General features: G+C 31.9%; 102 protein-coding genes and 1 other RNA gene (1 of these 103 running past the window's edge). 47 read left to right on the forward strand and 56 right to left on the reverse strand.

Annotation, left to right across the window (positions count from 1 at the left end; translation table 11 throughout):
* Positions 1 to 281: 281 nt before the first annotated feature.
* From Q4Q35_RS16470 to Q4Q35_RS16505, 8 genes are all read right to left on the reverse strand, one after another.
* Positions 282 to 2744, reverse strand: a complete 2463-nt coding sequence (locus tag Q4Q35_RS16470) for an alpha-L-rhamnosidase-related protein (RefSeq protein ID WP_303279116.1) — start codon at positions 2742 to 2744, stop codon at positions 282 to 284.
* An 834-nt stretch (positions 2745 to 3578) separates the two neighbouring features.
* Positions 3579 to 4169, reverse strand: a complete 591-nt coding sequence (locus Q4Q35_RS16475) for a DUF6515 family protein (protein ID WP_303279117.1) — start codon at positions 4167 to 4169, stop codon at positions 3579 to 3581.
* A 144-nt stretch (positions 4170 to 4313) separates the two neighbouring features.
* Positions 4314 to 5048, reverse strand: coding sequence for a LytR/AlgR family response regulator transcription factor (locus Q4Q35_RS16480; RefSeq protein ID WP_303279118.1), 735 nt, complete (start codon positions 5046 to 5048; stop codon positions 4314 to 4316).
* Positions 5049 to 5052: 4 nt separating this feature from the next.
* Positions 5053 to 6024 carry a sensor histidine kinase gene (locus Q4Q35_RS16485; RefSeq protein ID WP_303279119.1) on the reverse strand — a complete coding sequence of 324 codons (972 nt, stop codon included), beginning with the start codon at positions 6022 to 6024 and terminating at the stop codon, positions 5053 to 5055.
* Positions 6025 to 6093: 69 nt separating this feature from the next.
* A complete protein-coding gene (locus Q4Q35_RS16490; RefSeq protein WP_303279120.1) occupies positions 6094 to 7314 on the reverse strand; it encodes an ABC transporter permease in 1221 nt (406 codons plus the stop codon).
* A gap of 2 nt (positions 7315 to 7316) precedes the next feature.
* The gene (locus tag Q4Q35_RS16495; protein WP_303279121.1) at positions 7317 to 8060 is read right to left on the reverse strand and encodes an ABC transporter ATP-binding protein; all 744 of its coding nucleotides are present in this window, start codon (positions 8058 to 8060) and stop codon (positions 7317 to 7319) included.
* Positions 8061 to 8066: 6 nt separating this feature from the next.
* Complete coding sequence (locus Q4Q35_RS16500; RefSeq protein WP_303279122.1) at positions 8067 to 9272, reverse strand: efflux RND transporter periplasmic adaptor subunit; 1206 nt, start codon at positions 9270 to 9272, stop codon at positions 8067 to 8069.
* 11 nt (positions 9273 to 9283) lie between these two features.
* The gene (locus tag Q4Q35_RS16505; protein WP_303279123.1) at positions 9284 to 10615 is read right to left on the reverse strand and encodes a TolC family protein; all 1332 of its coding nucleotides are present in this window, start codon (positions 10613 to 10615) and stop codon (positions 9284 to 9286) included.
* A gap of 278 nt (positions 10616 to 10893) precedes the next feature.
* On the opposite strand from Q4Q35_RS16505, the gene Q4Q35_RS16510 reads away from it, so the two are divergent.
* The 3 genes from Q4Q35_RS16510 to Q4Q35_RS16520 all read left to right on the forward strand — a co-directional run bounded on the left by Q4Q35_RS16510 (position 10894) and on the right by Q4Q35_RS16520 (position 13565).
* On the forward strand, positions 10894 to 11457 hold the full coding sequence (locus tag Q4Q35_RS16510) for a TetR/AcrR family transcriptional regulator (RefSeq protein ID WP_303279124.1): 564 nt from the start codon (positions 10894 to 10896) through the stop codon (positions 11455 to 11457).
* A 78-nt stretch (positions 11458 to 11535) separates the two neighbouring features.
* Positions 11536 to 12510: an alpha/beta fold hydrolase gene (locus Q4Q35_RS16515; protein WP_303279125.1), complete on the forward strand. Its 975-nt coding sequence runs from the start codon at positions 11536 to 11538 to the stop codon at positions 12508 to 12510.
* A 92-nt stretch (positions 12511 to 12602) separates the two neighbouring features.
* Complete coding sequence (locus Q4Q35_RS16520) at positions 12603 to 13565, forward strand: alpha/beta fold hydrolase (protein WP_303279126.1); 963 nt, start codon at positions 12603 to 12605, stop codon at positions 13563 to 13565.
* Positions 13566 to 13621: 56 nt separating this feature from the next.
* On the opposite strand, the gene Q4Q35_RS16525 is transcribed toward Q4Q35_RS16520, so the two are convergent.
* From Q4Q35_RS16525 to Q4Q35_RS16595, 15 genes are all read right to left on the reverse strand, one after another.
* Positions 13622 to 14230: a methyltransferase domain-containing protein gene (locus tag Q4Q35_RS16525; RefSeq protein WP_303279127.1), complete on the reverse strand. Its 609-nt coding sequence runs from the start codon at positions 14228 to 14230 to the stop codon at positions 13622 to 13624.
* 56 nt (positions 14231 to 14286) lie between these two features.
* The gene (locus Q4Q35_RS16530) at positions 14287 to 15165 is read right to left on the reverse strand and encodes a helix-turn-helix domain-containing protein (protein ID WP_303279128.1); all 879 of its coding nucleotides are present in this window, start codon (positions 15163 to 15165) and stop codon (positions 14287 to 14289) included.
* Positions 15166 to 15412: 247 nt separating this feature from the next.
* Positions 15413 to 15718 (reverse strand): carboxymuconolactone decarboxylase family protein, encoded by a 306-nt coding sequence (locus Q4Q35_RS16535; RefSeq protein ID WP_303279129.1) that lies wholly within the window; start codon positions 15716 to 15718, stop codon positions 15413 to 15415.
* A 19-nt stretch (positions 15719 to 15737) separates the two neighbouring features.
* On the reverse strand, positions 15738 to 16487 hold the full coding sequence (locus Q4Q35_RS16540; protein ID WP_303279130.1) for an SDR family NAD(P)-dependent oxidoreductase: 750 nt from the start codon (positions 16485 to 16487) through the stop codon (positions 15738 to 15740).
* A 235-nt stretch (positions 16488 to 16722) separates the two neighbouring features.
* The gene (locus tag Q4Q35_RS16545; protein WP_303279131.1) at positions 16723 to 17595 is read right to left on the reverse strand and encodes an RNA polymerase sigma factor; all 873 of its coding nucleotides are present in this window, start codon (positions 17593 to 17595) and stop codon (positions 16723 to 16725) included.
* 68 nt (positions 17596 to 17663) lie between these two features.
* Complete coding sequence (locus tag Q4Q35_RS16550) at positions 17664 to 18461, reverse strand: SDR family oxidoreductase (RefSeq protein WP_303279132.1); 798 nt, start codon at positions 18459 to 18461, stop codon at positions 17664 to 17666.
* A 163-nt stretch (positions 18462 to 18624) separates the two neighbouring features.
* Positions 18625 to 19263, reverse strand: a complete 639-nt coding sequence (locus Q4Q35_RS16555; protein ID WP_303279133.1) for a hypothetical protein — start codon at positions 19261 to 19263, stop codon at positions 18625 to 18627.
* A gap of 28 nt (positions 19264 to 19291) precedes the next feature.
* Entirely contained in the window at positions 19292 to 19885 is a 594-nt protein-coding gene (locus tag Q4Q35_RS16560) for a papain-like cysteine protease family protein (RefSeq protein ID WP_303279134.1), read from the reverse strand.
* Between the two features lie 32 nt (positions 19886 to 19917).
* On the reverse strand, positions 19918 to 20166 hold the full coding sequence (locus tag Q4Q35_RS16565; protein WP_303279135.1) for a hypothetical protein: 249 nt from the start codon (positions 20164 to 20166) through the stop codon (positions 19918 to 19920).
* Positions 20167 to 20177: 11 nt separating this feature from the next.
* A complete protein-coding gene (locus Q4Q35_RS16570) occupies positions 20178 to 20486 on the reverse strand; it encodes a hypothetical protein (protein WP_303279136.1) in 309 nt (102 codons plus the stop codon).
* Between the two features lie 856 nt (positions 20487 to 21342).
* Positions 21343 to 21780, reverse strand: a complete 438-nt coding sequence (locus Q4Q35_RS16575; protein ID WP_303279137.1) for a hypothetical protein — start codon at positions 21778 to 21780, stop codon at positions 21343 to 21345.
* A gap of 298 nt (positions 21781 to 22078) precedes the next feature.
* Positions 22079 to 22633 carry a DUF4251 domain-containing protein gene (locus Q4Q35_RS16580; RefSeq protein ID WP_303279138.1) on the reverse strand — a complete coding sequence of 185 codons (555 nt, stop codon included), beginning with the start codon at positions 22631 to 22633 and terminating at the stop codon, positions 22079 to 22081.
* 133 nt (positions 22634 to 22766) lie between these two features.
* A complete protein-coding gene (locus tag Q4Q35_RS16585) occupies positions 22767 to 26333 on the reverse strand; it encodes an alkaline phosphatase family protein (protein WP_303279139.1) in 3567 nt (1188 codons plus the stop codon).
* A 10-nt stretch (positions 26334 to 26343) separates the two neighbouring features.
* Positions 26344 to 27528, reverse strand: a complete 1185-nt coding sequence (locus tag Q4Q35_RS16590) for a hypothetical protein (RefSeq protein WP_303279140.1) — start codon at positions 27526 to 27528, stop codon at positions 26344 to 26346.
* A 238-nt stretch (positions 27529 to 27766) separates the two neighbouring features.
* Positions 27767 to 28726: a hypothetical protein gene (locus Q4Q35_RS16595; RefSeq protein ID WP_303279141.1), complete on the reverse strand. Its 960-nt coding sequence runs from the start codon at positions 28724 to 28726 to the stop codon at positions 27767 to 27769.
* A gap of 290 nt (positions 28727 to 29016) precedes the next feature.
* Here Q4Q35_RS16595 and Q4Q35_RS16600 point away from each other — a divergent pair, with 290 nt between their 5' ends.
* The 3 genes from Q4Q35_RS16600 to Q4Q35_RS16610 are packed head-to-tail and all read left to right on the forward strand — an operon-like array spanning position 29017 to position 34275.
* Entirely contained in the window at positions 29017 to 30945 is a 1929-nt protein-coding gene (locus Q4Q35_RS16600) for an amidohydrolase family protein (RefSeq protein ID WP_303279142.1), read from the forward strand.
* An 11-nt stretch (positions 30946 to 30956) separates the two neighbouring features.
* Positions 30957 to 33200 (forward strand): AAA family ATPase, encoded by a 2244-nt coding sequence (locus Q4Q35_RS16605; protein ID WP_303279143.1) that lies wholly within the window; start codon positions 30957 to 30959, stop codon positions 33198 to 33200.
* A 13-nt stretch (positions 33201 to 33213) separates the two neighbouring features.
* Positions 33214 to 34275 (forward strand): HNH endonuclease family protein, encoded by a 1062-nt coding sequence (locus Q4Q35_RS16610; protein WP_303279144.1) that lies wholly within the window; start codon positions 33214 to 33216, stop codon positions 34273 to 34275.
* Positions 34276 to 34421: 146 nt separating this feature from the next.
* Here Q4Q35_RS16610 and Q4Q35_RS16615 read toward each other — a convergent pair whose 3' ends face one another.
* Positions 34422 to 35051, reverse strand: a complete 630-nt coding sequence (locus Q4Q35_RS16615) for a peptidase associated/transthyretin-like domain-containing protein (protein WP_303279145.1) — start codon at positions 35049 to 35051, stop codon at positions 34422 to 34424.
* Positions 35052 to 35396: 345 nt separating this feature from the next.
* Here Q4Q35_RS16615 and Q4Q35_RS16620 point away from each other — a divergent pair, with 345 nt between their 5' ends.
* Positions 35397 to 36320: a M23 family metallopeptidase gene (locus Q4Q35_RS16620; RefSeq protein WP_303279146.1), complete on the forward strand. Its 924-nt coding sequence runs from the start codon at positions 35397 to 35399 to the stop codon at positions 36318 to 36320.
* 50 nt (positions 36321 to 36370) lie between these two features.
* Here the strand turns inward: Q4Q35_RS16620 and Q4Q35_RS16625 are convergent, their stop codons facing one another.
* The 4 genes from Q4Q35_RS16625 to Q4Q35_RS16640 all read right to left on the reverse strand — a co-directional run bounded on the left by Q4Q35_RS16625 (position 36371) and on the right by Q4Q35_RS16640 (position 39782).
* Positions 36371 to 37426: a glycosyltransferase family 9 protein gene (locus tag Q4Q35_RS16625; RefSeq protein ID WP_303279147.1), complete on the reverse strand. Its 1056-nt coding sequence runs from the start codon at positions 37424 to 37426 to the stop codon at positions 36371 to 36373.
* A gap of 180 nt (positions 37427 to 37606) precedes the next feature.
* Positions 37607 to 38671, reverse strand: a complete 1065-nt coding sequence (locus Q4Q35_RS16630; RefSeq protein ID WP_303279148.1) for an alkene reductase — start codon at positions 38669 to 38671, stop codon at positions 37607 to 37609.
* 10 nt (positions 38672 to 38681) lie between these two features.
* Positions 38682 to 39140, reverse strand: a complete 459-nt coding sequence (locus Q4Q35_RS16635) for a RidA family protein (RefSeq protein ID WP_303279149.1) — start codon at positions 39138 to 39140, stop codon at positions 38682 to 38684.
* Between the two features lie 66 nt (positions 39141 to 39206).
* A complete protein-coding gene (locus tag Q4Q35_RS16640) occupies positions 39207 to 39782 on the reverse strand; it encodes a TetR/AcrR family transcriptional regulator (protein WP_303279150.1) in 576 nt (191 codons plus the stop codon).
* 168 nt (positions 39783 to 39950) lie between these two features.
* On the opposite strand from Q4Q35_RS16640, the gene Q4Q35_RS16645 reads away from it, so the two are divergent.
* The 6 genes from Q4Q35_RS16645 to Q4Q35_RS16670 all read left to right on the forward strand — a co-directional run bounded on the left by Q4Q35_RS16645 (position 39951) and on the right by Q4Q35_RS16670 (position 43782).
* Positions 39951 to 40490, forward strand: a complete 540-nt coding sequence (locus tag Q4Q35_RS16645; protein ID WP_303279151.1) for an RNA polymerase sigma factor — start codon at positions 39951 to 39953, stop codon at positions 40488 to 40490.
* The gene (locus Q4Q35_RS16650; RefSeq protein WP_303279152.1) at positions 40490 to 41041 is read left to right on the forward strand and encodes a hypothetical protein; all 552 of its coding nucleotides are present in this window, start codon (positions 40490 to 40492) and stop codon (positions 41039 to 41041) included. The genes Q4Q35_RS16645 and Q4Q35_RS16650 overlap by 1 nt, the downstream gene beginning before the upstream one ends.
* Positions 41019 to 42107, forward strand: coding sequence for a hypothetical protein (locus Q4Q35_RS16655; RefSeq protein ID WP_303279153.1), 1089 nt, complete (start codon positions 41019 to 41021; stop codon positions 42105 to 42107). The genes Q4Q35_RS16650 and Q4Q35_RS16655 overlap by 23 nt, the downstream gene beginning before the upstream one ends.
* Before the next feature lie 95 nt (positions 42108 to 42202).
* Positions 42203 to 42877: a hypothetical protein gene (locus Q4Q35_RS16660; protein WP_303279154.1), complete on the forward strand. Its 675-nt coding sequence runs from the start codon at positions 42203 to 42205 to the stop codon at positions 42875 to 42877.
* Positions 42867 to 43025 carry a hypothetical protein gene (locus Q4Q35_RS16665; protein WP_303279155.1) on the forward strand — a complete coding sequence of 53 codons (159 nt, stop codon included), beginning with the start codon at positions 42867 to 42869 and terminating at the stop codon, positions 43023 to 43025. The genes Q4Q35_RS16660 and Q4Q35_RS16665 overlap by 11 nt, the downstream gene beginning before the upstream one ends.
* Before the next feature lie 31 nt (positions 43026 to 43056).
* Positions 43057 to 43782 (forward strand): GIN domain-containing protein, encoded by a 726-nt coding sequence (locus Q4Q35_RS16670; protein ID WP_303279156.1) that lies wholly within the window; start codon positions 43057 to 43059, stop codon positions 43780 to 43782.
* A gap of 41 nt (positions 43783 to 43823) precedes the next feature.
* Here Q4Q35_RS16670 and Q4Q35_RS16675 read toward each other — a convergent pair whose 3' ends face one another.
* From Q4Q35_RS16675 to Q4Q35_RS16690, 4 genes are all read right to left on the reverse strand, one after another.
* Positions 43824 to 44639: a DMT family transporter gene (locus Q4Q35_RS16675; protein WP_303279157.1), complete on the reverse strand. Its 816-nt coding sequence runs from the start codon at positions 44637 to 44639 to the stop codon at positions 43824 to 43826.
* Positions 44640 to 44655: 16 nt separating this feature from the next.
* The gene (locus tag Q4Q35_RS16680) at positions 44656 to 45570 is read right to left on the reverse strand and encodes an EamA family transporter (RefSeq protein WP_303279158.1); all 915 of its coding nucleotides are present in this window, start codon (positions 45568 to 45570) and stop codon (positions 44656 to 44658) included.
* A gap of 56 nt (positions 45571 to 45626) precedes the next feature.
* Complete coding sequence (locus Q4Q35_RS16685; RefSeq protein ID WP_303279159.1) at positions 45627 to 46079, reverse strand: cold-shock protein; 453 nt, start codon at positions 46077 to 46079, stop codon at positions 45627 to 45629.
* A gap of 101 nt (positions 46080 to 46180) precedes the next feature.
* Positions 46181 to 47734, reverse strand: a complete 1554-nt coding sequence (locus Q4Q35_RS16690; RefSeq protein WP_303279160.1) for a DEAD/DEAH box helicase — start codon at positions 47732 to 47734, stop codon at positions 46181 to 46183.
* Between the two features lie 192 nt (positions 47735 to 47926).
* Between Q4Q35_RS16690 and Q4Q35_RS16695 the strand changes: the two genes are divergently transcribed.
* The 3 genes from Q4Q35_RS16695 (at position 47927) to mgrA (ending at position 52923) form a co-directional block, all read left to right on the forward strand.
* A complete protein-coding gene (locus Q4Q35_RS16695; RefSeq protein WP_303279161.1) occupies positions 47927 to 49246 on the forward strand; it encodes a sulfatase-like hydrolase/transferase in 1320 nt (439 codons plus the stop codon).
* A gap of 135 nt (positions 49247 to 49381) precedes the next feature.
* Positions 49382 to 51688 (forward strand): S9 family peptidase, encoded by a 2307-nt coding sequence (locus tag Q4Q35_RS16700; protein ID WP_303279162.1) that lies wholly within the window; start codon positions 49382 to 49384, stop codon positions 51686 to 51688.
* Between the two features lie 221 nt (positions 51689 to 51909).
* On the forward strand, positions 51910 to 52923 hold the full coding sequence (gene mgrA / locus Q4Q35_RS16705) for an L-glyceraldehyde 3-phosphate reductase (protein ID WP_303279163.1): 1014 nt from the start codon (positions 51910 to 51912) through the stop codon (positions 52921 to 52923).
* 7 nt (positions 52924 to 52930) lie between these two features.
* Here the strand turns inward: mgrA and Q4Q35_RS16710 are convergent, their stop codons facing one another.
* On the reverse strand, positions 52931 to 53611 hold the full coding sequence (locus tag Q4Q35_RS16710) for a hypothetical protein (RefSeq protein WP_303279164.1): 681 nt from the start codon (positions 53609 to 53611) through the stop codon (positions 52931 to 52933).
* A gap of 574 nt (positions 53612 to 54185) precedes the next feature.
* Here Q4Q35_RS16710 and Q4Q35_RS16715 point away from each other — a divergent pair.
* The gene (locus tag Q4Q35_RS16715; protein ID WP_303279165.1) at positions 54186 to 54320 is read left to right on the forward strand and encodes a hypothetical protein; all 135 of its coding nucleotides are present in this window, start codon (positions 54186 to 54188) and stop codon (positions 54318 to 54320) included.
* A gap of 24 nt (positions 54321 to 54344) precedes the next feature.
* Here the strand turns inward: Q4Q35_RS16715 and Q4Q35_RS16720 are convergent, their stop codons facing one another.
* Entirely contained in the window at positions 54345 to 55688 is a 1344-nt protein-coding gene (locus Q4Q35_RS16720; protein ID WP_303279166.1) for a fibronectin type III domain-containing protein, read from the reverse strand.
* Between the two features lie 238 nt (positions 55689 to 55926).
* Between Q4Q35_RS16720 and Q4Q35_RS16725 the strand changes: the two genes are divergently transcribed.
* Complete coding sequence (locus tag Q4Q35_RS16725) at positions 55927 to 56484, forward strand: ExbD/TolR family protein (protein ID WP_303279167.1); 558 nt, start codon at positions 55927 to 55929, stop codon at positions 56482 to 56484.
* 131 nt (positions 56485 to 56615) lie between these two features.
* Here Q4Q35_RS16725 and Q4Q35_RS16730 read toward each other — a convergent pair whose 3' ends face one another.
* The 3 genes from Q4Q35_RS16730 to Q4Q35_RS16740 are packed head-to-tail and all read right to left on the reverse strand — an operon-like array spanning position 56616 to position 59873.
* On the reverse strand, positions 56616 to 57026 hold the full coding sequence (locus tag Q4Q35_RS16730; RefSeq protein WP_303279168.1) for a 3D domain-containing protein: 411 nt from the start codon (positions 57024 to 57026) through the stop codon (positions 56616 to 56618).
* A gap of 37 nt (positions 57027 to 57063) precedes the next feature.
* Entirely contained in the window at positions 57064 to 57939 is an 876-nt protein-coding gene (locus Q4Q35_RS16735; RefSeq protein ID WP_303279169.1) for a sterol desaturase family protein, read from the reverse strand.
* A 14-nt stretch (positions 57940 to 57953) separates the two neighbouring features.
* Positions 57954 to 59873, reverse strand: coding sequence for an alpha-ketoacid dehydrogenase subunit alpha/beta (locus Q4Q35_RS16740; protein ID WP_437439757.1), 1920 nt, complete (start codon positions 59871 to 59873; stop codon positions 57954 to 57956).
* A gap of 216 nt (positions 59874 to 60089) precedes the next feature.
* On the opposite strand from Q4Q35_RS16740, the gene Q4Q35_RS16745 reads away from it, so the two are divergent.
* The 6 genes from Q4Q35_RS16745 to Q4Q35_RS16770 all read left to right on the forward strand — a co-directional run bounded on the left by Q4Q35_RS16745 (position 60090) and on the right by Q4Q35_RS16770 (position 65265).
* Entirely contained in the window at positions 60090 to 61040 is a 951-nt protein-coding gene (locus Q4Q35_RS16745; RefSeq protein ID WP_303279171.1) for an isopenicillin N synthase family dioxygenase, read from the forward strand.
* A 100-nt stretch (positions 61041 to 61140) separates the two neighbouring features.
* Complete coding sequence (locus tag Q4Q35_RS16750; RefSeq protein WP_303279172.1) at positions 61141 to 61470, forward strand: translation initiation factor; 330 nt, start codon at positions 61141 to 61143, stop codon at positions 61468 to 61470.
* A gap of 2 nt (positions 61471 to 61472) precedes the next feature.
* Complete coding sequence (locus tag Q4Q35_RS16755) at positions 61473 to 62414, forward strand: DUF1835 domain-containing protein (protein ID WP_303279173.1); 942 nt, start codon at positions 61473 to 61475, stop codon at positions 62412 to 62414.
* Positions 62404 to 63273, forward strand: coding sequence for a nucleoside phosphorylase (locus tag Q4Q35_RS16760; protein WP_303279174.1), 870 nt, complete (start codon positions 62404 to 62406; stop codon positions 63271 to 63273). The genes Q4Q35_RS16755 and Q4Q35_RS16760 overlap by 11 nt, the downstream gene beginning before the upstream one ends.
* A gap of 12 nt (positions 63274 to 63285) precedes the next feature.
* Positions 63286 to 64140 (forward strand): substrate-binding domain-containing protein, encoded by an 855-nt coding sequence (locus tag Q4Q35_RS16765; protein WP_303279175.1) that lies wholly within the window; start codon positions 63286 to 63288, stop codon positions 64138 to 64140.
* A 114-nt stretch (positions 64141 to 64254) separates the two neighbouring features.
* Positions 64255 to 65265, forward strand: coding sequence for a TlpA family protein disulfide reductase (locus Q4Q35_RS16770; RefSeq protein WP_303279176.1), 1011 nt, complete (start codon positions 64255 to 64257; stop codon positions 65263 to 65265).
* A gap of 114 nt (positions 65266 to 65379) precedes the next feature.
* Here the strand turns inward: Q4Q35_RS16770 and Q4Q35_RS16775 are convergent, their stop codons facing one another.
* From Q4Q35_RS16775 to Q4Q35_RS16800, 6 genes are all read right to left on the reverse strand, one after another.
* Complete coding sequence (locus Q4Q35_RS16775; protein WP_303279177.1) at positions 65380 to 66375, reverse strand: hypothetical protein; 996 nt, start codon at positions 66373 to 66375, stop codon at positions 65380 to 65382.
* A gap of 84 nt (positions 66376 to 66459) precedes the next feature.
* A complete protein-coding gene (locus Q4Q35_RS16780; protein ID WP_303279178.1) occupies positions 66460 to 68976 on the reverse strand; it encodes a TonB-dependent receptor in 2517 nt (838 codons plus the stop codon).
* Entirely contained in the window at positions 68977 to 69906 is a 930-nt protein-coding gene (locus Q4Q35_RS16785) for a FecR family protein (protein WP_303279179.1), read from the reverse strand. It abuts the gene before it with no gap.
* 47 nt (positions 69907 to 69953) lie between these two features.
* A complete protein-coding gene (locus Q4Q35_RS16790) occupies positions 69954 to 70490 on the reverse strand; it encodes an RNA polymerase sigma factor (protein WP_303279180.1) in 537 nt (178 codons plus the stop codon).
* Between the two features lie 153 nt (positions 70491 to 70643).
* The gene (locus Q4Q35_RS16795) at positions 70644 to 72197 is read right to left on the reverse strand and encodes an NAD(P)H-hydrate dehydratase (RefSeq protein ID WP_303279181.1); all 1554 of its coding nucleotides are present in this window, start codon (positions 72195 to 72197) and stop codon (positions 70644 to 70646) included.
* A gap of 155 nt (positions 72198 to 72352) precedes the next feature.
* Positions 72353 to 72733, reverse strand: a complete 381-nt coding sequence (locus Q4Q35_RS16800) for a T9SS type A sorting domain-containing protein (protein WP_303279182.1) — start codon at positions 72731 to 72733, stop codon at positions 72353 to 72355.
* Positions 72734 to 73149: 416 nt separating this feature from the next.
* Between Q4Q35_RS16800 and thrA the strand changes: the two genes are divergently transcribed.
* From thrA to Q4Q35_RS16840, 8 genes are all read left to right on the forward strand, one after another.
* Positions 73150 to 75594, forward strand: coding sequence for a bifunctional aspartate kinase/homoserine dehydrogenase I (gene thrA / locus Q4Q35_RS16805; protein WP_303279183.1), 2445 nt, complete (start codon positions 73150 to 73152; stop codon positions 75592 to 75594).
* Between the two features lie 81 nt (positions 75595 to 75675).
* Positions 75676 to 76599: a homoserine kinase gene (locus Q4Q35_RS16810; protein ID WP_303279184.1), complete on the forward strand. Its 924-nt coding sequence runs from the start codon at positions 75676 to 75678 to the stop codon at positions 76597 to 76599.
* Between the two features lie 164 nt (positions 76600 to 76763).
* Positions 76764 to 78056: a threonine synthase gene (gene thrC, locus Q4Q35_RS16815; RefSeq protein WP_303279185.1), complete on the forward strand. Its 1293-nt coding sequence runs from the start codon at positions 76764 to 76766 to the stop codon at positions 78054 to 78056.
* A 171-nt stretch (positions 78057 to 78227) separates the two neighbouring features.
* The gene (gene gcvT / locus Q4Q35_RS16820; protein ID WP_303279186.1) at positions 78228 to 79310 is read left to right on the forward strand and encodes a glycine cleavage system aminomethyltransferase GcvT; all 1083 of its coding nucleotides are present in this window, start codon (positions 78228 to 78230) and stop codon (positions 79308 to 79310) included.
* A gap of 2 nt (positions 79311 to 79312) precedes the next feature.
* On the forward strand, positions 79313 to 80227 hold the full coding sequence (locus Q4Q35_RS16825; protein WP_303279187.1) for a glutaminase: 915 nt from the start codon (positions 79313 to 79315) through the stop codon (positions 80225 to 80227).
* Positions 80228 to 80254: 27 nt separating this feature from the next.
* Positions 80255 to 81088: a sugar nucleotide-binding protein gene (locus Q4Q35_RS16830; protein WP_303279188.1), complete on the forward strand. Its 834-nt coding sequence runs from the start codon at positions 80255 to 80257 to the stop codon at positions 81086 to 81088.
* 61 nt (positions 81089 to 81149) lie between these two features.
* Entirely contained in the window at positions 81150 to 81440 is a 291-nt protein-coding gene (locus tag Q4Q35_RS16835) for a 4a-hydroxytetrahydrobiopterin dehydratase (RefSeq protein WP_303279189.1), read from the forward strand.
* A gap of 220 nt (positions 81441 to 81660) precedes the next feature.
* Positions 81661 to 82380: a YebC/PmpR family DNA-binding transcriptional regulator gene (locus Q4Q35_RS16840; RefSeq protein ID WP_303279190.1), complete on the forward strand. Its 720-nt coding sequence runs from the start codon at positions 81661 to 81663 to the stop codon at positions 82378 to 82380.
* A gap of 717 nt (positions 82381 to 83097) precedes the next feature.
* Here Q4Q35_RS16840 and Q4Q35_RS16845 read toward each other — a convergent pair.
* Positions 83098 to 83622, reverse strand: coding sequence for a hypothetical protein (locus Q4Q35_RS16845; RefSeq protein WP_303279191.1), 525 nt, complete (start codon positions 83620 to 83622; stop codon positions 83098 to 83100).
* Positions 83623 to 83973: 351 nt separating this feature from the next.
* Between Q4Q35_RS16845 and Q4Q35_RS16850 the strand changes: the two genes are divergently transcribed.
* A complete protein-coding gene (locus Q4Q35_RS16850) occupies positions 83974 to 84984 on the forward strand; it encodes a Gfo/Idh/MocA family protein (RefSeq protein ID WP_303279192.1) in 1011 nt (336 codons plus the stop codon).
* 56 nt (positions 84985 to 85040) lie between these two features.
* On the opposite strand, the gene Q4Q35_RS16855 is transcribed toward Q4Q35_RS16850, so the two are convergent.
* The gene (locus Q4Q35_RS16855) at positions 85041 to 85769 is read right to left on the reverse strand and encodes an NYN domain-containing protein (RefSeq protein WP_303279193.1); all 729 of its coding nucleotides are present in this window, start codon (positions 85767 to 85769) and stop codon (positions 85041 to 85043) included.
* Between the two features lie 162 nt (positions 85770 to 85931).
* Between Q4Q35_RS16855 and Q4Q35_RS16860 the strand changes: the two genes are divergently transcribed.
* On the forward strand, positions 85932 to 88538 hold the full coding sequence (locus Q4Q35_RS16860) for a zinc-dependent metalloprotease (protein ID WP_303279194.1): 2607 nt from the start codon (positions 85932 to 85934) through the stop codon (positions 88536 to 88538).
* 177 nt (positions 88539 to 88715) lie between these two features.
* On the opposite strand, the gene Q4Q35_RS16865 is transcribed toward Q4Q35_RS16860, so the two are convergent.
* From Q4Q35_RS16865 to Q4Q35_RS16890, 6 genes are all read right to left on the reverse strand, one after another.
* Positions 88716 to 89264 (reverse strand): 1-acyl-sn-glycerol-3-phosphate acyltransferase, encoded by a 549-nt coding sequence (locus Q4Q35_RS16865; RefSeq protein WP_303279195.1) that lies wholly within the window; start codon positions 89262 to 89264, stop codon positions 88716 to 88718.
* Between the two features lies 1 nt (position 89265).
* The gene (locus tag Q4Q35_RS16870) at positions 89266 to 90348 is read right to left on the reverse strand and encodes an iron-containing alcohol dehydrogenase family protein (RefSeq protein WP_303279196.1); all 1083 of its coding nucleotides are present in this window, start codon (positions 90346 to 90348) and stop codon (positions 89266 to 89268) included.
* Positions 90349 to 90398: 50 nt separating this feature from the next.
* A complete protein-coding gene (locus Q4Q35_RS16875; RefSeq protein WP_303279197.1) occupies positions 90399 to 91016 on the reverse strand; it encodes a CatA-like O-acetyltransferase in 618 nt (205 codons plus the stop codon).
* On the reverse strand, positions 91017 to 91721 hold the full coding sequence (locus Q4Q35_RS16880; protein ID WP_303279198.1) for an HAD family hydrolase: 705 nt from the start codon (positions 91719 to 91721) through the stop codon (positions 91017 to 91019).
* Between the two features lie 41 nt (positions 91722 to 91762).
* Complete coding sequence (gene kdsB, locus Q4Q35_RS16885) at positions 91763 to 92491, reverse strand: 3-deoxy-manno-octulosonate cytidylyltransferase (protein ID WP_303279199.1); 729 nt, start codon at positions 92489 to 92491, stop codon at positions 91763 to 91765.
* Positions 92492 to 92719: 228 nt separating this feature from the next.
* Positions 92720 to 94147 carry an ATP-dependent DNA helicase gene (locus Q4Q35_RS16890; RefSeq protein ID WP_303279200.1) on the reverse strand — a complete coding sequence of 476 codons (1428 nt, stop codon included), beginning with the start codon at positions 94145 to 94147 and terminating at the stop codon, positions 92720 to 92722.
* A gap of 114 nt (positions 94148 to 94261) precedes the next feature.
* Here Q4Q35_RS16890 and Q4Q35_RS16895 point away from each other — a divergent pair, with 114 nt between their 5' ends.
* From Q4Q35_RS16895 to Q4Q35_RS16915, 5 genes are all read left to right on the forward strand, one after another.
* On the forward strand, positions 94262 to 94999 hold the full coding sequence (locus Q4Q35_RS16895) for a hypothetical protein (RefSeq protein WP_303279201.1): 738 nt from the start codon (positions 94262 to 94264) through the stop codon (positions 94997 to 94999).
* Entirely contained in the window at positions 94983 to 95801 is an 819-nt protein-coding gene (locus Q4Q35_RS16900; RefSeq protein ID WP_303279202.1) for a DUF3822 family protein, read from the forward strand. Before Q4Q35_RS16895 ends, Q4Q35_RS16900 begins: the two co-directional genes overlap by 17 nt.
* A complete protein-coding gene (locus tag Q4Q35_RS16905; RefSeq protein WP_303279203.1) occupies positions 95801 to 96340 on the forward strand; it encodes an RsmD family RNA methyltransferase in 540 nt (179 codons plus the stop codon). Before Q4Q35_RS16900 ends, Q4Q35_RS16905 begins: the two co-directional genes overlap by 1 nt.
* A gap of 164 nt (positions 96341 to 96504) precedes the next feature.
* A complete protein-coding gene (locus Q4Q35_RS16910; protein WP_303279204.1) occupies positions 96505 to 97029 on the forward strand; it encodes a nuclear transport factor 2 family protein in 525 nt (174 codons plus the stop codon).
* 28 nt (positions 97030 to 97057) lie between these two features.
* On the forward strand, positions 97058 to 97807 hold the full coding sequence (locus Q4Q35_RS16915; RefSeq protein ID WP_303279205.1) for a hypothetical protein: 750 nt from the start codon (positions 97058 to 97060) through the stop codon (positions 97805 to 97807).
* Between the two features lie 63 nt (positions 97808 to 97870).
* Here Q4Q35_RS16915 and rnpB read toward each other — a convergent pair.
* Positions 97871 to 98278: RNase P RNA component class A (rnpB, locus tag Q4Q35_RS16920), an RNA gene on the reverse strand.
* Between the two features lie 263 nt (positions 98279 to 98541).
* Between rnpB and dnaX the strand changes: the two genes are divergently transcribed.
* The 3 genes from dnaX to Q4Q35_RS16935 are packed head-to-tail and all read left to right on the forward strand — an operon-like array spanning position 98542 to position 101446.
* Complete coding sequence (gene dnaX / locus Q4Q35_RS16925; protein WP_303279206.1) at positions 98542 to 100278, forward strand: DNA polymerase III subunit gamma/tau; 1737 nt, start codon at positions 98542 to 98544, stop codon at positions 100276 to 100278.
* A 9-nt stretch (positions 100279 to 100287) separates the two neighbouring features.
* A complete protein-coding gene (locus Q4Q35_RS16930) occupies positions 100288 to 100857 on the forward strand; it encodes a hypothetical protein (RefSeq protein ID WP_303279207.1) in 570 nt (189 codons plus the stop codon).
* A gap of 7 nt (positions 100858 to 100864) precedes the next feature.
* Entirely contained in the window at positions 100865 to 101446 is a 582-nt protein-coding gene (locus Q4Q35_RS16935; RefSeq protein WP_303279208.1) for a MiaE family protein, read from the forward strand.
* Here the strand turns inward: Q4Q35_RS16935 and Q4Q35_RS16940 are convergent.
* From Q4Q35_RS16940 to Q4Q35_RS16955, 4 genes are all read right to left on the reverse strand, one after another.
* On the reverse strand, positions 101443 to 101973 hold the full coding sequence (locus tag Q4Q35_RS16940) for a porin family protein (protein ID WP_303279209.1): 531 nt from the start codon (positions 101971 to 101973) through the stop codon (positions 101443 to 101445). The two genes, Q4Q35_RS16935 and Q4Q35_RS16940, sit on opposite strands and share 4 nt — an antisense overlap.
* 100 nt (positions 101974 to 102073) lie before the next feature.
* On the reverse strand, positions 102074 to 102979 hold the full coding sequence (locus Q4Q35_RS16945; protein ID WP_303279210.1) for a Ppx/GppA phosphatase family protein: 906 nt from the start codon (positions 102977 to 102979) through the stop codon (positions 102074 to 102076).
* A 1-nt stretch (position 102980) separates the two neighbouring features.
* A complete protein-coding gene (gene ppk1, locus Q4Q35_RS16950) occupies positions 102981 to 105056 on the reverse strand; it encodes a polyphosphate kinase 1 (protein WP_303279211.1) in 2076 nt (691 codons plus the stop codon).
* A 188-nt stretch (positions 105057 to 105244) separates the two neighbouring features.
* A complete protein-coding gene (locus tag Q4Q35_RS16955) occupies positions 105245 to 105730 on the reverse strand; it encodes a SixA phosphatase family protein (RefSeq protein WP_303279212.1) in 486 nt (161 codons plus the stop codon).
* A gap of 466 nt (positions 105731 to 106196) precedes the next feature.
* Here Q4Q35_RS16955 and Q4Q35_RS16960 point away from each other — a divergent pair, with 466 nt between their 5' ends.
* From Q4Q35_RS16960 to Q4Q35_RS16980, 5 genes are all read left to right on the forward strand, one after another.
* Complete coding sequence (locus Q4Q35_RS16960) at positions 106197 to 106712, forward strand: hypothetical protein (RefSeq protein ID WP_303279213.1); 516 nt, start codon at positions 106197 to 106199, stop codon at positions 106710 to 106712.
* A 32-nt stretch (positions 106713 to 106744) separates the two neighbouring features.
* On the forward strand, positions 106745 to 112150 hold the full coding sequence (locus tag Q4Q35_RS16965) for an HYR-like domain-containing protein (protein WP_303279214.1): 5406 nt from the start codon (positions 106745 to 106747) through the stop codon (positions 112148 to 112150).
* A 12-nt stretch (positions 112151 to 112162) separates the two neighbouring features.
* Entirely contained in the window at positions 112163 to 113089 is a 927-nt protein-coding gene (locus tag Q4Q35_RS16970; RefSeq protein WP_303279215.1) for a PorP/SprF family type IX secretion system membrane protein, read from the forward strand.
* 13 nt (positions 113090 to 113102) lie between these two features.
* The gene (locus Q4Q35_RS16975; protein ID WP_303279216.1) at positions 113103 to 115022 is read left to right on the forward strand and encodes an OmpA family protein; all 1920 of its coding nucleotides are present in this window, start codon (positions 113103 to 113105) and stop codon (positions 115020 to 115022) included.
* Between the two features lie 88 nt (positions 115023 to 115110).
* Positions 115111 to 115343: the 5' end (the start) of an OmpA family protein gene (locus Q4Q35_RS16980; RefSeq protein ID WP_303279217.1), read on the forward strand. The gene runs 1687 nt beyond the window's last position; only the first 233 of its 1920 coding nucleotides appear in the window; it begins with the start codon at positions 115111 to 115113; the stop codon falls past the right edge of the window.

Raw genomic sequence — 115343 nt, forward strand, 5'->3', positions numbered from 1 at the left:
GAAGTCCATAGGTTCGTTTTGGCAGACTGAAAGTCTGCTTCGTGAAATATGGTAAAACTGAATTCGTGTCAAAAGTTTTTAGAAGCTGAAAGCGACATGCACTAAAGTACATAGTTTTAACTCCATTTGAGACCAATAAAAGATATTAAACCTAGACCCCGCTAAATACTAAAACAAGTTCAGTACAGGAAGCGGGGTTAGTTCAACTTACAATTTTGTAATGTGTATTTAATCTTTTTTACTAATTTAGAACAAAGGATAAAATTTAAACAGTTTCTTAATTATTGTAAGATTATTTTTTTCGAATATGTTTTTCCTTCAGCAACAATTTTAACAATGTACATTCCTGAACTTAAACCGTTTAAAGACAAAGAACCTCTTCCTTTATTAATGTCTCCTGTACGCAGAACTTGCCCCGTTAAGTTAATAACAGATGCTTTTGCCAATGTTAAATCTGGAATTTGGATATTAAGTATCTCCGAATTAAGTAATGGATTAGGATATATACTCAGGTTAATATCTTTTAACTTTTCAGTACCCAATGATTTCCCAACTATTTCAATGGTATGAACTCCACTTTCTAAAATTAATAAATCGACATCATTTTTTGAGACACTATTATGTATCAGATTAAGTTGTGTATTTGGTATTGAAAACTCACCTTCGACTCCTGCTGGAAGCGTTATCGTGTAGAAATCATTTCCTTCAGTGGTTATCTCAAAAACACCTTCTATTCCTCCATTGGGAGTTGGCACCTTGATTGAAGTATTTTTAAGAGTTGATAGTTGTGGTTGAATCGAAGCTTTTGTAAAACCTGGTGTAATAGGTTTTATACCCCACATATAGTTCGGAATTAAGTTTGCAGGAGCAGCTCCCCATGCATGATTCCAATCTAAATTACTTTTATAAGATTCATCCCAAGCTTCAAGGGTAATCGTACTTCCTACTCTAATCATATTATACCAACTTCGGGTGTCTTGAGAGGTCATTAACTCTAATGCATAATCTGCTTCACCTGCATTATATAATGCCTCAAAAAGATACTGTGCACCATATACGCTACAACCCATTCCTTTAGATTTTATAAATGTAGCAACAGTAGCTATATTTTCATCAGGCACAAGCCCCATAGCTAGAGCCATCATGTTAGTATGTAAAGAAGAATGTGAAGTTCCTTCTCCATCTACATATAATCCAGTAGCTGTATCAAAAAAGACTGCATTATATGCTGTTTTTACTTTGATTGCTTCAGCTGTAAAAAGATTTAAATTCGAAGTATCTCCAATAGCTTGAGCCATTTCGGCTAATTGCAGAAGGCTTTTATAATAAAAAGCATTTACTACTGCATTATAAGATTGAAACACGAAACCATCTCTTTCTGTTGTTGGCCAATCAACAATAGGTGTGAACTTAGATGTAGCCCACTGGTTATAAGTAAATCCGAGTTCATTATTAATAAAAGATGCAGTTGCATTTTCATGACTAATCAATCCATCACCACGCCTTAATTCGTATAAACTTTTATCAATTATACGGTCGTAATATTCTGAAATCAATTCCGTATTGCCAGTATAAATATAATCAGCGTAAAACATTAAAACCATATGTTGTTGCCATTCTACAGGCCAGGTAGAGTGATCCATTAAGTATTCAATAGTATTTCTTGCTATTTTATAAGATGCATCAGTTCCATAATGCGATAGTTGATTAAGATACGCATCTGCTTCATATGGGATTCTTTCTCTATCTCCATCTATATAATAACCCATAAAAGAAGTAGCTTTCATCGAATATTTACATAAATCCCATACTTGATTTAAGATAGCATCATCACTACTAAAAGAACTTGCATTCTCATCCCAGGGTCCAAAATATGCTAATTGTACAAAGTCTTCTTTTAAAAGAGTGCCTTCATGATTTTCAATTTCTACATATCGGTATGGCATCAATACAGGAGCATAACTTGGAATTTGTATGGCTCCTTGAGCGGTATTTCTAACGTCCTCAGCTAAAGAAACTTCATAAGTATTTGTACCAGCTACAACAGGAATGTCTACTTTTTGATAGCGAATAGTCGCACCAGGGTTTCTGTCTACACTAGTACCTGACAATTTCTCTCCTAAATGTATAGAAACTGTATGAGCAGTTGTTGCTGTATACGTAAATTCCATACTGGCAAAAGCAGCTTTTCCAAAGTCTAAAACTACATTTGAACCAACGTTAGAAATCGTGGAAGGTGTTATGCGTTCTAAAATATAGCTATAATCATTTGGTATTTCAGGCTCTATATCTGGAACTAAATCTGGATTAAAATCTACCTCTGTAAATTGCATCCTATATTGGTTATTATCCAATGGATTTATCCTAAGCGAAGTTCCTGTTATTTTTACATACTGTACCAATTCTTCTGGAAATGAAAAAGTATTTTTAGAATCTGTTACCGTATAATTTGTTTCATTAGTTACTGTTTTCCATGTATTTGCATCTTGAGACACTTCAATAATGAAGTCTACTGGAAAACCTTGACCACCATCTCTTGAATATAAATGGATGCCATAAATAGAGACTAACTCGCTAAACTTAAGTTGTACCCATTCTTCGTGGTTAGTTGTAGTGCTATTATTACTTGTCCAGCCTTTAGCATCTGTTACTTCTGAATTTTCACCATCTATTAAATTATCAATACTCCATCCAGATTGCTCATAGCTACTTGAAGCTGTAACTTGAATAGATTGGGAAAACATTTTTGAATAAAAAAAAAGTAAAAAAAAGGTTAAAAAAAGAGTTGGTTTAAAAATCATAGTAGTTTAGTTTTGTTTAAATAGTTTAAAAAAAACTGTAAAATCTAAAGCAATTTTCAAGATGTATTTCCTATACTTTAGAGTAAAGTATCTTAGTGCAAATTAACTAAAATGATAAAGCAAACAGGGGTGAATTATCATCCAAAAAGTATACAATAATACAATTCACAGTATTTCAATGATACAAAAAAAAACTTTTTGAATCTTTTAAACTTCTCAATTATGGTGTCTATTTGTTGCTAAAATAAGATTGTACTGTATTTTTATGATGCAATTTTCTGTCATTTAGGACTTAAGTTGCTAATAATAAACACATAAACTTGAGAAATGATAAAAAAAGAATTACTTGTAACCCCATTTTAATCAAACAAAATACGAGAAAAAGAATTTCTTGAAACCAATTATCTCATCCTTTGCTAACAGGACTCAAGACGACAAAATAAACTAAAGGATAAAATTTAAACAGTTTCTTAAAATATAGAAAGTGGATTATTTGAAAATAAATGGAAGGATATAACGATGTACCTGCTTACCAAGCCAAAGACATGGCAGTTTTTAAACGTTTATGGGTATTAACTAGACTTAAAGTCTGATTCTTGTTCATGTTAAGCATAGATAGAGATACCAACCACATTGAAATTCTATTCGTGTAAATTTGTGTAATTCGTGTCTTAATTTTCATTTGATGCTTAGGGTTAAAAAATAAAAAGAGGATAACCATAAAGCCATCCCCTTTTCTCACTACGAATCAGTCAACTAAAAAAATATTATTGCTAATTAATCTATTTCTATAATACCAACGACTTCATAAGCTCTAGTGCCATCTACTTGCACTTTTTCATAAAGAATATTAGCATATTCGTAATAGTTTAGACCGTCTATAGTTACTTTTTCGTAATCTTCTGGTAGTTCGTAAACAACAGTACCAATTTCTGGCTCTACAACTTCGTATTCGTTATTACTTTGAACATAAAATATACCCTGTACATTAAAATAATCACGGTTGTTATAGCGTACACGTTTGGATTTAGGTGGTAATGTTTTAATTCTAAATCCTATTTTAGGAGCAATTACAATGTAGCGTCCTCTTGAATAGGTATAGTATTTATTATTTGCATAGTAATAATTTTGATTTCTATACTTAATAACCGTCCTGTTAGGCACAGTTCTTACAGAAGTCACCTTTCGCTTAGGAGTTTTGTAAGTTACTTTTGTGCTAGATACTCTTCTATTAACTTTACTTTTTTTAGTTGTAGTTGTTGCTACCGTTTTTGTTTTTTGATTACGTTTTGTTTGCGCTGAAACTTGTGTTGTAAAAGCCATCAATAATAATGATGACATCGCGTATACTTTAATAAATGTTTTCATAATTTATAAAATTTAGGGATTACTTTATTTGTATTAATAGTATAAAGGTATTTGTATAGGGTGTACTAAAAAAAGCAAATAGACAAATGCTTATATTGTGTCTATGAATAGAATGATTTTATAGAAGTCTTTTAAATGGGAACTTTACAAGTTTAAAGAATTGTTATTTACAAACGCTAAAAATGCTGGTTTGTATTGTTCTGAAACTGTAATACGTTGGTTATTGATAATAATTTGACTACGTTCTATAACTTCAATACTTTTTAAAGAGACTATAAAAGACCTGTGAACGCGTAAAAATTGGGTTTCTGGAAGTTCTTCTTGTAACGATTTTAAACTCATCAAAGTTAAAATAGGTTTTGGGTTATCTTTTAGCCATATTTTAATGTAATCTTTAAGGCCTTCAAAATACAATACATCAGCCAGTTTAATACGCAATTGTTTGTATTCCGATTTCACAAAAAGAAATTCTTTTTCTTCAGAGATTATGGATGTTTGTTTCTCTTTAATCAATGAAAACCAATTATAAGCTTTATTGGAAGCTGCTAAAAATTCCGCATAATCAAAAGGTTTTAACAAGTAATCTAAAGCTTCTACTTTAAAACCTTCTAATGCATATTGATCGAATGCAGTGGTGAAAATAACACGTGAGTCTTTGGGCAACATTTTTGAAAACTCAAGACCCGTTAAATCTGGCATTTGTATGTCTAAAAACAGCAAATCTACAGGATCTGTTTTTACATATTCCATAGCTTCCATAGCGCTACTGCACTTTTTTTTAAGTACTAAAAAGGGTGTTTTTTCCACATAGCTTTCCACTAAATTAAGTGCCATAGGCTCGTCATCTACAATAACACAAGTAATTTTAAGGTGGCTCATAATTTTATGTTTCAATTTCTAAAGTCACTAAGAAGCGTTCGTCCTTTACTATCGTTTTAAAGCTATGTTTATTTGGGTATAGTAATTGCAGACGCTTTTCTAGATTTTTAAGCCCAATTCCAGAACCGCTTTTATCGTCTGTCTTTTTTGGGAAATTATCATTTTCAATAATAAACAATACACTTTCTTCCTCACAAGTCATAGCAATATTGATTAGGCTTTCTTTACTTGCCGAGACACCATGTTTAAAAGCATTTTCAATTAATGAAATAAATAATAAAGGTGCTATTTTAATACCTGTATCTTCTGAAGGAAAACTATAAGTTACCTCGGTTTTATCTGATACACGCAGTTTCATTAAATCGATATATTTTTTCATAAAATCGATTTCTTTAGACAGTGGCACCAATTCCATATTAGTTTCATAAAGCATGTAACGCATAAGCTTACTCAAACTATGAATAGAAGTTTTTGCCTGTTCTGGCGAACTATCCACCAATGCATAGATGTTGTTTAACGAGTTAAAAAAGAAATGCGGTTGCAATTGGTAATGTAAATGTTGTAACTCAGACTGAAGCTTATAATTAGCAGCTTCTTTACGTTCGGCTTCTGTTTTTACCCATCGTTTTGTGGTTTTTATTGCAATTGAAAAAAGCAAAGGCGCCATATACGAAAGCGTTTGTATATAAATAAGTATCTTTAAAGGTGGCCCTACTTTTTCAGAATTTTTAGATGATTTTCTAGCGAGCTCTTGAAAAAAGATGTCTTCTATTTGCTCTTTTAATAGTAAGAAAAAAGCAATAAGAACACCATTTATTATAATAAATTGCCAGGTTTTTTTTATGAACAAAAACCGATCTATTATTATAAAATAATTAATATAAAATATTCCAGCATAAAACACTAATGGAATCCAAAAATGAGCAATCACTCTATTAAGATCTTGTTCTTGTCCGTATGACAATATATAAGGCATACTAAATAAGACAAGCCAAACAAGCAGATGTGAAAAGACAGTTATTTTTTTATTTTTATGCATCATTAATTATTCGTAGCGCAAAGCGGTTATTGGGTCTAAAGCCGATGCTTTTCTAGCTGGATACCATCCAAAAAAGATGCCTGTTACAGCACAAACAGCAAACGATATTATAATAGAATACAAGGCTACACTTGTAGGCCAATTTAAGAATTTTTCAATAAAAACAGTCGACCCTAGCCCTAATATTACACCTAAAATTCCACCCGTAATACTTATTAATATAGCCTCAATTAAAAACTGCATTAAAATATCGGCTCCCTTACCTCCTACTGCCATACGCAAGCCTATTTCTTTAGTTCGCTCTTTTACAGAAACATACATAATATTCATGATACCAATACCACCAATTAATAATGAAATACTGGCAACCGCTACCAAAAGAATTGTCAGCATTTCGCTGGTAGAACTAAATGTTGAAATGAGTTCTTCCATGGAACGTACATGAAAATCATCATCTTCAGCATCAGCTAATTTATGTTGCGTACGTAGAATTTCGGTAATTTCTAGTACAGCATTTGGTGCATCCTCTTCACTTATAGCAGATGCCATAACTTCATTTAAATGATCAATCGCTAAAATACGCTTTTGTACTGTGGTATAAGGTGCAACTACCACATCATCTTGATCTTGACCAAAGGTATTTTCGCCTTTTTCTTCTAACACGCCAATCACTTTAAACGGAATATTATTAAAGCGAATCATTTTACCAACAGGTGCTTCCCCATCTGGAAACACATTATCGACAACAGTTTGACCTATTAAAGCTACTTTAGCGGCAGATTGTACTTCGGCATTTGTAAACATACTTCCGCTTTGTAAATCGACTACTTTAATATTTAAATAGTCTGGATTGACACCAAAAATTGTAGAAGGCCAGTTGTTAGACCCGTTAATAACTTGTCCGCTACCATTCACTATTGGTGAAATGTAACTTGTTAATGTTGTTTGTGCTTTTATAGCCTCATAATCTTTAAACGTTAGCGTTTCCATCTCACTAGCATTACGACGAACACCTCCACGTACATCTGCTCCAGGTTTAACTGTTATCATATTAGAACCCATATTAGAAATGGTAGCTCGAATACTTTCTTTAGAGCCTTCACCTATTGCTAGCATAGCAATTACTGAAGCGACACCTATAATAATTCCTAACATGGTAAGCAATGTTCTCATTTTATTAAGAACGATAGCCTTAAAAGCGATTTTAAATAAATTTAATAGTCTCATAATCAATGGTCTTCTTTAGGTAATTTAGCTAATTGTTCTGCAGCAGATTGTATGTTATAGTTATTGTAATCCTGCATAATATGTCCATCTTTTAATACAATGGTTCTATTGCTAAATGTTGCAATATCTGGTTCGTGTGTAACGAAGGTTATGGTAATGCCTTGCTTATTTAGTTCTTGAAACAACGACATAATTTCGTAAGATGTTCGTGTATCTAAGTTTCCTGTGGCTTCATCGGCAAGTATCATAACAGGATTGTTAACCAATGACCTTGCTATAGCTACACGTTGTTGTTGTCCACCTGAAAGCTGCGAAGGTGTATGATTCATTCTGTCGCCCAACCCAACCATCTTAAGGGCTTTAATGGCACGTTCTCTTCTTTCTATAGTAGAAACTTTACTATTGTATAAAAGTGGTAATTCTACATTTTCAATAGCAGATGTTCTAGGCAATAAATTATAGGATTGAAAAATAAATCCGATCTTTTCGTTTCTAATCGTTGCTAATTCATTTCTACTAAGCCCTTTTACTTTTACACCATCAATTTCATAAGTTCCTGATGTTGGTTGATCTAAACATCCTAAGATATTTAACAAGGTACTTTTACCAGATCCACTAGACCCCATAATGGTTACAAATTCACCTTCTTTTATGTCAAACGAAATACTTCTTAAGGCATGAACTGTTTCACTCCCCATAGTAAACTCACGTTTTAAGTCTTCTATTTTAATAATTTCTTTACGCATCACTGTTTACTTTTTTTTGTTTGCCCCTGGTCGTTGCGGCATAAAAGGACTCTCATTTGTGCCTCCTGTATTGGTTTCAGATTTACTAACACCCTTTAAGCTATAAACCAATTTTTCTCCTTCATTAAGCCCACTCATTATTTGTACATTTACACCATCGCTAGCTCCTAGCGTAACTGTTTTTGGGATAATAGCTCCATTGTTTCCTAGTACCCAAAGTGTTGATTGGTCTTTACTAATTTGGCTCGTATTTTCTGATAGTTCATGCTGCAAATTATAGGTTGATAGTGTTTCTTCTTCAGGTTTAAAATTGATAGCTTTTGCTTCTGCTGTTAATACATCATTCAATTCTAAAGTGTAAATAGAAATGGTTGCTGTTAACCCTGGTTTTAATTTCAAATTGGAGTTATCTGCCTTAATAACAACAGTATACGTTACTACATTTGAAGTGACAGTTGGATCTAATCTTACTTGAGTAACGATACCATTAAAAGTTTCGCCTATATAAGCATCTACAGTAAACTCAACACGTTGTCCTTCTTTTACTTGTCCTATATCTGCTTCATCTACATCTGCTTCAACTTGCATTTCTTTTAAATCTTGAGCAATTGTAAATAAAGTTGGTGTACTTAAACTTGCAGCGACAGTTTGCCCTTCATCTATATCTCTTGACAATACTACACCGTTTATAGGCGAATAAATATTAGCATAACCTAAATTAGTTCTAGCTTGTTGTAAGTCTGAATAACGTTGTGTTACTGTTCCTTTTGCTATTTGATAATTGTAAGTAGCATCATCGAAATCTGATTTACTAATAACTTGATTATCGTACAAGGTTTTTTGTCTTTCGTAAATCGTTTGTGTGTAGTTTCTTTGATTTACAGCATTATCGTAAGCTGCTTGTGCTTGTATTTTAGACGCGTTAAGATTAGTTTTATCTAATTCTGCAATAAGTTGACCTTCTTTAACAACACTATTATAATCTACATATATTTTTTCTACGACACCAGATACTTGTGTACCAACTTCAACTTGTGTAATGGGTTCTATGGTTCCTGTAGCTGTCACCATTGTAGTCACATTTGCTTTTTTAGCAGATACTGTTTTTGCTTCAATAATAACAGCATCGATACCTTTTAGAAAAGAGTAACCTACAATTGCAAGTATTACAAATACAATGCTACTTATGATGATATTTTTTTTAGTTTTCATATTAATTTTGATTAAAGTTTTATATCGTTTCCTTGATAAAATTGTAATAATTGATGGTATAAAATGTTTAAGTATTTAGCCTGTAAATAATTTTGTTGTGCGTTCGTATATGTGTTTTGGCTAATCACCAAATCGGTAGTACTTAAACTTCCTAATTCATATTTCTTTTGTGCTAATTGATAGGATTGTTGTGCGGCTTCTTTTGAAGCTTCTGCAGCAATAACTTGTTCTTGGGCCGACAATGCGTTTTGATATGCGGTTTCTACTTTTTTATAGACCTCTTTTTCTGTGTTTTGTTTTTGTATTTGGGCTTTCTCAATATTAATAGTAGCAGTTTTTACTGCTGCTTTGGTTTGATTTCTGTTAAAAATTGGAATGCTTAAGGATAAACCTATTCTCTGATTGAAATTAACATCAAACTGATCTGAAAACGTATTGTTATCAATACTTGTATAACCAGAACCTAAGCCTCCTGTTAAAGTTAAAGCTGGTAAAAAACCACCTTTAGCAATGTCTAATTCTTTCTCGTTTGCAGAAATATTTAAAATACTCGATTGAATCTCTGGTAAAGAGCTTAAGGCTTTGTTATAAATATCCATTCTATTCAGTTCTAAGTTTATTACATCCATGTTTTCATCAATGGTTTCAATTTCTAAATCTTCCATTGGTGATAATTCTAATAATTGTTTTAATTCAATTATATATTGTTGATAATCATTTTTGGCAGCAATGACATTGTATTTATTAGTTGCTGCTTGACTTTGTGCCTCGGTATAATCGCTTAAAGCAATGGTTTCGGCTTCTAAACGAGCTTTAGCTCTTAACACTTCCTTTTCTGAAGCAATTAAATTACTTTCGGCAATAACAATACTTTCTTTACTGTATAAGGTTTGTAAATAAGTTTCTAAAAGATTTAGAACTATATTGTTTTTTTCTACTTCTTCTTGAAATATACTTTGCTTTAATAGTAACCTATTTTGCTTAATCTGATTGTTAATTTGATTCCCTTGAAACAAGGTTACAGAAGTATTAAGACCAATATTTGTACTGTGAATTTGATCCGTTACATAATCGCTAGTAATAGGATCAATCGTGTTTCCGTTAGAAAAATTTTGTGAAGCGCTACCATACAAATTAGGTAACCTAGACGATTTGGCCTTGCTATAATCTACTTCTGCTATACTTTTATTTAAAGCAGCATCTTTAACCGTAATATTATTTTCTAGAGCGTACTCAATACAATCTTCTAAAGACCATACTTTAGGCGACTTGTTTGTTAAAGCATCTTGTGCAAAGGAGAATTGCACAAATATAAAGCTTGCAATGATTAGATATAGTTTCATTTTTTTTGAGCGTTTTAAATTATTACTTCAAAGGTGAAACTATATACTAGCTTAATAAAAAGGAATAGACGTTTGAGGCAATTAACTATACAAATACTATTAATGTATCGATGAGAATATTTAAATATGAACCATAATAATTTACAGCTTGTATATAAAACATTACACTTCCCTCCTACGTCGTCTCATAAAAAGTTGAATTATACTTATTAGCAATTTTATGTTTTTCTTATTAATTCAATTACCGAATGATCGTTCGGTAATTGAATTATTGCATCATGAGACCACAAAAAGTACAAGATGAAGAGATTATTACAAGCTTAGTCAAATCTTTTCGTTCTCATGGTTATGAAGGATCTAGTCTTGCTGAATTAGCAAAAAGTACTGGATTAAAAAAGGCAAGTCTTTATCACAGGTTCCCTAAAGGAAAACATGAAATGGCAGTTGCTGTACTTGATTATATAGAAGAATGGGTTGATGAGCATATTTTAAAATTGTTAATGGATGATGCCAAGCCGCCCGTAGATAGATTAATTAAAGTTTTAGACGAAATTAGAATTTCGTACGACAAAGGAAATGAAACTTGTATTTTTAGAGCATTGTCTTTAGGACAAAGTTTATCCTTGTTTGATGCACAAATTAAAAAAGGGATGAACACATGGATTATAGCTTTTAAAACCTTGGGGCTTTCATTTGGTTTTGATGAAGATGAAGCTCAAAAAAAGGCTATGAATACCTTGATTAAAATTCAAGGAAGCCTTATTGTTACAAAGGGCCTGGATGACTTAAAAGTATTTGAAAACACATTAAATGATATTAAATCTGATTATCTTAAAACATAAAAAAATTTACAATATTTATTTACCGAATGGTCGGTAATAAACTTTTATAAACACTCAAATTAATTTAAATATAAAACAATGAAAAATTTATTAATAGTACTAATAACAATGACTTTTTTAAGCTCATGTGGAGAAAAAAATAAGCAAAAAAATATTGTTATTCCAAATCAAACAAAACAACAAACAACAAATACTATTAGCTATAAAACTATTGATATTAACGGAATTAATGTAGCTTATAGAGAAGCTGGGGATCCTAAAAATAAAACGATTGTATTATTACACGGTTTTCCGTCTTCTTCTCATCAATATAGAAAAGTTTTAAATCAATTATCAGACGAATACCATTTAATTGCTCCTGATTATCCTGGTTTTGGCAATAGTGATTTTCCTAGTTCTGAAACATATAAATATACTTTTGATAATCTGGCTTTAACAATTGATGCCTTTTTAGAGAAAAAAGAAATACAATCATATGCCTTGATGATTCAAGATTATGGAGCTCCTATTGGCTTTCGAATTGCAACAAAACATCCTGAAAGAGTTACAGCTATTATAAACCAAAATGGTAATGCTTATGAAGAAGGTTTAGGTGATGCTTGGGCTGGTGTTAGAGAACTTTGGAAAGATAGAAATAAGAAAACAGAGGATGCTTTATTACCAGTTTTTTCTTTAGAAGGATTAAAATGGCAATACACACATGGGGTTAGAAATGAAGAAAATATAAATCCAGACACGTGGCACTTAGATTATTTGAGATTATCAAGACCTAATGCGCATATAGTTAACTTAGATTTATTTTATGATTATCAAAATAACATAAAACTATATCCTAAATGGCAAAAATATTTAAGAGATAACCAACCTCCATTATTAATTGTTTGGGGTAAAAATGATGCTTTTTTTCCTGAAAGTGGTGCAGAAGCTTTTAAAAAAGATGTTAAAAAAATCGATTATAATATTTATAATACGGGACACTTTGCTTTGGAAGAGGATGGCAATGATATTATTCAAAAAATAAGATTATTTATGAATAAAAATAATAATATTTAGTGTATCAATTATTTTTTAAATATGTGTTTCTCTTCTTTGTTTGCAGCTAAAAATTAAAAAGAACCACATATTTATCTTAATAAATAAAAATAATGAAGAAATTATTAATAATTACACAGGTATTATTAGTTATAGTTGGATGTAACAATGATATAAGCAATAAGGAGTATTTTTTACCTCCTCCAACAACTTACAACTATAAGGAAATTAACGGAGTTAAATTATTTTATAGAGAAGCAGGCGATTTAAATAAGCCTACAATTGTATTATTGCATGGTTATCCATCTTCATCACATAGTTACAGAAACTTAATCCCGATGTTGGCTAATAATTACCATATAATTGCACCAGACAATTTAGGTTCTGGCTATAGCGATCATCCAAATCCTGATACTACAAAATATACTTTTGATTTGTTAGCAGCATACACTGAAGACTTATTAGAAACTCTTAATATAGATGATTATATTATGTATATACAAGATTTTGGTGCGCCTGTAGGTTACCGAATGATGATGAAAAACCCTAAAAGAATAAAAGCTTTAATTGTACAAAATGCAAATGCTTATTTAGATGGTTTGACTCCTAAACGACAAGAGTTTTTCAAAAATGCACAACAAGATACATCACAAAAAGAACTTGATTTTTTGTATTCTATTACAAGTAAAGACGTTATTATTAATAAGCAGTATTTATTTGATATTGCTCCTGAAAATTATAAAATTCAAAGCCCAGATGCATGGACACACGATCTAAGCTTTTTAGAATCTGAATCTGATAGAAATATTCAAGTACAATTGTTTCAAGATTATTATACCAATTTACTTTCTTATCCTACTTGGCAAAAAATGTTAAAAGAAACACAACCAAAAACGTTAATTGTTTGGGGTGCAAAAGATTTAAAATTTAATGCTAATGGAGCCAAGGCTTATTTAAGAGATTTACCAAATGCTGAATTACATTTACTTGATGCTGGTCATTTTGCTGCCGAAGAAAAAACTAGAGAAGTTGCAGAGCTTATTTTAAAATTTCTTGAAAAGAATAAAATCAAATAAGACATTGGTAATCTTAAAATCTAGCATAAAAAAAGCTGAATTCTTTGGGTTTTAACCTAGAATTCAGCATTGCTTAGTATTCCAAACAATTCATTACCTGCTCTATCTGGAATAGAATTATATGCTTTCTCAAAAAATATAGTCTTAAAATACGAACTAAAAATCTCTAAATATAATGCTTTCGTTCCTCCAAAAGGGCGTTTTTCCATATCTCCAGTTAAAGGTATATCAAACCATAAACCAACCAATTTACCTTTTGGTTTTAGTAAAGACTTTATTTTGCTTGCATAACTAATTCTATTTTCTCTAGTGGGTGGAAATGAACAGAAAAAAGTTTGTTCTAATACAAGATCGTATTGCCCTTCATGCTCAAAAAAATCTTGGTGCAATATGTTTTCTTTTGGAAAATCAGGATATTTTTTTTGAAAATTCTCTAATGGAATTAGAGAAATATCCATGATAAATATATTTTTAAAACCTTGTTCGTACAAATAAGCAGCTTCATAAGCATTACCGGCTCCAGGTATTAAAATGGCACTGTTTTTATTGGTAAGCTGATCTATGTATTCTTTTAAGGGTGTGGAAGGATAACCTATATCCCACCCTGTACTCTCTTCTTTATAACGGTTTGACCAATAGCCTTGTGCTTCTTTATTTTTTATCATCGGCTTATTTTTATAATACGGTCTGAGTTAATAATTTATAGCATTAAAATTAAAAACTACAATTCTACATTTGTTCTATAACTACTAGGAGAAACGCCTAAATGCCTTTTAAAATATTTTACAAAATATGAGGCATCATCAAAGCCTACTCGATAGGCAATTTCACTTATTTGTAAACTCGTGAATTTTAGCAAACGCTGAGTTTCAAGAATAATACGTTCTGAAATGATTTCAGAAGCTGGTTTACCTACAATTTCTTTTGTTATGTTGGTTAATGTTTTAGATGATATATTAAGAATAGCTGCATAATTACTCACGGTTAAATTTTTGACATAATTTTCATCCACAAGTTCTTTATATTTCGCAAAAAGCAGCTCATGATGGTTATTAAATTTAATACGCTTTTTATCTCCTTGATGCATGCGCTCTAAAATAATTAAAAACGATTTTAGAGAAAAACGAATAATATCTTCGTAACCAAACAGCTGTTTACGTTCCATTTCATTTTCCATTAATTTTATGTAAGATGATGCTATTTCTATTGTTTCTTGTTCAATCACATGGCAAGGGCTTTCAAGTGAACTAAAGATGTTATATTTTAAAAACATATCCACATCATTGTGCATAAAAAAGCTTTCATTAAAATGAATTAGCCACCCTTCAACATCAAGGTTATTATCAAAAGCATGTATACTGCCTTTAGAAATAAAAAAAATATTGTTTTTCTTTATATCATAAGTTTTAAAGTCTACAATATGCTTGCCTCCTTCATTAAAAAACCAAATGATTTGATAATAACTATGTGAATGAGCTTTGGCAGCTTTTTCTCCACTTTTTTTTCTATATGAATTTAAATTATAAATTTGAAATTGAAGCTTTTCAGGATATGCTTTGTGCAAATGGTATTGCTCTATTTTCGAATTATTTTTATCCATTTATATGCTTCTAGTATGTAACACAAGATAAGTCTTATTTTATAAATAATATGACATTTTATTAATGGGTTTAGCTCTATTTATCTCCTAAATCTATAGCATTTTTAGTAAGCATGCAACCGTTATGCGACGCCTAATCATTAAAAAAAGTCTCACCCTGATTATCTATAAGATAAGCAGAAGTGAGACCAAAGCATGTTGAGAGACTAGCAACAACTATAATATTGTTATTGGTTTTCTTTTTTCATTATTTTTCCATTAAATGGCTTCCGTGTACTACAGCTGCTCCAGCACGTAAAGCTGCTGCTACAAAAGTCGTTTCAGCTAATTCTTCTTGTGTTGCACCTACTTTTACTGCTTGTTCTTTGTGTATTTCTAAACAATAAGGACATTGTGTAGTAAGCGCTACAGCAACTGCAATTAATTCTTTATATTTTTTTGGGATAACTCCATTTTCTAATGCAACTAGGTCTAATGCTTGAAACGCTTTCATTGCTTTTTCTGCGTTTTTTCCTAGGGTACCTAATTTCTTTAGGTTATTCATGTCGTACATAGTTCTTCTTTTTAATGAATTAATTTCTACCAGACATAACTCCCCCATCAGTATCCCAAATGGCACCTGTTACCCATGCCGCTTGATCTGATAATAAATAAGAAATAGTATTAGCTACATCTTGAGCTTTACCATTACGACCTATTGGATGAAAAGCATGAAAATTTTGTAATCCATCATGTGCTTCTTGTTTACCACCAAAAACGCTTTCATAAACAGGAGTTTCAACTACTGCTGGAGATACTGCATTGACACGTATTTTATGATCGGCAAGTTCCATTGCCAAATGTTGTGTTAATGAATGTAACCCTGCTTTTTGCATAGAATATGCACTTGAAGGTGTTGCTTTTACAGCTTGTTTTGCCCACATAGAGCCTACATTTACAATAGCACCACCATTTGTAGTAACCATTTTCTTTGCAGCAGCTTGTGTAATAAAAAAGAAACCTCTGTTTAAATCTTGATAAGAATCATAATCTGTAGTCGTATGATCTAAAAATGGTTTAGGCCCAAAAATACCAGAAGCATTTACTAAATAATCTAAATTGTCTAAACTTTCAATTTTTGCATTTAAAGCATCAACTTGTTTTGTATCTGTAATATCTACTTGATGTGTGTATAGATTTCCTGAAGCTTCATTTTTAAATGCATCTAATTTTGCATTGTTAGTTCCTACAATATGTACTTCACAACCTTGTTTAAGTAATGTTTCAGCTGTAGCTTTTCCAATTCCACTACTTCCTCCTATAATTAATGCTCTTTTACTCATAATCTATTTTTTATTAAATGATTTTTTAAAAATTATATTACAAATGTATTGGTAGCTATTATCATTAAATAGTAGAAAAAAGAAAATGAGTGGTATTTTAGAGAAATTAAATGTTCCTTTTCATCAATGGCTTATAGTAAAAATCAGCTCTTTAATTAATATCGATTCTATTAAATAAAACTTTTGCTAAGTATATTGTTTTGTGAGATATAAAACCTATTTCAATTTAATTATTTTATAATTCTAAAATTGATTTTATTAAATCATTATTTAATATGTCGTTAATAATTTTTGATGACTGTAAAGGGGTTTGCGCAGGATGACTTTGAAATATTTTTTTATTTAGTTCATCCACTGTATTAGAGAATGTAACCGCTTTACTTTTTGATAACGCTTTAATTTTAGACTTATACCTTGTATTAAATTTTAAATTATCTGGGTCTACCTTTCCCTCGTTAATATAGCCTCTTGTTTTTTTTGAACACCTACAGGGATTGTTAACATTAACCAACCCACATTTATTATTCATCCAATTATACAACTCTTTACGGGCTCTCATTAATTTTATTCTAAAATTACCTGGTGTAATTCCTAAAATTTCTCCTCCAAGATTATGCTCCATTTCAAACATTTCGCCTAAAATATAAATCATTCGTTGTTCTTTTGATAAACAAAGTAACATACCCGTAGTACAATTAATTCTAATCTCTTCTATAGTATCTTTAAGTTCTTTTTCTTCTTGTTCGTTTAAATTAGAACTAGGCACACTATCAATAGAATTAAAATAGTTTTCAAAACTAACAAACCTTAATTTAGAACTCTGCTTTTTACTATTTATAAAGTGATTAACCGTAATTCTATATAACCATGTTGTAAATTTACTTTCCCCTTTAAATTTAGACAATGCTGTAATTACTTTAATAAAAGCCTCTTGTGTTAAATCTTCGGCATCTTGTATGTTACCCACCATTTTAAGGGCCAAATTATACACAAAAAGTTGATGACGTACAATAAGCACTTGCAAAGCTTTTTTGTCTCCTTTAACTGATAATTGAACCAATTTAATGTCTTCAAAATCTGTGTAATTATTCGGAAAAAGATTGTTCATTGTAATTGTAATTTTAAAAGTCTCACTTTAATTATATTAAAAATGAGACTTTTAATATAAGTAAATATTTATATAGCGTTAATACCGCCGTGTACAGGGATTTCTTCACCAATAATATATGAAGATTCATCGGAAGCTAAAAACGATACAGCTTTTGCTACCTCTTCTGGATTTCCAAAACGTTTTAATGCTGTTTGTGCTGTAATTGCTTCTGCTGCTCCAGAAAGCACATCATCTGGCAAACCTATTTTACCCCAAAATGGTGTTCCAATTGGTCCAGGGCTTACTGCATTTACACGTATTCCTTGCTCTGCTAATTCTGCCGATGCAACACGTACTAATGATCTTAAAGCTGCTTTACTTGCACTTAATAAACTACTTCCTGCAAATCCTATTTCGTTTAACCAAGATGTTGTGATGATTACAGATGCCTTCGGATTTAAGTTTTTAATACTTTTTTGTAATGTAAAGTATGATCCTTTAAAGTTAACATCCATCATGTCATCAAAAAACGCTTCATCTGTATCTGCTACAGGAGCTAATTTTCCCTTCCCTACATTAATGAATAAAGTATCAATACCACCAAATTTAGACTTAGTTTCAGAAAATAAATTATCTAAATCAGCTTGACTTGTAATATCTCCTCTTACTCCATAGCTATTAGAACCTAATTGTTTTACAGCTGCATCTAAAGCTTCTTGTCCTCTTCCAAAAAGAACAACTTTAGCACCATTATTAATAAATTCTTGAGCTGTTGCTAAACCAATACCACTGGTACCACCTGTAATAACTGCTATTTTTCCTTCTAATTTTCCCATTGCTTTTTCTTTTTTAAATAAATTAAACATAAAAGTTATTGTTTTCATTATTACTTTGGACAGTAAAAAAACAATGGTGTTACAAAACTATTTTAAATTAATTTAAAATTTAAGACGCATTTAAGACATAAATTACATAAACACTTAGGCTTATAAATGAAGAAAGGACCGATAAACGATCCTTTAAAATGATTAATTTATCAATCAATTATTAGTTCAACAATTTACCTTCTTTAAGTTGAGAACCATATTTAGCCTTAAAGGTATTAGCATCACTCTTTAACAATTGTAATAGTGTCGCATCTTCAATAGGTTCTCTTAAATTTCCGCCTTTGTAAGAGGTATAATTTTTACCATCAATATGATATAATATTGTATTTAAATTAGGTACATATATAATTTTTAGACCTTTAAAATCACCTTCTTTAATGCTTCCTGGTAATCGATTCAACTCATCATGGTATTGACGGTTAATCAACTCTGTTATCTTATAAACACCTTGCTTAGCGTTAGATACACTAAAAGTTGTAACGACTGAGCTCCCAGTAACTAACGGGATTATTTTTTTCGCCTCAGTCTCAAGCATATGCGCCATAGGTTGTTGATTGTAATTTAAAAGATTATCAAAATTTATTTCATAATAACTTATTGGAGAAGCGTGGCGTGAATTTTTTATGTCGTCCGCCTTTATACCAAAATTAAACTGATCTCCTGTTTCGGTTAATACTTTAACCAAATCTGCTTTAGCTTTTCTTGTTACCTCTTGTATCCCCTCCATTTGTTCTTGAGCATGTATGGCGATTGTCATTACAATAGCACATAAACTTATGTATATTTTTAAACTTTTCATGATGTGTTGATTTATTAAATTTAAACAATTATTTTTTACTGGTTTTATACCATGTTTTCCAATGTGTACTTGAGCCTGTAGGATCCACATATTCATCATAGGTTATTAAGCGTTCAGATCCATTACATGGAGACCATGGATCATTTAACACAATATAATCTGTACCACCTACACTAACATATCCCTTAACAGCTACAACATGACCTACAACTCCTGATGTACCGTATGCATAACCTAATACATCTTTTGAGCAATAAATACTTTTTCTTAATTGACTTAAAGATAATCCAACGTCGGATGTTGAAAAGTTAACACCAGCGTAATCTAGTTCCAACCAACCAGGCGTGTTACAATCGTTTGTTTTTGGGCAGCTTACACCTGCATTTTGAAAATCACAACAGTTTGTTTTTCCAAATCGGTGATTCGCTAAATCGCATTGCGTTACATATTGCCCTTCGTTTTGTGCAATCATTTGTGTAACAGCAGCCCAACACCAATTGTTCGTTTCTTGTGGTCTTAATGTATTGTTTACACTTCCTATTGTAGTACTTGGTGTGCAACAGCTTTGAATTATAATAGCTAAAAAAGCTGATTTAATAAATAATTTAAAATTAGTTTTCATGATTATTGTTATTTGATTAAGATATTTAGTGGCTATTTGCTTTGTTTTTTAATTAATACATCTCCTTTTCTTTCTCTTTTTAGTACAAAATCATCACATAGTTTACTAAATTGATCTCTATCAATTTTTTGACTAAATGGGTGATTTTCCATCGTTATTTTTGTGAGTTCTGGCGAAGCAATAAAATGGGCCCTTATTTTTCCGCTTTTTTGAATCACCGAATCCTTTATACTCCCTTTTTCAGTGGCATATATTGTTAAAATGTTTGTTCCTGTTTTCATGTGAATTGTTTTTAATTATCAATAAAACTTACACCAACTCCATAATATAAAACTGGATTTGATCCTGTATTTCGTACTCTAAAGTGCATAACCAAACCATCTTCTGAAACACGAGAGCGTACATTCTCTACAGAGAGTTCTGATGGTAATAAACCGTAGTAGTGTGGAAGAAACACCCATGGATGAGCCGTAACATTTACCTGTACATTTACTAGGTTAATTCGTCTGTAATCAGAATGTGTAAGCCACCAATCGTGTACACCTCCTACTGCTAAACCACTTCCTGAATAATCAAATTTGTGAAATTCTACATTAGCCATAATCTATAATTTAGTATTATTATGAAAACAAAATTCTAATGTTTTACCAGAACTTCCAAGGGCCTATTGCATGTTTTTAACCTGTGTTTTTCCTATATAATTTATAGGGTTTTTCCTATAATAATTATGTTTTTTACCTGAAAAAAAATGAAATTCCTATTTAAGAAAAGCATCTTAAGTCTTATAACTTCAAAAATTGTATTAGAGAATAATGGATAAGAAAAAGCGTTACTAAATTAGTTCACTAAAGGTTTAACCTTATTTTGAACAATTAGTTTGAAGTGTGTGAATATATGATTACAGAATATTTTAATATTCATTCTACAATCTGGTTATTATATGAAAAAGTTACTTTATATCGGCATATCGCCCAAGAACAAAAAAGTTGATATAATTATTATCAGAATCTTTAATATTTAGGTTAAGTGGAAGACTGGTTTCTGAAACTATCCAGCTCCCAAATCTATTGGCACTCCCCGTAATATCATCATTTTTGTCAATGAATGAAATGTAAGCTATAGCTCCATCAACAGTTAAAATGGGTTTGATGGTTTTATAAAAGGTTTTAAAAGTACTTTTTCTTGTGCCTCATAATATAGCTTGATCAATTTATCATATTTTTTAAATTCTTCTGTATTATTTTCTGCTTCAGCTTTAGTCCGATTTTTAAACAAATCAACAGGTCGCTCCAATGTCGCTAATATTTCAGCAATATTTTGCGCATTATCTATTCATATTATTAAGAATACCAGAGAATATACTCTGTTTCTTCTCACTATTTTCTTCACTTACTCCAATGTATTTATAATATGTTCTATTCTCTTGTTATATAAGAAGAATTCCTTTTTGTTAAATTTTACGCTAAAAACGATATGTGTTCAACAATCGTTTGAATTAAAGCAATAGCTTCTTCAGTACTTTGAGCTGTAGCCGCATTCACAAGAGAATCTACCATAGTTTGCCATCCAAGTCCAGCTGTAAAGATTGGTATTATTTGTAGAAATTTTGGACGACTTGCATCAAATGTTTGTCGATATACCGACGGAAAAATTATTGTGGCGATGATGATTCCAAAAATAATATAATAATAATTGCTGTACACGTCTCCTAAATTATTAATAGTACCATGTTCCTTATAAAAGGAGAAAAATGGTTGAATTAATACTCCAAAAAACAAAGCCAACCATTGTGAAAAGGCTCTGGGCGGACTATTGGGAGCATCACCATCAACATTGGCATTTCTAAATTCATTTTGGGGCTTTTTAAAAAGTGTAAAATAAGATTGTAAAGACATAATATTTAGTTTTAGTTTTTTAATTTACAGTAAAGTCTTTTATTAAAAACATTTAGCACATACGTTTAATTAAAGCCTCTTAACTTGATTCAAAATTGCTTCTTTTTTAAAAACCATCCCATCCCCATTTCTGGGTATTTTACAAAATTGAATAAAAATGTGGTGTAGGAAGTAAGACTTTTAGAGCAGCTAAATATACATAAAAAACAATAAGAAATAAATTACATTTTATGTAAGATATTAAAACACATGTATAATGTGTTTTTATATTCTGTTTCATTTAGAAAAAACGTTGTTATTATTTAGATTCATCCTCAACGACGGGCTCTAAACTACCTGAATAGCTAATCGGAAATCGAAAATTTCCGTTTAATGACATATTTACGTTTAAATTTGGATATACCTTAATAAGCGCCTGAAAGTTTTCTGAATTACTTTTGGCTTTAAATGAGATCGTATAACTATTATCTTTATTTTGAATTGTGTTATAATCTTCTAAAACGCCACTAAATTGTATGGCTCCATCTCCTCCATTATAAGCAACCTGCATTTGTCTTTCTCCAAAATAAGGCAAATAAGACGAAATGCTATCGCCAGATATGGTCAAGAAATTAGTATTGCCTATTAAAGAAATGGCACTTGCATTACTGCCAGGTTGCATTAATCCTGAATTATACACTTGTTGTAATGCATTAGTTACTTGTGGATAAGCCCATATTGATTCAATACGAAACATTTGTTTTTTTATGGTAGTATTTAAAAAATTAATTTCTGCCTGAGTAGCAGCAGGTTTTGATGACTTACAAGAGAAAGTCATGATAAAAACACCAATAAAAAAATAAGTAAACCGCATTAAACAGATAATTAAACAATTACTAAGTTACAAAATTCTTAGTCAATACTAAAGAAGAATTAACAACGCTGAAGTTCCTATAGAGACTTTTAACATTCAATGTCCTGCTTCAACACCAAATGGAACTATGCCATTAGTTACGTGGGATTTCGTTATAAATATATTTCAATACTTCGGTTAGATTCCAGTTGCGCATATATTGGGAATTAGGCGATTCTCTTTTCCAGGCAGCTTTTGCTTTTTGGAAACCATTTTTTATAAAAGATTCGTCTACCACTTCTCCAGGGATATTAATAAACATAGGGATGAAAGATTCAGATTTTGTTGCGCCACCATGCCAACCGTTGTACTCGTCTCCTTTATTCACTGTTAAATACCCCATGGCACCATCAGTAAGAACAACTATATCGCCTGATCTCCCGTTGCTTCTGGTGTCATTCATTTCTTTTATTCTTTCTTTAAAGTCTGGCCACTTATTACTTAACCCACTAGCTTGTAAAAATTCATCAATGCTTCCTAGTACTAGTTGATCATTGGCCAAACTAGCGGATTTTACCCATCTGTATTGTGACCTTAATCGGCCTTCTTCATCCCCTCTATTGGTCGCTTTAATAAATATAGCTGGGACTTTTCCAAATGCACCTCCATCGATTCTGTTTATAACAGGGTTATTTTTAGGAACTAATTTATTGTTTTTGAACGTTATGCCATTTTCTCCAGTTGAAGCGGCATACAGAATCTTGGCAGCCTCTTTTATTAATTGATTATCAATAACTTTTTTACGGGATCTAATATATAAATGCGCCATGCCGCCGTTTGGTGAATAGGTTATTTTATTTGTTCTTGCAAATCGATAGAGATCATAAACGCTTATTGGTCCATTAGGAGTTGTAGATCCATTAGATTCACTTAACCTGATCCAATTGCCAGCGTTGGTTTTAACTTCTATACCTGTTAATTGAATAATTGGTTGTTTTCTGTCTTCTTCGATTAATTCAAGTATATCAGTAAAGCTTTTAACTGATACAAAAGATTTAGAACTACCCCCCATATTCGTAACTGTTTTTTCTATACGAACTTGCCTGCCTGCAAATGAGCCGTTAAATATTGGTGCTTTATATAGTTTTTCCTCAATGACTTCGAAGATATCATTAGAAAATATATTGAAAATGTTTTGGCTATCATTTTGATAGGCATGGAGCCCATGATCTGCCACCAACACAAACAATGTACCATATAAAAGACCTTTTAATGATAGATCCTGTACATTTTTATGCAAATAGTAGTCCGTAACTTGTAATGCATGGTCTTCGATGGCCAATAAAGGGCTATCAACCTCTGGAGTTTGGGGGCCAAGCCGATAAGTGACATTATTAATGTCTTTGTGATTATAAGGGGGATTAAATCCTGCAGGCCTTTTATCTCCTAAATAATGACCAACATTATCGGGTCCGGGAAAATACATGGCTGCAATATCTATTGGGTTTTTAGAATTGACTTGCATTCTTGACGAAACATTATGATTAAAAGTACGATAGGTCTCAAAATCCAACCTGTCTGCTGCTACAGGGTTATGATGTATCAGGTGATGGGCACTTTTAACAGCATATTTGTCTAAAGCCTTTATTTCCTGCCATACCGATTTTGGATAACGAATGGATGTTACTTCTACCGAATTGTTTGTGTACTTTGCATACCATGGAAATAAAGAATAGCCTCTTAATTTATTTCTAATACGCAAATTAATGGGATAGTCTTGTACTAATTTATCGAATAAACTTTCTGAGTTTCTATGTGCCTTGTTATTGAAACCAATACATACAGCATTGGCATTAATTGTTAACATTGCTTTTCGTACAGAGTTAAACCCTAAGTAAGAATTTCCATTTATACCGTGCCGACCCGGTGGTTGACCACTGTATATCCCTGTCCAATTGCACCAGGTTACGGTAGGAATCGCTGACAGGACTTTTTCCTTGATGCCTCCATCGTTTTCATCTGTTTGAAAAGCAACGGAAAACCCTTTTGATCTCCTATCGTTTACCACTACATTAGCACTTTTATATGCAAATCCATCAACACCTACAATAACCGTTTTTAAATTACCAATCTTGAACGGACCAAGTTTTCGTTTAGCTCGCCATTTTGTTTTTTTATCGCGTAATTGAAATTCAACATAGCATGTACGCCCTAGTAATGGTGATAAATAAGGAATATGTATTTTAAGCGCATATCCTATTAATTTTTGATTAGCACCATAAAGGTTCTGGTTTATGGTAATATTGTTAAAACCCAGATCTTTATTATTTTCATCAATAACACGAAAAGTCGCATTTGGAACTAATTCATATTTTTCTAATAGCTCTTCATCGAAAATATGATGAGAATAGGTTAATCCAAGAACATAGGTATAAACGTTGGCAGGACTATGTGCCGTATAGTTCCAAGATAGGTCTTTTTTTGCTGTATCATGATTGACTTCTATATTGTTATTGGTTACCAGTACATCAACTAAATTATCAGCTCCACTTAACGATTCCGGAATATTGGCTAATCCAACTAAGGGTGTAGATAGCCTGAAATTGTTAGGCCTATTTTCATCACTATCAGGAACCATTTCTAATTCAGATCCATTATATGTGATTGTTTGGCCAGCAACATTATCACCTGAGATTGTTTGAATATAATCTGGTTTTGTAAGTCTAACTTGAATTGGATTGAAAAAGCCTACGTTATCAGCATTTTCAATACTAAAACTTTTAAAATTGTATGAATCTGCCATTTCAGTTATACTGTCTGTAGTAACGGTATTAGCTTCAATAATAACAGACGCTGTACTCTTATTACCAAGCACATTGGTACAAACCAAATTCAGATTAGTTTGATTCCCAATAAGAGGAATGTTAATATTACTTACAGAGGTATTGAGTTTATGAGCATAGGGTTTCCACTTTGTCCTTTCTCCTTCCGTTCTACTAAAATTTACTTCTCTGGAAATAAGGTAATCCTCTTTAGAAGGATCAATATATTCAACCAAAATCTTATCAATATCTGCCAATCCGTTTACAATATTTGCCAAGGCGTCCTCAATTTCTGCTTCTAGCGAAATAGATGCTATGTTGTTTGATACATTGACCTGAACGGAATTTGGGTCGATAATAATATCTGGAAATGGATTGGAAAAACTTGTCGAAACATCTGCCAACTTATCAAATTGGTCATAAATACGTATGGTCGGCCTCGGAATTAATTCATAATTATGTGTAATATCCTCTTCTTTTCTTGTTAGGGACTCTAAATCGAATTGTGGAACAATATTCTGTAAAGTAGAATTTCCCGTCGGATTAAAAATACCGCTAAAAATTATCGCGTTGTCTTCTTTTGTATATAATTCTAAAATTCTTGGATCTCTAGGGTTTTCTGCATTACGCACATCAGGGACTTTATCTATTGATGGATACACATAACTTAATTCAAAACTTCCATCTTGCTCTACAGTTCCTTTGTACGTAATCTTTTGTTTAATCAATCGCAATTGCATTTGATTGGCACGAATCAGAATTGCAACATCAATAGAATCTGATGTTGTAGAAACTTCAGTATTTACCATTTTCCATGAAGCAGCATAATCCATTTGGGCTTCCCCATTATAACTGGACAAAATAATTACCAAAATGAATAATATTCTTATAAATAGCATAGTTTTTAATTTAATATTCTTCACCTAATGGTCTATCTATAATTGGTCTATCATCATCATCTCCATTTTCATTGTCATTTTCACCCATGTCTTCATTTTCTTCTTCATTGGTGTTATCCTCTTCATCCCAATCTAATTCATCGTTATTTTCTTCTTCTCCTGTTTCAGTATCATTTTCTTGTCCTTCGGTAGTATTGTCTCCATCTGTTGGATCTATAAATACAGAGTCTTCATCATCTTCTAGTGCCGTATCTGTAATTAATCCGGCCTCCCGTCCGTTTTCTACAGTTTGCCCAGTACCATCGGTACCATGTGTATCATTTAGCATATTTTCCAGACCACCTTCAGACCATGTCCCATCGTCTAGGGCAAAAAGGTTGTCAAAATTAAATAACAAGAGAATGACAGCCGTAGCCTTGAAAAATTTAAAGTCTAATAATTTTGAAGTGTATATATAAGCTACTATGCTAAGCACTAACAGTATATAAAATATCCTATTTCCTGAAATAAGAAGCAAAGCACATGCTATTAGTATCCCTAAGAAAATAAAGAACCACTCTTTAAAACTTTTATTTGCAAATAAGTTTTTTCCAGCACTTCTAATAACAATTCGAAACGCTAACATTAAAATACCTAGTAAGACAAAGATTTCCAGCGTACTATTGGGCAGACCATTTATTTTTGGCAAGGCATAAAGTATAATTAGATAGACTGATGCCCCCAAAAGAACCAATTCCATCTGGCTTTTATTATAAGACGAAAAACCGTCTTGCCAAAACTTAAGATACCTGTTTCCGGCTTTGTAAATTTTAACCGGCCCATACCGTCTTAGCATTTCGATTATTGAAATGATTATAAAGATAATTATTCCCCAAACAAGCTTTGGAGTAATAATATCATAGTCGATCAAGTGTCCTTTATAATCTTCGATATAGTTGTAGTTATATACCTTTGGTTGATACGAATTATCTTTTTGCCGCTTTAATTGTACCAAGCATTCGTCCAGATACTTAAAATGCTGCCTATTTTTAATTAAGAAAAAAGATTGGTATTCATGAACGCATTCGGTACCTCTTAATCCATTCCAACCCCCACTTTTACGATGCACATAGTACAACTGCAATGATGCGATAAAAGAACCGAATATAAAAATATACAACAAGCTCCTACCCCATCTTTTTATTGTTAACTGCATCGATCTGTTCCTTCTAAGCCAACCAACAATACCACCTATAATTATCCATACCCAAAGACCGTTAAATGGCCTTAGGAACGGATTATAGTACAATGTCTTAAATTCCCATTTGCTTAATATCCATATTATTAAAAAGGCCAAAATGTTGAAAGTCAGCCCTAAAAGAAAATAGTAAATAACGTTCTTGATAATTGAACGTAACGCGGGTTTGTTGTAAATAAATTCCATTTTTCTAGAGTTATTGATTAAACTTCTCGACAGGTTCGCTAAGTATAAAAATGCTTTTAATTGTTTGATCGTTTTTTAGTCTCACCTGATGTATACCAGGTTTAGAAATTTGCTTTATCAAATCTTGATTTGGCAGTAATTTCAATACTTCATCTCCAATTATTACAGTAGCATTGCTTCCAGTTCTCTTATTTTTAATAGGAATAGAATCTCCGCTGTTAATTCTTATAATATGTGGATTTAATTGGTCATTGGAAATCACAATTTGGGAATCGTATACAGCATTAGAATTCGTATAGACTGTTAAAACTATAACAGATATACAAAGAACTCCTGTAAAGCGTAACAGTCCTTTTTTAAAGAATTTTAAATTGGTTATCGTTACATCGAAATTTTGAACTAATTTACCCAAAGGGTAGCCATACGCTACATGTCCAATGTATGCCGCCACTAGCGATAACGGCTTAGAAGTTAGCCCAAATAATGCTCCAAATGGAGACACAACAAAAATAGTTTCTAACAACAAAGCATAGGCTATTGCCCACCAAAAGCTTCTTCCTCTCATAAATAGGGCATACATAATTCCGAAAGTGATACCATTTGAAAAATGGTAAATCCAGCCAATTGTGTCTGTATATGCATTGCCAATAGTTGCATCTGTTAACCAAACACCATACATATTTATAGGAGCAAATATGCGGCTCCCCATAAGCATAAATGGAACACGAATTAAATCGTAGCCAAAGGTTCCTATAAGTCCTCCTATGGCGCCTACTAAAATAAGTTTGAATACCTCTTTACTCTTAAAATATGAAAATAAAAGGACACCTAGCAACAGTATAATTGAGGGAATAAATAACAAATAAACAGAATGGTACATTTGAGAATAACCAAAAGATTTAAGTAAAAGAATTCCACCAGAAGGAAGACAAAAAAAGAATACTACTAGTTTAAAAATCAGACTTTTCATTAGGAATGGTATCTGTTAATACCATAGCAATGAAGTTAAAAAGATAAATTGAGGTAAGTAATTTATATTTCCCCTAAGATATGAAAAAATTAAAATTAAGCAAAAAAATTGAAGAGTACGTCTTTCTATATCTATATGATTTACAGACTTTTGGTTATCAAATAAAAGATTGTATATTTATATTCAATAATTCTTCCCTATAATTTTTTCGATTGATTTAATCAATTGTTTACTAGTTGTTAGCTATTTAAAGTATTAGCAATTAAAGTAATTTAGAAACAGATTATATTATGTCTAAAAAAATTATAAATGCCCATACACATGTTTTTACCAGCCAATTTGTACCGCCTTTTCTTGCAAAAACCATTGTACCATGGCCATTGTATTTTCTAATACACACGCAATGGATTGTTGGACTAGCCAAACGTTATTATCGTTATAAACACGGATTAAAATTCCCCAATAAAAGTACTACTGATAAAGGCTGGGATGCGCTTTATAAAAGACGCCGTAAAAAGCGTACACATACTCGTTTATATTACAATATTAAAAGCAGAGTCTATTTATATATACCATATAGGCTTATTATATTCTGGCTATCTCTTGTTGCGACCATATATGCCGTGGAATGGTTAGCTGGGATAATAGGTTTGAATCCAGATACATCTAAAATCATTAAAGATGTAAAAGATGAATTGGCAAAATACCATCTGTATTTCGAACTAAACGAATGGATAAAGCTCCTTTGGGTTACTACGGTTGTTATTTTTATTAACTGGAGCCGTAGGGCTATTTGGTTTGTAATAAAAAGCCTCTTCCCTTTTTTTAATAAAATAGCAAGCTCAAAAGGAATGGAACTTTTGGAGCGCTATTTACTTATGGGCCGCTTTGCTTTATACGGATCTCAAAAAGATGTCGCACAACGCGCATTACATCAACTCCCTCCAGGATCGGAAATGATTATTCTTCCTATGGATATGGAATATATGGGTGCTGGCAAAACAAAGCTAAGACGGGATTTACTTAAAAGTAAAGATGAAAAATTAAAAGATGGCTGGGATCATTCTGATTTTGGGGACACCTATAAGTATCAAATGAGGGAACTGTGGGAATTTGTTAAAACAAGAAGAGAATCAGGCTCTGCAGAACAATATCATCCTTTCTTGTTTGTAGACCCAAGACGTGTAGAAAAAGAAGGAACTGCTTTTTTCGATTACGAACTGGTTAATAACAGAATGAAACTTAAACCTTGCTTCGTAAAAACCTATATAGAAGAACGCGAATTTAGCGGATTTAAAATATATCCTGCTCTGGGTTATTATGTATTTGATGAGCACTTATTGCCTATTTGGAGATATGCATCAGAAAATAACATTCCAATAATGACACATTGCGTTATTGGTGTCATTTATTATCGCGGCCGAAAACAAAAATCATGGAATTATCATCCGGTTTTCAAACAACACTATAGAGATAAAAGAAGTCATCTTGCAGAACCTATGTTACTTCCTCAAACAAAAAACGTGGACATGCAATTCAATTTCACCCATCCAATGAATTATTTGTGTGTATATGAAGAAGGTTTGTTAAAAGAAGTCCTTAAAGGTGCTAAAAAAGATGCAACAAGGGAGCTTTTTGGATATAAAGATGATGCTACCCCTCTAGCCTACAATCTAAATAATTTAAAAATTTGTTTAGCACATTATGGTGGTGAAGAAGCATGGACCAAGTTCTTAGAATCCGATCGTGATGTTTACAGTCGTAGTATTATAAAAAAACCAGATGAAGGCATTATATTTATGAAAAATAGTGAAGGTAAGTTTTCTGAAAGCAAGATTAATAGCCTATGGCATGACACCGATTGGTACGCAATTATTACAAGTATGCTTATGCAATATGAAAACATGTATGCAGATTTAAGCTATATTATTAGTAAACCATCTATTTATCCGCTTCTTAATCTTACCCTACAAAAAGGCAAAGATTATGAAGAACAATATAAAAACTATGAAGCTGAACCTTCACCTAACAAAAAAGCATCCCATTTAAAAGGAAGAAACAGGTTGCGTAGTCATATCCTTTACGGCACAGATTTTTATGTAGTACGCAATCATAATTCTGACAAAGATCTGTTTGTAGAAACAAAAGCAGCCATAAGTGAAGAAAGTTTTGATCTTATAGCCAGAGAAAACACATTTAATTATTTATCGCGTAATTAAAACCCAAAACTATGATTTATGTAAATCGTACCCAGATTGAAAAGCCAGCAATTTTTGAATCAACAAAAATGGTTGAAGAATTTGAAAAGATGAAACGTTTTCATTTAGAAGAAGACTATGGTAGTAAATTTAAACGTTATCGGTTTTCGTCTATTCTAACAAACTCAAAAATTAAAGAAGCTGTGAAACATTTATTTAATGGAAAATGTGCTTACTGCGAAAGTTCTATAGGAGCTAATGATTTTGGTGATATCGATTTATTTCGACCTAAATCGGGTGCGATGAATACCGATGGATCATTTGATCCCGATCACTATTGGTGGCTGGCTTACGAATGGAATAACCTGTATCTGTCTTGTCAAGTTTGCAATCAGCGCTATAAACGTAATAACTTTCCGGTTAAAGGGCTACGAGCAGCTATTATGGGAGACCTTTCTGTTGAAGACCCCCTATTACTTGACCCATGCCAATATGAAGATTTTATAGAACAGCATATAGGTTACGAAAAAGAACGCGCTATTCCATTAACAGAAAGAGGAAATAGCACCATAAAAATATTGGGATTAAATAGAGAAGAGTTACTTATTGCTAGGAAAAAAGAGTTGAGGGCTCTAGATGCTGCCATAAAAACTGGTCCCTTTTATCAAGCCTCGCAGGACAAAAAGAGTACAGGTTATGATATGAAACGTATAGACCGTCTTATAAGTCCAGACAGTCCATTTTTAGCATGTAAATGGGCTAATTATTGGGTTCCACTTACAGAAGCAAAAAAAGGGTATTTGCCAGACTATTTACCTTTTTATGAAAAAAAACGCGTATTTAAGTCTAAAAAAAGGACAACAACTCAGGCTCAAATAACTTCTGTAAAAGAACCTGCTAGAAAAGCATACTCGCTTGATAAGATGAACGAAGGTGCTAAGAATGAGTATTTTGGACAAAGTAGATGGATAACTAAAGTAAAAATCAAGAACTTTAAAATTATTGAAGATTTAGAACTCGAATTCTCAAGTACCGATACTACTAATAAAATTAAAGATTTTAAAGAACCCTGGATGGCACTTTTGGGAGAGAATGGCACAGGAAAAAGTACCGTACTACAAGCTATCGCTTTAACTTTAGCTGGAGAAGAACGACTTAATCGACTCAATTTAAATGCTTCAAAATTTGTAAACAGAAATACAAATGAAGACAGTGGTTGGGTTAAAGTTTATTTAAACGATCGTAAAACACCAATTACACTAAACATCTCTAAATCTTCTAATAGTTTTAGTATAACCCCCAAAGCACCACAACTTATAGTGAGATCATACGGATCAACAAGGCTTTTTTCGAAAGACCCTGATAATTTACACGAAAAAGACTTTCTGTTTATTGAAAATTTATTCGACCCACTCGTTTTATTACTCAATGGTAACAAATGGCTAATAGAAAAAATAAACGACGAAAAGTTATTTCCAGAAATTGCTAAAAGTCTTAGCGACTTATTGTCTTTAAACGAAGATCAATATTTTTACCCAGATAAGGACGAGAAAGGTAATCCCATCGTTTGTTTGCAATTATACCCTAACAAAAAGGGGATTCCATTAGATGATTTAAGTGCAGGATACAAGGCTATATTAGCTTTAGGCTTAGATATTATGATGGGCTTTGGTCAAATTTGGCCGTCAATTTTCAATGCTCAAGGCATCGTCTTGGTAGATGAAATAGGAGTTCATTTACATCCGCGTTGGAAGATGCGTATAATAAATGCATTACGAAAAACATTTCCTGGAATAAATTTCATTATTGCTACGCATGAGCCTCTTTGTCTTCGAGGCTTAGAAGAAGGCGAAGTTATCCTAATGAATTTAGATGAAAGCAAAAATATTGAAATCATAACCGACTTACCATCTCCAAAACGCATGCGTGTGGGACAATTATTAACTTCGGTATTTGGGCTTTACACAACTATGGATCCTGAGTTAGAAAAACTCTATAGTGAGTTTTATCATTTACAAGGACTTAGAAAAATGACTATAGATGAAAATGACCGATTTGAAGAGCTAAAAGACATCTTAAAAGATGATATAAAAGAAGACCCTGTAACAGGAGAACAAAGATTAGAAGCTATGCTGGGAGAAGATATGAGGGAAATGCTTGGTTTTGAAATTATAGAACAAAAAATTGCCGATTACAAAACAGGTAAATCACGACCAAATCTAAAAGACTTGAAAAAAGAAACTTTAGACGAAGTAAAAAAACTATGGGAAAGCTAATAATAAAGAAAAGATGATAAAAATAGAGCGTCCAGAGCAACCAGATATCCCTATTTACACTACTAAAAATAGTACACTCGATAGAAATGCCGCAAAAGACACCGCATTACGCGACAAATTAAAGCTTTTAATAGACGGAGCACTACCCCATTTTGAAAATATTTTCGATCGATTATCTACCAATGGTAAATTCTCGAAAGCTGAGACTGAAACCTTAAAGGCTATCGCCTTTTTTGCTGATGAGGCTAACTTTAATAATGACAAAAAGTTAACAACCGAGAAAAATTTAAAGTTTGGCGTTTATAAAGATGATGCATTAAAAAAGAAGTTAAAAGCAGTTTTTAATAACAAATGTGCATATTGTGAAAGTGATTTTACTCATGTAACACCTCCAGATATTGAGCATTTTAGGCCAAAAGCAGCTATAAACCCATTCACAAATCAAAAAGATGAAACACTAATATATCCAGGGTATTATTGGCTTGGAGCCGATTGGGATAACTTACTTTGGTCCTGCCCATTATGTAACAGAAAGACCAAACAAGAAATCCCTGATGCGGTAGAGCCTGTTCCTGTGGGTAAAAAAAACCGTTTTCCTGTTAACAATGGAAATCGAATTCGGCACCACCACCAGATTGTTAATGATGAGGAATCCCACAGACTTTTAATAGATCCATGCAAAGAAGATCCATCCGAACATTTAGAGTTTCAAACCGATGGATTAGTAATGGCTAAATTAGATGACCAAGGTAACCCAAGTCCTATGGGGCAAGCCTCCATACCTGCTTATGCTTTAAACAGAGCTGATTTAAAGCACTGGCGAGAAGAAGAAATTATTACTTTAGAAGGGCTTCTATTGGGTATAATGTCATCTATTGAACTATTTATAAATGCAGCCGATCCAGACAAAAAAGAAGCTTATAAACAGCGTTTTCTGAAAATAAAAAAAGTTATAAAACACAAACTTTCACCCGAAGCTCAATATTTAGCTCAAAAAAAAGTGGTAGTCGATGCTTTTTTCGAACAAGAAGGTTTGGAGGCAATAGGTTTAACGAAAGAGGGGTTGTTAAATTGAAAAATATCTTCTCGAATTTTTTAAGGCTGCATTGCAATCTATAGGCAAAAAAAAACATTTATTAATGATTTAATATTAATCATTAATAAATGTGATTTAAAAACCAGCTTGGGTTTTAGAAAAAAACCAAACTTAAAACAAATTATTTAGTAAGATTCTACCTCTTTACCTAATATAATATCTCTTTTAGCAACAAATAGACCTTCTTTTTTATCTAGTTTAAGAATTCTATCACCAACGTCTTCTCGTTTTACTTTAGAACGTTTATTGCTTAATAAAGGATCGTCATCAAAAAGGAATGTTTCAATTTTATACTCAGGTTTTCCAGGCTCTTTAATAATTGGAAGTATCTGCTTAAGTTCATTTCCATATATGTATTTACCAGGAACAAAAGTGTAAAATGTATAATGTCCGTCAGCATCAGTTTTTACCCAACCTCTGTGATGTACATAACGTTTTTTGTTATATTTTTTTAATTCAAAATTCCCATCCTCATCTGCTTGGTGTATAAAGAGAAGTACATTTTTTGCAGGTGTTACACCATCGCTTTCATAAATAGTGCCTTCAATTTTTAATTTATTACGCTTAGATACAAAGTCTGGTATCGTATCTGTATTATTTAGTTGTTTTTCCGAATAGTCATAAATAGGACTACGTTTTTTATAATCTTCCGGTTTTTCTTGTAAATTATCTGCACTCGCCGATTCTTGTGCAATAATCGTATGGCATGAACAAATAAGACATGCTAAACAAAATATGTTTATTAGATTTTTCATAGGACTAAGGCTTAAAATTTATATAAAATTAAGCCATTATTTCTATAATAAACTAAAAACTACGTGAACTCTTAAATTACACGATGAAATGATTTTGTTTGCAAAATTCATCGATAAAATAACCAAATCTTTACAAATTATTATTATTAATCTGTAGTCCAATGATTACAAAATAAAATGAAAATTGAGATAGTAATTATTAATATAAAACATATTAAATCTACTTTTTTAACTATGAATTAACAAAAAAATCTAACAATATATTAACATATTTTCGAGTGATTTTTATCTAATTTCGCTCATTAAATAAACACCTTTATTCTGTTCGTGTTTTCGAGTTTTTATATGAAATTTCTAATCTTTTTCTCTTTTTTAATACTAACTATCTTTAGCTACGGACAAGAAACCCCTACTACAATTCAATTAACAGATTTTTCAGAGTTTCCTTTTATTAAAAAAGATATAAAAATTGAGAACTCAAAAAATGATACCTATTTAAATAATCGTATTTCAGATATAAGAAAAACGCACTGGGACACTACAGTTTACAACCCATATAAAAATGTAAAAATTGATTTTCCTGTAAAAATTGAGTTTGAGGATACGACCTATACCCCTCCTATTAATTTTAAAAAAGTGGTGACTTCTCGTTACGGATGGCGAAGAGGAAGAGCGCATAGAGGTATTGATATCGATCTAGTTACTGGTGATAGTGTGGTATCGATGTTTGATGGTGTTGTACGTTTAGCTAGTTATACCAGAGGACATGGAAAAACAGTTATAGTAAGGCATTATAATGGTCTAGAAACGGTTTATGCTCATTTATCTAAATATTCGGTAAAGGCTAACGATACGATACAGAAAGGCCAACTTCTTGGTTCTGGTGGAGCTACGGGTAACGCCAGAGGTAGCCATCTACATTTGTGTGTTAATTATAAAGGAATTTCAATAAACCCGGAGTACTTATTTAACTTTGGTAAAGAGAATACTATTCGGTCTAAAAAAATATGGGTTACAGAAAATTGGGTAAAACCCGGACTTCATAGCTCTAAAAGACAAACCAAATTAAAGATTTTACATACTAAAGAAGAAGCAATTGCCAGTTTAAAAAAACGCAAAGTTGTTTATATTGTAAAAAGTGGTGATACACTCTCTCGTATTGCGTCTAAAAATAATATATCAATGTCTACTATTTGCAAAACAAACCGCATAAGAAAGACTTCCACTTTACGCATAGGGCAAAGATTGGTTCTTGAGTATACGTTTTAAAAACTAAACTTTTTTATTAATCTTTCTTGAATTGATAGATATTAATCGATTCAACCATTTACTTTAAGAATTCTATCTATCTCTTTAAGCCAATCTTCCATTATTGTTGCATTTGTATTTAAAGCAACACTTCCATTGCCATAAGGCTCATATATTTTTTGATTTGTTACAGAAAAGAACCCAACTGTGGGGGTTAAAGAGGCACTTGCTAAATGCATAACACCATTGTCGGCCGCAATAAATATGGTTGTATTTCTAATAATAGCACCCATTTCGCGAATGTCCTTGCTATAAAAGTTTGGTGACTTAAATGCTATTTTCGAAATATTTTCAATAGGAAGCATCTCTATAATATTATAATGCGGGTATTCCTTCACTAAACGTTCGTATAACGTTTTCCACCAATCTTCACAATAACACTTAGCTCCTGTTGCATTAGTATAAATACAAATTGTTTTTCTATCATTTTTGGTAATACCATCCAATATCTTTTTTCCGTTTGCTATTTCGGCATCACTCAACTTTATATCTAAAACAGGTAATTCATTATTATTTTTAGGAAACCCTAATTTTTCTAAAAAACACCTTAAGTTGTAAATTGGATATTTAGATATATGCTCATAATCTTTATAAGTCGCTTTAATCTCCTCATCAATATCACCAAAAACTTTGTATGGAGCTTTAGTGAATTGAGTTGATAATCTGCCCGAAGATGAATTTTTATCGCCATTAATAACTAAATCATAGCGCTTCTTTCTCAATTTTAACCAGCACCATCCATAATTTAATAAATGGTTAAAAGGTTTTTTGGGCAATTGAATAATCTTATCTATATGTTTATAATTTTCAAAAACAGGATGAGCAACACCTCCTCTAACAAACAAATCAATTTTACAATCTGGAAAAGTATTAATAACCTCTTGTATTAAGGGAGTGGATAGTAATTGATTTCCTAATCTGTGGTTGGGTCTGGAAATAAGTACTTTTTTAATTTCAATTTTGCTATTTGGATCAATTTTAGGATTAGAATAAGAACTTCCTACATTTTTAGTGAGCCCCTTCATTATACGCCTTCTAAGCTCATTTACCTTATTAGGTACCTTCATTAATTTAATTAATTATGGTTAGTTTAAAGCGCAAAATACAAATAAGGTTATAGCTAGCCAAATTCATATTAATTTGAGCACACTACATAAAAATTCCTAACCACTACATGTATAAAAGGGCTTACAAACAATAAGTTTGCAAGCCCTTTTATACTCGTTTTATTTTAAATTAAAAGCTTATTAATAAGTCGTATAACCTTCTGCCTCTGCCGAATAAAACAAATCCATATTAGGAGTTACTAAATCTTCATTTAGCTTAATTTGCTCAACAAAATTTGGGTTAGAAATATAAGGTCTGCCAACATAAACTAAATCGTAACCTCTATTTATAACAGCTTCTGCCTTATTCGAATTATTTACATCTCCTCCTGTTATCACAGAACCATTAAATGTTTCTTTAATTATTTTTAAAATATTCGCCATTAAATCTGCATCAAATGCTGGTCCTTGATCTACAATATGCATATAAGACAGCTTTAATTTTGAAAGTGTTTTAGTTATATAAGTAAACATATGTTTTACTTCGTCGTGATGTGCTTCCATATCGTTAAATGCTCCATAAGGAGACAAACGAATACCAACTTTGTCTGAACCAATTTTTTCAACAACTTTCTTTACCGTTTCTAATACAAACCTACTTCTATTCTCAAAATCTCCTCCATAATTATCTGTTCTTTTGTTGGACTTTGGGTTTAAAAATTGGTTTGGCAAATAACCATTTGCAGCATGAATTTCTACACCATCTACACCAGCTTCATTTACTAACCTATATGCTGCATTAGCATACTCGCTTTTAGCAATTTCTATATCTTTAAGCGTCATTTCCTTTGGGATATCGTGAGCAATCATACCGGTATCTGAAAAGATTTCTCCAGCAGCCTGAACAGCAGACGGGCCTACGGTAAAGGCACCTTGAGGTAAATTAGCGCTTCCCGAAATACGTCCACAATGCATCAATTGAACAAATATTTTTCCATCTACTTCGTGTACAGCGTCTGCTATTTTTTTCCAACCAGCTATCTGTTCATCATTAAATGCCCCTGGTATTCTGGGATAGCCTAAACCATTTGGAGATGGCGATGTGCCTTCTGTAATTATTAACCCCGCTCCGGCTCTTTGCTTGTAATATTCTGCCATAAGCTCGTTTGGGATATTATTAATAGCTCTACAACGGGTCATTGGAGCCATAACAACTCTATTTTTAAGAGTCATTTTTCCTAATTGATAAGATTCAAATACATCCATGTTATTAAATTTATTTATTAATAGTGAATGTGCAGGTTAAGCCTACACTTAAGTTACTGTAAAGTTTATCTACACCAAATATGGCTCTGGAATGTGTTCCCTTATCGCCTAATAGGTCTAGAAATAAATCTGAAGCACCATTAACCACTTCTGGAGCCTCATTCCAATCGGCATAAGATTGATAATACGCATCTAAATGATTCAAGCCTACTATATTCTCTAATCCCACTTTTTCATTTATTTGGGCTATAACATTGAGGGCACACATTTGCATGCCTTTATAGCCATCTTCTGTGGTTAACTCTGCTCCCAACCTTCCTTTATAATGCAATGCACCGTTTATAATTGGAAACTGAATTGCGACATACACAATACTGCCTCTTATATTTACCGATACATAGGAACCTCCCGGGGTTGATACACTTGGAAGTTCAAGGTTTAATGCATTTAATTTTTCTTTAATATTCATTTTTTACGTTGTTTTCCATGTTTTGATAATTAATAATTGACCAGTCGACTATTAATACTTAAAAAATTATAAAATAATTTCGTTCAGAAACTCTATATAAACATCAATAGGTTTACTAGACTTAGATGATTTCATTCTTAGTACGGCACCTTCCCATCCAGATATTACAAAACTTGCCAGACTTTCAGGACTTTTATCCTTTTTAATTACACCACTCTCCTGCCCTTCTGCTATACATATTTCAAAACTCTTATCCCAAAGCTCCCATCCTAAACCGATACCATTTCTCAGTTTTTCTGATTGATCAGATAATTCCAAACTACAATTAGCCAATAAGCAGCCTTCTTTAAATTCTTTTTTACCAAAATAGGCTCGCATATTTTTAAAAAAAGTAAGAATCCGTTCTTTATGGTTTAGATCGGAATTCTTTAAATAGCTATCCAAATTATTAGAAGAGTTTTTAGAATAATAATCAATTAATTGCAATCCAAAATCTTCCTTACTTTTAAAATAGTAATAAAAAGATCCCTTAGGAATATCAGCAGCATCTAAAACTTCTTGAATACCAACATTATTGTATCCTTTCTTTAATACAAGCTCTGCTCCTCTGGCTAAAATATTATTTACAGTATCTTTTTTCATTAATAATAGACCAGTCGTCTATAAAAGTACATCTTTTTTTGAAATAGCAATTTTTTTTAACATAATTTTTTTTTATACCTAAATGCAACCTTTAATATATTTTGTTGTCTATAATAGTAGCTTAAAAAATAAAACTATTTTTAGAGCAAATTAGAGCTAGCAAAATAATTGGAAACCAACATTTTATATACTCATAAATCACTTGTTGAAAAAAGCAAGTTAGGAGATAGAAATTCGCAATATAAATTGTATGAGTTATATGTTGATGCTATGTATAATGTAAGTATGCGCATGATGCATATAAAAGAAGATGCAGAAGATGTTGTACAAGATAGTTTTATTGAAGCTTTTAATAATTTATCCTCTTTTAGATATGAAAGTACTTTTGGTTCTTGGTTAAAACGCATCGTAATTAATAAAAGTATTAATCAATTAAAAAAGAAAAAAATACCGGTGGTGCCTATAGAAAACCAAATGTATCATATAAAAGAAGATACAGAAACAATGCCTCTGGAAACCGATATAAAAATAATAATAAAAGGAATTGACCTGTTACCGTCTGGTTACCGGCAAATTATAAACTTATATTTAGTAGAAGGGTATGATCATGTAGAGATTTCAGAGATATTAGGAATATCTGCTTCTACTTCTAAATCACAATATCACAGAGCAAAGAAAAAATTAATTGAAATTGTAAAGACTTTATAATGGATGATTTTCAAAAATATATAAAAGAAAACAAAGCACTTTTTGATGTTCACAAAGCAGACAAAAGTAAACTTTGGGCAAATATTGAAGCTGGATTAAATCCACAGGAATCTAAAACAAAAACTATTAAATTATGGAGCAATCCAATATTTAAAGTTGCTGCTACTATAGTTATAGCTTTAGGTGTATTTTCATTAATCAATATTATAATAGTTGGTGGAGTTAAGCAAAACAGCCAAAACAATCTGGCATTACAAGAACTAAATGATATTAATTCTCATTACAAAGGTTTGGTTGCTTATCATGTAAAGCTCGTAAATAAAAATTCTCAATTATCATCTCAAGAAAAAAAAGAGTTTTTATCCTTTATGGATGAATTAGACCTTGAATATGAATTACTAAAAGTAGAACTACAAAAAAATTTAGATAGCGAACGGATTTTAGAAGCTATTGTAATTAATTATAAAAAGAGAATTGAATTAATAGAAAATTTATTAAGTCATATTAATAACTCTAAAAAAATGGATAATGATGATATGTATACTTTATAAAAAAATAACTCCAATTGCTATATTGTTATTAAGCTTTTCATTGTATTCACAAGAAGTTTTAACAAAAACTATTAATGAGGTATACAGCATGACCAATGCTGGAGAACTGCATTTAGATAATAGATACGGTAACATAACTATTAATGGTTGGGAGAAAAACAATATCGCTATAAAAATAGATATAAAGGTAACCAATAAGAAAAAAGAAAATGCAAAAGCTCTTTTTGATCGTATAGTTCCAAATATTAAAACGGTAAATGATTTTGTAAGTATTACTTCAGAAATTTCGGAAAAAAATACCAGCCTTATATCCAAATATTTTAATAAAGTAAACCCTTTTGAATTTGATAAAAGTAATGTTGAAATAAATTATACCATTTATTTACCAGTTAACGCTGAAGCAGATATTACAAATAAGTTTGGTGATGTTATTATAGATAATTGGACAGGAAGACTAAAAACTAATATAGAACATGGCGATTTATGGATTAACAGTGTTATTACTAATGCCAGAATAAATATGAAGTTTGGTAAACTGAGAAGCACATCTATCGTTTATGGAACCATAAATTTAAAAAACGGTCATATAGATATTAAATCCTCTAAAAACCTATTGTTAAAAACCAGTGGAACGAGAATTGAAATTGGTCAAGTAAGAGATTTAGAAATTATTTCAAGTAAAGACGAAATAACAATTGAAAAAGCTGAAAAAATTCGAGGTGAATTAAATTTTTCTAATGCTCAAATAGAAGAAGTTGAAGAAAAAATTAACCTGGATATGAAAGTTGCAGAACTGCGCGTTTTTAAAATAAATCAACCAGATGCTTACGTTTCCATCAATCAAGAATCATCAGATATTAGCATATATATTACGGACTTATCTTTTAAGTTCAATGCCATATTGGAACAAGGTCTATTAAGACTCCCCAAAACCTTCTATAATATTGAAAATAATATGATTGATAAGGGAGAAAGAATTAGAGAGATTCATGCCGACTACGGAAAAAAGACTTCTGGTATATTCTCATTCGTCGGAAAAAAAGGGGTCATCGTTTTAAAAGAATAAACGCCTTAGCCTAAAAAAATAAAAAAAATCATTTTAGATGCAACCTATTGCAAAATGTTATGTCTATTAATTATACAAACACAAATATAACAACCATGAAACACCCTCACAGCTTACTTCTATTACTATTATTTTGTTTTCTAAATAGCTTAAATGCTCAAGAATCTGAAGATTATATTGAATTTAACGATCGTAAAAACACAGTACATGGTGTGTATTTAGGCTTAGGCCTTAATTTTGGTTTCATTGATAAAGCAGAAACGTTTTCGTCAAGTTTTAAAGTTGCTTATGTAGCAAATCAGCAATTCGAAATAGGGTTTATAGCCGTTGGATTATACTCAGATTTAAACAGGTCTGGCCTAGATAACATCGAAAAAGATTTAGGAGGTGTTTACGGCGGTTTGCATTTAGAACCTATATTATTTAGCAAATCTAAAATTAATCTTTCGTTTCCTTTACTTATTGGAGGTGGTACTGTAGTATTATTTGATGATGATTGGGATGATGACGATTGGGATAATAATGAATGGAATGATGATGATTGGGAACCTGTTTTCGTTGTAGAACCCGGTGTTAATATACTGTATAATATAAATAGATACATACAGTTAGAAGCTGGTATAAAATACAGGTTTTCCAGTAAATTAGACTTTAATCCAGAATATGATTTAAATAGGATAAATGGTATCTCTGGAGGTATCGGACTTAAAGTAGGTGTATTTAATATGGGTAGAAATCGTTATAAAAAAAATATAAAAGATGGCATTTAATAAAAAACCAAATCACATGAATTCACAATATGTACATTCCAAAAACAATAAGGTATACCTTAAAGTAGATAACGAATCTGATGAATGGTATCCTATAAATTTTCAGTGGATTTCAATTGTAGAACTTAACAAAAATATGAATCAATAGTTTTAATTAAAAATCAATCAATCACAATAAAATGAACAGATTATATGTAGTATTAGTATTTATAGGCCTCTTAGGCTTATCATCATGTAGTATAGATACCATACGAGTAGATGGCGATGATATTGTAACTTCCAGAGATGTAGATATTACCAATTATTCATCAATAAAAATAGCTAACGGATTTACCGCATATATAACATTTTCTAATACAGAAGAATCCATTAAAGTAGAAGCTAACGAAAATTTACATGATTATATAATAGCCACCAAAAATAATAATGAATTGATTATTCGTTTTAAAAAGAATCTTATAATTAAAGGAAAAGAAACGTTAGATGTCTATATTACTACCAAGTCTATTAATAACTTTACTGTAACTGCCGATTCTCAAATCTATTTAGAAAGCACTTTAGTTGAAGATAACGTGAAAATAAAAATAACTGCAGATAGTTTTTTCTCAGGAGACCTAGATATAGACTATTTAGATCTTGAAGCTACAGCTGATGCTAGTGCAGATTTATTTGGTAATGTAAATATTCTTAATGCAAATCTTTCTGCAGATGCCAAACTTTCGAGTTATGATTTACAGGTTAATGATTTAAAAATGAAAATGGTTGCCGATTGTAATGCTAATATAACCGTAAATAATACTATAGATATAGAAGCTATTGCAGATTGTACGCTACGTTACAAAGGCGATGCGACTATTATTTATGAAAACGTAAAAGCAGACTCTAGGGTTATTAAAGTCGATTAAAGAATAATATATAACGGTTTTTAAAAACCTCATTTGATATGTCACTTGTTTTTTGCTTTGTACAATATATTTAAAACCAATCCCCCTATAATTAGTGCGATACCTAACAGACTCCAAAATGTATAAACTTCGCTAAAAATGAATATCCCAAACAAAACGGTGTAAATCACTTCCAAATATTTGAGTGGAGCCACCTGGTTTGTAGTAGCTTCTTGAAAAGCTTTCGTCATATATAACTGTCCAAAATATCCAAAAACGCCTAATCCTAATAACATCGCCCATTCTATACCCACAGGTGTTATCCAATTATTTATAGATAACACCCCGCCTATTATAGTTGAGATTACCATAAAATAATTAACAACCACGACTGGGTGATCACTTTTACCTATTTTACTAATTGTTATATAAACCAATCCGCTAAAAATAGCAGAAAGAAAAGCTAATAAGAGTCCATAAACATTTAGTTCTGTATCAAAACCTTTTAAAACCAAAACACCCAAAAAAGCCATTGCAAAGAATAGCCATTGCCATCTTTTTATAGTCTCACGTAATAAAAATACAGCAAAAATTGCTGCAAAAATAGGTGCCATGTATCGTAATGAAACCGCTGTACCTATAGGTAAATATTTGGTGGACATAAAGAAGAAGGTCATAGAAGTAACACCAACTATACTTCTAATAACCAGTAGTTTTTTCTTATTTCCTAAAATAGGAATGTTATTTTTTAGTAGAAAAGTAAACGTAAAAGCTAAAGTACTTATCGATCTAAAAAAAACAATTTGGTACGCATTAATATGCAATAAGTGCTTAACTATAGCATTCATACAAGCAAATGCTAATGTACTAATAAGCATAAATTTTATAGCATTTTTAACTTCCAATAGTTCTGGTTTTTATTCGTTTGCGTGAAGTAATAAAGAAAACACCAGTTAAAAGAATGCTAGCAGCTACGATGGTTTGAGTTGTAATAGTTTCATCTAGAACATACCAACCTAGTATTATTGCTACTATAGGGTTAACATAAGCAGATGTAGAAGCTTTCTCTGTAGAAACCACTTTGAGTAAATAATTAAATGCAGTAAAAGCTATAACACTTCCAAATACAATTAAAAGAATTAGAGACCATTGTACTTTAGAACTCCACATTATAGGTGCTACCCAACTTTCACCTAAGGATAAACTTATTATTATTAAAAACACGCCTGCTATAATCATTTGATAAGCAGTAGTAACAAAATAATTTGGTGGTAAATCTGCTTTAGCAACAAAAACACTGGCATAACTCCAACTTAAAACACAAGTAAGAATCATGGACATGCCTAATAAACTTTCTTCATTAGTAATGAGTTGTTTTTGACTTACTAAAAGGTACATACCAACAATGCCTAATGCAACTCCTATTAAAGATTTAGTTTGCATTTTTTTACCATCTATAAGACGCATCAATAATAATACAAAAAGTGGCTGGGTAGAGGCTTCAAGTGCAGCAAGTCCACTATCTATATACTTTAAAGACCAAATAAAAACACCATTGCCATATACTAAAAAAAGAAAGCCTGTAATGGTACAATTAATAAATTGCTTTTTGCTAATAGATAGTCTAAGTTTCATGAACTTAGCTATTAAAAATATGAGTAATCCTGCAAAAGTAAAACGGATGGCAGCTACAAAAAACGGAGGTAATTCTGTTACGGCTATTTTATTAAGTAGATAAGTAGACCCCCAAATAATATAAACAGCAAAAAACGCTAAAATTATAAGAATCGTTTTTCGCGATACGCTCATTTATAATTAAAAATAATTAGATAACAGAAATACCATTTAGAAAAGTTATAAAGACACTAAATCTTTTTCACCCGAACAGCATTCATTCCTTTTTGACCGCGTTCTAACTCGTAAGTAACTTTATCATTTTCTTCAATAGGTTCTAATACCCCACTAACATGTACAAAGTATTTTTCCTGATTTACGCTGTCTATTATAAAACCAAAACCTTTAGAATGATCAAAGAATGACACTTTTCCTTCTTTGTTTGCTGGTTCTTCTTCTTCCCTATCTTCTTTCTTAGGAATTCCTAATTCAATAGTTTCGGCTTCAATTTTTTCGCGTAATGCTGGATCTGGTGGTGTATCAGTTAAATTTCCATTAAAGTCTACATACGCAAATTGAATACCCTGTGGGTTTTCTTTTGCTTCAGCTCTACGAGCTTCTTTTCTTTTTTGCTTTTCTTCTCTTTTCTTTAAGCGTTTTTTTTCTTTTTCTATTTTGTTAAAAGTTACTTGAGATTTTGCCATAGTTTATAATACAGTGCTTTTATTGTGAATAATTAAGCACAAAGATACGCCTTATTTTAAGGAAGTTGTAATAATTTTGGAAGTAAAACAATATAAATACTCTAATCTTCTGGCGGATAGCCATGAATAGACTCAAAAACTTCATCGAAATTTGAGCGTAAATAGGAGTTTAATTTTTTTCTATAATCGCCTTTTAACCATTCCACAAAATTGTAAGTACTTTTACTTATGCACTTTGTATATCGCTGTATTCTAAAATCAATATCATCACCTAACATTTTTGCTAAAGCCAAAGCATCGTAAACATCCTCGCTATTTTCAATACAAATTTTTGCATGCTGTTCTATAGAACGCTCTAAAACAACCTTTGAAGATTCACCTCCCCTAATAGACTCAACATAAGTTCTTTGCACATCAAAATAAACATCTTTAGACTTAGCAAATTCTTCTCGCAATTCGTCCGGCATTTCATACCTAAAATTGCTTTCTAGTTCTTCATCACTTAAAATAGCATCTAAGTAGTAATTCGGTGATTTAAATATACGTTGCCAGTCCAAACTATCTCCCCAAGGTCCAAATCGATGAAAATTATTCCCCAAGTCAATAACACTAAATGTTTTCTTATCTTTTAAAATACGAGATCCACGACCTATCATTTGATAATAAAGTGTTAATGATTTAGTGGCTCTATTTAAAATAATACTTTCTACTGTTGGTTCATCAAACCCTGTAGTTAATATACTTACAGATGTTAAAATGGCATCTGGAGTCTTATTAAACCATTTTAAAATAAGTGCTCGTTCTTTTTTGCTATTGGTATTATCTAAATGCGCTATGGGGTACCCTGCTCTTCTAAACGTATCGTAAACATGCAATGACGTATTAATTCCATTATTAAAAATCAATGTTTTTTTACCTTTAGAACGCTCTTCATAAGCCTGTAATAACTTACTAAGCATATCATTATCTGTATATAAATCTTCAGATGATTTTACAGTATAATCGCCATTGGCTCCAACCACTAACGACGTTAGTCCAACATTATAAGAAAACATTTCAGCACGTGCTAAAAATCCATTTTCTATTAGTGATTCAATACTTTCTCCAACAATTAATTCATCATAATTGTCGGTCATTGGTAATTCAATACTAGAACTTAAAGGTGTTGCAGTAACCCCTAAAATAAACGATTGACTGAAAAACTTAAAAAGTTTTGTAAAGGAATTATAATGAGCTTCATCAATAATTACCAAACCAATATCAGAGATGTCTAACTTGTCATCTTGCAATCGGTTATTTAAAGTTTCCACCATAGCAACAAAACAACTATAATCTGCTTGATCGCTTAAATCGGCTTTACTATCCACGATCTTATTGGTTACACCAAATTCTGTAAGTACATGTGAAGTCTGCTTACATAATTCAATACGGTGTGTCATCACCAACACCTTTTTTTTATGATTTTTAAGGTATTGTCTAACTATTTCAGAAAATATGACTGTTTTACCACCCCCAGTTGGAAGTTGATACAATAAATGGTAGTCATGAGGTGACTCATCAAAACTTTTAAAAATCTTATCAATAGCACCTTTTTGATAGCTATATAAATCTTTACCTGTTTTTCTTTCTTCTAATTCTGTTACTGAAATGGACATTCCTATAATTTTGTGACGTGCAAAAATAACACCTTTGTTCAGTATATCATAAATGTTTAATGTGAAAATTATAAATGTTTATTTTTTTTATTGAAAATGAATATGTTAAACATTGATTAAACTTATTTATTTATTTTTAGTCTTACTTGAAAATAAATAGCATTTTTGCTTCAAAATTAAACGTTAAAACCTATGACTCGCTATATATTTGTTAGCCTTCTAACACTATTATTTTATTCTTGCAGTAACTCAACAGAAACAACAGATGATACCGATACCGGTATAGATAATGACCAAAGTACAACCCCCAATATTTTATTAGTTATTGCAGACGATATGGGCTTAGATGCCACCCCTGGTTATAATATAGGAAGTATTAAACCTCAAATGTCCAATCTTCAAAACCTGATGGATAGCGGGATACGTTTTAATAATTTGTGGTCTAACCCTACCTGTACACCAACACGCGCCGGGATACTAACTGGTAAATATGGGTACCGCACTGGTATTACCAAAGTTGATGACCCATTACCTACTTCTGAAACCTCAATACAAAAATATTTAGATTTAAATACGAATTCTGCTTATAGTCATGCAGTCATTGGGAAATGGCATCTATCGAATAATGCCAACCACCCTAATAACATGGGAGTTGATTATTATGCTGGAACCTTAGGAGGTGGAGTACCCTCTTATACAAATTGGAGTTTAAATATAAATGGTACTACAACAACTTCAACAGAATACATTACCACAAAACTAACAGATTTAGCTATAGACTGGGTGGACAGTCAAACAAAACCATGGTTTTTATGGCTAGCTTATAATGCACCACATACGCCTTTTCACTTACCTCCTAATGATTTGCATTCGCAAGGAGCATTACCATCAGATCAAACTAGTATCGATGCAAACCCGCTCCCCTATTACATGGCTGCTATTGAAGCTTTAGATACTGAAATGGGACGATTAATAAATTCTATGTCGCAAGAAGAAAAAGATAATACAATTATCATTTTTATTGGGGATAATGGCACCCCAAACCAAGTAGTACAAGAATATGCTTCTATGCGTGCTAAAGGATCGGTATATCAAGGTGGTGTAAATGTACCAATGATTATTTCGGGTAAAGGTGTTACTCGAATTAATACTACCGAAGATGCTTTAATAAATACAACCGATTTGTTCGCTACTGTAGCGAACATAGCAGGAATTGATATTACTGAAATTAACGATAGTAAAAGCTTTAAAGCATTACTATCCGATTCGGGTACAACGTCAAGAGATTATACATATACTGAAATTGGAAAAACAAGCGGAAGTGACTATACTATTAGAAATAATACTCATAAGTATATTAGTTTTTATGATGGTTCTGAAGCTTTTTACGATTTAAGTGATAATCCGTTAGAATCTCCCAATTTATTAAATACAAACCAATTGCCACTTAGTGCTTCAAATAGTACTATAAAAGATGAATTAACTACAAAATTATCTGAGATTAGGAATTGATTTTTTGTTGTGTAATATTTTTAATACATTACTGTAACAAAATACGCCTTTTTTCTTCTAACAGAAGAAACATGGTCTTATAATGCGGCATAATCGTATTAAAAATAATATCTAACTCAAATATCAATCATTAAAATGAAAACTAATTTTGCAAAACTAAGTGGGACACTATTTCTATTTTTATGTCTCAGTTATCAAGTAAAAGCCCAAGACCTAACTGGTTCTTGGCAAGGAAAATTATCGGTACAAGGAACTGAAATGCCTTTAATTTTCGATATTAAAAACGAAGGCACTGGTTATAGTTCAACCATGGGCAGTCCTTCGCAAGGTGCTACCAGTATCCCAATGGATGAAACGCTTTTCGTTAACGATACGGTTACTATTAAACTTAATAAGGCAGGAATTAAATTTATTGCTGCGTTAAAAGAAAACACACTTACAGGAACATTTTATCAAGGTGGTAAGGAGTTTCCCCTATCCTTAACAAAAACAGAAAAAACACTTCCTGGAAATACTGCATTACCAACATCTGATGCAGATTTAGAAAAACTAGCTAATTGGAATCCTACTAATTACAAGTATTCTGTTGAAGATTACTTTGCAAGACCCAAAGCAAGAACATTTAGATTCTCTCCAAATGGCACATACTTATCATACAGAGAAAAAGACGACAACACAAAAAACCATGTGTATGTTAAAAACCTGGAAACCGAAGAAGTTATAAGAGTTATAGAAGAAAAAGAAGAGCTAATTCGTGGCTATGGATGGGCAAACGACAGTAGGTTATTTTATGTGATGGATAAAGGAGGTAATGAAGATTATCATTTGTTTGCTGTAAATATTGATGGTACAGATCAAAAAGAACTAACACCTTTTGAAGGCGTTAAAGTAAACATCTTACAAAGCCTTAAAGAGGATAAAGATCATATGATTATCTCGATGAATAAAAATAATCCTCAGATTTTCGAACCTTATAAGATAAATATTGTAACCGGAGATTTAGAACAATTATATAAAAATGAGGATGTTGCCAACCCAATAAATAGCTATGTTTTCGATAAAGATGGCAAATTAAGAGGGTTTGCTAAACTTCGAGATGGCGTAAACATCGATTTATACTATACCCTAGATGGGGAAAACTACGAGTTAAAAAAGCAACTCAGCTGGAAAGATAATTTTAATATTTCGTCATTTAATTATGCATCAGAGAATCCTCATGAAGCTTATGTAACATCGAATTTAGAAAGCGATAAAACACAAATACTTTTATATGATTTAAAAGAGGACAAGCTTATAAAAAAGCTTTTTTCTAATGAAAGCTATGATGCTTCTGGTTTAAGATTATCAAGACACAGAGGGTATGAGTTAGATTATTTTTCTTATCAAGGAGAAAAAAGAGTAATTGTCCCTGTTAGCGACTATTATAAAAAACTACATCATAAAATTACAGCTAAGTTTTCAGGCTATAACTATTCTATTGCAGATATAACTGATGATGAAAGTAAATATCTAATCTTTCTTCAAAGCGATAAATTATATGGAACTTACTATGCATACGATGCTAAAAAAGATACGTTCAAATTACTATATAACTTAATGCCTAATCTTATTGAAAAAGATATGGCTGAAATGCGTCCTATTACTTTTAAAAGTAGAGATGGCATCACCATTCACGGTTACATTACTTTACCTAAAGAGGCTCTTGAAGGTAAAAAAGTGCCGGTAATTGTTAATCCACATGGTGGACCTCAAGGCATTAGAGATTCATGGGGCTTTAATCCCGAAGCACAGCTTTTTGCTAGTCGTGGTTATGCCACTTTACAAGTAAATTTTAGAATTTCAGGAGGCTATGGTCGGGAATTCTTAGAATCCGGTTTTAAACAAATTGGTAGAAAAGCGATGGACGATGTTGAAGACGGACTTCAATATGTAGCAGAACAAGGATGGGTAGACAAAGACAATACTGCTATTTATGGTGGTAGCCATGGTGGATATGCTGTATTACGTGGGTTAACTAAAACTCCGGATTTATATGCTTGTGGTGTTGATTATGTTGGGGTTTCAAATTTATTTACTTTTATGAAAACCATCCCTCCTTACTGGAAACCTTATTTAAAGATTATTAAAGAAATATGGTACGATGAAGATATTCCTGAAGAAAAAGCTATTATGGAAGAAGTATCTCCAGTATACCATATAGATAAAATTAAGAAACCTCTTTTTGTAGTTCAAGGAGCTAACGACCCAAGAGTTAATATAGATGAATCCGATCAAATTGTAAGTGCCCTGCGCGCTAGAGGCTTTGATGTACCTTATATGGTTAAATATGATGAAGGTCACGGATTTGGTAAAGAAGAAAATAGTATTGCGCTTTACAAATCTATGATGGGCTTTTATGCCAAACACTTAAAAAAAGATCTCGAACAACCTTTGAAAGATTAAACACCTGATTTAAAAAGGAGGCTATAAAGCTAAAATTGTACGTCATTACGAGGAGTCCCGATTCCGATAATCATCGGAACCGGGGCGACGTGGTAATCTTTTAACAGATTGTCGCGGCTTTTGCAAAGCCTCACAATGAACGCTTATAATCTTTATAGCCTCTTTTTATTTGCATAAATCTAAAACAAATTTATACATTTACAATTCATAAAAATTAAACAATGCACATTAACGATAAATCAGGAACCAAAGCATATCAAGCATCCGACCAACGATATAACATCATGAAATATAATAGATCTGGAAAGAGTGGCGTTCTTTTACCTGCAATTTCGTTAGGGTTATGGCACAATTTCGGATTTATTGACAACATCCAAAATGCTAGAAATATATTAAGATGTGCTTTCGATTTAGGGATTACTCATTTTGATTTGGCTAATAATTATGGACCTCCATACGGTTCTGCCGAAGAAAATTTCGGAACCATTTTAAAAACTGATTTTAAAGCTTACAGAGATGAGTTGTTTATAGCGTCTAAGGCTGGATATGATATGTGGCCCGGACCCTATGGGAATTTAGGCTCAAGAAAGTATTTAATCTCGAGTTTAGATCAAAGTTTAATGCGCATGGGGTTAGATTATGTGGATATTTTTTATCATCACAGACCAGACCCAGATACTCCCCTAGAAGAAACTATGGGGGCTTTAGCTGATATTGTACGACAGGGAAAAGCTCTCTACGTTGGTATTTCTAATTACAAACCAAAAGAGACTCAAGAAGCTGCCGAGATTTTAAAAAGATTAAATGTGCCATTCATCTTGCACCAAGCACGTTATTCTATGTTTGAACGTTGGGTTGAAGATGGCCTTTTAAATACTTTAGAACAAAATGGTGTAGGTTGTATTGCTTTTTCTCCATTGGCACAAGGCATGCTTACCGATAAATACTTAAAAGGCATTCCAAAAGATTCCAGAGCAGCAAAAGATTTAACGTATTTAAATACAGAAACTGTTAACAGTAATATTGAAAAAATACAGCGATTAAATACGATAGCTCAAGAACGTGGACAAAAATTGTCACAAATGGCTATTGCATGGATTTTAAGACAACCTCAAGTCGCTTCGGTACTTATTGGTGCTAGTTCTCCCGATCAGCTAAAAGAAAATTTGAAAGCTTTAGATAATTTGAAGTTTGATGAGGGTGAGCTAAAGTTAATTGACGGGATCGTTTCTTAATCAAATATCATTCTTTAACAATAATAATAGTCGCCTTTACTCCTTTAGCTAGGTTCCAGCGGTTAGCAGATACTAAATTACCTAAATCGTCTACAACTCGAAATTCTGCCGTATTTGGTCCAGACTCTCCCTGATTTAAAGCTAAAAAATCTATCTTATTAAAACCTTTTTGTAAATCGAGTTTAAACCCTTTAAAACCACTTGTTAAAAATACTCTGGCATGAATAACATCATCATTTACTAAAACCTGTATAACATCACCGTCAACATAACCATGATCCCGGTATACAACATTTACAAACTTTGCCTTACTTTTAAAATCACCAAAGTACTGATCTGTGCTACTACCATTTTTCATTTCCAACTCTTCTTCACTTAACTTTAAGTGATCTAAACTTTTGTTGATTCTATCCACATAAAGTTCTCCAGGGTTACCAAATTCTTCACTTGGAAACATCGAAAACTCTTTTTTCGGCATATTAAGATTTGTAGACACACGAGGCGTGTTTACACTGTTGATATTTGTGTTACTATTCGTTGATTTTGAGGGCAGTAATAAATTGGTATCCAATGAATCCTTTTTACTTTTCACTGCGGGAATAGCAATAGATTTTGTTTTCGTATCAATCTGAGCATAAGCCGATAACGAAAACAATAAGCTTACAAAAAATGAAAAATAAAGTCTCACTTATTTTTTATTATTTTATCGAATTAATGAGTATAATATACTTCAAAGATATTTTTTATCTTAAAATATATCTACAATTATTGAATATTTTGTATTCATTTAACACAAAAATCATTCCTAAAGTATTTAAAGAGTCTAAAAAATCAGTTATTACTTACCGTAATCCAGTTAAAATAGTTAAAATATGTTAATTTACTACTTTGTTATGCATAGTACTGTAACATTTTATGATTCTGCTCGTCTATCTAGTATAAATCAACTTGTGCTGAACTTATTTCAGCATTAAAAAACAACAATTATGAGAACATTAAACAGTAATCAAATAAGTGGAACATTAACAGGTACTAAAAGCAACCAATGGAATAATAAAAGACGTTACAGATAAGTCATTTTAATATTACAAAAGCATCAATCAATCAATCAATCAAAATTAAAAAGAAATCATGAGAACATTAAACAGCAATCAATTAAGTACAACTTTACGTCATACAAAAAGTTACAATTGGAACAGCAAAAGACGTTACAGATAAGTAACGTCTTTTAAAACAAGTTTATCAATCAAATAATCAAAAAAATGAAATCAACTACCGTAATATCTAGACACTTAAATAGTATCACTCAAGAAAATTTATTTTCCAATAGAATCATATCTAGCTTTAAGAATTCGCATGATGATGATTGGAAGCGGTTAAAGCGTTATGTTTATTAATCTATTTTTCAAGCATCTAAGATATTATTTTTTAGATTCGATTAATTTTCCAACCAACAATTTTAGTTCTTCAATTTCTTTTTCTTGTTTTTGAATTTCTTTTTGTTGTTGTATTGTATAAAGCGTTAGTTCTTCAATCTTTTGCAGCAATTTAGAATCCATTTCTCCTAAGAAGACGCCTTTTTCTTCTACTTCCTTTGCACTTGGAATATCTTTTAAATGTCCTTTTTCTTTTATATGGTTTTCTACTTCTTCTAAAGAGGGTAGTTTGTAATCTTTCTCGAAAACAAAATCACTCCAATTATCCAAATTTACACGTACTTCTTTGGTGTGAATGCTACCATTAACAGCCAGTTTTTCATCTGGCGTTGAAGTTCCTATACCTACATTACCTGCATTATAATATACATTCTGGTTGTTTAAAGTCCAATTTCCAGAACCACCTCCTGAAGAAGTATTTGTTGCAATATTTAACGTGTTACTATCAACACTTTCATTATTGGCAGCATCCAGAGCAGTTACTTTAAAGTCATAAGAGGTTGAAGCAGTAAGACCTGTTACTTGATAGGTTAACACATTGCCTAACGTAGTTTCTAATATGCCATCTTTATAAACCCTATAGCCTGTTACCGCTACATTATCTGTCGATGCTGTCCAGTTTAGATCGACAGTTGTATCGGTTTGCGTCTGACTGGATAATGTAGGTGCTGTTGGTTCTTGAGCATCACTATAACTTACAAATAGTTCTGGTACAGAACTAAGAACACCTGCATCATAAGAATCTGCCCTTCTAGTTCCAGCAACGTAGGATATAATAATGTTAATTGCATTACTGCTAGAATATCCGGGTCTATCTACAATTTCCTGTATCACAGAAGATATATCAGAAGTTTTCTGAGCATTACCTCTTTCTCCTATTGTATTCCAATCAGGTGGTGACCATTGCTCATAAACTGTAGTTTTTGTCCTAGCCGAGATATCTCCACTATTAGATGTCCAAATTAAAGGGTTATCTACAGCTTCAGCATAAATGTTTAGTGTTGATATCCCAGTATTCACTTCATCGGCTGTAAATTGAATATAAGCACTATTGATAGTTACTCCACTTGGTATATTCAAGTTTTCAAAATGTAGTCCTACTTCCATATTGAGCTCAAAGTCTAAATCGCCCCCATCAATCCAAACAAAATTATCTGTCCATCGTTCCTCAGAATCTCCAAAACTCGATGCTATTTTTGAAGATACTGTAGTTTGTGCCAATGATTTTGTGCTACTTATAATAAGAATCAGTAATAATAATTTTGTTATTAACCTTATATTTAATACTGTTTCTTTTAAAGTTAGCCTATTACCAAATATGGGGTTCAAGTATATTAACTTTATAATATCCTTTGACGCTATGGTTGTCACCATAATATTTATCTAATTAAAAATTTATCTAAAATTAGATAAGATTTCAAAAAAACGAATAAGGAACTTCCTTTACATATATAAGGCTAACCCTTGATATTTATTCATTAATGCTTCCCTAGTGCTTGCTATACTATATTTTTTACGGTACTGTTTTTGTTACTTCCTCATCATATTAACATTTAAATCTATAATTATGAGACATTCAAAACTAATGCCTGAGGTAAATGCAGGTTCTATGGCAGACATTGCATTTTTATTACTCATCTTTTTTCTTGTTACAGCTACAATATCTTCAGATGAAGGTATAAACAGATCACTTCCTGAAGAATGCCCTCCTGGAATGGATTGTACAAACACTATTCATGAACGTAACATACTTCGCATTCTAATAAACAATAATGATGAGATCATGATAAAAGATAACATTATTACTATTGATGAATTAAAAGAAATAGCTAAAAACTTTTTAGACAATAATGGAGATGGTACTTGTAGTTATTGTAGCGGAACAAAAAGCACGAATGCATCAGATAACCCCAAAAAGGCCGTTATATCTTTGCAAAACGATAGACAGACCTCTTACAAACAATTTATTACTGTACAAGATGAACTCTCAAAAGCATATTATGAGTTAAGGAATACCTACAGTCTAAATGTACTTAAAAAGCCTTCAGATAAACTATCAAAACAGGAATTAAAACAGGTCAAAGATGCCTATCCTTTTATACTTTCGGAAGCAGAAACTAAATAAAAATTAAGACACGAATTACACTAATTTACACGAATCTGTTGTCTTAATAATTATATGTTTTTTCACTAACATATAATACAGATTAATTAGTGAAAATTCGTGCAATTCGTGTCTTCTTTTAAGTATATAATTTATTCTCCCTTTAAAACACCATAAGAAATAACCACCTCTCTTCTACCCCAATCTCTTGCCGCTTTTACATCTGTTCCCATATAAATATCTATGTGCTTTTCCCAACGCGCATTCATTTTATCTTTAACCAAATAAATACTGTCAAAACCTTCTATCTTAACAGGAGTATTATGCTTTAACCCCATTTTAAGCAAATCTCTGGATACGGCAATACATGTCATTCCAGGTTTTAAACTGTCTCCAAAAGCAGTAATACTTGGATTCGAATTGGTTTGATATGCTAATGAATTATAAGCCGATGCAGTAACATCTATGGTTTTCCATTCATAAATAACTTCGTCATTTTCTTTTTCTTTACAATTAAAAAAGACTAAAATGGTAATTATTGCGATATATAAGTTTTTAATCATAGGAAGAAAAGATAAAAATTATTATCGAAACGCTTAACTAATCGTTTCTCCTAAACCCATAAAGCAACTGGATAAAGAAGTTTTTAGGCATTTTTGTATCATCAGAATATCCTAAAGTTAATTCTCCACTGGTTTCTGGAATATAATTCGTTTTAAAAATATAATCCCAAAGGCTTAAACTAATTCCGAAGTTAACACCATAACGACGTTCTTCAGGTAATGTATACGCATGATGATATAAATGCATAACAGGGTTGTTAAAAATATATTTTAATGGTCCGTAAGTAAACTTGACATTCGCATGGTTTAAATGCCCAATGGCAATAGCCATAAAATGCACAATGAAGGCTTGTTGCGGTTCAAAACCACCAAGTAGCATAACAGCAAATATCTTAAGAGGTTTATAGAAAACATTTTCCATCCAATGGTACCGCAAATGGGCTGCAAACCCCATTTCTTTTACCGAATGGTGTACTTTATGAAAACGCCACAAAACATTAAACCTATGTAACAATACATGCGTAAACCATTGCACAAAATCTAACACCAAAAAAAACACTAAAAGTTGCCCCCAAACCGGCAGTATTTTTAAATCTAACAAGGCAACAGATTGCATGGTAATTCCAATACTCGAAAAAAACTGTTCCAGAACGGCATAAACACCACTTATAATAATCGAAAAAACGAAAAAATTGAAGAACATATAAATAGCATCTATCCAAAAGCCTTTCCGAAAAATAGCCTGTTCCTTTCGCCAAGGAAATACTATTTCTAAAAGCCAAACAACAATAGATATAAAAACTAAACCCCAGAAATAATTAGTATACCAAGGCACATTAAAAAATATCGATTTAACAGTCCAATCTACAGTTCCAGAAAATGCATTTACAAACGTTTCTAAAAGATTTTCCATTTGTTACTATTATTCTAATACTCCAAAAGACTTTTCAATGCGGGTTCAAACTTATTTTTAGAAAGATATTGCGTTTCTAATTGACTTACAAACGGTATAGGTGTTTCCATACTGGCAACACGTTTTACTGGAGCATCAAGAAATTCGAAACAATGTTCCATAATAAGCGCGGAAATATCACTGGCAATACCGCCAAACAAAGAGTCCTCATGCAAAACAATAGCCTTCCCAGTTTTTTTAACCGATTTATATATCGTTTCCGTATCTAAAGGCTGGAGAGTCCGTAAATCAATTAAATCTGCTGAAATTTCAGGATTATTTTCCAAAGTTTCTAAAGCCCAATGAACAGCAGCGCCATAACTAATAATAGTAACATCGTGACCTTCTTTTATCAAAGAGGCTTTCCCAAAAGGTAAAGTATAGTAATCTGCTGGAACTTCCTGACGAATGCTTCTATATAAGCCCTTATGCTCAAAAAATAAAACCGGATTAGGATCATTAATTGCTGTAGCTAACAAACCTTTGGCATCATAAGGGAACGCAGGGTAAACGACTTTTAAACCTGGTGTTTTTGTAAACCAAGCTTCATTTGTTTGCGAATGAAAAGGACCTGCTGCCACACCACCACCACAAGGCATTCTAATGACAACATCTGCTTGTTGTCCCCACCTGTAATGCGATTTAGCCAAATAATTAACCACCGGATTAAACCCCGATGTTACAAAATCTGCAAACTGCATTTCAACAATACTTTTAATACCGGCTATAGATAATCCCATAGCGGTTTCTACAATGGCAGATTCGCAAATGGGTGTATTACGCACACGGGCTTTCCCAAATTGCTCGATAAATCCCGCAGTTATTTTAAACGCACCTCCGTATTCAGCAATATCCTGACCCATGATTACCAAATCATCATGCCGTTCCATACTTTGCTTTAAACTATCTGAAATTGCATCAATAAAACGAATTTCTTTTGTGTTTTTTATTTCTTTAAACTCCTTATAATCAAATTCATGGTAAACATCATCTAATTCGATTATTTCACTTGAAATTATAGCTTCTTCCGCAAAAGCGATATCTAGATTTTTATTGATTTCTTCAATAATTTTGGCTTTAATAGAAGTACTTTCCGATTTACTTAAAAAGTCATTCTCTTTTAGGAATGTTTCAAAATTTAGAACCGGGTCTTTTATAGCCCAATCATCCATGAGTTCTTTCGGAACATATTTTACACCACTGGCTTCTTCATGACCACGCATTCTAAATGTTTTAAACTCTAGTAAAACTGGTCTTGGGTTCTCTCTTATACTCTGTGCTAGTGCATTAACTTTTGTATAAACTTCAACAATATTATTTCCATCTATAATATGCGATTCCATACCATATCCCAAACCTCTATCTGCTATATTAGCACAATTGTATTGCTCTTTTGTTGGTGTCGACAGTCCATATCCATTGTTTTCAACACAAAATAAAACCGGTAACTGCCATACGGAAGCTACATTTAATGCCTCATGAAAATCGCCTTCACTAGTCCCTCCTTCTCCTGTAAAAACTGCCGTAACCTCATTTTTGTTTTTTAACTTCGACGCCAAAGCAATACCATCTGCAACACCTAATTGTGGCCCCAAATGAGAAATCATACCAACTATTTTATACTCCTGAGTTCCAAAATGGAAAGATCGATCTCTTCCTTTTGTAAAACCTGAGGCTTTGCCTTGCCACTGGCCAAACAATCTATGTAACGGAATATTACGAGAGGTAAACACACCTAAATTTCTATGCATTGGTAAGATATACTCTTCTTTATTTAATGCCATGGTAACACCAACAGCGATGGCTTCTTGCCCAATACCGGAAAACCATTTACTTATTTTACCTTGTCTCAGTAAAATGAGCATCTTTTCCTCTATTAACCTAGGTTTTAACATGCCTTTATACAACTGTATTAACACATCTTTGTCCAGGTTTTCAATATGATATTCTATAGCAATTGATGTAAGTTCTTTAGTCATAAAATGAATATATTATCTCATCAAATATACCATAAAAAGGTAAAAATAATATAATAATTGTATAAAATACAGTACCCTAAACTTTGCAATGTTTTTGTACATTTGTAGAACATCCATGTTAAATATTAACTCATGACTAGTATACCGAGTGTAGATTTAAGTGATTTTATTTCAGACAATCCTACAAAAAAGCAAAAATTTGTTGATGCCATTGGAAAAGCCTACGAAGAAATTGGATTCGTTGCTTTAAAAGGTCATTTTTTAGATGACACATTGGTTAATAACTTATATAATGAAGTTAAGAATTTTTTTAGCTTACCAACCGAAACAAAACAACACTATGAAATTCCGGGAATAGGCGGACAACGAGGTTATGTATCTTTCGGTAAAGAAAGTGCTAAAGGCAAAAAAGAAGGTGACTTAAAAGAGTTTTGGCATTTTGGACAATATGTTGAAGACAACCCTAAGCTAGAAGCAGAATACCCAAAAAACGTTATAGTTTCTGAACTTCCAGAATTTAACACCATAGGCAAAGAGACATATAAAATGCTTGAAAAAACAGCTAAGTATGTATTACGTGCCTTGTCATTACATTTAGGACTAGAAGAGACTTATTTTGATGCATTTATTCATAATGGAAATTCTATTTTAAGACCCATTCATTACCCACCCATTACAGAAGAACCTAAAGAAGCGGTTCGAGCTGCTGCGCACGGCGATATTAACCTAATAACGTTATTAATGGGAGCCCAAGGTCGGGGTTTACAAGTACAAAACCATAAAGGCGAATGGATTGATGCCATAGCACAACCCGATGAGCTTATGATTAATGTAGGCGATATGCTCTCAAGACACACCAATAACAAGCTGAAATCTACAATACATCGTGTAATAAACCCTCCAAAAGAACTTTGGGGAACATCACGATACTCTATTCCATTTTTTATGCACCCCATAAGTGACATGAAATTAGATGTATTAGAAAATTGTATTGACGAGAATAACCCTAAATCATTTGAAGATATAACCGCTGGTGAATTTTTAAATGAACGATTATTAGAATTAGGGCTTATTAAAAAATAATATCCGGTAAGTAATGTTCTGTGCTAAATAAACAGCTTCTTACTCGACTGTTTTTGTAACTGAACACAGTACACCGCTTACTGAACACTGAATACTAAAAATGGATATACAAGACCAATTAAAAAATCTGTTTCCAGATCATGTTCCTACAGAGTCTGAAGAAAACCATAGTGAAGCTTCTAAAATATGGATGCAAGATGCCCCCATTATTTGCAAATATGAAAAACGCAAAGGCAAACCAATTACCATATTAGAAGGCTATACTGGTGCTAATGAAGACTTTAAAGCTTTAGCTAAAGACATTAAAACAACACTAAGTGTTGGGGGGAGTTTTAAAAACGATAAAATTATTATACAAGGTGATTATCGTGATAAAATAATGAAAATGCTTCAAGATAAAGGGTTTAATGTAAAACGTGTTGGAGGGTAATTATGGACAAACAACCACTTAATATTACAAATGGCGATGTATTAACAAACTACCTAAATGAATTAGACATCGTTGGCGAAAAACTTACTTGGCAGGAAATGCTTTGTGAAGGCCCTACTATTATAGAGATAAATTCTGAAAAATTTTTAGATATCAGAAAATCATTTTTTAGTGAGTTTTATGATATTGAGTTGGATACAGACAAAATTAAATTTGAATTAAACAAACTAGATGCTTACAAAGAATACTCAGAAATTATTCTCTGGTTTGAATATGATTTGTTTTGCCATATCAATATGATTGCTGTTATTAATCTTATTCTGCAAAAGAAAATTAATCTTCCTATTTCTCTTGTTTGTAGCGGTAGAATTGAAGGCACTAAAACGTTGAAAGGTTTACCAGAACTTAATTCAGAACAATTAATAGATCACTATAAAAAAAGAGTGACATTAAATTCTCAAGATTTAGATTTAGCTAAAACCATCTGGGGTATTTATTGCGGTAAAGACCATAACTTATTAAAACCTTACATAATAACAGTATCATCATTCAAATACTTAAGCAATTGTTTAAAAGCACACTTAGAGCGTTTTCCAAATTCGACTTATGGCTTAAATGTTTTAGAAAAGAACATTCTTGAAATCGTTAAAAATAACACTATAAAATCTAAGCATCATTTATTAGGCTACACCCTTAACTACCAAGGGTATTATGGTTTTGGGGATTTACAAATTTCCAGAATTATAGAAAAACTCAGTGTGTTTTTTACAAAAGAAGAACACCTTTTAACACTAAACAGAAAAGGACATGAAGCCTTGTTAGGCCAACACAACTTCGCCGTCGAAATTGATAACAATATGATTTATGGAGGTCTCAAAAAATTCGATTATCACTTTAACAAGAAGCAGAATAAACTCGTAAAAACTGTATTAAATGCCTATTAAGGATTCTGAGTTAATATTAAATCCAGATGGTAGTGTTTATCATTTAAATTTAAAATCTGAAAATGTTTCAAATACCATTATTTTCGTTGGTGATCAAGATCGCGTTGAAAAAGTAACAAAGCATTTTGAAAGTATTGAATTTTCAATCCAAAAACGCGAGTTTAAGACACAAACTGGACATTATAAAGGTAAACGTATCACAGTCATTTCTACTGGAATTGGCCCAGATAATATAGATATTGTTTTAAACGAATTAGATGCTCTTTTTAATATTGATTTAACTACCAAAACTCCAAAGCAGCTAATTACAAGTCTTAATATCATTAGAGTAGGTACCTCCGGTTCTTTACAAAAAGACATTCCTATAGATTCATTTCTTTTAAGTTCTTTTGGTTTGGATCTTAATGGTATGCTCCACGCCTACCAAATAAACACAATTAACAATCCAGATATAGAAGACGCTTTTATAAAGCAAACTAATTGGAGTGAAAATAAAGCAAAACCCATTGTTATAAAAAATAGCGATTTACTTGAAAAACAATTTGAGAGTGATAAAACTCACAAAGGATTAACAGCTACTGCAGGTGGTTTTTATGGTCCCCAAGGGCGTATTTTACGATTACCAATTCAAGATTCCAACTTAAATAATAAAATGGACGATTTTAATTTTAAGGGAATACGTATAACAAACTTAGAGATGGAAACATCTGCCATATATGGCTTAGCAAAACTTATGGGGCATCATGCCATATCACTAAATGCCATTATAGCTAACAGGGCTTCAGGAACTTTTAGCAAAAACCCTACAGAAGTTATTGAAAATCTTATAAAATACACACTCGATAAAATTGCAAATTAATAGATTGGTTTAATGAAGAAAGTAAATATTGGTGGTGTACCAGAGCATTTTAATTTAGCTTGGTATCTAACACTAAAAAATGGCGATTATAAAAAAGAAGGCATCAATTTACGTTGGCATGATTATGCTGGAGGTACTGGAGCTATGTGCAAAGCCCTCAGAAACAAAGAGATTGATATAGCAGTTATACTCACAGAAGGCATTATAAAAGATATTATAAATGGTAATCCAAGCAAAATTGTACAAACCTTTGTACAAACACCTTTAATTTGGGGGATTCATGTTGCTCATAATTCATCTTATAAAACCATTGAAGACTTAAAAGGAACTAAAGCTGCCATAAGTAGGTATGGCTCCGGATCGCATTTAATGGCTTACATCAATGCTGAAAACAATACATGGGATTTAAAAAAAGATCTTGATTTTGAAATCATAAAAAATTTAAATGGTGCGGTAGACGGATTAACTACTGGTAAAGCTGATTATTTTTTATGGGAAAAGTTTACAACCAAACCTTTGGTAGATGATGGTACATTTAGACGAATAGGTAATTGCCCTTCTCCATGGCCTTGTTTTGTAATTGCCGTACGAGAAGATTTTATTGAATCTAGTAAAGCAGATTTAGAAACGATCCTGAAAATTATTAATAATACAACCTCCAAATTTAAAGAGATTCCTAGTATAGACAAAACAATTGCAAACCGCTATGAGCAAAAACTAGAAGATGTGCAAGAATGGTTAAGTATTACTGAGTGGTCTCAAAATTTAATTGACAAGCAAACCATTATGAATGTACAAAAACAATTGCATGCTTTGAATATTATACCAGAGATGGCTGATTACAAACAATTAACTCATAAATTATAGATCTTCGAGTAATGTATTATTTTAAATAGCTCAAATCAAATGCCTAACAAAATGTTAATAATTAAAAAAAAACTTCATAATAGTTTATTTTTGATTTAACAATAAACTGAAAACATGAAAAAAATACTCTTTTTAGCACTTACAATTGCATTTATTGCTTGTGAGAGCACTCCTAAAGACTATGTAACATTATCTGGAAAAATAACAGATAAAAACAGTGATTCTTTAGTAGTTAGAACACGAACATACTCAAAAACCATCAAAGTTAATCAGGATGGTACTTTTAACGACACTTTAAAAGTAGTGTCTGGCGTTCATAACCTTTTTGATGGAAAAGAATCTACCAATATGTTTCTTCAAAATGGCTTTGATATCAATGTAACCATAGACACAAAACAGTTTGACGAAAGTGTTACATACACAGGAACTGGTGCTGAAACAAGTAATTATCTGGCAAAAAAAATGTTGCTACAGGAAAAAGTTTTTACACCAAATTTGATTGATTTAGAAGAAGAGGCTTTTAAAGCTAAAGTAGAAGACATTAAAAATAAGCTAACTGAATTTGTTGAAAATAATAAAAATATTGACTCTACTATTTATGCCAATGAAAAGATTGGTTTAGAAAAAATGAGCGAAAATCTTTTAAAATCTTATAAGCAACAAAAACAAATAGCTTTACAAATGGCTAATTTTGTGGGCAAACCGTCACCAGAATTTGTTAATTATGAAAACCATAAAGGAGGTACCACGTCGCTAACAGATTTAAAAGGAAAATATGTTTATATAGATGTATGGGCTACTTGGTGTGGCCCTTGCAAAGCTGAGATTCCTTCACTTAAAAAAATTGAGAAACAATACCACGGAAAAAATATCGAATTTGTTAGTATCTCGATAGATAACGAAGGGCAACATGATGCTTGGAGAAAAATGGTTACAGATAAAGAATTAGGAGGTATTCAATTACTTGCCGATAAAAATTGGCAGTCAGATTTTGTAACAGGTTATGGTATTAGAGGTATTCCTCGTTTTATACTTATAGACCCAGCTGGTAATGTTGTTAACGCAGATGCACCACGACCTTCTAGTCCAAAGTTAATCGAACTGTTTACATCTTTAGAGATTTAATATTTAAAATATAATATAAAGTGTAAAAAGCCTAAGAAACAAATTTCTTAGGCTTTTTTAGTAAAGTAGATTTAACAATAAGTATATTATTTGTATTAATCTATAGTCTAAATACTACCATTCATCTATGCAATAATCAGCAGAGTTAGTCAAAACATTTTCAAGTTCTTCATTAGATTCTACTAGAATAGTATCATTGTTCAATGTCACTAAAGTTATAGGGTAGTCAATAGTTATATTTACATCTGTAAAATTCTGCTGAAATAAATCTGCATCACTAGTTACAGTTACAGGTATAATGTCGTCTGTTTGAAGATCAATTTTATTTATTACAAAAGGATATTTAAAGTTTATACAATCATTATAATCTCTATCTAAGATGCAATCTTCAAAATAATTCATTATTTGAGTTTTACCTAATGCTAAAGAACTAGTTCCTCCTGGCGATGTAAACGTCACATAGCCAGACCTAAGATCATCAAGAACATACACCGTATCATTAATGTCATTATACAATGATAGAGCATCCTCCACAGCCTCAACACCTTCATCTATCTCTAAAGTGAATAAAGTAGCGTTATTTGCTAATTCATCTATATAATAATGCACAGTTCCTGAACAATTAAAATTAACATCAGATACTTTTACTGGTTCGGTCTCAGGGAATGTTTTTGTATCTCCTTCAAAACTACAGTCTTCAAAATATGCAATAATATCATTTTTGTTAAAATATACTTCACCAAAAAAAACGGAAGGAGTTATATATAATATAGAAAAGTCATCTTTAGTAAACCATATGTCAGTATAAAGATAAGCTTGTTCTAGAGCGGCCGACATTAATTCATCGTTCCATGATGATGCTTCTATATAAATGCCTCCATAATAATCTCCTTGGCTATTTAAGAAGCCTCCACTAACATCCACCTCACAATCAAAATTAATGAGATTATAATCATTTTTTGTCTCTGCTGTTACATATATTATATCTAACAAGCTCGATGAAATCTTTTCATTTGATATTGTTTCTGTTATAGTTTCGTCGGACGTGCAAGATTGAAAAGTTCCAAAAAGCAACGTTGTAATAAATAATGTTTTAAAAAAATGTTTCATGTTATTGTATTATTGGGTTTAATTACTAAGGAAACGATTGTAAAGTATAAAACCCACTCTGTTTCTTGAAAAATATTTACTGTATTAAAAATCAATATTTAACGACACATTTGGAGTAAATTCCAATCCATATCTATCTAAAATTTCTATATCTTCTTTGTCTTCAGTTAAAGTATAATAACGATTAAGAATATTCTTCCTATTCCCTATATTAATTAGACCTAAGGTTAGTTTGTAGTCTATCTTTTTTGAGATATCAAAATTATAACTCACAGAAGTATCAAATTTTAAATAATCCGCTAAGCGTTCCCTGTTAGGTTCATTATAATTAATCCTATTAAACGCACCAATTATAATTGGTGATTCTTTATTTATTGAAGTATAAGGTTTTCCAGAATTATATTCCATTCCCAAAGAAAAGTTTAATAATTTATGCTTGATATTTAATCCAGAAATAAAACTATGTCTCATATCGTTGTTGTTATAAAAGCGAGACGTATTAAGATTTTTGTCTTTAAACTTGTATTTGTTTATACTATAATTATAGCTTAACCAGGCATTTAAATGACGATTTTTATAATTATAATGTAACGTATACCCCTTTATAACGTATGATCCAAAAAGATTCTCAAACTGGTTAAGGTTTTGAAACCCCTGATTATTGGTTGTAATGCCTTTTACTGTTTTGGCATATATACTTGTGCTAAACATATGTCTTCCCTTTTTATAACCCAAATCCAATTCTAACTGCCTGCTTATTTGTAGAGGAGCGATAGAGTTGTTAGCAAGAAACCAGCGTCGTTTTTCAATACCCAGAAAATTGTTTTCCAAATTAACAGCCTGTGAAATATTTTGTGTTTTTCTTTCTCCCCTAAGTTGAATATCTATTTCTGGTATCGGGCTATAGGTTATATAAAATCGAGGTTCTGGCTGAAATGATTTTAAAAGCTCATAATAAACGTTTCTTAGGTTTAGCCCTATTTTTATTTTATTTTTATAGTAATTAAGTGTTCCAAATACTCCATAAATGTTACTTTGCTGCTTTAAATAACTTTGAAAAAATTGGTTGAAATTATTAATATCATTTATTACAGTTAAATGTTCGTGAGATATTCCTGTTGTATACGTAATCCCTGTTGTATTAACTCTAGAAGCATATTTTAAAGTAGTTTCATAGTTTCTAACATTATTACTTTGGGTACTTGAAATATCTCTAGATAATAAAAAATTCCCACCACCTAACCTGTAATTCGAATAATTAATAATAGCTTCCATTTGAGATTTATTAGAAAAAGTATGCATCCAATTAAACCCCAAAGCAGCATTCTCTTGGGTTAACTTACTTTCTTTACTATTAAGTGAATTCGTTTCTATATACGACAAATTGTTTGCTAAGAATAACACGTTTAGCCCAATCTTATCAGATTCATTAATTTTTAGCCTATACTGCAGTTGCGAATCATGAAAATCAAATGTGTTTTCAGCTTCAATGGCATTTTCATTTAATGAATTAAAGGTCATAATATTAGAAGATTGGAAAGCCTTTTTAGCATAATTTAGATATGTTGGTGAATCCCAAACATCTGTCAACGATTTCCTTGTTGAAAGCAATAATTCTGATTTCTTGTTTATTGGAATTTTAACATAACCATCTGCACTTAAAAAATTAACACCTATACCTCCTTTTATTTTTTTTGATAGCGCCTTGTCGTGTTCTAAACTAATAACACTACTTGTACTATTTCCATACTCTGCAGGTGTGGCATTATCATACAAGGTAACTGTAGAAATCAAGTTTTCATTAAATGCAGAAATCAATCCGAAAAAATGGCTGTTTTGGTAAATCTTTATATCATTCCATATAAACAAATTTTGGTCTTGTGTGCTTCCTTTAATAATTAAATCGGACACAGATTCGCTGTTACTGGTAACCTGTGGTAAATTTTCTAAATTTTTAATAACATCGTGAGAGGTTAACCCAGCTAAAGCCCCTACTTCTTTAGTTTTAATAAAAAAAGTGCCATCTTTTTTCTTATAAGTTCCTGTTGAAAAAAAAGGGTAGACAAACAGTACTTCTAAGTCTTGAATTTCTTTATCTAAGTATATACTAGTCGTATTTAATTTACTAATATCTATATACTGTTTACCATAACTAAGATGAGATACCAAAATAGCTCTTGGTATCTCATCTTCAAAAAACACATTTCCTTTTTCATTAGTAACCCAAGTTTTCTGATTACTTAAATCTGTTATTAGTAAATGCTCTAAAGGCTTGTTGTCTTTACTGTCATAAAAATACAGCATATCCATTTTTAGAGGTTTCACTACTATTTTAGTAGAAGTCACAAATGAGAAAGAAAGCGGAAACTCCCTTTCCAAATACTCTAAATGTGATTTTAATGATACGTTTTCATTATAAAAACAATCTTCACAAAATTTATTTTTGATTAATGAAGATTCATAATTAAAAGAAACATTAAAGAAGGTTTCAATTTTTTTTAAATGTGTTTCGAATAAAACACGTCTTTGTTGAGGGAAGCAGCATGTTGGAAAAAACAAAAATACGATCAATACATTCGCTGCACGTTTTTTTATTATCATCTACTTTTTATTCAAATAAATATTTTTTCCCTTTTTGACATACGCTAGGCCTAGCGATTCACAAAAAACATTTAAAACCATTTCCTCTGTATCATCGTAATGATAGCTTCCAGTATATTTTAGGTCTTTATTTAAATTATTGTTCTTAATAAACACTACATCATATTGAAGACTGATATCGGCAAGTACTTGATCTATTGGTGTATTTTCAAAAACCGACATATTTTCAACCCAATAAGGTTTTATAGTAATACCTTTTCCTTTTAATATGCTTTTTTTTAATGTTTTAGAGTTAAAAAAATCATTGGCTTTTAAAATAGTTCCTTTACCATTATATAATACAGACACTCTTCCTTCGTAACAATGTACTTCAAAAAAATCATGACGTTGTTTTACATTAAATTTAGTTCCTAAAACCGTTACGGTTCCTTGTGATGTTTTAACTTTAAATGTTTTCCCTTTTGCTACTTCAAAATATCCTTCTCCTTTTAGGTCTATTTCTCTTGATGTTTCCCAATCTTTATTATATGCTACTTCAGACTTTGCATTTAACCAAACTTTAGAAGCATCTGGAAGTAAGATTTCTACAGATTCTCCAGCAAGGGTATAATGCTCCAAATTATTATCGATATTAAATAAATACACAGAAACAAATAATAATAAAGAAGCTGCTACAGACAGAGGTAACCGTTTTTTATACAATGGAATGACTTTCTTTTCATTCTCTATAGGCTTTGTTAAACGGGCCGTATCCAGCTTTTGTAAAACTTCACTCTCGTTATAGTGTACAGCTTTAACATTATCAAATAATTCTATAATTTCTTTATATTCAGCATAGGTATCAGAAGTCTTGAAAGTTTCTTTTTCTTCCTCCGAAGAAAATTCAAAATTCATAAACTTCTTTATATTATTAACTTTATTGTCTTCCATAACTATGGTAATTAAATATTTAACGTTCTAAACTCGAAAAACCCGTCTTAAAATCGTTTTTTATTAATTTGTAATTCTTTTTGTAGAAATTCTAGGGCATTAAAAATTCTTTTTTCTACCGATTTTACAGTAACTCCCATTATTTCTGCAATTTCTTTATATTTCTTTTTATCTATTCTATTAAGTAAAAAAGGAACTCTATAGTTTTCTGGCATTTTATCGAGAACCTGATTTAGTTTTTGATGAAATTCCTTTTCTTCAAAAATGTATTCAGGCGTTTGCATCTCTACAATTTTAGTGGTGTTTTTTTTATAGTTTTGGGCATGCTTATTACTTCTAAAAGTATCAATTATTTTATTTTTAGAAATCGTATATAAATAGGCTCTTACATTCTTTAAAGGTACTTTTTTGCAGTTATTCCATAATGTTAAAAAGGCTTCTTGTATAATATCTTCCGCTAATTGTTTGTCTCCATAATTGTACACTAAAAAGTTAAAAACCTCTTTAGAATGCTTCTTAAAAGCGATGTTATAATTACGTTCTTCACAAATAGAATCTTTAGATGAGTAATCATCACAATTCATTAATTTTAATATTTTTTGGGGTTCAAATTAATAGTATCAAATAGCAAACGTTTCAAACTTAAAAAACCCTCTAATTGATACTATTTTTTATTTGTAAAGTGCGTATAAAAAATTTTAGACGCTCCCAGGATTGGAGCGCCAAGCTATTTCAAACTATGCTTGTTCTTGTTTTTCTTCTTGTTCTATAGGTTGTTCTGGCTGCTTAAATAAATCAATAAAGGCTTCTCCTAAATAATCTATAACATGACTGGCTATTAAACTTTGATAACCATAACCTTCAACAGCAATATCTGCCGACCTACCATGTAAATACACTCCAAATACAGTCGCTTCTAAAGGGTTATAACCTTGTGAAATCAATCCGGTAATAATACCGGTTAACACATCACCACTTCCGGCAGTGGATAAACCGGGGTTTCCAGTAGTATTCACATAAAGCTTACCTCCAAGTACTGTAATAGTATTAGCGCCTTTTATAACAATGATACAATGGTGTTTTTTCGAAAATGCCTTTGCTTTTTTCAATTTATCAAAATCATCTTCCCATGCACCAATTAAACGTTCCAGTTCTTTAGGATGTGGTGTTAAAATAGTTTGTGCAGGTAGTAGTTTTAATAATGCTTTCTTTTTTGATAGCATATTAATACCATCGGCATCAACAACTAAAGCTGTTTTATTTTTCTTTAAAAAAGCTTCAAAAGCACTTATTGTTTTAGTGTTAACCCCTGCTCCTATTCCTAAACCAATAACAGTAGGTGTTATATCATACTTTATATCTGTGATTAGTTCCTCATCGGCATCTGTTATAACCATTGCTTCTGGAAAAGAAGCTTGTAAAGGTATATAGCCACATTTAGGAACGTATGCAGTAATTAAACCAGATCCGGCAGATAAAGCTGCCCTACTTGCTAGTGTTACCGCGCCAATTTTGCCATAACTTCCACCTATTATCAGACTATGACCAAATTGTCCTTTATGCGAGAACTTTTCTCGTGGTTTATATATTGGTAGTACCTCATGCTTTCCTATTAATTCTACTTCTGTATTAGTTGTGAATAAAAATTCCTGATCTAGACCAATATCCAATACTTCCCACTGTATAGTATGCTTTGCTGTATCTGGTAAAAAGAAAACTAACTTAGGAGAAGCAAAACTTAATGTATAACCAGCCCAAACAACGCTATCTTCATCTTCCGGAACTTTATCTGTACTTAATCCCGAAGGAATATCAATAGATAAGGTAAAGGCTTTTGTATTTCTAAAATGCATGAATAGCGACTTTACCCAATCATCTACAGGCCTATTTAATCCAATACCAAAAACAGCATCAACAATAATATCATCTTGATGTATTTCAGGGAAATCTTCAGTACAACTTAATAATGTTGGCCAATCTTTAGTCACATTTTTAATGCGATCATAATTAATTAAAAAATCTTTCGACCGTTTATCGCTGCAATTAATAACATACGTTTTAACATTATAACCATCTAAAATTAAATGTCTGGCAAGTACTAATCCATCTCCACCATTATTACCTATACCACAAAATATATGAATAGGAACCTGAGCGCCCTGCATACGCATATGCATCCAATTAAATATTTGCATACCGGCACGCTCCATTAAATCTGTTGAGGATATTTTTTGACGTTCTGCGGTTAGTTTATCACCTTCATAAATCTGTTCTTTGGAAAATAGTTTCATAAATATTATAGGGTACTTATGTTCAATGTAAATTATACGATATTAATAATAAAACCACAATTTAGGCAATTAAAAAATCCTTAACTAAGTTTTAGCTAAGGATTTTGCATCTTCAATATTTAAATTACTGAAAATAAACGGTATATCAATGATTACTATTTTTTAATGAATTTAACCATTTCAAGGTTTTCTGCTTTTATAAAATACCATCCTTTATTTAAAAAATTGATATCTATTTTATCATGATTTGTTACGTTTCCTTGCGATACTTCTTTTCCCAGTACGTTATAAATTTTATAATTTTTAGTTTCGGTTAAACCGGAAATACTAATATAATGAGTTGATGGACTTGGGTATACTTTAATTTTAGCTTTTAGACCTATATTAATATCAGACAAAGTACTTGTATCTATTGTACTTACATTCCCATAAGATATTCCACTAGAGTTTATAGCATAAGATCTTACATAATAAATGGTATTACTTGATAGACTTCCTAATGCATCACTAAATACACCTTCACCGCTTCCTAACACAATTTTAGTATCTAGAAGTAGTAGGTGGATTTACAGAAGTACTGTAAACAAAGAGTATCACCTTTAAAGGTTAATTTTAATATTATCATTTTTTTAATTCACAATCAAATAAGTTGATTTTATTAAATGAAATTAACTTCTATATAAGAATACTGCAAAAAAAAAATATAAGTTTTTTTATTAGGTTAAAAGTGATACTTTTGAATAGTATTATATAAATATAATGAGTCATATAAACCAAAATATAACAGTACGCTTTACTTCTTTAACAGAAGGAACTACTTCTATTTTTGGTACAACTACAATTATTACAACCCTTTGGGGTTGCTAATTATATATTCCTCAGGCTATCTTTGTAATTTTTATAATTACAAAACATCAAAAATATTTTTTTCAATTATCAATTCATCAAAAAAATGAAAGTTTTAAAATTTGGTGGAACTTCGGTTGGTTCTGCAAAAAACATAAATAATGTCATAGATATATTAACTGGATATTCTCAAAAAGATTCCATTATATCTGTTGTATCTGCTGTTGGCGGTATTACAGATAAACTACTTTTAGCTGGTAAACAAGCTCAAAATAAAGATACGCGTTTTAAAGAAACGTTTAATATCATTACAGATATTCATATAAATATAATAAATGAATTAAATCCAAATGGAGCCAATCCTATTATAACATATACCGAAGCTAAGCTAGGTGAGTTAAAAAGTTTACTGGATGGTATTTATTTAATAAACGAATTGTCACCAAAGACATCAGATAAATTAGTCAGTTTTGGTGAGTTATTATCATCATACATTATTTCAGAAACTATGAAAAATCGTAGTTTATCTGTAGATCGTAAAAACTCTCAGGAGCTAATTATTACAAATGCTAATTTCACTAAAGCAGAAGTTAATTATAACTTAACGAATAAAAATATAGTCGATTATTTTAAGAAAGCATCCCAGAAAATCACGATTCTCCCAGGCTTTGTTTCAAAATCCTTAGCTGGAGAACAAACAACATTGGGTCGCGGTGGTTCCGATTTTACTGCAGCCATCGTTGCTGCTGCTTTAAAAGTGGAACAGTTGGAGATTTGGACCGATGTAAGCGGTATGTATACTACCAACCCGAAATTGGTAAAACAAGCCTACCCTATCGAAAAAATTTCATATCAGGAGGCTATGGAATTATCACACTTTGGTGCTAAAGTTTTATACCCGCCGACAGTGCAACCGGTTTTAGATTTAGAAATCCCCATTCACATAAAAAACACATTAGAGCCCGACGCTATAGGCACTATAATCTCTAATGATGAAACTAATGCTACATCTCCAGTAAAAGGAATTAGTAACATAGGCAATATTGCCTTACTTACACTGGAAGGCAGTGGCATGGTGGGTATCCCCGGGTTCTCTAAACGCTTATTCGAAACCTTATCTCAGGAAAAAATAAATATTATTCTAATTACCCAAGCATCATCAGAGCATTCTATTTGTTTAGGTATTGAAGAAAAAGATGCTAATGACGCTAAACAAGCCATCGATACTGTTTTTGAAAATGAAATTGCTTTAAATAAAATAGATCCAATAATTGTTGAAACAAATCTTTCAATTATTGCTTTAGTTGGCGATAACATGAAAAACCATCAAGGAATTAGCGGTAAAATGTTTAGTGCTTTAGGGAAAAACAATATTAACATCCGTGCTATTGCACAAGGGGCTTCAGAGAAGAATATATCTGCTGTCATATCAGAAAACGATGTAAAAAAAGCTTTAAATACTTTGCATGAACAATTTTTTGAAACTAAAACAAAACAACTCAATGTATTTATTACTGGAGTTGGAAATGTAGGAGAAAAACTGGTTGAGCAAATAAAGCAGCAGAATAACTATTTAAAAGAAAATTTAAAAATCAATTTACGCGTTACAGGATTGTCAAATTCTAGAATGATGATTTTTAATGAAGATGGTATTGATTTAAAAAACTGGAAAGATCAACTGGCATCTGGCGACAAAGCAACATTAGAAGGCTTTTTCGAAAAAACCAAATCACTTAATTTACGCAATAGTATTTTTGTTGATGTTACAGCAAACAAAGATGTTGCTAATTTATATGCCAATTATTTGCGTCAAAGTATAGGCGTAGTTGCATGTAATAAAATAGCATGTTCCAGTGACTATGAAAACTACAGTTTATTAAAACGTTTGTCGCTTAAATACAATGCACCTTATTTATTCGAAACTAATGTTGGTGCTGGTTTACCGATTATTGATACCCTCAATAATTTAATTGCTTCGGGTGATAAAATCACATCTATTCAAGCTGTATTATCTGGAAGTTTAAATTTTGTATTTAATAATTTTAACGATACGACTAAATTCTACGATGTAGTTAAACAAGCCGCAGCAGAAGGTTATACAGAACCAGATCCAAGAATAGATTTAAGTGGTGTAGACGTAGCTAGAAAAATATTGATTTTGGCACGCGAAAGCAATATGGAAATGAATTTGGAAGACATCTCAAACTCACCTTTTTTATCAGAATCAGGATTAAAAAGTGACACAGTCGATGATTTTTATCAAACACTAATAGCAGATGAAAGCCACTACCAAAGTCTATACGCTTCGGCAAAAGCTAAAAACTGCCAATTAAAATATGTGGCACAATTAAACAATGGCAAAGCAAACGTTGGTTTACAGGAAATACCAGAAGGGCATCCATTTTATAACCTAGAAGGTAGTGACAATATAGTTATGTTCTACACAGAACGCTACCCAAAACAACCTATGATTATTAAAGGTGCCGGTGCCGGTGCCGAAGTAACAGCTTCAGGGTTGTTTGCAGACATTATTAGAATAGGTAATGATTGATTTAAGGAACAGTATTCAGTAATCAAGATTAGTCATTTCGAACGCATGTGAGAAATCGCATATTTAAGAGTTTAATTTAAAATGAAAAACGAAATAAAAATATTTTCACCCGCAACTGTGGCTAATGTAGCCTGTGGATTCGATGTTTTAGGATTCTGCTTAGACAGTATTGGTGATGAAATGGTTATTAGAAAAACCGATAAAAAGGGGATTCATATTACCAAAATAGAAGGCTTCGATTTACCATTTGAAGCATCATTAAATGTAGCAGGTGTTTCTGCCTTAGCTATGTATGAGGCAGCTAATCCAGATTGTGGCTTCGAAATTGAAATTTACAAAAACATAAAACCAGGTAGTGGTATTGGTAGCAGTGCTGCAAGTGCTGTTGGGAGCGTTTTTGGAATGAATGAGCTATTGGGCAAACCTTATAATAAAACCGAATTAACACAATTTGCTATTAAGGGAGAAGCCTTAGCCAGTAAATGTGAACATGCCGATAACCTTGCTCCTGCTATTTTTGGAGGCTTTACATTAGTTAAAAGCGTTTCGCCTTTAGAGGTTTTAGAAATTCCTGTTCCGGAAAATTTGTATGCGACGATTATTCATCCGCAAATAGAAATAAAAACATCCGAATCCAGAGCGATTCTTCCTAAAGAAGTCCCATTGCAAGATGCTATAACGCAATGGTCTAATTTTGGAAGTCTAATTCATAGCTTACATACAAGTGATTATGATTTAATCCAAAAATCGTTACACGATGTTATTGTAGAACCATATAGAAGTAAACTAATCCCCCATTATAGAGAAGTCAAAGAATCGGCATTACAAAATGGCGCTTTAGGCGCAGGGATATCAGGATCAGGACCTTCTATTTTCACATTGAGTAAAGGCTTAGAAAATGCTAAAAATGTTAAAGAAGCTATGGAAAAAGTATATTCTAAAACCGGAATTACATTCGAAATGTACCTAACAAAAATTAATACAGAAGGAATAAAAATATTGTAAATTGATTGTCATTGCAAATCACTCTTTTTTAAGTGATGGAGGTAATCTCTTTATTTAAAAATTAAATTACGAATTACTAATAAACAGATTCCTGCCGTAGTTTACCTTGAGCCTTTCGATTTCGCTCAAGACAAGCTGCGACGAAAGGCAGGAATAATAGAAAAATGAAATACTACAGTTTAAACAAACAAGCACCAAATACATCTTTTAAAGATGCCGTTATAAAAGGATTAGCACCAGATAAAGGATTGTATTTTCCAGAAAGCATTACGCCTCTAAGTGATGATTTCTTTAAAAACATAGACCAATTATCACATACAGAAATTGCATTTCAGGCTATTAAACAATTCGTATCTCCTGAGATTCCAGAAGACACTTTAAAAACAATAGTTGAAGAAACACTGTCTTTTGATTTTCCTGTCGTTCAATTAAATGAAAACATATCTACTTTAGAGTTATTTCACGGGCCAACCATGGCATTTAAAGATGTTGGCGCACGTTTTATGGCACGTTGTTTAGGCTATTTTAATAAAGATAACACGAATGAAGTTACTGTTTTAGTAGCAACCTCAGGAGATACAGGTGGTGCTGTAGCTAATGGGTTTCTGGGTGTTAAAGGCGTAAACGTAGTGATTCTTTACCCTAGCGGAAAAGTGAGCGATATTCAGGAAAAACAGCTAACAACACTAGGACAAAACATTACTGCTTTAGAAGTTAATGGTACATTCGACGATTGCCAAGCCATGGTAAAAACGGCTTTTTTAGACGAGACGTTAACAAACAAGATGCAGTTAACCTCTGCCAACTCTATAAATGTAGCACGTTGGTTACCACAATTATTCTACTTTATGTTTGCATACAAACAATTACATAATAAGTATGATGATATTGTATTTTCTGTACCTAGCGGAAATTTCGGGAATGTTTGTGCAGGTATGATGGCACAGCAATTAGGTTTACCAATTAATCACTTTGTTGCTTCAAACAACGAAAATAATGTAGTAACAGAATATTTAAAAACACAGTTATATACACCAAAACCATCAGTGCAAACCATAAGCAATGCTATGGATGTTGGAGATCCGAGTAACTTTATCCGTATTCAGGAAATTTATAAAAACAAATTTGAAACATTAAAGGATAATGTATCTTCTTATAGCTTCTCAGACGATGCCACTAAAGAAGCCATGAAAGAAATCTATACCAAGTATAATTATATAGCCGACCCCCATGGAGCTGTTGGTTACTTAGGCTCTAAAGCCTATCTAAAAGAAAATCCTAAAGCACACTGTGTCTTTTTAGAAACAGCACACCCAACCAAGTTTTTAGATGTAGTTGAAGATGTTATTAAAGAAAAACAACCACTTCCTGCACAAATAGAAGCTGTTATGGATAAAGAAAAAGTGTCTGTTGTAATTTCTACTTATGACGATTTGAAACACTATCTATTAAAATAAACTTTACTTATTGTTAAATTTTCTTTCTGTAATACCTTGCTTTAAAATTCATTTTTTTATTTAATACGAGCTTCTATTTAAAAGTTCTATTATTTAACACAACTTTTTTGATTAGAATATTATGAATTTGTGTAGTTTTACGCGACAAAATTTTATTATTAATAATCAAATATGAAAAACACTGCATTAACAACAACACACCAAGCACTTGGAGCTAAAATAGTACCTTTTGCTGGCTATAATATGCCTGTACAATACGAAGGCGTAAATATAGAACACGAAACCGTTAGACAAGCCGTTGGTGTATTTGATGTATCACATATGGGAGAGTTTTTAATTGAAGGAGAACATGCGTTAGATTTAATACAAAAAGTATCCAGTAACGATGCCTCTAAATTAACAATCGGTAAAGCACAATACAGCTGTTTACCAAATGATGATGGGGGTATTGTAGACGATTTAATAATTTATAAAATAAAAGAAGAAACCTATTTACTCGTAGTAAATGCTAGTAATATTGAAAAAGATTGGAACTGGATTCAGTCTAAAAATGATGTTGGTGCTACCATGCGCGATTTAAGTGAAGATTATTCTTTGCTCGCCATTCAAGGACCAAAAGCAATAGAAGCCATGCAATCACTTACCAGTCAGGATTTATCCGCTATAAAATTCTACAATTTTGTAGTAGGCGATTTTGCAGGTATAGAACATATCATCATATCTGCTACAGGATATACAGGAAGCGGTGGTTTTGAAATTTACTGCAAAAATGACGAAGTAAAACAAATTTGGGATAACGTATTAGAAGCAGGTGCCAATTATGGCATTAAACCGATTGGACTAGCCGCTCGTGATACTTTACGTTTAGAAATGGGATATTGCCTTTACGGAAATGATATTGACGATACCACCTCTCCTATTGAAGCTGGTTTGGGTTGGATAACTAAATTCACCAAAGAATTCACAAACTCTAAAGCCCTAGAAGCCGAAAAACAACGAGGCTCGGAACGTAAATTAATTGCCTTTCAACTTGACGAACGCGGTATTCCAAGACATGGCTATGATATTGTTGACAATAACGGAAACAAAATAGGCGTTGTTACATCTGGTACCATGTCGCCATCATTAAACAAAGGTATAGGACTAGGCTATGTACCAACTATTTTTGCAGCTATTGACAGTAAAATTAATATACAAATACGAAAAAATGCTGTTCCTGCAACTGTAGTAAAACTACCTTTTTATAAACATTAACGATGTTAGATTTTCAGATTATTTTAGAAGCTATTTATAAAGATGTTATAAAATCTAAGAACAAAGGCACAGTAGCTTCATATATACCTGAATTAGCTTGTGTAGATAAAAATAATTTTGGAGTTCATTTAAGAACTTTAGATGGGAAAGATTACGGTGTTGGAAATTTTAACGAGCCTTTTTCAATTCAAAGTATTTCAAAAGTGTTAGCCCTTTCAAAAGCTATTGCATTAAACGAAAATAATGTTTGGAAACGTCTAGGTGTTGAGCCTTCAGGAAATCCTTTTAATCGTTTATCCCTATTAGAAATTGAAAATGGCATACCTCGAAATCCATTAAATAACGATGGTGCCATTGTTATTGCCGATATTTTAATCTCTCATTTAAAAAACCCGAAAGAAGATTTTTTAAATTTTGTAAGAACACTAACTAACGATTATTCCATTAACTACAATACGAAAGTAGCCCAATCAGAAAAAAATACAGGCTTTAATAACTATGCCACAACAAACCTTTTAAAATCTTTTAAAAATCTTGAAAATAGTGTTGATGAAGTGCTAGATTTTTATTTTCATCAATGCTCTATCGAAATGAGCTGTAGCCAATTATCTAAAGCATTTTATGTATTTGCCAATAAAGGAACCTGTATGTTAAACAAACTACGTCTTACAGAAAGTCAAACCAAACGTATAAATGCTATCATGCTTACCTGTGGGTTTTATGACGAAGCCGGAGAATTTGCTTTTAAAGTGGGACTACCTGGTAAAAGTGGCGTTGGTGGTGGTATAGCTGCTTTTTTACCAGACAATTTTGTTATTACAACATGGTCTCCCGGTTTAAATAAAAAAGGAAATTCTAAATTAGGAATGCTTGCCTTAGAACAGTTTACAACTAAAACAAAACAATCTATTTTCTAAAATGTCTTCTATATTGGAGTAAAGTTTATGGTAAATAAAGAAGATAAGCATAAAATTTTAATTTTAGGAGCTAGTGGTTTTTTAGGAGGTGCTATTTACAAAGAGCTCTGCTCCTACTTTAAAACCTTTGGAACATATAACACCCCCAATAAACAACATGAAAAAAACAATCATTTTTTTCAATATAATATAGAGGAAGATGATGTTTATGAAATATTAGAAATAGTAAAACCCACCATCGTTATTTCTGCACTTCGTGGTGATTTTTCAGCGCAATGGATAGCACATCAACACCTTGCAGAATACGTGTTTGCAAACAAAATAAAACTTATTTTTCTATCCTCTGCCAATGTTTTTGATGCTTATAGTAAATACCCAAGCTACGAAACCGATAAAACCTTAAGCCATAGTATTTATGGGCATTTCAAAATTAAAATTGAAAATATGCTATTGCGCATGCCTAAAAAGCAAATAGCTGTTTTAAGGCTACCTATGGTTTTTGGAGCACAATCTCCCAGAATAATAGAAATGTGTGAAAAAATCAAAGAAAAAGAGCCCATAGAAGTGTTTCCTAACTTGATTATGAATGTGACTAACGATATAAAAGTAACTCAACAAATCCACTATATCATCAACAGAAACAAATCAGGAGTATATCATTTAGGAAGTAGTGATCTGGTTCACCATGACGACTTTATTAAAGAAATTGTTAATTCTTTCGAGCATCGCAATAAAGTGATTTATAAAAATGTTTATACAACTAATGACGATCGGTATTTAGCAGTGTTACCAAAATATAACATGTTGCCAAAGCACTTACAACTAGTAAGTGAGCAAATACTATCAGAATTAAAAGTATAATTGATTATAATCTTTGAAATCGCTAAATTAGTAGAGTAAGACTTAATATAAATATATAATTATGAGTAAACTTTCAGAACAAGATATAGAAAAACGATTATTGCACTTTCCAGATTGGGATTATTATGACAATGCCATTCACGCCGAATTTGAATTCGAAAATTTTAAAGACTGCTTTGGTGCCATGAGTCGAATCGCTTTCGAGTGTGAAGCCTTAAATCATCACCCAAATTGGTCTAACGTATATAATGTTCTTACCATTTCACTATCCACACATGATGCCAATGGAGTAACCTCTAAAGACTTTAAATTGGCAGAAGCTATTGAAACAATAGTAGAACCGGATGAGTAGTCGTATATGGTGTTAAGTAGGCTGTGATCAGTATACAGACAGTATGCAGTAAACAGTACTTAATATTTGGAATTTGGAGCTTAAGTTTTAGATTTCAATGGGCATTAAAAAATTAAAACAAGCAAGTATTATTTTGGTTAGCAGATTTTTTTAAATTTGTTGGAATAAATAAAAACAAGTTCCTGCACTTATAAGGAACAGTAAATAAAAGTACATAATTATGGGAAGAGCTTTTGAGTTTAGAAAAGCAAGAAAAATGAAACGTTGGTCTGCTATGAGCAAAGCCTTTACGCGCATTGGTAAAGATATTGTTATGGCAGTAAAAGAAGGAGGCCCAGACCCAGCCAGTAATTCCCGTTTAAGAGCCGTAATACAAAATGCCAAGGCAGTAAACATGCCTAAAGACAATATAGAACGTGCCATAAAAAAAGCAAGTGATAAAAGCCAAGGCGATTATAAAGAAGTTGTTTTTGAAGGCTATGCACCTCATGGAATTGCTGTTTTAGTAGAAACTGCAACCGATAATAACACACGTACCGTAGCCAATGTAAGAAGTTATTTTAATAAATGTGATGGCAGTTTAGGTACATCAGGGTCTGTAGTTTTTATGTTTGACCATACTTGTAATTTTAGAATCAACGCAGAAGGTTTAGACCCGGAAGAAATAGAACTGGAATTTATAGATTTTGGTGCAGAAGAAGTCTTTGCAGATGATGATGGCATCTTAATATATGCGCCTTTTGAAAGCTTTGGAGCCATTCAAGCTGAATTAGAAACTCGGGAAATTGAAATTTTATCTTCTGGTTTTGAACGTATTCCACAAGTAACAAAACCACTAAGCGAAGAACAAACAGCTGATGTTGAAAAACTTTTAGAAAAGCTTGAAGAAGATGATGATGTGCAGAATGTCTATCACACCATGAAAGAAACTAGTGAATGATTTGGGGCTCTTAAAAATGTAAAACTTATATTTTATAAAAAGAGTTTTTCGTTAACAAACTCAATACTTTCTTGTAATTCAAACGATAACTATTCTCCTCAAACAAACCTCAGACTAGTTTTAAAACTTGTGAAAATTAGTTTTTCATGTTAATTTCTTTTGAAAGCCTTTTAGCAACTTAACGTTTTCTTATGAAACAAATATAGTTTTACTTACCAGTATGTATTTCTGCCTAATCAACTTCTCTTTTATATTCATTCTTTCAAATATTAAGTTATTTCATTTGAGAAACTCACTAAACTTTCCGTAAGAATAAATATTATATATCTTTGATGAGTTTATTTATTTTTAAGGGGCTTCTAACTAACTTTTCTACATAAAAAAACTGTATGCAAAGACAACATACAGTTTTTATAATTGCACTAATTACCTAAAAAACGTAATTAATGATTCTTTTAAATTAGCGATTATCCGCCCATAGTATCATTATATTCGGTTAATCTTTTCGAAATTTTAAGGCTACAAATTTTCATAGTTTTCATTTTATTGTTCATATTCATTACTAAATATAGTAATTTTTTTATAATTATTATTATTTTAACGATATAATATATGTTTTAAGGATATATCAAATAAAACATTATTAATTTAAAACATTCTCAACATATAAAAAATTATATTACGATTTTATCATTTTATTTATTTTTTACAATCTATTTAATTAATATCAAAATTCTTGCCAAACCCATAATGACCGTTTTTTATACAGCTTACAGTATTGAATTCTTTCCTAAATATCTTGGTTAATCCACTAAATCCATTCCTAGCTATCAACGTAAACCTTAATTTTGTATCACTTGCTCCCAATATACCACTTAAATCTTCAGTGGTTCTAAACAAAAATGCACTTTTACCTGTATTTTTAAATAGATGCTTTCCAGCCAAATAATTAGTACTTCTATCTACTATTTTTAAATCTACGGATCTATTATTACTACCATTTTCAACATGGTATATTGTTAAGCTTTCTAAATTAGCATTCAGATCGTATGAAACAAAGAAAGATTTGTTGATTACTTTTATTAAGTATGATCCCTTTAAATCATCACCATATTGGTCTGTATCCAAATATGCTATTTTCTTAGCAATTTTAAATTTAGGCTTTTGAAACAAAAAAAGTGACAATACCAATACAAATGAACCTATAAAACTAGCTAGTACGCCTATCCAAAATGAATCCATAAATGAATTTTATTTAATATGTTTTTTAGTTCTAAGGATTCTCAAATATATGAAAATTATTACAAACACTTAATATTCAAAAATATACTAAAATTACGACAGATATTATTTAACTAACCCTAGAACTTATTGACAAAACTGAAAGCATATATTGATTAGTTTTTTGTATTTTTATAAATTAAATAGGTCTTTTTAATCTAAATGTAAGTGATTGAAAGACCTCTAATGAATCAATCAAATCTGTACTTTTAAAAAACACCATAAACAAAAGGATATGACTAACGAACGACGACATCCAAAATGTATACTATGTAAAAAAGAACTAAATACAAAAGTATAAAAACAGTCATTTTGAGCACAGTTGAAAAATCACATTCCCTTAAACTCAATAAAATAATTAAATGGGGTATTATAGGCTGCGGAAATGTCACAGAAGTTAAAAGTGGCCCTCCTTATAAAACAACAACAGGTTTTGAGTTATCTGCTGTTATGAGACGAGACCTTGATAAAGCAAAAGACTATGCCCAAAGGCATAATATAAGTAAAGTCTATAATAATGCCGATGAATTAATTAACGATGGTGAAATCGATGCTGTATACATAGCAACACCTCCAGACACACATAAGTTTTATGCCTTAAAAGTTGCTGCTGCTAATAAACCTTGCTGTATTGAAAAACCAATGACACCAAGTTATTCTGAAAGCTTAGCGATATATCAGGCCTTTAAAGAAAAAAAACTACCGCTATTCGTAGCCTATTACAGAAGGTCTTTACCTCGGTTCAATCAAATAAAAGAGTGGTTAGATAATAACTATATTGGAGATGTAAGACATATAAATTGGTGTTTAAATAAACCGGCTAGCGATTTAGATAAGTCTAAAACCTACAATTGGCGAACAGATGCTAAAATAGCACCCGGAGGTTATTTTGACGATCTGGCAAGTCATGGACTCGATTTGTTTACTTACCTACTCGGCAATATAAAAGAGGCTCATGGTATAAGTGATAATCAACAAAGGCTTTATACAGCTAAAGATGCTGTAACAGCCTGCTGGGTACATGAGAACGGTACTACTGGGTCTGGTAATTGGAATTTTGGTTGCGATGCTCATACCGATAAAGTTCAAATTTTTGGAAGTAATGGCTCTATTCAATTTTCTATTTTTCATGATAACCCTATCATATTAAACAGCGATACAAAAAGTGAAGAATTGTTTATTGAAAACCCAAAGCATATTCAAAGTTATCATATAGAAGGCATGCGTGATATGTTAATCAACAAAAATTATATACACCCGTCTCTTGGTGAGTCTGCGCTACATACTAATTGGATTATGGATAAAATACTGGGTAAACTTTAAAAATTTCTGCTTTTCGTCGCAGCCTGTCTTGAGCGAAGTCGAAAGGCAGGAATATATCATTTATTCTTAACATAAATCAATTTAAACCTGCCACTGTTTCGGTCTCGCTGTTCCATTTCAAAATGATCTAACGATTTAAAAAGCGGCATTAATTTATCAAAACCAAAGTTTCTGGAATCAAAATTGGGTTGCTTTTTTAATATTAAAGAACCTACATCTCCCAAAAAAGCCCAACCATCATCATCCGCAGCGTCAGATACTGAGTTTTTAAGAAGTCTAATAACCTTAGGTGTGATATTATATAAGTTAGCTTTTTTAGCTTTACCTTCCTTATCATCTTTTTCAATATCTTTTTTTAGAATTTCCAGATAAATAAACTTATCACAAGCAACAATAAACGGGTTAGGCGTTTTCTTTTCTCCCATGCCATAAACTTGCATACCAGCTTCTCTTAATCGTGTGGCTAGTTTTGTGAAATCACTATCGGAAGACACTAAACAAAAACCATCAACTTTTTCTGAGTATAAAATATCCATCGCATCAATTATCATAGCAGAATCTGTAGCATTCTTCCCCGTAGTATAACCATATTGTTGAATGGGCGTAATAGCATTTTCAAGCAATACGCCTTTCCACTTGGATAGGTGTGGCTTCGTCCAATCCCCATAAATTCGCTTTATTGTTGGAGTGCCATATTTTGCTATTTCCTCCATCATTTCAGAAATATATTTTGATGGAATATTATCACCATCAATTAATACAGCAATCTTAGTGTCTTTTATCATAAGAGCTAAAGATACTGATATATTGTTTATTAAATGCCTTTAGCAACTAGAACATTAGGTTTCTTTTAACATTATTTATAGAGTATAAGCTATTATTTATGTATAATTTTATAATGACTAATTCAAATATTAATATATCAAAATTTTAATTGTTCTAACATCATGAAACTTAAAGTCCTAAAATCCACAAAACTCATTTGTTTTGTTTTAACGCTATTACTTTTTTATATACCTGAAAACGTACAAGCTCAAAAAAGAAAAAAAGGGAAGAAAAAAGACCAAACAGAAATCGTTGCTCAACCTGTTAAGCCTGCTAATAAAAAAAAGAAAACGATTGCAGAACTGGTTAAATCCAGTAAAAAAATTGAAGGCTTATTCTCTATTTATCAAGACACGATCACTGGAGCGATACAAATGGTTATTTCTGATGACCAATTAAATAAAGAGTACATCTATTTTAGCCAAATAGCCAATGGAGTTATGGATGCCGGTAGAATTATTAGAGGTTCTTACAGAGGGTCTAAGGTATTTAAAATTGAAAAATATTTTAATAAAATAGAGTTTATAACACAAAATACATCATTTTATTTTGATCCGAAAAGTGCCCTTTCAAAGTCTAAAGATGCTAATATTAGCAATGGAAATATGGCTAGCATAAAAATTGAAAGTCATGACAAAAAAAAGGGGCTCTATCTAATAAAAGCTGATAATTTATTTTTAGCAGAAACCTTATCGCAAATTAAACGGCCAAATATACCGGGAAGACCACCTACTGCTTTTAAACTAGGCAATTTAAATAAAACGAAAACGAAAATAGAGGCCATTCGAAATTATGATAATAATACCGATTTGGCCGTAGAATATGTATATTCTTCACCTTCTGTTTTAAACAATGGCTCTAATGCTGTAGTAGATGGAAGAAATGTAAGTATTAAAGTTTTTCATAGTTTGATAGCCATGCCAGAAAACGATTATGAGGCTAGGTATGATGATCCCAGGGTTGGTTATTTCACAACTAAGGTAGATGACCAAACATCTACCAGTGCAACTCCTTATCGCGATTTGGTACATCGTTGGAATTTAAAAAAGAAAGACCCGAATGCAGCCATCTCAGAGCCTGTAGAACCTATTACTTGGTGGATAGAAAATTCAACACCGATAGAATGGCGTGAAACTATAAAAAATGGGGTTTTACAATGGAATGTCGCTTTTGAAAAAGCCGGATTTAAAAATGCTATGGTAGTTAAAATTCAACCAGATGATGCCACTTGGGATGCCGGAGATATACGATATAATGTCCTTCGCTGGACATCGTCTCCACAACCACCTTTTGGCGGCTATGGTCCTAGTTTTGTAAACCCAAAAACAGGACAGATTTTAGGAGCAGATATTATGTTAGAATACGTGCATTTTACTAATAGGGTTATGTATGATAAATTATTTGATCCAACATCCCTAAATGAAACGTTCGAGAATTCTAATACAGAAGAAGACCATGCGATGTATTGTTCTTTAGGACATGTTATGCACGAAAACATACTTTTTGGAAATACGGTATTAAAGGCTACTGATGCTTCAGATTTAGAGATGAAACGTATGAAAAAAGAAGCTATGACTTCTTTAATCATGCATGAAATTGGGCATACTTTGGGTTTAAACCACAATATGAAAGCAAGCCAATTATTTACTCCTGAACAATTGGCTGATGCCGATTTCATTAAAGGTAAATGCTTAGCCGGTTCTGTAATGGATTATGCTGCTATAAACATCACTAAAGACAGAACAAAACAAGGACAATATTATGATACTGCGGTTGGGCCTTATGATGTTTGGGCCATTCAATTTGGGTATACCCCTTTTAAAACCAAACTTGAGAGAACAGAATTATTAGAACAATCTACCAAACCAGAACTTATTTTTGGTAATGACGCTGATGATATGCGATCTCCCGGAAAAGCCATCGATCCAAGAGTTATGGTTGGAGACTTATCTAACGATCAAATTAGATATTCTATAGATCGATTTGAAACAATTAACACTATGATGCGTGGCATAAAAGATAAGTTTACTAAATCTGGTAAGTCTTATCAGGAATTGAGACAAGCTTATTATATTTTAAGCAGTCAAAAAGGAAGTGCTGCTAACGTAACTTCAAGGTTTATTGGCGGTGTTTATGTAGATAGAGCTATGGCTGGACAACATGGCGGAAAAACACCATATACACCGGTAAGTCTAGAAGATCAAAAAAGAGCTATGGCCGCTCTAAGTAAATATGTTTTTGCACCTAATGCTTTTAATGCACCTAATGACTTATATAACTATTTGGCAATGCAAAGAAGAGGGTTTAATTTTATGACAAGACCAGAAGACCCTAAAATTCACGAACAAGTACTGGGGTATCAAAAAAATGTACTTAATCATATATTACATTACAATACATTACAAAGAATTACAGATTCCCAATTATATGGCAATACCTATAGTTTATCTACCTTTATGAATGATTTAAACCGAGCTATTTTTAAGGCAGATATTTATTATAATGTCAACTCTTTTAGGCAAAATTTACAACTGGAATATACCAATAAGCTCATAAACATGCTTACTGGAAAACAAAGCAGTAATTATACAAACAGTGCTAAGTCTATGGCTTTATATAATTTAAAGAACATCAAAACAATGGCTTCTAACACAGGAAATATATCATCTAGAGCTCATAAACAACATTTAAGGATACTTATTGATAATGCTTTAAAAGAGATAAAGTAAAGAATATAAAGATATTTTAAACAAAAAAGCTACCATATTTATACATGGTAGCTTTTAGTTTTTGTAAAGTAGAAATGTTTCTTTTTAGGAACAAATAATTGTTTACTTTATGTTTCATTTCCAATACATTAAATAATATTCAAACTCTATGCCACTTTTAATGAGTCTTAATATTATCTAGTAATTTTTATACTTTTTCCCTTTTACGCCTTTAAAATAATTACGAATAAACTTAAAATCTGATTCTACATCATCAGTTGGATAAAAAGGAACAGAAATTTTATTTTGTTTATTTTCAAAATCTAATGTTATCATAATAATTGGCACTTGAGCTTTTTTAGCTATATAATAAAATCCTGTACGCCACTTATCTACTTTTTTACGGGTTCCTTCTGGTGCTAAAGCCATCCGAAATTCTTCTTTTTCTTCAAATAACTTAGCAATAATATTCACTTTATTTTCTTTAGTATATCTATTAATTGGTAATCCTCCCAATGCTTTAAAAAACCAGCCTATTGGAAAAACAAACAATTCTTTTTTACCTATAAAATGTGTTTTTATTCCTAATACAGAACGCAATAAAATAGCAATATAAAAGTCATGCCAGCTTGTATGTGGCACAGTTATAATAATTGCTTTTTTAACCGACTTTTTAGAAATTTTAATATTGCCTACTACTTTCCAGCCTAATAAATTAAAGTAAATAAGTCTGGCCAGCCATTGCATATTACATTTTTTGGTAAAGTGATCTTAGTTTTTCGTGGGTTATCGTTTTTTTCCAGTTTTTCCCTAAAGCATTTTCCCAAAGCGGTTCTAAACTCAATGAAATATCAATCATTATATTAAATTCCTCATCACTTAAATTAGCACAAATACCTGCAGGTAATTCAATATCATGTTTTGCTTTCATTTCCTTAAAAAGTTTTACACCTTCTGGGTAAAACTCTTCTAAATGATCAAAAACTATACAATTACCAATACCATGTTTTGTACCCAACAAATAAGACAAACCATAACTCATAGCATGCGCAACACCTACTTGAGAATAAACTATACTCATGCCTCCGTGCCACGAAGCCATCATTAATTTTTCCTGAGCTTCTATATCTGTAAGAGTATCATTTAAAAAGATTTCCTTACATAAGTCTAAAGCCATATCGCCATAGCTTTGACTAAAGGCATTTAAATAGGTGCCATCTAATGATTCTATACAATGAATATAACAATCCATCCCAGTAAAAAACCATTGATCGGTAGGCACATCTTTTGTAAGTTCTGAATCTAATATAACTTGATCAAATGGCGTGAAATCTGAATTTATTCCAAGCTTTTTATCAGGCCCGGTAAGAACTGTCGTTCTGGAAACTTCTGCTCCAGTACCAGATATTGTTGGAATACCCACATGATATATACCTTCATTTTTAACCAAATCCCATCCTTGATAGTCTTTAGCTTCACCTTCATTAGTTAGCATTATAGAAACTGCTTTAGCTAAATCTAAAAGGGTACCGCCTCCTATACCTATAATACCGGATGGGCGTTCTTTTGTTAATAAAATGATATCTTCAACCAACGTGTCTACTTGAGACGTTTTAGGCTCTTCCTTTGAAGAAATAAAAATAATTTTATCTTCATATGATAACTGTATTCTTGATGTTAACCAAGAATTATTTTTAAAAACATCATCTACCAAATAAATAAATGGAGCATGTATGCTTAAACGTTTTGGGGCCAAAATGTCGTTTAACTGATTGAAACTACCTCTACCAAAAATAATTCTTGGCACCATTGGAAAGTTTTTATAACTCATTTAGTATGTTTTCTTTTACAAAAAGTAAAAATAGTATTTATTTTAAAATTTTATAGGTTTAAATTTTCTTGAAATTTTTCTGAAAATAGACCAACATGATAACCATCTAGCAATGCATGATTTACACTTACAGAAACATTCATTATTAATTCTCTATTAACCTCGTTTACTTTACTGAATGCTATTTTGGGTACAGAATCCTGTACTCCGGAAATAGGTTCTTTATGACCTGAAAAATGAAGCCAGGGCATGGCTGAACAATGTATACAATCCAACCCATTCCTGGGCGGGTATAGGTCTGTTGTGTTTTCAATTCTTTCTTTTTCCATTGCTATATTTTTTATAAAAACGTTCAAATCGTTATGATACTCTATAAATGAAAAACCGAACGTTTTATTGTTTCTCATTATTGTAGCTGATGCATGAATAATGCCATAATCGACTACATTGTCATCTTTTATCCTGTACCTAAAATTATCAACTGTATTTACTGCTTTCATACAATCGTGCAGGTATTTTGCAAAAAAACTTTTATTGTTTTCTTTCGAGAATTTATATGCTTTAGTAACATTAAAAGGAATTGTTACTCCAAAATACGGGTCTTTTAACGCACTAAAATGTTCATAATGCTGTTTTCTATTCCAGGTATTTATATTTATTATCTGCAATTAGTCCAATAATTTAATAACATCTCGTAAACTACTTATTGTTTTATAAATTTTCCCGTTTGTCTCTTTTTTAGTCACTTGCTCATGTGCCCAAGTGGTATGAAAAGGTACATGAACTGCATGAGCACCTATGTTTACCAACGGTAATATATCTGATTTTAAAGAATTCCCTATCATTAAAAATTCTGACGGTTTAATATCTAAGTGCATTAATAATTTAGAATAATTGGCTTCCTTTTTATCGCTTAATACTTCTATATGGTGAAAATAACTTGTAAGGCCTGACTTTTCCAGTTTACGCTCTTGATCTAATAAATCACCTTTTGTAGCTAGTATTAAACGGTATTTTTTTGACAATGCTTTTAAAACATCTTCAACACCATCCAGTAATTCTACCGGTTTTTCAAGCATTCCTTTACCAATATTAAGTATAGCTTCAATTGTTTTGTTAGGTACATTATAGTTAGATAATTCTAGAGCAGATTGTACCATTGATAGCACAAATGCTTTAACGCCATATCCATATATCGGTAAATTGTCTATTTCCATTTTAAACAATTCCTGATCTATTTTATTCGGGGTTTCATAGTCTGACAATAATCTCCCAAAGGCTTCTTCTGCTTCGCGAAAATACGTTTCATTAACCCAAAGGGTATCATCTGCGTCAAAGCCTATAACTTTTATGTTTTCGTATTCTTTTATCAACTAATCTTATTTAATAGTTATTGAAACAAGTTTTAATTATACTATTTCCATATTTTTTTAGCACGTTCCAAATCTTCTGGTGTATCAATTTCAACACCTTCAATATCTGTTTCTACCATTTTAATGCGTTTTCCGTATTCTAAATAGCGAATACATTCAATTTTTTCTGAAGCTTCCAATGGTAACATTGGTAACTTATAAAAATCCAATATGGCTTCTTTTCTAAAAGCATACACCCCTTTATGCTTATAGTATTTTACTCCGGCTTTTTTTTCTCTTGGATAAGGAATTGGACTTCTAGAGAAATAAAGCGCAAAATTTGATTGATCTACGATAACCTTTACCGTATTTGGGTTGTTAATTTCATCAAGGTCGATAATATGTACCATTAAAGATGCCAGATCGATATTTTTACTAGGATCCTCCTTAAAAACTTCAATGAGTTTGGCTAACGATTCTCTATCAGTAAAAGGTTCATCCCCTTGAACATTAATGACAACGTCTACATCCATAAACTCAACAGCTTCAGCTATTCTATCGCTGCCACAGTCATGTTCTTTTTTACTCATCATTGCTTTTCCGCCGTTGTTTACAATTTCATCATAAATAATAGTACTATCTGTAACAACAAAGACATCATCGAATAAATTAGTTGCTACTGTGGCTTCATAGGTACGCAATATGACCGTTTTTCCCCTTAGGTCTTGCATAAGTTTTCCTGGAAATCGCGAAGCACTATAACGCGCAGGAATCATTGAAATTATTTTCATAATTATATAGTCAGAATCTAAGTCAAAAATAGAATAATTATTATTACATCTTGCTTTTATACAGCCTAAACTTTTTTAAACGATGCAAAAATTATACAGCATATCAATTTATAACGAAATAAGATGTAAGCAAAACTAAACATCGATCACTAATCACTTCTAACTAAAACTTCTCGCAAAGACGCTAAGGCTCAAAGAAAAACTGTAAACTGCTACTGAACACTGAATTTAATCTTCCTCAAAAAATTCGTCTTTAAAACCAATAAGGTAAAGTTTTTCTTTTGCTCTGGTTACCGCAGTATATAACCAGCGCAAGTATTCTTTATCAATACCATTTGGTAAATAAGGCTGCTCAACAAAAACAGTATCCCATTGACCTCCTTGCGATTTATGACAGGTAATAGCATAAGAGAATTTCACCTGAAGTGCATTAAAGTGTTTATTCCCTTTTACTTTTAAAAACTTTTTATATTTACTCGATTCATCTTCAAAATCTTTCATAACTTCTTGATATAACCTATTCGAATCATCGTAAGGCAATGAAGGGGTTTCTGCTTCAATGGTATCTAAAAGTAAAACGGTCTCAAAAGGTGTCATTTTAGGATAATCGACCATTCGTATTTTTACTTCTGCAAATCGAAATCCATAAAGTTCCTGTATGCTAAAAATTTCGAGGACTTCAATAATATCACCATTAGCAATAAAACCAGCTTCTGTAGTTGGTTTAACCCAGAAGTAATTATTTTTAACCACCATTAAATAGTCTCCAGCAGAGAGTTCACTTTCATTAAATAGTATTCTATTACGTATTTGTTGATTATACAAGTTAGCACGTTTGTTACTTCTTACTATAATAGCGGTTTCTTCTTTCCCTAAGTCGCTATACGCATCATTAATAGCATCCATAATCTCATGGCCATCTATTAACCTGACTATGTCCTTAAAGCCTGTTAAATAGAACTTAAAACTATCGTAAATATTATGTGATAAAGCCTCTCGCAATACCGTTGCATTTGCTAAAATACCAGAATCTTGTCCTTGCCTTACTACTTCATCTAATTCCATTCTGGTAACCTCCTTATTATAAGTTAATCCCAGCGAATCTTCATTTAAAGCTGGGCTTAAATCTAATTTTACCGGTGGTAATTGTGCTTTATCTCCTATTAAAAGTAATTTACAATGATGCCCCGAATACACATATTGTATCAAATCATCTAATAACGAACCGTTTTCAAAAAATTTCGACTCCCCAGGGGTATCTGGTATCATAGATGCCTCATCAACTATAAAAATGGTATTTTTATGTTTGTTAGGTTGTAAAACAAACTTAACACCTCCATTTTTTTCTTTTTTCGGAAAATATATTTTTTTGTGAATAGTAAACGCTTCTTTTTCCGAATAATTAGAAATTACTTTAGCCGCTCTACCTGTTGGAGCCATTAAAACGGCACTTTTTTTTGCTTTCCATAAATTGGTAACTATAGTTCCCACAATAGTTGTTTTACCAGTACCAGCATATCCTTTTAGTACATAAAGCGCATTTGGTGTTTTGCTAAAAATAAATTCTGAAAGCTGTTGTAGAACGATATTTTGTTTTGACGTTGGTTTAAATGGAAACTGCTCTTTTATAAGTAAATAGAATACGGAAGACGTCATTAAAGGTTTAAGTAAATTAAAAATTATTCAAAGATAGAAATGATTTTTGCTCTCTAAGCCTTTTACGGTTAAAAAAAATTTGTAGATTTGCGAAAGACTTTTAATTAAAAACCTATGTTGACATTTATTCTAATAGCAGTAGCTGTGATTCTTCTTACAATTGGCTTAGTTAAGCTGGTTGACAAATTCATACCTCCAACACTAAAACCTTTTTTAACAATCGCCTTATGGGTATTGATTGGTTTTTTAGGCTACCAAACATACATGTCTATTTATGAGCCTATTCAATTTAACAAGCTTAAAGCCAAACGCTATAAAGTAGTTATTGAAAGTTTGATTGATATTAGAGATTCTCAAATTGCGCATAAACAAGTAACAGGTAGGTTTTCTAATAATTTCGAGAGCTTAATTCAATTTATAGACACAGCTAAATATACAATTACGCAACGTCGCGACTCTACAATTATAGATGAAGAATTAACCAAATTATATGGTGTTGATACTACTAAAGAAATTGTTGTAATAGATACACTAGGTTTTGTTCCTGTAAAAGATTCTTTATTTAAAGATTCTGGTCGTTACAGAAGGATGATGCTTGTACCTGCTGGTAAAGAAGGCGTTCGATTTAAGCTACAAGCAGGGCTTATAGAACAAAATGATATACAAATACCGGTATTTGAAGCTTCTGTAAAAAAAGATGTTATTTTATTTGATCAAAATCCTGACCTTCTTGTTCAGGAAAATCAAGTTATTTCAGTTGATGGAGTTAATGGTGATGCTTTAAAAGTAGGATCTATGACAGAAGTTTTCACTAAAGGAAACTGGCCAAAAACTTATGGCACAGCCGAATAAAAATCACAATAAAGAAATTAATTCAGAATTGTCCATTCAAATAAGTTTGAGTGGACTTTCTTTTTGTGTACTACAATCTAATACGGTCACTTATTTAAAGAGCTTTAACTTTAACAAAAAGCTAAACCCTTTAGAGGTTTTAGACTATTTAATAAACGTATTTAACACAGAAACTAATTTACAGGAGGCATCATTTTCTAGTATCAATGTTATTCATGATAATGAGTTGTCTACTCTTGTGCCTAAACCGTTATTTGAAGAAGATTGTCTGGCTGATTATTTGAAATTCAATTCTAAAATTTTAAAATCTGATTTTATTACTTACGACGATATTGTATTAAATGATAGTGTAAACGTATATGTCCCATATATAAATATCAATAATTTTATTTATGAAAAATTTGGTGCTTTTACCTTTAAACATGTTTCAACTATTTTAATTGAAGAAATTTTACTCCTAGAGAAAAACACTAATATACCTAAAGCATATTTAAACGTAAACAAAAATCACTTCGAAATAATCGTTACTCAAAAAGGAAAGCTTCTACTCTACAATACATTTGATTACACTACAAAAGAAGATTTTATATATTACATATTATTTACTACAGAACAGTTAAAACTAAATCCAGAAACATTAAGTTTAGTTTTTATTGGGGATATAGATAAAAATGACGATTTATACCAAATAGCATATAAATACATAAGAAATGTAAGCTTTGGTAACCGAAATGACAATTACAAATATCATGAAAGCCCAAAATATGGTTATTCAGATTTCACCTTAATAAAAAGTTTTTAATGCGTATCATTTCCGGTCTTTATAAAAGTAGAAAAATAGTGGCTCCAAAAACTTTACCAGTAAGACCTACAACAGATATGGCCAAAGAATCCTTATTCAATATTATAAACAATCTGTTTTATTTTGATGACATTACTGTTTTAGATTTATTTGCAGGTACAGGTAACATTAGCTATGAGTTTGCCTCAAGAGGGACACAAAACATTACCTGTGTAGATCAGGATTACGGCTGTGTTAAATTTATAAACCAAACTGCAGAAACTTTTAAAATGCCAATAAGCACTATTAAAAGTGATGTTTTTAAATTTCTCGAAAAATCTAATTTACAAGCTAACATTATATTTGCAGACCCACCCTATAATTTTTCGGAAGAACAATTTGCTAAAATCCCCGAATTAGTTTTTCAAAATAACTTATTATTAGAAGATGGTATTCTAATTATTGAGCACTCCAAGCACACAAACTTATCTAACTTAAATCATTATGATTATTCTAAAGGTTATGGTGGTAGTGTATTTAGTTTTTTTGAAATAGGCTAAACTCACGCTTCTTTTCCTTTGCTAATTCCTTTTTTTTCAGTACATTAGGGTTCTACTCAAAAATCCCAGTTTCTATACATACTTAAATCTCGTCAAAAAAGACCCTTATATTGATATTGTTTACGGTTTAAATTGAATGACTAACTATTAAAACCATAAATGAAATGAAAAAATTTTCTCTATTGCTATTTGCAGTGATACTTTTTGTCGCATGCGAAAAAAAAACACAACGTTATTTTGCTGAATCTTCTGAAATTGAAACACTAAAAACAGGCATTAAGGCTTATGAAACAGCCGACTGGGACAAGTGGAAAAGTCATTTTGCCGACACCGCAAAAATATTTGTTAACTCTACCAAACCATTGACCGTTGAAAAAAGAGTAGAAGCCTTAAAAGCTATGACCAGTGCTATGTCTTCCTATGGATTTGACCATGATGATGAATATGTAGAAATGGTTCTGGATAAAGAAGATGAAACCTGGGTTTATTATTGGGGCTTACACAAAGGCACTTTTGCTGCAACCAACAAAGAACTATCTATACCTGTCCATTTGGCTGTACAATTTGTTAATGGAGAAATTGTAGAAGAACACATCTATTTTGACGGCACAGCAATGAACCAAGAATTTGCCGCCATAGCAGCTGCGAAAGCAAAAGCTGAGGCTGAGGCTGAGGCTGAAAAAGAATAAAACTACTAACTAACCAAATATTAAATTTATGAAAACACTAAAAACAACTTTAATTTTAGCACTTGTTTTATGCTTAACATGTAACCTATCGCAAGCACAGCAAATGTTCTTGGTACACCAAGACAATGTAAAACCATCAAAAATGATGGAATACGAGAAAATTGCTAAAGAATTCCATGCCGCTTCTGTAGAACATAATTTACAAACCGAATGGGTAACAGCGGTATCTAATGATTTTAAATACTTTTATATTACTCCTATCGAGAACTTTGCAGAATTAGATAAACGTCCAATGGCAGATATGGCAGAAGCAATGGGTGATAAATTTGGAGAAATGTTTGAACGTTATGATAAATGCTACAATTCGCATGGCTCATACATTGTGGTACATGATGAAGAGCTTAGCTATATGCCAGAAGGCTCTAAAGAATCAATGGAAGGGAAAAACTATCGCAAATGGTTTTATATGTATTATGCACCCAAAAATGCAAAAAAAGTAAAAGAAGGCATGAAAGCCGTTAAAGAACTATTTGCAAGCAAAGGATCTACAAGTTATTACCGTATTTACCGAAATGGATTTGGAGCTATGGAAAACTATTATCTGGTATCTGTTGCTGCTAAAGATGAAGTAGATGGAGCAACACAAGCCAAGGCTAATGAAGAAGTTTTAGGGCCAGATCGCTGGGAAACTTTTAGTAAAGTAATAAACCATATAACCAGAATGGAAGAGTATAGCGGGGAAATGAGACCGGATTTATCTTATTCGCCAAAAAAATAAGTTGCTAACCAAACTCTTTTTTTTTAATGGTAAACCCTTCTTATAATTAAGAAGGGTTTATTTTATTCAAGTAAATCTATAAGCCGAATTCTGTACTTCTTGAACTTGTTTCAGGATAACCTAAAATAAGTATAAAAAGCCCTTATCATTTATCTGAGTATATTGTTACCAATATACTTTAGCTGCCTACCCTCCAGCATCGAACGTGCCGCTCTCTCCCGATAGTTATCGGGACACTGGTTTACATGACATTGCACCACATAGAGTTTACCTGGTTTCACTACAGCTTGACCTGTACATACTTTCTGTTGCACTTTTCCTAGCCTCACGACTGGTGGTTGTTAACCACTATGTTGCACTATGGTGTTCGGACTTTCCTCTCAAGTGCTGAACTTGTTTCAGTACCTTTTAAATAAACTATATGTTTAACTGAAACAAGTTCAGCATTCGAGCGATAAGGCGATCTACTTGATGACAAAATTACAACAAAGAAATTTTATATCTCTAAAAATAGCATAACTATTCCATAACCTTAAAATACTTATGTTTATAATAATTTAGAATAAAAAATGGTATGAAGCACTTATCACTAAAAGTTGTTAATAACTCGCTTTAAATTTTATGTGCTTTATCTATAATTTTAAGTTGAATTTTTAACTTTGTTATACATTGTATTAACATCATAAATGATGTTGATATTGAAATGAGTTCAACACAGGTAAATTCAGCAAGATTTGGAACACTTTGTAGTATCGGCTAGAAAATACAGACCACAAACATTTAAAGATGTTGTGGGGCAGCAGGCTATTACAAATACGTTATTAAATGCTATAGATAACAATCATTTAGCTCAAGCCCTACTCTTTACAGGGCCTCGTGGTGTAGGTAAAACAACTTGTGCACGTATTCTGGCTAAAATGATTAATAGTGATGGTACAGAAACCGACAATGAAGATTTTGCTTTTAATATTTTTGAACTCGATGCAGCTTCCAATAATTCTGTTGATGATATTAGGAGTTTAACAGATCAGGTTCGTATTCCTCCACAAGTTGGAAAATATAAAGTATACATTATCGATGAGGTACACATGCTATCTCAGGCTGCTTTTAATGCATTTCTTAAAACGTTGGAAGAACCACCTAAGCATTGTATTTTTATTTTAGCAACTACCGAAAAGCATAAAATTATTCCAACTATTTTATCGCGTTGTCAGATTTTTGATTTCAAACGTATTACAGTAAAAGATGCTAAAGGGTATTTAAAATATATAGCTGAAGAACAAGGCGTAACAGCCGATGATGATGCTTTGCATATTATCGCTCAGAAAGCAGATGGCGCTATGCGTGATGCATTATCTATTTTTGACAGAGTGGTAAGTTTTTCTGGTAAAGATTTAACCAGACAGGCTGTTACAGAAAATTTAAATGTACTTGATTACGAAACCTATTTTACAAGCACAGATTTAATTTTAGAAAATAAGATTCCAGAGTTGCTTTTACAATTCAATAATACCTTATCAAAAGGTTTTGATGGACATCATTATATTGCTGGATTAGCATCTCATTTTAGGGATTTACTCGTAAGTAAAACCCCAGAAACCATAGAGCTACTAGAAGTTGGAGAACAAACCAAAGCGAAGTACTTAGAGCAATCTCAAAAAGCATCGCAGGAATTTCTCTTGCAAAGTATAAATCTGGCTAACGACTGCGATCTCAAGTATAAAACCAGTAAAAACCAACGCTTACTTATCGAGTTATGTTTAATGCAGCTTGCCTCTATCACTTTTGATGGAGAAAAAAAAAATAGCAGACATTACATAATTCCAGCTTCTTACTTTAAAAAGAAAGGTATTACTCCTATTCCTGTTACAACGCCTGTAAAAAAACAAAATAATGTAGATAATCCCGATACTTTAAAAGAAGAAGTATTAGAGGCACAACCATCTAACACCAATACATTAGAAGCTTTTCAAGTTAAAGAAGCTCCAAAAATTATTTTAAAACAAGAAACAAAACGAACTTCCGGGCTTTCCTTAAGTAGTATAAGAGCAAAAAAAGAACATCTTATTAAACAAATGGATGTTGTTATTGATGAAGAAGATTTACCTAAGGAAGATTTTACCGAAAAAGAACTTATAACTGTTTGGAATACCTATGTTGAAAAATTGCGCGCAGATGGTAAATATAACTTGGCTTCAATATTATCTATAGACGTACCAAAAGTAAAAGAAACCACTGTTTATTTAGAGTTTCCAAATGCTACAAATAAAGTTGAAGTAGAACGCCAACAATACGATCTTTTAGCTTTTGTTAGAAAATCTCTAAACAATTTTGATATTAGTTTGTCAATTAGCGTAAACGAAGTCATGGAAAAACAATATGCTTATACTACCATGGAGAAGTTTGAAAAGTTAAAAGAGAAAAATCCCAATATTGATATTTTAAGAAAAACTTTCGATTTAGATATTTAAAAACTATACATGTATAAGTTACCCGTTTTTATATTAATTTCTGTTGTAATGCTATCAAGCTGTGATGGTAGAGACAGAAAATATAAAACCAATGCAGAAGTTTTAAAAGAGAATAAGCTTTTAGAGGCGTTTACCGAAGAAATAAAGTTTGTTCCCGAAACGTATACAGAAATTAAAACAGATACACTTTTAAGCAATGGATTTGAAGTTAAAATAATATACCATTCTTTAGAAGATAATTTTGTTTTAGAAACAAGAAAATCTAAAAATGATTCTCTAGTTAAAATTCATCACAAAAACTTTGAAGCACAGCTTCTGATATCAAAAAACAATACTGTTATTAGCAAAGGCCTGATTAATAAAAAGCTTTTTTATGAATTTGAAAGTGCGACATTCTGGGCAAATGCTATTATGCAACTTACATGGATAGATTATAATGCGTCAAACGAAGATATGCTGTTCTTAAACACATCGTTTTGTATTCCTAATACAGGCGAATGCAAAGATTTTACGCTTAAAATTGATGAACAGGGAAGTATTCAAATTAAAGAAATAGATATTTTTTCCAAGATTATATAATAAACTCATGCTAGGACTAAAACTTCCAACAGATCCACGTTGGGTAAACATTGTAGAAAAGAACATTGAAGAAATACTTACCGATCATGCGTTTTGTGAGCAAAAAGCAACAAGTACAGCTATTTCATTAATTGTAAGCTTTCCGGAATACACGGAGTTGGTACAAGAAATGACAGCTCTAGTGAAAGAAGAAATGAGTCATTTTAAAATGGTTCATGATAAAATTATAGAACGCGGTTGGGTTCTAGGACGTGATAGACGTGATGACTATGTAATTCAACTTGTAAAATTCTTTCCTAAAGGAGGCAGTAGAACTACACAACTAGTACATCGCTTGCTCTATGCTGCATTAATTGAGGCCAGAAGTTGTGAACGCTTTAGGTTACTTTCCGAAGAACTTAAAGACAAAGAGTTAGCCACCTTTTATAGAAACTTAATGGTTAGCGAAGCAAATCATTACACGATGTTTTTAGGCTTTGCTCGTAAATATGGAAATAAAAAAGAAGTTGATACCAAATGGCAGCAACTTCTTGAATATGAAGCTGAAATTATGTCTAATTTAGGAAATACTGAAGCTATTCACGGTTAAAACTTATAACCGACACCTATTTGTATATTGGAGTTTTTAGCTTCAATGCCTAAATTATCGTCAAAAATATTAGAGAAACCATACGTATATCTTACATCTGCAAACAGTGCATAGTTTATTTTGTATTCTACACCCGTAACACCGGAATATGCAAAGTTCTTAACACCATCGTCTTCTTTATGTACTTTAAGCCCTACTTGCGGTCCGACACCAAAATGGATTTTTTCACTCAATCTAAATTTTAAAAAAATGGGAGCTTGAATATAATCTAAATGTAAAGGTTCTGGATCTGCTCCTTCTGCAGAAAACTGTACTTCTGGCATTAAAGAGATGGTTTTAGACAAACCTATGTTTGCAAAAAAACCAATATAAACACTGTTTCTATGTTTATTTTCAGCAGCTATATCATTATCATCAAAATCTAAATTTGAAATATTTAAACCGCCTCTTATACCATACTTTATATCTTGAGAAACACCATAAATAGAAAAACCACATAGTATTGTAAATAGTAATATTTTTTTCATAATAAATTAGGTTTGGGGTATAATTTTAAGCAATTATACGGGTACGAATATATATTATAAAATTAAAATACTACAATTATAAAAGGTAAAGTGCACAATTTTACTGTGTATTGCTGGATACAGTATCATAATAGATACTTTTAATGATACCATCTGCTAAACCAATTTTTGGAACATAAATGTTTTTTGCACCGCTCCATTTCATAGAAGAAAGGTAAATTCGCATAGCAGGAATAATAACATCTGCCCTATCTTGATTTAAGTCCAACTCTGTAATACGTTCTTCATAAGAATAACTCTGAAGCATATTATAATAAGAGGTTAAATAAAAATATGAAAGTGGTTTACCTATAGCTTTCCCCGATATTTTAAATATTTTATTAATATTCCCACCAGAACCAATAACCTCTATTTTATGGTAAACATCTGTATGCTTTCCTATCCATGCTTCCAACTCTTTCCACGATTTCTTTTTAACCATATCATTAAGAAGTCTAACGGTTCCTATTTTAAAAGATTTTGAAACTATTTGCTCGCCTCTATGTATTACAGTAAACTCAGTACTACCACCACCTACATCAACATATAAATACGTTTTATTACTATCTATATACTTATTTAAATCGGTAGCCGCAATTATGGCTGCCTCTTCCACACCATCAATAATATCAATACTTATTTCTGCTTTTTTTAAGATTAAATCGACCACTTTCTTACCGTTTTTAGATTCTCTCATAGCCGAAGTTGCACAAGCTTTATACTTTACAACTTTGTGAGATTTCATCAACAGTTTAAACGCTACCATGGTATCGACTATTCGTTGCGTATTCTCTTTCGAAATTTTATTTTTTATAAAAACATCGGCTCCTAAACGTATAGGTACACGAACTAGTGAATTTTTCTTGAATTGTACAGGTCTTCCTTTTTGTTCAATAATATTTGAAATGAGTAACCTTACAGCATTAGAACCAATATCTATAGCTGCGTATTTCTTTATTGTAAGCATACTAACTTTCCAGCTTTTTTAAATAATAATTATAAGTAGCAAATTGAGACCTTACTTTTTCTTTATCATTTATTCTATAATCGTTTTCTTGTGATTCGTTTAATAATCTAGCTTTAACATTGTCACTCCAGCTTATATTAAACGTCTCAATAATTTCTTTTTTAATATCATCATCATAAATAGGACAACTTACTTCTACCCTGTTATCTATATTCCTTGTCATCCAATCTGCAGAAGAAATATATACTTTAGAATTACCATTATTACCAAATATATACACTCTGGAATGTTCTAAAAACTTATCTACGACACTAATAACCTCAATATTTTCACTCATCCCCTCTACTCCTGGGATTAAACAACAAATCCCCCTAACTATCATTTGAATCTTTACTCCAGCCCTACTTGCCTCATAAAGCTTATCAATCATTTTATAGCTAGATATGCTATTCATTTTTAACCTTATACTGCCCTCTTCTCCATTTTTAACACTTTCTATTTCGGCATCTATTAATTTAAAAACTGCTTTTTGTGTATAATGAGGTGATGTAATTAAATGTTTATACGTGAAAATTTTATAATTAGTCTCAAAGAAACTAAAAATTTTATTTACATCTTTTAAAATACGCTGATCTGAAGTGAACAATGTATAGTCTGTATAAATTTTTGCAGTAGATTCGTTAAAATTCCCTGTGCTTATAAAGCCGTAGCGTTTTAGTTTTTTGCCTTCCTCACGTTCTATAACACACATTTTACTATGCACTTTTAACCCTGCAACTCCAAAAACCAAGTTTATACCTTCATCTTCCATCTGCTGCGCATAATTAATATTGGCTTGCTCATCAAATCTGGCTTGTAGTTCTATGGAAACAGTAACCGATTTCCCGTTAATAGCCGCATTGATTAGAGAACTCGCAATATGCGATATTTGCGCTAAACGGTAAATAGTAATTTTTATCGTTTTCACATTGGGGTCTAAAGCAGCTTCTCTTAGAAACTTAACGACATAAGAAAAAGTTTGATAAGGTGCTTGAAGTAAATAATCTTTTTCCTTAATAGCTTCAAAAATACTAGCTTCTAAACTAAGTCCTTTAATCGGTAAGGCTTCTATTTTACTATAAAGAAGGTCGTTTCTACCTAAGCTGGGAAACCCCATATAATCCCTTCTGTTGTGATAACGCCCTCCAGGAATGACACTATCTGTATCATCAATTCCCATTTTGGTCATTAAATACTCTAAAGTTTCCTTATCTATAGTCTTATCGTATACAAATCGAACTGGTTCTCCTACCTGCCTATGCTTAACACTATCGGATATTTTCTCGATAAAACTTTTACTTAAATCACTCTCAAAATCCAATTCACCATCACGAGTAATTTTTATCATATGGGCAGATATGCACTTATAATCGAAAATATTGAAAATATCACTTAAGCAATGACGAAGTAAATCGTCAATCATTATAATATAACTCTTCTCCCCTTCTTTTGGTAATTCTACAAATCGATTAAAGGTTTTTGGTATTTCTATTAATGCAAACTGTCTTTCATTATTAGACATTACCATTCTAACTGCTAAATAAGCACCGCTATCCTTCAAATTAGGAAGTACTACAGAATCGTTCAAAATAATAGTAACTAAAGCAGGACTTACTTTTGTTATAAAATATTTTTTAATGTAGTCATGCTGTGCTTTATCTATTTGGTTTTCGTCAATAATATATATGTTTTCATCCTCTAATCTTTGATGAATTGTATTTAATATTTCTAAACTTTTACTTTGTTGCTTTATTACAATTTGAGTAATAATTTCAAGAAGTTCCTTAGCTTTTATACCCCCTAAAGCATTCTTGCCTCCTTTTCCTGCTTCAACAATACGCTTTACCGTAGCGTACCTAACTTTAAAAAATTCATCTAAATTATTAGAAAAAATACCCAGAAATCGCAACCGCTCAATCAATGGTACGTTTTCATCTGAAGCTTCTTGTAAAACTCGGGCATTAAATTGCAACCAACTTATTTCTCTATTTATGTAATTATTGCTTTGTGGCTCAGGTGATGTCATTGAATAATTCATGATTTAGAATAGATTCACAAATATATTCTATTTCAGATTAATATGATTACTAAAAGTTAATGTGAAATGGAAAGTTTTTATAATAAATTAAGTCTTCATCATAGGTTAGAACAATACTTAAAAAGATACACACTTATACTTTTTTGCAAAAGTTAAGTTATATTTATACAAACTACTTATGCAGTAGGTTATTTAAAATCTCTTGGGAATAAAGTTTGAACCGTTTTACCTTTATTTAAGTTTTTCCAATCAGTAATATTAAACTCCATGATAACAACACCCGTGGTTGGAACATTATCTATATAACTACTGCCATAGGTATTTGCAAAAGCCGTAATGGCATGATTGTGACCAAAAAGCATAAGTGTATTTATAGAGTCATCACATGTCCTAATAACTTCGACAAGATCGGTTCCAGAAAAATCATATAGTTTATGATTTAAATGTGCAATATTTGAATCAATACCGAGATTAGAAATAAAAATATTAGCAGTTGTTTTTGCACGCATAGCATCACTTGAAAGCACTAGGTCAATATTTATATTACTTTCCTTTAAATTAACCGAAACCAAATGAGCATCTTTAATACCTCTTTCGTTAAGAGGTCTTTCATGATCTATTACGTTGTGTTTCCAAGAAGATTTGGCATGTCTTACCAAAATTATTTTTTTCATATTGTTCGACTAAATGTATTATTTTTTAGATAAAAATTTGTTTTTCTAACAAAAATCAAATTGTTTGTGATATAAAATTAGTTAATACCAACAAATAAAACGTTAAAAAAATTACACAAAATCTATATAAGCCTACTAGACAATGCATAAACGATAAAAAACTCATTATGACGACTAAATGTTTTTTAAAAGCCTTTAATCGAATTTATAAGTGATTTACCATATATTTTTGAGCAGATAGCTCTATATGTTTTCTTTTGTACCACCTACTTAACATCAGAAAGTTATGAACCTGAATCTAATACCATATAAAAATATGACATTGTTAAGCAATGTTTTTCCCTCACAGTTTTTTCCCTCGAAAACTTTTTTATTATTAATTAACATTAATACTTGTTTGTGACTATTTTGTTACATCGGTGTTTATAATATATAATAGTTTTAAACAAAATAATTTTACTAAATCATGAAAAATAAATTGACTTTAATAATCTCTAATTTTCTATTTATGCTTTGTATATCACTACTATATACAAACAAAACTTTTGCACAAGAGCATGGTATTTATGAATTGGTAAAAAATGAGGTGTCTCAAAAAAAATCTAATACCAATAAAGATAGAAGTGATTTTTATAACCTTTCTAAAAAACTTCACGCAACACATTATTTCGAACAAAATAAATTAAAACACAGATATGGAGAAAGTGCTCCAGTTAAAATTTCATTGGAAAGTATGAACTCTTTTAGTTTACTCAATCAAAATAATTCCAATTATAAAGGAGTAAAGCTAATAACAATTACGCTAAAAAATGAAAGTGAATTGGATACGCCTATAGACCTATCAAATATAGAAGGGTTTCCAAAACTGCAATACATTTATATAAAATGCCTATTTAAGTGTACTGCAAACCAAATTGAAAGATTTGTAAAAGCGCCAAATGATAGAATAAGAATTTTTTATATATCAGTGAGACCATCATAATTATAGTATACAGGTAATTAAAAGAACAAGAAATGAAAAAACTATACACTACAATTAAAGCTTTATTATACAAAAACCATAAGTTTTTGATAATGGCTATTATAATTACATCTACAGTTTTAAGTAGTTATGGTCAGGTTATGGTTGAGTTTACTCCCAGAGCATCAACCACCCCTCCCTCTTCAACAATGTATAATGTAAAAGGAGATTTTATCATGGTAGGTAATACCAATATTACAATGGTAAACTATTCCGATGGAGGCTCCAATTTTAGCGATGTAAGATATGTTGATGTTGATGGTGCAGCTGTTCCAGGAAATACTACGTTTAACTCTTCATCTGCAACAATAAATTTTTCCACAGAAAATGGTGCAATCCCTGAATGTTCAAATATTATTTATGCTGGATTATATTGGACAGGTAGAGCTTTTGGTGATGTAGAATCAGATTCTGATACATTTCAGGTTACAAAAAATGGAATTACAAAAACTTTAGATAAAAGAAAAGTATCTATAAAAGGACCGGCATCTTCTAATTATACAGAACTCACTGCTAGTCCATCAAATATTTATTACCCATCTAATACAGATGGCAATATGTATTCTGCTTATACTGAAGTTACAGACTATGTTATAAACAATGGTATTGGTGAATATTTTGTTGCAAATGTAGCCACAAGAGAAGGAAACAGTTCCGATGGAATTGGTTATTACGGAGGTTGGGGTATGGTTGTTATTTATGAAAACTCAAAAATGAACTGGAGAGATATCACAGTTTTTGACGGACATGCCTACGTAACAAACGGCGTCGCAGATTTTACCATAGATGTAAATGGATTTAATGCTGTACAAAGTGGGGACGTTAATCTTAAATTAGGATTAATGGCCGGAGAAGGTGATGTACCTTGGGATGGTGATACTTTTGAAATAATAATACCAGATGGTGATGATGATCCAAACAATTTGGCAACTTTAAATAACAATAGCTATCAATTATTATCCCATAGCGGTAACACCACAGACAACTTCTTCAATTCTTCCATTGTTACAGGCGGTAACTATAGAAATCCCAGTGAGGACAACAATACAGGTTTAGACATTGCGATGTTTAATATAGATAATACAGGAAATAATATTATTCCTAATAATAAAACTTTTACACGATTTAGATATGGCTCTACATTAGATACATATATTATTTTTAATGTAACTTTTGCTGTTGATGCCTATATCCCAGAACCAGAAGGTGTCTTAACCAATACATCAATAAATGGGACCCCTCCAAGTGGTACTAATACCTCTTTAGAACCAGACGAAAATGCTGATTATATTATCCAAATAAAAAATACAGGAACTGAAGCAACAAACAATACAGTAATTACCATTCCGCTTCCAGATTCAGTAAACCAAAACGATTTAAATATTGATTTTCATGTATACCCACCATTTACTACTACAAATGTCCCAGTATTTAATAATACAATAGGTACAAATGGAGCTATAGAATGGAACTTAGGAACGTTACCAGTACCAACAGATCCAGATACAGTTCTTGCTGATATTAGTTTCACCTTGACAGTTACTACAGATTGTTCTATTTTAACAGATCCAAGTTTTGATCCTAATGTATCAGTTAACGGTACTATCAGCGGGGTTGGAGCAACATCTAATTTACCTTTTGATGTTCCTTTAATACAAGGGTATGAAACTTCAGGGCCATGTATTGGAGACCCAATACCTGCCCCTAGTTTAATTAATATTGAATATTTAGATTATATTAATGAAGCTCCTACGGCAAGTAATCCGACTCCTATTAATGTAGAGTGTATAGATAATGTTCCGTTGCCTGATGTTGTAGTTGTTACTGATGAAGCAGATAATTCAGGTATAGCTCCAATTGTAGCACATGTATCCGATATATCAGATGGTAATACATGTCCTGAGATTATTACTAGAACTTATAGTGTTACTGATGATTGTGGAAACTTTATTAATGTAACTCAGACTATAACTGTGAATGATATAACTTTACCAACTGTTTCTGGCACTATTACAGAATCTACAGTAGAAGGTTGTACTGCTACTGATGCTACTGCTCCTGTTAATACTGTCGCCGCTCTAGAAGCTCTTGGGCTTGCTATCGCCGATAACTGTACTACCGATGCAAACCTTGTGGTTACTAGCTCTGATAGTGCAACTGGCACCTGTCCGATCGTTGTTACTAGAACTTATACTATTACAGATGAATGTAGCAATTTTATAACAGTTACACAAACTATTAATGTGAACGATACAACGTTGCCTACTGTTTCTGGTTCTATTACTGAATCTACGGTAGAGGGTTGTACTGCTACTGATGCTACAACACCTGTGAATACTGTCGCTGCTCTAGAAGCTCTTGGGCTTGTTATTACCGATAACTGTACTACCGATGCAAATCTTGTAGTTACTAGTTCTGATAGTGAAACTGGTACCTGTCCGATCGTTCTAACTAGAACCTATACTATTACAGATGAATGTGGCAATTTTATAACAGCTACACAAACTATTAATGTGAACGATATAACGTTACCTACTGTTTCTGGTTCTATTGCTGAATCTACGGTAGAGGGTTGTACTGCTACTGATGCTACAACACCTGTGAATACTGTCGCTGCTCTAGAAGCTCTTGGGCTTGCTATTGCTGATAACTGTACTACAGATGCAAACCTTGTGGTGACTAACTCTGATAGTGCTACTGGTACCTGTCCAATCGTTGTTACTAGAACGTATACTATTACGGATGATTGTGGTAACTTCGTGACAGCTTCACAAACTATTAATGTACAAGATACAACGTTGCCTACGGCTTCTAATCCTGCTAATATTACGGTTCCCGGTGGACCTGCTCCTGCTCCGGATGTAACAGTCGTTACGGATGAAGCGGATAATTGTACTGCTGCTAATGACATTGTAGTGGCTCATGTGTCGGATGTATCAGACAATGGTAACTGTCCGGAAACTATCACTAGAACTTATAGTGTTACGGATGAGTGTGGTAACTCTATCAATGTGACTCAAACTATTTTTATTACGGATCCTATTTTGCCTACGGCTTCTAATCCTGCGGATATTAATGTACAGTGTATCGATGATGTACCTGCTGTTGATATAACAGTGGTTACTGATGAAGCGGATAATCAAGGTACCCCTGTGGTGGCTCATGTATCGGATGTATCGGATGGTAATTCTTGTCCGGAGACGATCACTAGAACTTATAGTGTAACCGATATTTGTAATAATCAAATTCTTGTAACTCAAAATATTATTATCAACGATACAACATTACCTACTGTTTCTGGTTCTATTGCTGAATCTACGGTAGAGGGGTGTACTGCTACTGATGCTACAACACCTGTGAATACTGTCGCTGCTCTAGAAGCTCTTGGACTTGCTATTGCTGATAACTGTACTACAGATGCAAACCTTGTGGTGACTAACTCTGATAGTGCTACTGGTACCTGTCCAATCGTTGTTACTAGAACGTATACTATTACGGATGACTGTGGTAACTTCGTGACAGCTTCACAAACTATTAATGTGAACGATACAACATTGCCTACGGCTTCTAACCTTGCTGACATTAATGTACAATGCCTAGCTGACGTGCCAAGCCCAGATATAAATGTGATTACAGATGCAGCAGATAACTGTACTACTAATCCTATTGTGGTATTTGTTTCAGATGTATCTGATAATAACACATGTGCAGAAACGATTACTAGAACATATAGTGTAACAGATGATTGTGGTAACACTATTAATGTAATTCAAAGCATTATTATTAACGATACGACCCCTCCAGTACTTACACTACCAGCTAATCAAACAGCAGAATGTAGTGATGATTTAACACCAATAGCTTTTGGTACTGCTACAGCGACAGACAATTGTGATGCTAATCCAGATATAACTTATGAAGATTTTACAGAAGATGGTATTTGTTCTGGAACCTTTAAAATTATTAGAACTTGGACGGCAACAGACAGTTGTGGAAATAGCGTGTCTGCAGATCAAGAAATTTCAACTGCCGATACCACAGCTCCTAGAGTATTAGGTAATATCGCTGAACTAGTTGTGGAAGGATGTAGTGTTACAGATGCTCCAACTCCTGTTACTTCAATCGTTGAACTTGAAGGTTTAGGGCTTACTATAACAGATAATTGTTCAGATAACACTGACCTTACTGTTATCAGCTCTGATGAGTCTGAGGGTTCTTGTCCGATAGTAATTACTAGATCTTATACTATCATAGATACTTGTAATAATCCCATTACTATTACTCGTAAAATCAATATTGTTGATACCACCCCTCCAGTATTTTCATCATTACCGACTAATTCAAATGTTGAATGTGGTGATGATTTAACACCAAATACACTTGGTACAGCCATAGCTACAGATGATTGTGGTACTCCCCCTAATGTCTCTTTTAATGATGTAATAACTAATAATAGTTCATGTCTTGGTAATTATATAATTGCGCGTACTTGGACAGCTACTGATGCTTGTGGCTTAACAACAACACATACACAAGTTATTACTGTACAAGATACTACTGCACCAGTACCAACAACTACGTTTGAAGAAACATTAGATGTTAGCTGTACAGATATACCAGATGCACCGGAATTAACTTTTACAGATAATTGTTCAACAAATATTATAGTTGTGTTTAATGAAACAAACTCATTTGATGAAAATGTATTTGTAGACTATGAGATTGTTAGAACTTGGACAGTAAGAGACGAATGCGATAATGAGGAAGTTTATACACAAACACTACAAGTTGCACTTGATGAAGTCATTACCGATGTAGTAGCACCAGACTGGTGTTATGACGAAGGTATGATTGATATGAATAGTCTATTAGAAGACGGTCTTAATACAAATGGTACTTGGGAACTATTAGAAGGTGATCCTGCAGCAACATTAAACGGTAATATATTTGATCCTACTAAGTTAGAGTTAAGTCTGGATTTCTTACCGGAAAGTGGTGGAATTGATTATACATTTAGATACACAACTACAGATGAAGGTTGTATAAGTATTACAGAAATCACTATGAATGTACATGCAGATTGTGTTGTACTACCTTGTGGTGAAAATGATGTTATAGTATCAAAAGCTGTCACTCCTAATGGTGATGCTTACAATGAGTTTTTTGAGATTTCCGGAATTGAATTATGTGGATTTCAATATGAAATACAAATATTTAACCGATGGGGCGCTTTAATATACGAATCCGATAATTATCAAAATGATTGGAATGGAACAACTAGCAGTGGATCTGTTGGAGCTGCCGGAAAAGTGCCAAACGGAACATATTATTATATCATAAAATTACTAAATAGTGGATTGAATCCTATTACAGGACCTGTTTACTTAGGAACCAAATAAAAACATTAACCTATGAAACTTATTAAATATAATATAATCGCTATTGCATTGTTAAGCTGTACGGTTGGGGTTGCACAACAATTACCGCAATTCACACAGTATATGTACAATACAATCTCAATAAACCCTGCCTATGCAGGAAGTCGAGAAGCTTTAAGCATTATTGGATTACACAGAAGCCAATGGGTTGGTTTTAAAGGCGGTCCTATAACGCAAACACTTTCTGTACATACTCCTCTTAGAAATGACAGAATCGGTGTAGGTCTATCTTTTATAGAAGATGATTTAGGACCTCAAAACTATTCATATTTATATGGAGATTTTTCATATAGCATTCCTACAGGAGTTAATGGAAAGCTTGCTTTTGGTTTAAAGGCCGGATTTACCGGTTATAGTTTTGATCAGGGGTTTTTAAATGATCCGACCATATCTGAAGATCCATTTTTTAACGGAACAGAAAACCGCTGGGCTCCTAACATTGGTGCTGGTGTATATTATCACACCAATAGGTTTTATGCAGGTTTATCCACACCAAGGATATTAAATACTGACGAAAATACTGAAAGAGAGTATAAAGCCTTAGAGCGATTAAGTTATTATTTCACATTAGGTGGCGTAATTGATTTAAGCAAAAGTTTCAAGTTTAAACCAGCAGGGTTAATTAAAGCGACAAATGGAGCGCCGCTATCTTTCGATTTAACAGCAAACTTTCTGTATAACGAAAAATTCTGGATAGGTGGATCTTATAGAATTAACGAGCAAACCGCTGCTATTGGTGGTATTGCAGACTTTCAAATCTCCAGACAACTACGTGTAGGGTATGCTTACGAAAAACCGCTTTCGGATATAGCCCGTTATACTACCGGAACTCATGAGATATTACTTATATATGAATTTAAATTCTTAAATTCTAAATTAAAATCACCAAGATATTTCTAATTAGATTTTTTATATGAAAAATAAAAACTACATATTAGTCTGTATCGCATTAATGTTAAGCTTTTCTGTCTTTTCTCAACAAGGAAAACAAAAAAGAGCCGATACATTGTTCAATAAATTCTCTTTTGTAAAAGCTGCAAAAGTTTACAGAGAACTTATTCAAAATAATTATAATAAAGACTACGCAACGCGTCAATTAGCAGATTGCTACGCTTATTTAAGAGACCCTAGAAATGCCTCAAGGTATTATAAAAATGTCGTTAAACAAGAAAATGCACCTATTGAGTATTATTATAAATATGCACAATCGCTTCGAGGCATGAAAAAGTACGACGACTCTCAAGTCTGGCTAAAACGTTTCAAAGATTCGGGAGGTGTTGTAAAGACTAACGATTTCTCTAAAGATTTAAACTTTATCACCAGTGTTTTTGGAGCCAAACAACAGTATTTTTTAGACAGAGTTCGTTTTAATTCAAAGTATAGTGACTTTGGCGCTTTTGAGCATGATGGTAAAGTTTATTTTGCTTCATCCAGAGATGAAGGTGTTTCTGTAAAACGCTTGTATGGATGGAATGAACAACCTTTTTTAGATGTATATGTAACAGAAGTTGGGTCTAAAAAAAATGTTGATCACACAGGAAAAATAAAAGGAGACGTAAACTCTATTTATCACGATGGCCCAGTCACTATTACTAAAGATGGACGCACCATGTATTTTTCTAGAAACAACTTTACTGAAGGTGTTGAAGCAAAAGACAAAAAGGGGCTTACAAATATGAAGATTTATAGAGCAACTTTAGTTGATGGCGAATGGACAAACATTGAAGACTTATCAATTAATGGTGATGATTTTTCAACTCAACATCCTGCTTTAAATATTGATGATACTAAACTATATTTTACATCAGATAGACCTGGAACTAAAGGAGGTTCAGATATATGGTTTGTAAATATACGCCCAGATGGTCTTTTAATGGATTTACAAAATGCTGGAGATATCGTAAATACAGAAAATGCTGAAGGGTTTCCGTTTATAAATAACGAAGGCGTTCTTTTCTTTTCTTCAGATGGACATACTGGCTTAGGCTTATTAGACATTTTCGCAACTATTAAAGGCGAAGATGACGACAGCATAGCAGATGTTATAAATTTAGGAGTTCCTGTGAATTCAAATAAAGATGATTTTTCATTTACTATGAATCCAAATGGTATTACCGGTTATTTTGCATCTAACAGAAATGGTGGTCGTGGTAGCGATGATATTTATGCCTATCACAGAGAACCTGTTTTGCATGTTGAAGGTGTTGTAACCGATGCTATAAACACCAATCCTATTGCTAATTCTGTTATTACTTTATATGATGACAAGGATAATAAAATTGCAGATATGGTAACCGATGAAAACGGATTCTATCAAATAAATATCGATAGAAATAAAGACTATAAAATTGTTGCCAGTCAAAATAAATACATTGACGACTATAGAACATTCACATCTAAAAATATTCAAACAGAGCTTACTACTGTTTCTGCCAATTTATTATTAAATCCGGTACAAAATGTTGTAAAGCTTGCAGAATTAAATACGATTTATTTCGATTTCAATAAATATAATATTAGGGAAGATGCTGCTTTAGAACTAGATAAAATTGTTAGCCTAATGCAAAACGACTATCCAGAGATGGTTATTCGAATTGAATCACATACCGATTCAAGAGGTAATTTAACATATAATGATAAATTATCTATAGATAGAGCCAACTCAACATACGAATATTTAATTTCTAAAGGTATTAACCCTGAAAGAATCACAGAACATCAAGGTTTTGGTGAACGTAAGTTAACTAACGGCTGTGAAGATGGTCAAGACTGTGAAGAAGAAGAACATCAATTAAATAGACGTACGCAATTTATAGTTGTAAAAATGGAATAATAGGCACAGTATTTAACCAATTGTGTTTTAAATAAATTAAGAGCAATTACTAATTAGTATAGGTTTTTAATTAAAACTAATAGACCCCATGAAATTAAAAAATCACATATTAACCGGTATTATATTGTTAGCAAACTTTTCAGCATTTGCTCAATATGGCTCTCAAAAAAGGGCTGATAACCTTTTTAATAAGTTTTCGTTTGTCAATGCTGTTCAAGTATATCATAATCTTATAGAAAAAGACTTTAACGCAGATTATGCAACCAGACAGTTAGCAGACAGTTATGCTTTTATGAGAAACCCTGATAGTGCGGTAGTATA

The sequence above is a fragment of the Flavivirga aquimarina genome, from assembly GCF_030540835.1.
Lineage (GTDB): Bacteria > Bacteroidota > Bacteroidia > Flavobacteriales > Flavobacteriaceae > Flavivirga > Flavivirga aquimarina.

Coding starts and splice junctions, on each gene's coding strand:
- mgrA (WP_303279163.1), top strand. CDS start 51,910: ATGCACATTAACGATAAATCAGGAACCAAAGCATATCAAGCATCCGAC.
- Q4Q35_RS16675 (WP_303279157.1), bottom strand. CDS start 44,639: ATGCTTATTAGTACATTAGCATTTGCTTGTATGAATGCTATAGTTAAG.
- Q4Q35_RS16495 (WP_303279121.1), bottom strand. CDS start 8,060: ATGCGTAAAGAAATTATTAAAATAGAAGACTTAAAACGTGAGTTTACT.
- Q4Q35_RS16510 (WP_303279124.1), top strand. CDS start 10,894: ATGAGACCACAAAAAGTACAAGATGAAGAGATTATTACAAGCTTAGTC.
- Q4Q35_RS16600 (WP_303279142.1), top strand. CDS start 29,017: ATGTCTAAAAAAATTATAAATGCCCATACACATGTTTTTACCAGCCAA.
- Q4Q35_RS16905 (WP_303279203.1), top strand. CDS start 95,801: ATGCGTATCATTTCCGGTCTTTATAAAAGTAGAAAAATAGTGGCTCCA.
- Q4Q35_RS16550 (WP_303279132.1), bottom strand. CDS start 18,461: ATGAAAACAATAACTTTTATGTTTAATTTATTTAAAAAAGAAAAAGCA.
- Q4Q35_RS16545 (WP_303279131.1), bottom strand. CDS start 17,595: ATGAACAATCTTTTTCCGAATAATTACACAGATTTTGAAGACATTAAA.
- Q4Q35_RS16760 (WP_303279174.1), top strand. CDS start 62,404: ATGCCTATTAAGGATTCTGAGTTAATATTAAATCCAGATGGTAGTGTT.
- Q4Q35_RS16915 (WP_303279205.1), top strand. CDS start 97,058: ATGAAAACACTAAAAACAACTTTAATTTTAGCACTTGTTTTATGCTTA.
- Q4Q35_RS16480 (WP_303279118.1), bottom strand. CDS start 5,048: ATGAGCCACCTTAAAATTACTTGTGTTATTGTAGATGACGAGCCTATG.
- kdsB (WP_303279199.1), bottom strand. CDS start 92,491: ATGAAAATAATTTCAATGATTCCTGCGCGTTATAGTGCTTCGCGATTT.
- Q4Q35_RS16955 (WP_303279212.1), bottom strand. CDS start 105,730: ATGAAAAAAATAATTTTGGTAAGACATGCCAAATCTTCTTGGAAACAC.
- Q4Q35_RS16500 (WP_303279122.1), bottom strand. CDS start 9,272: ATGAAAACTAAAAAAAATATCATCATAAGTAGCATTGTATTTGTAATA.
- Q4Q35_RS16515 (WP_303279125.1), top strand. CDS start 11,536: ATGAAAAATTTATTAATAGTACTAATAACAATGACTTTTTTAAGCTCA.
- Q4Q35_RS16680 (WP_303279158.1), bottom strand. CDS start 45,570: ATGAGCGTATCGCGAAAAACGATTCTTATAATTTTAGCGTTTTTTGCT.
- Q4Q35_RS16635 (WP_303279149.1), bottom strand. CDS start 39,140: ATGAATATTAAAGAAAAATTAAATGCATTAAACCTTGAACTTCCAAGT.
- Q4Q35_RS16825 (WP_303279187.1), top strand. CDS start 79,313: ATGTTAGATTTTCAGATTATTTTAGAAGCTATTTATAAAGATGTTATA.
- Q4Q35_RS16585 (WP_303279139.1), bottom strand. CDS start 26,333: ATGCTATTTATAAGAATATTATTCATTTTGGTAATTATTTTGTCCAGT.
- Q4Q35_RS16595 (WP_303279141.1), bottom strand. CDS start 28,726: ATGAAAAGTCTGATTTTTAAACTAGTAGTATTCTTTTTTTGTCTTCCT.
- Q4Q35_RS16765 (WP_303279175.1), top strand. CDS start 63,286: ATGAAGAAAGTAAATATTGGTGGTGTACCAGAGCATTTTAATTTAGCT.
- ppk1 (WP_303279211.1), bottom strand. CDS start 105,056: ATGAATTATTCAATGACATCACCTGAGCCACAAAGCAATAATTACATA.
- Q4Q35_RS16770 (WP_303279176.1), top strand. CDS start 64,255: ATGAAAAAAATACTCTTTTTAGCACTTACAATTGCATTTATTGCTTGT.
- Q4Q35_RS16785 (WP_303279179.1), bottom strand. CDS start 69,906: ATGGAAGACAATAAAGTTAATAATATAAAGAAGTTTATGAATTTTGAA.
- Q4Q35_RS16865 (WP_303279195.1), bottom strand. CDS start 89,264: ATGCAATGGCTGGCCAGACTTATTTACTTTAATTTATTAGGCTGGAAA.
- Q4Q35_RS16660 (WP_303279154.1), top strand. CDS start 42,203: ATGAAACACCCTCACAGCTTACTTCTATTACTATTATTTTGTTTTCTA.
- Q4Q35_RS16475 (WP_303279117.1), bottom strand. CDS start 4,169: ATGAAAACATTTATTAAAGTATACGCGATGTCATCATTATTATTGATG.
- Q4Q35_RS16970 (WP_303279215.1), top strand. CDS start 112,163: ATGAAACTTATTAAATATAATATAATCGCTATTGCATTGTTAAGCTGT.
- thrC (WP_303279185.1), top strand. CDS start 76,764: ATGAAATACTACAGTTTAAACAAACAAGCACCAAATACATCTTTTAAA.
- Q4Q35_RS16670 (WP_303279156.1), top strand. CDS start 43,057: ATGAACAGATTATATGTAGTATTAGTATTTATAGGCCTCTTAGGCTTA.
- Q4Q35_RS16945 (WP_303279210.1), bottom strand. CDS start 102,979: ATGCTTACAATAAAGAAATACGCAGCTATAGATATTGGTTCTAATGCT.
- Q4Q35_RS16530 (WP_303279128.1), bottom strand. CDS start 15,165: ATGGATAAAAATAATTCGAAAATAGAGCAATACCATTTGCACAAAGCA.
- Q4Q35_RS16630 (WP_303279148.1), bottom strand. CDS start 38,671: ATGGATGTATTTGAATCTTATCAATTAGGAAAAATGACTCTTAAAAAT.
- Q4Q35_RS16565 (WP_303279135.1), bottom strand. CDS start 20,166: ATGAAAACAGGAACAAACATTTTAACAATATATGCCACTGAAAAAGGG.
- Q4Q35_RS16590 (WP_303279140.1), bottom strand. CDS start 27,528: ATGCAGTTAACAATAAAAAGATGGGGTAGGAGCTTGTTGTATATTTTT.
- Q4Q35_RS16745 (WP_303279171.1), top strand. CDS start 60,090: ATGACTAGTATACCGAGTGTAGATTTAAGTGATTTTATTTCAGACAAT.
- Q4Q35_RS16490 (WP_303279120.1), bottom strand. CDS start 7,314: ATGAGACTATTAAATTTATTTAAAATCGCTTTTAAGGCTATCGTTCTT.
- Q4Q35_RS16725 (WP_303279167.1), top strand. CDS start 55,927: ATGAGACATTCAAAACTAATGCCTGAGGTAAATGCAGGTTCTATGGCA.
- Q4Q35_RS16715 (WP_303279165.1), top strand. CDS start 54,186: ATGAAATCAACTACCGTAATATCTAGACACTTAAATAGTATCACTCAA.
- Q4Q35_RS16580 (WP_303279138.1), bottom strand. CDS start 22,633: ATGCGGTTTACTTATTTTTTTATTGGTGTTTTTATCATGACTTTCTCT.
- thrA (WP_303279183.1), top strand. CDS start 73,150: ATGAAAGTTTTAAAATTTGGTGGAACTTCGGTTGGTTCTGCAAAAAAC.
- gcvT (WP_303279186.1), top strand. CDS start 78,228: ATGAAAAACACTGCATTAACAACAACACACCAAGCACTTGGAGCTAAA.
- Q4Q35_RS16830 (WP_303279188.1), top strand. CDS start 80,255: ATGGTAAATAAAGAAGATAAGCATAAAATTTTAATTTTAGGAGCTAGT.
- Q4Q35_RS16795 (WP_303279181.1), bottom strand. CDS start 72,197: ATGAAACTATTTTCCAAAGAACAGATTTATGAAGGTGATAAACTAACC.
- Q4Q35_RS16810 (WP_303279184.1), top strand. CDS start 75,676: ATGAAAAACGAAATAAAAATATTTTCACCCGCAACTGTGGCTAATGTA.
- Q4Q35_RS16605 (WP_303279143.1), top strand. CDS start 30,957: ATGATTTATGTAAATCGTACCCAGATTGAAAAGCCAGCAATTTTTGAA.
- Q4Q35_RS16555 (WP_303279133.1), bottom strand. CDS start 19,263: ATGAAAAGTTTAAAAATATACATAAGTTTATGTGCTATTGTAATGACA.
- Q4Q35_RS16470 (WP_303279116.1), bottom strand. CDS start 2,744: ATGTTTTCCCAATCTATTCAAGTTACAGCTTCAAGTAGCTATGAGCAA.
- Q4Q35_RS16890 (WP_303279200.1), bottom strand. CDS start 94,147: ATGACGTCTTCCGTATTCTATTTACTTATAAAAGAGCAGTTTCCATTT.
- Q4Q35_RS16615 (WP_303279145.1), bottom strand. CDS start 35,051: ATGAAAAATCTAATAAACATATTTTGTTTAGCATGTCTTATTTGTTCA.
- Q4Q35_RS16575 (WP_303279137.1), bottom strand. CDS start 21,780: ATGTCTTTACAATCTTATTTTACACTTTTTAAAAAGCCCCAAAATGAA.
- Q4Q35_RS16665 (WP_303279155.1), top strand. CDS start 42,867: ATGGCATTTAATAAAAAACCAAATCACATGAATTCACAATATGTACAT.
- Q4Q35_RS16975 (WP_303279216.1), top strand. CDS start 113,103: ATGAAAAATAAAAACTACATATTAGTCTGTATCGCATTAATGTTAAGC.
- Q4Q35_RS16570 (WP_303279136.1), bottom strand. CDS start 20,486: ATGGCTAATGTAGAATTTCACAAATTTGATTATTCAGGAAGTGGTTTA.
- Q4Q35_RS16505 (WP_303279123.1), bottom strand. CDS start 10,615: ATGAAACTATATCTAATCATTGCAAGCTTTATATTTGTGCAATTCTCC.
- Q4Q35_RS16870 (WP_303279196.1), bottom strand. CDS start 90,348: ATGAGTTATAAAAACTTTCCAATGGTGCCAAGAATTATTTTTGGTAGA.
- Q4Q35_RS16620 (WP_303279146.1), top strand. CDS start 35,397: ATGAAATTTCTAATCTTTTTCTCTTTTTTAATACTAACTATCTTTAGC.
- Q4Q35_RS16730 (WP_303279168.1), bottom strand. CDS start 57,026: ATGATTAAAAACTTATATATCGCAATAATTACCATTTTAGTCTTTTTT.
- Q4Q35_RS16695 (WP_303279161.1), top strand. CDS start 47,927: ATGACTCGCTATATATTTGTTAGCCTTCTAACACTATTATTTTATTCT.
- Q4Q35_RS16930 (WP_303279207.1), top strand. CDS start 100,288: ATGTATAAGTTACCCGTTTTTATATTAATTTCTGTTGTAATGCTATCA.
- Q4Q35_RS16520 (WP_303279126.1), top strand. CDS start 12,603: ATGAAGAAATTATTAATAATTACACAGGTATTATTAGTTATAGTTGGA.
- Q4Q35_RS16780 (WP_303279178.1), bottom strand. CDS start 68,976: ATGATAATAAAAAAACGTGCAGCGAATGTATTGATCGTATTTTTGTTT.
- Q4Q35_RS16485 (WP_303279119.1), bottom strand. CDS start 6,024: ATGCCTTATATATTGTCATACGGACAAGAACAAGATCTTAATAGAGTG.
- Q4Q35_RS16640 (WP_303279150.1), bottom strand. CDS start 39,782: ATGAAAAAAGATACTGTAAATAATATTTTAGCCAGAGGAGCAGAGCTT.
- Q4Q35_RS16525 (WP_303279127.1), bottom strand. CDS start 14,230: ATGATAAAAAATAAAGAAGCACAAGGCTATTGGTCAAACCGTTATAAA.
- Q4Q35_RS16655 (WP_303279153.1), top strand. CDS start 41,019: ATGATGATATGTATACTTTATAAAAAAATAACTCCAATTGCTATATTG.
- Q4Q35_RS16860 (WP_303279194.1), top strand. CDS start 85,932: ATGAAACTTAAAGTCCTAAAATCCACAAAACTCATTTGTTTTGTTTTA.
- Q4Q35_RS16895 (WP_303279201.1), top strand. CDS start 94,262: ATGTTGACATTTATTCTAATAGCAGTAGCTGTGATTCTTCTTACAATT.
- Q4Q35_RS16775 (WP_303279177.1), bottom strand. CDS start 66,375: ATGAAACATTTTTTTAAAACATTATTTATTACAACGTTGCTTTTTGGA.
- Q4Q35_RS16625 (WP_303279147.1), bottom strand. CDS start 37,426: ATGAAGGTACCTAATAAGGTAAATGAGCTTAGAAGGCGTATAATGAAG.
- Q4Q35_RS16610 (WP_303279144.1), top strand. CDS start 33,214: ATGATAAAAATAGAGCGTCCAGAGCAACCAGATATCCCTATTTACACT.
- Q4Q35_RS16790 (WP_303279180.1), bottom strand. CDS start 70,490: ATGAATTGTGATGATTACTCATCTAAAGATTCTATTTGTGAAGAACGT.
- Q4Q35_RS16940 (WP_303279209.1), bottom strand. CDS start 101,973: ATGAAAAAAATATTACTATTTACAATACTATGTGGTTTTTCTATTTAT.
- Q4Q35_RS16960 (WP_303279213.1), top strand. CDS start 106,197: ATGAAAAATAAATTGACTTTAATAATCTCTAATTTTCTATTTATGCTT.
- Q4Q35_RS16965 (WP_303279214.1), top strand. CDS start 106,745: ATGAAAAAACTATACACTACAATTAAAGCTTTATTATACAAAAACCAT.
- Q4Q35_RS16740 (WP_437439757.1), bottom strand. CDS start 59,873: ATGTTAAAACCTAGGTTAATAGAGGAAAAGATGCTCATTTTACTGAGA.
- Q4Q35_RS16755 (WP_303279173.1), top strand. CDS start 61,473: ATGGACAAACAACCACTTAATATTACAAATGGCGATGTATTAACAAAC.
- Q4Q35_RS16650 (WP_303279152.1), top strand. CDS start 40,490: ATGGATGATTTTCAAAAATATATAAAAGAAAACAAAGCACTTTTTGAT.
- Q4Q35_RS16700 (WP_303279162.1), top strand. CDS start 49,382: ATGAAAACTAATTTTGCAAAACTAAGTGGGACACTATTTCTATTTTTA.
- Q4Q35_RS16855 (WP_303279193.1), bottom strand. CDS start 85,769: ATGATAAAAGACACTAAGATTGCTGTATTAATTGATGGTGATAATATT.
- Q4Q35_RS16690 (WP_303279160.1), bottom strand. CDS start 47,734: ATGTCCATTTCAGTAACAGAATTAGAAGAAAGAAAAACAGGTAAAGAT.
- Q4Q35_RS16900 (WP_303279202.1), top strand. CDS start 94,983: ATGGCACAGCCGAATAAAAATCACAATAAAGAAATTAATTCAGAATTG.
- Q4Q35_RS16845 (WP_303279191.1), bottom strand. CDS start 83,622: ATGGATTCATTTTGGATAGGCGTACTAGCTAGTTTTATAGGTTCATTT.
- Q4Q35_RS16840 (WP_303279190.1), top strand. CDS start 81,661: ATGGGAAGAGCTTTTGAGTTTAGAAAAGCAAGAAAAATGAAACGTTGG.
- Q4Q35_RS16935 (WP_303279208.1), top strand. CDS start 100,865: ATGCTAGGACTAAAACTTCCAACAGATCCACGTTGGGTAAACATTGTA.
- Q4Q35_RS16735 (WP_303279169.1), bottom strand. CDS start 57,939: ATGGAAAATCTTTTAGAAACGTTTGTAAATGCATTTTCTGGAACTGTA.
- Q4Q35_RS16685 (WP_303279159.1), bottom strand. CDS start 46,079: ATGGCAAAATCTCAAGTAACTTTTAACAAAATAGAAAAAGAAAAAAAA.
- Q4Q35_RS16835 (WP_303279189.1), top strand. CDS start 81,150: ATGAGTAAACTTTCAGAACAAGATATAGAAAAACGATTATTGCACTTT.
- Q4Q35_RS16560 (WP_303279134.1), bottom strand. CDS start 19,885: ATGAAAACTAATTTTAAATTATTTATTAAATCAGCTTTTTTAGCTATT.
- Q4Q35_RS16750 (WP_303279172.1), top strand. CDS start 61,141: ATGGATATACAAGACCAATTAAAAAATCTGTTTCCAGATCATGTTCCT.
- Q4Q35_RS16535 (WP_303279129.1), bottom strand. CDS start 15,718: ATGTACGACATGAATAACCTAAAGAAATTAGGTACCCTAGGAAAAAAC.
- Q4Q35_RS16910 (WP_303279204.1), top strand. CDS start 96,505: ATGAAAAAATTTTCTCTATTGCTATTTGCAGTGATACTTTTTGTCGCA.
- Q4Q35_RS16540 (WP_303279130.1), bottom strand. CDS start 16,487: ATGAGTAAAAGAGCATTAATTATAGGAGGAAGTAGTGGAATTGGAAAA.